General features: G+C 61.3%; 115 protein-coding genes, 2 tRNA genes and 1 riboswitch (2 of these 118 running past the window's edge). Of the genes, 53 read left to right on the top strand and 64 right to left on the bottom strand.

Annotated features, from left to right (window positions below; all coding sequences use genetic code 11):
* Positions 1–1211: the 5' portion of a putative bifunctional diguanylate cyclase/phosphodiesterase gene (locus tag QEO92_RS02315; RefSeq protein WP_227702023.1), read on the bottom strand. 145 nt of this gene lie to the left of the window's left edge; the window shows 1211 of its 1356 coding nt (coding positions 1–1211); it begins with the start codon at positions 1209–1211; its stop codon lies off the left edge, out of view.
* A 102-nt stretch (positions 1212–1313) separates the two neighbouring features.
* Positions 1314–2990, bottom strand: a complete 1677-nt coding sequence (locus tag QEO92_RS02310) for a response regulator (RefSeq protein ID WP_227702022.1) — start codon at positions 2988–2990, stop codon at positions 1314–1316.
* A gap of 364 nt (positions 2991–3354) precedes the next feature.
* Between QEO92_RS02310 and mutL the strand changes: the two genes are divergently transcribed.
* Together mutL and QEO92_RS02300 are read left to right on the top strand one after the other, a co-directional pair.
* Entirely contained in the window at positions 3355–5172 is a 1818-nt protein-coding gene (mutL, locus tag QEO92_RS02305; RefSeq protein WP_227702021.1) for a DNA mismatch repair endonuclease MutL, read from the top strand.
* A 66-nt stretch (positions 5173–5238) separates the two neighbouring features.
* Positions 5239–5472, top strand: coding sequence for a DUF2093 domain-containing protein (locus QEO92_RS02300; protein WP_037158353.1), 234 nt, complete (start codon positions 5239–5241; stop codon positions 5470–5472).
* On the opposite strand, the gene lpxK is transcribed toward QEO92_RS02300, so the two are convergent.
* From lpxK to QEO92_RS02270, 6 genes are all read right to left on the bottom strand, one after another.
* The gene (lpxK, locus tag QEO92_RS02295) at positions 5469–6512 is read right to left on the bottom strand and encodes a tetraacyldisaccharide 4'-kinase (protein WP_227702020.1); all 1044 of its coding nucleotides are present in this window, start codon (positions 6510–6512) and stop codon (positions 5469–5471) included. The genes QEO92_RS02300 and lpxK overlap by 4 nt on opposite strands.
* Before the next feature lie 83 nt (positions 6513–6595).
* Complete coding sequence (locus tag QEO92_RS02290) at positions 6596–7327, bottom strand: HAD family hydrolase (protein WP_227702019.1); 732 nt, start codon at positions 7325–7327, stop codon at positions 6596–6598.
* Positions 7324–8658 carry a lipid IV(A) 3-deoxy-D-manno-octulosonic acid transferase gene (waaA, locus tag QEO92_RS02285; RefSeq protein WP_227702018.1) on the bottom strand — a complete coding sequence of 445 codons (1335 nt, stop codon included), beginning with the start codon at positions 8656–8658 and terminating at the stop codon, positions 7324–7326. The genes QEO92_RS02290 and waaA overlap by 4 nt, the downstream gene beginning before the upstream one ends.
* Positions 8659–8842: 184 nt before the next feature.
* Complete coding sequence (locus tag QEO92_RS02280; protein WP_037158364.1) at positions 8843–9085, bottom strand: DUF4170 domain-containing protein; 243 nt, start codon at positions 9083–9085, stop codon at positions 8843–8845.
* Positions 9086–9146: 61 nt separating this feature from the next.
* The gene (locus QEO92_RS02275; protein WP_227702017.1) at positions 9147–9947 is read right to left on the bottom strand and encodes a 3'(2'),5'-bisphosphate nucleotidase CysQ; all 801 of its coding nucleotides are present in this window, start codon (positions 9945–9947) and stop codon (positions 9147–9149) included.
* Positions 9948–9952: 5 nt separating this feature from the next.
* The gene (locus QEO92_RS02270) at positions 9953–11299 is read right to left on the bottom strand and encodes a TldD/PmbA family protein (protein ID WP_227702016.1); all 1347 of its coding nucleotides are present in this window, start codon (positions 11297–11299) and stop codon (positions 9953–9955) included.
* A gap of 112 nt (positions 11300–11411) precedes the next feature.
* Between QEO92_RS02270 and QEO92_RS02265 the strand changes: the two genes are divergently transcribed.
* Positions 11412–13220: a monovalent cation:proton antiporter-2 (CPA2) family protein gene (locus QEO92_RS02265; protein WP_227702015.1), complete on the top strand. Its 1809-nt coding sequence runs from the start codon at positions 11412–11414 to the stop codon at positions 13218–13220.
* Between the two features lie 40 nt (positions 13221–13260).
* Here QEO92_RS02265 and QEO92_RS02260 read toward each other — a convergent pair whose 3' ends face one another.
* The gene (locus tag QEO92_RS02260) at positions 13261–13860 is read right to left on the bottom strand and encodes a TetR/AcrR family transcriptional regulator (RefSeq protein ID WP_227702014.1); all 600 of its coding nucleotides are present in this window, start codon (positions 13858–13860) and stop codon (positions 13261–13263) included.
* A gap of 86 nt (positions 13861–13946) precedes the next feature.
* On the opposite strand from QEO92_RS02260, the gene QEO92_RS02255 reads away from it, so the two are divergent.
* A complete protein-coding gene (locus QEO92_RS02255) occupies positions 13947–14549 on the top strand; it encodes an NAD(P)H-dependent oxidoreductase (protein ID WP_227702013.1) in 603 nt (200 codons plus the stop codon).
* 5 nt (positions 14550–14554) lie between these two features.
* Here the strand turns inward: QEO92_RS02255 and QEO92_RS02250 are convergent, their stop codons facing one another.
* The 3 genes from QEO92_RS02250 to QEO92_RS02240 are packed head-to-tail and all read right to left on the bottom strand — an operon-like array spanning position 14555 to position 17989.
* On the bottom strand, positions 14555–15433 hold the full coding sequence (locus QEO92_RS02250; protein ID WP_227702012.1) for a patatin-like phospholipase family protein: 879 nt from the start codon (positions 15431–15433) through the stop codon (positions 14555–14557).
* A 24-nt stretch (positions 15434–15457) separates the two neighbouring features.
* Positions 15458–16018 (bottom strand): 16S rRNA (guanine(966)-N(2))-methyltransferase RsmD, encoded by a 561-nt coding sequence (gene rsmD, locus QEO92_RS02245; protein ID WP_037158380.1) that lies wholly within the window; start codon positions 16016–16018, stop codon positions 15458–15460.
* A gap of 6 nt (positions 16019–16024) precedes the next feature.
* The gene (locus QEO92_RS02240) at positions 16025–17989 is read right to left on the bottom strand and encodes a pseudouridine synthase (protein ID WP_456152749.1); all 1965 of its coding nucleotides are present in this window, start codon (positions 17987–17989) and stop codon (positions 16025–16027) included.
* Between the two features lie 151 nt (positions 17990–18140).
* Between QEO92_RS02240 and QEO92_RS02235 the strand changes: the two genes are divergently transcribed.
* The gene (locus QEO92_RS02235; RefSeq protein WP_037158381.1) at positions 18141–18596 is read left to right on the top strand and encodes a nucleoside deaminase; all 456 of its coding nucleotides are present in this window, start codon (positions 18141–18143) and stop codon (positions 18594–18596) included.
* Between the two features lie 15 nt (positions 18597–18611).
* Here QEO92_RS02235 and QEO92_RS02230 read toward each other — a convergent pair whose 3' ends face one another.
* From QEO92_RS02230 to QEO92_RS02220, 3 genes are all read right to left on the bottom strand, one after another.
* Positions 18612–19241, bottom strand: coding sequence for a hypothetical protein (locus QEO92_RS02230; RefSeq protein WP_037158383.1), 630 nt, complete (start codon positions 19239–19241; stop codon positions 18612–18614).
* 133 nt (positions 19242–19374) lie between these two features.
* Positions 19375–22491 (bottom strand): isoleucine--tRNA ligase, encoded by a 3117-nt coding sequence (ileS, locus tag QEO92_RS02225; RefSeq protein WP_227702011.1) that lies wholly within the window; start codon positions 22489–22491, stop codon positions 19375–19377.
* Positions 22492–22807: 316 nt separating this feature from the next.
* Positions 22808–23785 carry an MBL fold metallo-hydrolase gene (locus tag QEO92_RS02220; RefSeq protein ID WP_227702010.1) on the bottom strand — a complete coding sequence of 326 codons (978 nt, stop codon included), beginning with the start codon at positions 23783–23785 and terminating at the stop codon, positions 22808–22810.
* A 140-nt stretch (positions 23786–23925) separates the two neighbouring features.
* On the opposite strand from QEO92_RS02220, the gene QEO92_RS02215 reads away from it, so the two are divergent.
* Positions 23926–24582: a TetR/AcrR family transcriptional regulator gene (locus QEO92_RS02215; RefSeq protein ID WP_227702009.1), complete on the top strand. Its 657-nt coding sequence runs from the start codon at positions 23926–23928 to the stop codon at positions 24580–24582.
* A gap of 26 nt (positions 24583–24608) precedes the next feature.
* Here QEO92_RS02215 and QEO92_RS02210 read toward each other — a convergent pair whose 3' ends face one another.
* Complete coding sequence (locus QEO92_RS02210) at positions 24609–25589, bottom strand: bifunctional riboflavin kinase/FAD synthetase (RefSeq protein ID WP_227702008.1); 981 nt, start codon at positions 25587–25589, stop codon at positions 24609–24611.
* 16 nt (positions 25590–25605) lie between these two features.
* Positions 25606–26454 carry a TIGR01459 family HAD-type hydrolase gene (locus QEO92_RS02205; protein ID WP_227702007.1) on the bottom strand — a complete coding sequence of 283 codons (849 nt, stop codon included), beginning with the start codon at positions 26452–26454 and terminating at the stop codon, positions 25606–25608.
* 309 nt (positions 26455–26763) lie between these two features.
* Between QEO92_RS02205 and groES the strand changes: the two genes are divergently transcribed.
* From groES to QEO92_RS02180, 5 genes are all read left to right on the top strand, one after another.
* Positions 26764–27060 (top strand): co-chaperone GroES, encoded by a 297-nt coding sequence (gene groES / locus QEO92_RS02200; RefSeq protein ID WP_037158403.1) that lies wholly within the window; start codon positions 26764–26766, stop codon positions 27058–27060.
* Between the two features lie 57 nt (positions 27061–27117).
* Complete coding sequence (gene groL, locus QEO92_RS02195; protein WP_037158405.1) at positions 27118–28758, top strand: chaperonin GroEL; 1641 nt, start codon at positions 27118–27120, stop codon at positions 28756–28758.
* A 365-nt stretch (positions 28759–29123) separates the two neighbouring features.
* On the top strand, positions 29124–30695 hold the full coding sequence (locus tag QEO92_RS02190) for a methionine--tRNA ligase (RefSeq protein WP_227702006.1): 1572 nt from the start codon (positions 29124–29126) through the stop codon (positions 30693–30695).
* A gap of 54 nt (positions 30696–30749) precedes the next feature.
* Positions 30750–32279 carry a cation:proton antiporter gene (locus QEO92_RS02185; RefSeq protein WP_227702005.1) on the top strand — a complete coding sequence of 510 codons (1530 nt, stop codon included), beginning with the start codon at positions 30750–30752 and terminating at the stop codon, positions 32277–32279.
* A gap of 190 nt (positions 32280–32469) precedes the next feature.
* The gene (locus tag QEO92_RS02180) at positions 32470–32925 is read left to right on the top strand and encodes a DoxX family protein (RefSeq protein ID WP_227702004.1); all 456 of its coding nucleotides are present in this window, start codon (positions 32470–32472) and stop codon (positions 32923–32925) included.
* Positions 32926–32988: 63 nt separating this feature from the next.
* On the opposite strand, the gene QEO92_RS02175 is transcribed toward QEO92_RS02180, so the two are convergent.
* The 4 genes from QEO92_RS02175 to hisS form a co-directional block, all read right to left on the bottom strand.
* On the bottom strand, positions 32989–33393 hold the full coding sequence (locus tag QEO92_RS02175; protein WP_037158415.1) for a GFA family protein: 405 nt from the start codon (positions 33391–33393) through the stop codon (positions 32989–32991).
* Positions 33394–33416: 23 nt separating this feature from the next.
* Entirely contained in the window at positions 33417–34115 is a 699-nt protein-coding gene (hisG, locus tag QEO92_RS02170; protein ID WP_227702003.1) for an ATP phosphoribosyltransferase, read from the bottom strand.
* The gene (locus tag QEO92_RS02165; protein WP_227702002.1) at positions 34112–35296 is read right to left on the bottom strand and encodes an ATP phosphoribosyltransferase regulatory subunit; all 1185 of its coding nucleotides are present in this window, start codon (positions 35294–35296) and stop codon (positions 34112–34114) included. Before QEO92_RS02165 ends, hisG begins: the two co-directional genes overlap by 4 nt.
* Positions 35297–35500: 204 nt before the next feature.
* Complete coding sequence (hisS, locus tag QEO92_RS02160) at positions 35501–37099, bottom strand: histidine--tRNA ligase (protein WP_227702001.1); 1599 nt, start codon at positions 37097–37099, stop codon at positions 35501–35503.
* A gap of 141 nt (positions 37100–37240) precedes the next feature.
* Between hisS and relB the strand changes: the two genes are divergently transcribed.
* The 6 genes from relB (at position 37241) to QEO92_RS02130 (ending at position 40167) form a co-directional block, all read left to right on the top strand.
* Positions 37241–37471 carry a type II toxin-antitoxin system RelB family antitoxin gene (relB, locus tag QEO92_RS02155; protein ID WP_037158427.1) on the top strand — a complete coding sequence of 77 codons (231 nt, stop codon included), beginning with the start codon at positions 37241–37243 and terminating at the stop codon, positions 37469–37471.
* The gene (locus QEO92_RS02150; protein WP_037158430.1) at positions 37455–37724 is read left to right on the top strand and encodes a type II toxin-antitoxin system RelE family toxin; all 270 of its coding nucleotides are present in this window, start codon (positions 37455–37457) and stop codon (positions 37722–37724) included. The genes relB and QEO92_RS02150 overlap by 17 nt, the downstream gene beginning before the upstream one ends.
* Positions 37725–37727: 3 nt before the next feature.
* Positions 37728–38489 carry a hypothetical protein gene (locus tag QEO92_RS02145; RefSeq protein ID WP_037158433.1) on the top strand — a complete coding sequence of 254 codons (762 nt, stop codon included), beginning with the start codon at positions 37728–37730 and terminating at the stop codon, positions 38487–38489.
* Between the two features lie 51 nt (positions 38490–38540).
* Positions 38541–38930: a hypothetical protein gene (locus QEO92_RS02140; RefSeq protein ID WP_152601288.1), complete on the top strand. Its 390-nt coding sequence runs from the start codon at positions 38541–38543 to the stop codon at positions 38928–38930.
* Positions 38931–38986: 56 nt separating this feature from the next.
* Entirely contained in the window at positions 38987–39373 is a 387-nt protein-coding gene (gene copM / locus QEO92_RS02135; protein WP_227702000.1) for a CopM family metallochaperone, read from the top strand.
* 89 nt (positions 39374–39462) lie between these two features.
* Positions 39463–40167, top strand: a complete 705-nt coding sequence (locus tag QEO92_RS02130; protein ID WP_037158442.1) for an HAD family hydrolase — start codon at positions 39463–39465, stop codon at positions 40165–40167.
* On the opposite strand, the gene QEO92_RS02125 is transcribed toward QEO92_RS02130, so the two are convergent.
* Positions 40154–40783 carry a DNA-3-methyladenine glycosylase I gene (locus QEO92_RS02125; RefSeq protein ID WP_227701999.1) on the bottom strand — a complete coding sequence of 210 codons (630 nt, stop codon included), beginning with the start codon at positions 40781–40783 and terminating at the stop codon, positions 40154–40156. The two genes, QEO92_RS02130 and QEO92_RS02125, sit on opposite strands and share 14 nt — an antisense overlap.
* 221 nt (positions 40784–41004) lie before the next feature.
* On the opposite strand from QEO92_RS02125, the gene QEO92_RS02120 reads away from it, so the two are divergent.
* The 3 genes from QEO92_RS02120 to QEO92_RS02110 all read left to right on the top strand — a co-directional run bounded on the left by QEO92_RS02120 (position 41005) and on the right by QEO92_RS02110 (position 43489).
* Positions 41005–41760, top strand: coding sequence for a L,D-transpeptidase (locus QEO92_RS02120; RefSeq protein ID WP_037159886.1), 756 nt, complete (start codon positions 41005–41007; stop codon positions 41758–41760).
* Positions 41761–41942: 182 nt separating this feature from the next.
* Complete coding sequence (locus tag QEO92_RS02115; RefSeq protein WP_407722032.1) at positions 41943–42599, top strand: L,D-transpeptidase; 657 nt, start codon at positions 41943–41945, stop codon at positions 42597–42599.
* Between the two features lie 170 nt (positions 42600–42769).
* Complete coding sequence (locus tag QEO92_RS02110) at positions 42770–43489, top strand: outer membrane protein (RefSeq protein ID WP_227701997.1); 720 nt, start codon at positions 42770–42772, stop codon at positions 43487–43489.
* A gap of 62 nt (positions 43490–43551) precedes the next feature.
* Here QEO92_RS02110 and glcF read toward each other — a convergent pair whose 3' ends face one another.
* The 3 genes from glcF to QEO92_RS02095 form a co-directional block, all read right to left on the bottom strand.
* Complete coding sequence (gene glcF, locus QEO92_RS02105) at positions 43552–44856, bottom strand: glycolate oxidase subunit GlcF (protein WP_227701996.1); 1305 nt, start codon at positions 44854–44856, stop codon at positions 43552–43554.
* 211 nt (positions 44857–45067) lie between these two features.
* Entirely contained in the window at positions 45068–46264 is a 1197-nt protein-coding gene (gene glcE / locus QEO92_RS02100; RefSeq protein WP_037158458.1) for a glycolate oxidase subunit GlcE, read from the bottom strand.
* Between the two features lie 240 nt (positions 46265–46504).
* Positions 46505–47938 (bottom strand): FAD-binding oxidoreductase, encoded by a 1434-nt coding sequence (locus QEO92_RS02095; RefSeq protein WP_227701995.1) that lies wholly within the window; start codon positions 47936–47938, stop codon positions 46505–46507.
* Between the two features lie 305 nt (positions 47939–48243).
* Here QEO92_RS02095 and QEO92_RS02090 point away from each other — a divergent pair, with 305 nt between their 5' ends.
* From QEO92_RS02090 to QEO92_RS02070, 5 genes are all read left to right on the top strand, one after another.
* Entirely contained in the window at positions 48244–48750 is a 507-nt protein-coding gene (locus QEO92_RS02090) for an NUDIX hydrolase (RefSeq protein WP_200884015.1), read from the top strand.
* A gap of 126 nt (positions 48751–48876) precedes the next feature.
* Positions 48877–50382 (top strand): inorganic phosphate transporter, encoded by a 1506-nt coding sequence (locus tag QEO92_RS02085; protein ID WP_227701994.1) that lies wholly within the window; start codon positions 48877–48879, stop codon positions 50380–50382.
* A gap of 20 nt (positions 50383–50402) precedes the next feature.
* Positions 50403–51140 carry a 16S rRNA (uracil(1498)-N(3))-methyltransferase gene (locus QEO92_RS02080; RefSeq protein ID WP_227701993.1) on the top strand — a complete coding sequence of 246 codons (738 nt, stop codon included), beginning with the start codon at positions 50403–50405 and terminating at the stop codon, positions 51138–51140.
* 139 nt (positions 51141–51279) lie between these two features.
* Positions 51280–52653: a glutamate--cysteine ligase gene (locus QEO92_RS02075; protein WP_227701992.1), complete on the top strand. Its 1374-nt coding sequence runs from the start codon at positions 51280–51282 to the stop codon at positions 52651–52653.
* An 86-nt stretch (positions 52654–52739) separates the two neighbouring features.
* Positions 52740–53630 carry a DUF937 domain-containing protein gene (locus QEO92_RS02070; protein WP_227701991.1) on the top strand — a complete coding sequence of 297 codons (891 nt, stop codon included), beginning with the start codon at positions 52740–52742 and terminating at the stop codon, positions 53628–53630.
* 140 nt (positions 53631–53770) lie between these two features.
* Here QEO92_RS02070 and QEO92_RS02065 read toward each other — a convergent pair whose 3' ends face one another.
* A complete protein-coding gene (locus QEO92_RS02065) occupies positions 53771–54070 on the bottom strand; it encodes a DUF1127 domain-containing protein (protein ID WP_037158477.1) in 300 nt (99 codons plus the stop codon).
* 198 nt (positions 54071–54268) lie between these two features.
* Between QEO92_RS02065 and QEO92_RS02060 the strand changes: the two genes are divergently transcribed.
* The 3 genes from QEO92_RS02060 to QEO92_RS02050 all read left to right on the top strand — a co-directional run bounded on the left by QEO92_RS02060 (position 54269) and on the right by QEO92_RS02050 (position 56920).
* Positions 54269–55219, top strand: coding sequence for a LysR substrate-binding domain-containing protein (locus tag QEO92_RS02060; protein WP_037158480.1), 951 nt, complete (start codon positions 54269–54271; stop codon positions 55217–55219).
* Positions 55220–55268: 49 nt separating this feature from the next.
* Positions 55269–55412: riboswitch (FMN riboswitch) on the top strand.
* Positions 55413–55488: 76 nt separating this feature from the next.
* Positions 55489–55923 (top strand): 6,7-dimethyl-8-ribityllumazine synthase, encoded by a 435-nt coding sequence (locus tag QEO92_RS02055; protein WP_037158482.1) that lies wholly within the window; start codon positions 55489–55491, stop codon positions 55921–55923.
* A gap of 82 nt (positions 55924–56005) precedes the next feature.
* Positions 56006–56920 (top strand): hydrogen peroxide-inducible genes activator, encoded by a 915-nt coding sequence (locus QEO92_RS02050; protein WP_037158483.1) that lies wholly within the window; start codon positions 56006–56008, stop codon positions 56918–56920.
* Here the strand turns inward: QEO92_RS02050 and QEO92_RS02045 are convergent.
* The 5 genes from QEO92_RS02045 to QEO92_RS02025 form a co-directional block, all read right to left on the bottom strand.
* Positions 56901–57785, bottom strand: coding sequence for a dienelactone hydrolase family protein (locus tag QEO92_RS02045; protein WP_227701990.1), 885 nt, complete (start codon positions 57783–57785; stop codon positions 56901–56903). The two genes, QEO92_RS02050 and QEO92_RS02045, sit on opposite strands and share 20 nt — an antisense overlap.
* Before the next feature lie 142 nt (positions 57786–57927).
* Complete coding sequence (locus QEO92_RS02040; protein WP_037158487.1) at positions 57928–58347, bottom strand: MAPEG family protein; 420 nt, start codon at positions 58345–58347, stop codon at positions 57928–57930.
* A gap of 120 nt (positions 58348–58467) precedes the next feature.
* Positions 58468–59976, bottom strand: coding sequence for an IMP dehydrogenase (guaB, locus tag QEO92_RS02035; RefSeq protein ID WP_037158489.1), 1509 nt, complete (start codon positions 59974–59976; stop codon positions 58468–58470).
* A 186-nt stretch (positions 59977–60162) separates the two neighbouring features.
* Entirely contained in the window at positions 60163–60804 is a 642-nt protein-coding gene (locus QEO92_RS02030) for a ferritin-like domain-containing protein (protein WP_227701989.1), read from the bottom strand.
* Between the two features lie 18 nt (positions 60805–60822).
* On the bottom strand, positions 60823–61812 hold the full coding sequence (locus QEO92_RS02025) for an MBL fold metallo-hydrolase (RefSeq protein WP_227701988.1): 990 nt from the start codon (positions 61810–61812) through the stop codon (positions 60823–60825).
* Between the two features lie 195 nt (positions 61813–62007).
* Here QEO92_RS02025 and QEO92_RS02020 point away from each other — a divergent pair, with 195 nt between their 5' ends.
* Positions 62008–63411, top strand: coding sequence for an MFS transporter (locus QEO92_RS02020; RefSeq protein ID WP_227701987.1), 1404 nt, complete (start codon positions 62008–62010; stop codon positions 63409–63411).
* Position 63412: 1 nt separating this feature from the next.
* Here QEO92_RS02020 and QEO92_RS02015 read toward each other — a convergent pair whose 3' ends face one another.
* The 3 genes from QEO92_RS02015 to QEO92_RS02005 are packed head-to-tail and all read right to left on the bottom strand — an operon-like array spanning position 63413 to position 65969.
* Positions 63413–64150, bottom strand: coding sequence for an RlmE family RNA methyltransferase (locus tag QEO92_RS02015; RefSeq protein WP_227701986.1), 738 nt, complete (start codon positions 64148–64150; stop codon positions 63413–63415).
* A complete protein-coding gene (locus tag QEO92_RS02010; RefSeq protein ID WP_227701985.1) occupies positions 64147–65706 on the bottom strand; it encodes a Ppx/GppA phosphatase family protein in 1560 nt (519 codons plus the stop codon). The genes QEO92_RS02015 and QEO92_RS02010 overlap by 4 nt, the downstream gene beginning before the upstream one ends.
* A 29-nt stretch (positions 65707–65735) precedes the next feature.
* A complete protein-coding gene (locus QEO92_RS02005) occupies positions 65736–65969 on the bottom strand; it encodes a hypothetical protein (RefSeq protein ID WP_081953019.1) in 234 nt (77 codons plus the stop codon).
* 13 nt (positions 65970–65982) lie between these two features.
* Here QEO92_RS02005 and QEO92_RS02000 point away from each other — a divergent pair.
* The 8 genes from QEO92_RS02000 to QEO92_RS01965 all read left to right on the top strand — a co-directional run bounded on the left by QEO92_RS02000 (position 65983) and on the right by QEO92_RS01965 (position 70225).
* Positions 65983–66056: transfer RNA gene (locus QEO92_RS02000), tRNA-Gln, on the top strand.
* A gap of 566 nt (positions 66057–66622) precedes the next feature.
* The gene (locus QEO92_RS01995; RefSeq protein WP_037159894.1) at positions 66623–66832 is read left to right on the top strand and encodes a cold-shock protein; all 210 of its coding nucleotides are present in this window, start codon (positions 66623–66625) and stop codon (positions 66830–66832) included.
* 170 nt (positions 66833–67002) lie between these two features.
* Positions 67003–67383 (top strand): DUF6481 family protein, encoded by a 381-nt coding sequence (locus QEO92_RS01990; RefSeq protein WP_227701983.1) that lies wholly within the window; start codon positions 67003–67005, stop codon positions 67381–67383.
* 86 nt (positions 67384–67469) lie between these two features.
* Positions 67470–68540 (top strand): fatty acid desaturase, encoded by a 1071-nt coding sequence (locus tag QEO92_RS01985; RefSeq protein WP_037159897.1) that lies wholly within the window; start codon positions 67470–67472, stop codon positions 68538–68540.
* Positions 68541–68721: 181 nt separating this feature from the next.
* Positions 68722–68931, top strand: coding sequence for a cold-shock protein (locus QEO92_RS01980; protein WP_037158507.1), 210 nt, complete (start codon positions 68722–68724; stop codon positions 68929–68931).
* Between the two features lie 112 nt (positions 68932–69043).
* Positions 69044–69214: a hypothetical protein gene (locus tag QEO92_RS01975; RefSeq protein ID WP_200884016.1), complete on the top strand. Its 171-nt coding sequence runs from the start codon at positions 69044–69046 to the stop codon at positions 69212–69214.
* A 427-nt stretch (positions 69215–69641) separates the two neighbouring features.
* The gene (locus QEO92_RS01970; RefSeq protein WP_037158510.1) at positions 69642–69881 is read left to right on the top strand and encodes a DUF982 domain-containing protein; all 240 of its coding nucleotides are present in this window, start codon (positions 69642–69644) and stop codon (positions 69879–69881) included.
* Between the two features lie 77 nt (positions 69882–69958).
* Complete coding sequence (locus QEO92_RS01965) at positions 69959–70225, top strand: DUF982 domain-containing protein (protein ID WP_052183153.1); 267 nt, start codon at positions 69959–69961, stop codon at positions 70223–70225.
* A gap of 83 nt (positions 70226–70308) precedes the next feature.
* Here the strand turns inward: QEO92_RS01965 and QEO92_RS01960 are convergent, their stop codons facing one another.
* From QEO92_RS01960 to QEO92_RS01945, 4 genes are all read right to left on the bottom strand, one after another.
* Positions 70309–70569 carry a DUF1488 family protein gene (locus tag QEO92_RS01960; protein ID WP_227701982.1) on the bottom strand — a complete coding sequence of 87 codons (261 nt, stop codon included), beginning with the start codon at positions 70567–70569 and terminating at the stop codon, positions 70309–70311.
* A gap of 54 nt (positions 70570–70623) precedes the next feature.
* Entirely contained in the window at positions 70624–70917 is a 294-nt protein-coding gene (locus QEO92_RS01955; RefSeq protein ID WP_081953021.1) for a hypothetical protein, read from the bottom strand.
* Positions 70918–71035: 118 nt separating this feature from the next.
* On the bottom strand, positions 71036–71281 hold the full coding sequence (locus QEO92_RS01950; RefSeq protein ID WP_227701981.1) for a hypothetical protein: 246 nt from the start codon (positions 71279–71281) through the stop codon (positions 71036–71038).
* Between the two features lie 68 nt (positions 71282–71349).
* A complete protein-coding gene (locus tag QEO92_RS01945) occupies positions 71350–71547 on the bottom strand; it encodes a hypothetical protein (RefSeq protein WP_037158519.1) in 198 nt (65 codons plus the stop codon).
* Between the two features lie 645 nt (positions 71548–72192).
* On the opposite strand from QEO92_RS01945, the gene QEO92_RS01940 reads away from it, so the two are divergent.
* Entirely contained in the window at positions 72193–72966 is a 774-nt protein-coding gene (locus QEO92_RS01940; RefSeq protein WP_227701980.1) for a hypothetical protein, read from the top strand.
* 262 nt (positions 72967–73228) lie between these two features.
* Here the strand turns inward: QEO92_RS01940 and QEO92_RS01935 are convergent, their stop codons facing one another.
* From QEO92_RS01935 to QEO92_RS01915, 5 genes are all read right to left on the bottom strand, one after another.
* A complete protein-coding gene (locus QEO92_RS01935) occupies positions 73229–73486 on the bottom strand; it encodes a hypothetical protein (RefSeq protein WP_037158526.1) in 258 nt (85 codons plus the stop codon).
* Between the two features lie 143 nt (positions 73487–73629).
* Positions 73630–74004, bottom strand: coding sequence for a hypothetical protein (locus QEO92_RS01930; RefSeq protein ID WP_227701979.1), 375 nt, complete (start codon positions 74002–74004; stop codon positions 73630–73632).
* 69 nt (positions 74005–74073) lie between these two features.
* A complete protein-coding gene (locus tag QEO92_RS01925; RefSeq protein ID WP_227701978.1) occupies positions 74074–74415 on the bottom strand; it encodes a nuclear transport factor 2 family protein in 342 nt (113 codons plus the stop codon).
* A gap of 4 nt (positions 74416–74419) precedes the next feature.
* Entirely contained in the window at positions 74420–74821 is a 402-nt protein-coding gene (locus QEO92_RS01920) for a VOC family protein (protein ID WP_227701977.1), read from the bottom strand.
* A 10-nt stretch (positions 74822–74831) separates the two neighbouring features.
* Positions 74832–75575, bottom strand: a complete 744-nt coding sequence (locus tag QEO92_RS01915) for an SDR family NAD(P)-dependent oxidoreductase (RefSeq protein WP_227701976.1) — start codon at positions 75573–75575, stop codon at positions 74832–74834.
* A 132-nt stretch (positions 75576–75707) separates the two neighbouring features.
* Here QEO92_RS01915 and QEO92_RS01910 point away from each other — a divergent pair, with 132 nt between their 5' ends.
* Complete coding sequence (locus QEO92_RS01910; protein ID WP_227701975.1) at positions 75708–76622, top strand: AraC family transcriptional regulator; 915 nt, start codon at positions 75708–75710, stop codon at positions 76620–76622.
* Here QEO92_RS01910 and QEO92_RS01905 read toward each other — a convergent pair.
* The gene (locus QEO92_RS01905; RefSeq protein ID WP_227701974.1) at positions 76597–77490 is read right to left on the bottom strand and encodes a LysR family transcriptional regulator; all 894 of its coding nucleotides are present in this window, start codon (positions 77488–77490) and stop codon (positions 76597–76599) included. The genes QEO92_RS01910 and QEO92_RS01905 overlap by 26 nt on opposite strands.
* A gap of 106 nt (positions 77491–77596) precedes the next feature.
* Between QEO92_RS01905 and QEO92_RS01900 the strand changes: the two genes are divergently transcribed.
* From QEO92_RS01900 to msrA, 5 genes are all read left to right on the top strand, one after another.
* On the top strand, positions 77597–78229 hold the full coding sequence (locus QEO92_RS01900) for a glutathione S-transferase family protein (RefSeq protein ID WP_227701973.1): 633 nt from the start codon (positions 77597–77599) through the stop codon (positions 78227–78229).
* Between the two features lie 45 nt (positions 78230–78274).
* Positions 78275–79045: an enoyl-CoA hydratase/isomerase family protein gene (locus QEO92_RS01895; RefSeq protein WP_227701972.1), complete on the top strand. Its 771-nt coding sequence runs from the start codon at positions 78275–78277 to the stop codon at positions 79043–79045.
* 53 nt (positions 79046–79098) lie between these two features.
* Positions 79099–79773 (top strand): peroxiredoxin-like family protein, encoded by a 675-nt coding sequence (locus QEO92_RS01890; protein ID WP_227701971.1) that lies wholly within the window; start codon positions 79099–79101, stop codon positions 79771–79773.
* A 58-nt stretch (positions 79774–79831) separates the two neighbouring features.
* On the top strand, positions 79832–80545 hold the full coding sequence (locus tag QEO92_RS01885; protein ID WP_227701970.1) for an SDR family oxidoreductase: 714 nt from the start codon (positions 79832–79834) through the stop codon (positions 80543–80545).
* Positions 80546–80793: 248 nt separating this feature from the next.
* On the top strand, positions 80794–81507 hold the full coding sequence (msrA, locus tag QEO92_RS01880) for a peptide-methionine (S)-S-oxide reductase MsrA (RefSeq protein WP_407720721.1): 714 nt from the start codon (positions 80794–80796) through the stop codon (positions 81505–81507).
* On the opposite strand, the gene QEO92_RS01875 is transcribed toward msrA, so the two are convergent.
* From QEO92_RS01875 to QEO92_RS01835, 9 genes are all read right to left on the bottom strand, one after another.
* Positions 81504–81914, bottom strand: a complete 411-nt coding sequence (locus QEO92_RS01875) for an NUDIX hydrolase (protein WP_227701969.1) — start codon at positions 81912–81914, stop codon at positions 81504–81506. The genes msrA and QEO92_RS01875 overlap by 4 nt on opposite strands.
* A complete protein-coding gene (locus tag QEO92_RS01870) occupies positions 81911–82774 on the bottom strand; it encodes an aldo/keto reductase (RefSeq protein ID WP_227701968.1) in 864 nt (287 codons plus the stop codon). The genes QEO92_RS01875 and QEO92_RS01870 overlap by 4 nt, the downstream gene beginning before the upstream one ends.
* Positions 82775–82867: 93 nt before the next feature.
* The gene (locus QEO92_RS01865; RefSeq protein WP_227701967.1) at positions 82868–84334 is read right to left on the bottom strand and encodes an MFS transporter; all 1467 of its coding nucleotides are present in this window, start codon (positions 84332–84334) and stop codon (positions 82868–82870) included.
* A gap of 179 nt (positions 84335–84513) precedes the next feature.
* Positions 84514–84963 (bottom strand): PTS sugar transporter subunit IIA, encoded by a 450-nt coding sequence (locus tag QEO92_RS01860; RefSeq protein WP_037159913.1) that lies wholly within the window; start codon positions 84961–84963, stop codon positions 84514–84516.
* A 29-nt stretch (positions 84964–84992) separates the two neighbouring features.
* A complete protein-coding gene (locus QEO92_RS01855) occupies positions 84993–85685 on the bottom strand; it encodes a response regulator transcription factor (protein ID WP_037158558.1) in 693 nt (230 codons plus the stop codon).
* On the bottom strand, positions 85682–88402 hold the full coding sequence (locus tag QEO92_RS01850) for a sensor histidine kinase (protein WP_227701966.1): 2721 nt from the start codon (positions 88400–88402) through the stop codon (positions 85682–85684). Before QEO92_RS01850 ends, QEO92_RS01855 begins: the two co-directional genes overlap by 4 nt.
* A 320-nt stretch (positions 88403–88722) precedes the next feature.
* The gene (locus QEO92_RS01845; RefSeq protein ID WP_227701965.1) at positions 88723–88896 is read right to left on the bottom strand and encodes a hypothetical protein; all 174 of its coding nucleotides are present in this window, start codon (positions 88894–88896) and stop codon (positions 88723–88725) included.
* 9 nt (positions 88897–88905) lie between these two features.
* Positions 88906–89184: a hypothetical protein gene (locus QEO92_RS01840; protein WP_227701964.1), complete on the bottom strand. Its 279-nt coding sequence runs from the start codon at positions 89182–89184 to the stop codon at positions 88906–88908.
* 12 nt (positions 89185–89196) lie between these two features.
* The gene (locus QEO92_RS01835; protein ID WP_227701963.1) at positions 89197–89382 is read right to left on the bottom strand and encodes a hypothetical protein; all 186 of its coding nucleotides are present in this window, start codon (positions 89380–89382) and stop codon (positions 89197–89199) included.
* 236 nt (positions 89383–89618) lie between these two features.
* On the opposite strand from QEO92_RS01835, the gene QEO92_RS01830 reads away from it, so the two are divergent.
* The 3 genes from QEO92_RS01830 to QEO92_RS01820 are packed head-to-tail and all read left to right on the top strand — an operon-like array spanning position 89619 to position 93558.
* On the top strand, positions 89619–90866 hold the full coding sequence (locus QEO92_RS01830; protein WP_227701962.1) for an NAD(P)/FAD-dependent oxidoreductase: 1248 nt from the start codon (positions 89619–89621) through the stop codon (positions 90864–90866).
* A gap of 33 nt (positions 90867–90899) precedes the next feature.
* Positions 90900–92258, top strand: coding sequence for a glutamine synthetase family protein (locus QEO92_RS01825; RefSeq protein WP_037158578.1), 1359 nt, complete (start codon positions 90900–90902; stop codon positions 92256–92258).
* A gap of 1 nt (position 92259) precedes the next feature.
* A complete protein-coding gene (locus tag QEO92_RS01820) occupies positions 92260–93558 on the top strand; it encodes an NAD(P)/FAD-dependent oxidoreductase (RefSeq protein WP_227701961.1) in 1299 nt (432 codons plus the stop codon).
* A 9-nt stretch (positions 93559–93567) separates the two neighbouring features.
* On the opposite strand, the gene QEO92_RS01815 is transcribed toward QEO92_RS01820, so the two are convergent.
* The 4 genes from QEO92_RS01815 to rirA all read right to left on the bottom strand — a co-directional run bounded on the left by QEO92_RS01815 (position 93568) and on the right by rirA (position 96720).
* Positions 93568–94125 (bottom strand): TetR/AcrR family transcriptional regulator, encoded by a 558-nt coding sequence (locus tag QEO92_RS01815; RefSeq protein WP_244446975.1) that lies wholly within the window; start codon positions 94123–94125, stop codon positions 93568–93570.
* A 324-nt stretch (positions 94126–94449) separates the two neighbouring features.
* Positions 94450–94968 carry a gluconokinase gene (locus QEO92_RS01810; RefSeq protein ID WP_227701960.1) on the bottom strand — a complete coding sequence of 173 codons (519 nt, stop codon included), beginning with the start codon at positions 94966–94968 and terminating at the stop codon, positions 94450–94452.
* A 94-nt stretch (positions 94969–95062) separates the two neighbouring features.
* Positions 95063–96094, bottom strand: a complete 1032-nt coding sequence (locus tag QEO92_RS01805) for an AbrB family transcriptional regulator (RefSeq protein WP_227701959.1) — start codon at positions 96092–96094, stop codon at positions 95063–95065.
* 155 nt (positions 96095–96249) lie between these two features.
* Positions 96250–96720: an iron-responsive transcriptional regulator RirA gene (rirA, locus tag QEO92_RS01800; RefSeq protein WP_037158592.1), complete on the bottom strand. Its 471-nt coding sequence runs from the start codon at positions 96718–96720 to the stop codon at positions 96250–96252.
* Positions 96721–96894: 174 nt separating this feature from the next.
* On the opposite strand from rirA, the gene QEO92_RS01795 reads away from it, so the two are divergent.
* Positions 96895–97941, top strand: a complete 1047-nt coding sequence (locus tag QEO92_RS01795; RefSeq protein ID WP_265105654.1) for a Fe(3+) ABC transporter substrate-binding protein — start codon at positions 96895–96897, stop codon at positions 97939–97941.
* Positions 97942–98058: 117 nt separating this feature from the next.
* Here the strand turns inward: QEO92_RS01795 and QEO92_RS01790 are convergent, their stop codons facing one another.
* From QEO92_RS01790 to QEO92_RS01780, 3 genes are all read right to left on the bottom strand, one after another.
* Positions 98059–98184 (bottom strand): hypothetical protein, encoded by a 126-nt coding sequence (locus tag QEO92_RS01790; RefSeq protein WP_265105653.1) that lies wholly within the window; start codon positions 98182–98184, stop codon positions 98059–98061.
* Between the two features lie 118 nt (positions 98185–98302).
* A complete protein-coding gene (locus QEO92_RS01785; RefSeq protein WP_227701958.1) occupies positions 98303–99799 on the bottom strand; it encodes a CoA-acylating methylmalonate-semialdehyde dehydrogenase in 1497 nt (498 codons plus the stop codon).
* A gap of 110 nt (positions 99800–99909) precedes the next feature.
* Entirely contained in the window at positions 99910–100806 is an 897-nt protein-coding gene (locus QEO92_RS01780; protein WP_227701957.1) for an NAD(P)/FAD-dependent oxidoreductase, read from the bottom strand.
* A gap of 132 nt (positions 100807–100938) precedes the next feature.
* On the opposite strand from QEO92_RS01780, the gene QEO92_RS01775 reads away from it, so the two are divergent.
* Both QEO92_RS01775 and QEO92_RS01770 read left to right on the top strand, forming a co-directional pair.
* Positions 100939–101373: an Rrf2 family transcriptional regulator gene (locus QEO92_RS01775; RefSeq protein WP_227701956.1), complete on the top strand. Its 435-nt coding sequence runs from the start codon at positions 100939–100941 to the stop codon at positions 101371–101373.
* Positions 101374–101439: 66 nt separating this feature from the next.
* Positions 101440–102321, top strand: coding sequence for a LysR family transcriptional regulator (locus tag QEO92_RS01770; protein WP_037158601.1), 882 nt, complete (start codon positions 101440–101442; stop codon positions 102319–102321).
* Positions 102322–102420: 99 nt separating this feature from the next.
* On the opposite strand, the gene QEO92_RS01765 is transcribed toward QEO92_RS01770, so the two are convergent.
* The 3 genes from QEO92_RS01765 to QEO92_RS01755 all read right to left on the bottom strand — a co-directional run bounded on the left by QEO92_RS01765 (position 102421) and on the right by QEO92_RS01755 (position 103547).
* A complete protein-coding gene (locus tag QEO92_RS01765) occupies positions 102421–102666 on the bottom strand; it encodes a helix-turn-helix domain-containing protein (RefSeq protein ID WP_037158604.1) in 246 nt (81 codons plus the stop codon).
* A 231-nt stretch (positions 102667–102897) separates the two neighbouring features.
* A tRNA-His gene (locus QEO92_RS01760) sits at positions 102898–102974 on the bottom strand.
* Positions 102975–103100: 126 nt separating this feature from the next.
* Positions 103101–103547 (bottom strand): phasin, encoded by a 447-nt coding sequence (locus tag QEO92_RS01755; protein WP_227701955.1) that lies wholly within the window; start codon positions 103545–103547, stop codon positions 103101–103103.
* Between the two features lie 236 nt (positions 103548–103783).
* Between QEO92_RS01755 and QEO92_RS01750 the strand changes: the two genes are divergently transcribed.
* Positions 103784–107608, top strand: coding sequence for an ATP-binding protein (locus QEO92_RS01750; RefSeq protein ID WP_227701954.1), 3825 nt, complete (start codon positions 103784–103786; stop codon positions 107606–107608).
* A gap of 114 nt (positions 107609–107722) precedes the next feature.
* Positions 107723–109321, top strand: a complete 1599-nt coding sequence (locus QEO92_RS01745) for an ABC transporter permease (RefSeq protein WP_081953024.1) — start codon at positions 107723–107725, stop codon at positions 109319–109321.
* Positions 109322–109578: 257 nt separating this feature from the next.
* Here the strand turns inward: QEO92_RS01745 and QEO92_RS01740 are convergent, their stop codons facing one another.
* Entirely contained in the window at positions 109579–111531 is a 1953-nt protein-coding gene (locus QEO92_RS01740; RefSeq protein WP_227701953.1) for an acetoacetate--CoA ligase, read from the bottom strand.
* Between the two features lie 221 nt (positions 111532–111752).
* Here QEO92_RS01740 and QEO92_RS01735 point away from each other — a divergent pair, with 221 nt between their 5' ends.
* Positions 111753–112403: the 5' end (the start) of an AsmA family protein gene (locus QEO92_RS01735; protein ID WP_227701952.1), read on the top strand. The gene runs 1134 nt beyond the window's last position; 651 of the gene's 1785 nt are visible here — the first part of the coding sequence; it begins with the start codon at positions 111753–111755; the stop codon falls past the right edge of the window.

The following is a 112403-nucleotide window of genomic DNA, read 5'->3' as shown; positions in this document are numbered from 1 at the left end:
TCGATGCCTTCAGCCACCACTTCCAGATCCAGGCCCTCGCACATGGCGATGATCGCCTTGACGATATGTTCGGAAGCGCGGTCGGTGGTGATGCGCGAGACGAAGGCACGGTCGATCTTCACCTTGTCGAAAGTGAAATCGCGCAGGCGGCCGAGACTTGACTGGCCGGTGCCGAAGTCGTCGAGCGCGATGCGCACGCCCTGCTTTCTGAGCTCGGTGATGATGCGCTGCGCCGTGTCAGCGGACGTCATCACCGCGGTTTCGGTGATCTCCAGTTCCAGCCGGTAGGGATCAAGGCCGACACGAGCCAGAGTCGAGAGGATGGTCTCGGTCGTGCCGGGGTCCATCAACTGGGCGGAAGAGAGGTTGAAGGACAGGAAAAGTTCGCGCGGCCACGAGAGCGCGGCCTCCGCAGCCTTGCGCAGCAACGTTTCAGAAAGCGCATCAATAAAACCCCGTTCCTCGGCGAGCGGCACGAAGATCGCCGGCGAGACGAAGCCCAGATCGGCATCGATCCAGCGGGCCAGCGCCTCGAAACCGACGACGGCACCGTCCTTGATGCGCACGATCGGCTGGAAATGCACATCGACCGCATCGGCAATGACGGCATTGCGCAGCGCCTGTTCAAGCTGCGTCGCCCGCTTCATCTCCTGGGCGATCTCGCGGGAATAGACGGTGATCTGGCCGCGGCCGCGACGCTTGGAACGGTAAAGCGCGGTCTCGGCGCTCTTCAGCAGTTCCTCGAAATCCTCCCCGGCAAAGGGATAGATCGCAAAACCGAACGAGGCGGAGAGACGCACGTTGCGGTCACCGAGATCGTAGGGGGCGGAAAGCACGTCCTTGATCATCTGGCCGATCCGTTCGGCCCCGTTCCGCTCGAATACCAGCGGCAGGACGAATGCGAACTCATCGCCCTCGTGGCGGGTAACAGTCGCGCCGTCAGGAATGCAAGCCTTCAGCCGATGGGCGACCTGACAGAGGATCTCGTCGCCCGCCTCGGCGCCGAAAAGATCGTTGATGGGCTTGAACCCATCGAGATTGGCGATGCAAATGGTGAAGGGCGCGGGATCCTGAGCGCGCTCGGCTGCCAGGAGGCGAACCTTATCGCGGAGGCGGTAGCGGTTTCCGAGACCCGTCAGAGGGTCGCTGTAAGCCATCGCCTGCAGCTCATTCTGGCTGACCTGCGGCAATGGGTGTCCCGCCGACTTCATGAATAATCCCGTTACGCTTCACAAGAACGAAGACAGGATGAGGGAAAAAGATTAAAAAATCATGGCCCGGGCCTAGCTTACGCCAAAAGTTTGATTAATCGGTTAAGCATATGACCGCTTCACCGGAATATCGAGATAGGCCTGGAACACAGCTTCCAGCGCCTCGGGGCTGATCGGCTTCAGGATCACGTCGTTCATACCGGCGGCGAAACACTCGTCCCGATCGCGATCGAACGGGTGGGCAAGCACGCCAATGATCGGGATGGAACCATCGATGGTTTCGAGCGAACGGATTCGGGCGCTCGCCTCGAAACCATTCAGTTTCGGAAGCGTGACGTCCATCAGGATCAGCCGCGGCGAAAGTTCCCGCCACATACGGACCGCCTCTTCCCCATCGGCGGCGATCGCATATCGATAACCGAAACCTTCGAGGATCTGCGAGAAAACGATCTGGTTCACCTCATTGTCTTCGGCGACAAGGATGTCGATGACAGGGCCATCGGCGTTCACCCCCGTGTCGATTTGCCAGTCCTCCTCCGGCATATTCTCCGCAGCTTCCGCGGGCTTTTGCTGGAGCAGATGAACGACGTTGGACGCCAGTTCCTGCATCATCTCCAGACCGTTGACCGCAAGGGTCGGAATGTCATGCTGCCTGGCAATCTCCATGCATTCGGCGTCGCTCGCCACGTCAATGACGATGAGATCCATGCGGATGCGGGAGTCTTTTACGAATTTCAGGAAGAGCCGGAGTTCCGCAGCAGTCGAAACCGACGATGTATCGAGCCGAAGCGTGGCAAGAATGTTCGATGCTTCGGCCTCCACCTGGGCGTCCGCCGAAACCATCAGAACCTTGCGGCCGGCGACCTCGGCGATGTCCCGCGCCGGGTCGGTAGGCATATCGCGCTCGTGGCGACCGAAAGCAGCTTCCATCACCTGAAGCCGGTCCTTGCTCAGGACGGGCTCACGACCATCGTCACCTGTTCCGACGAGCGCCGTGATGTCTTCCATGGCTGTAACGATGTAGTAGCGGCCAGGTTTGCCGATGCGATATTTGTTGGCGATGATGATCGCGTCCGGTCCATCCGGCCGTGTCACGCGGTCGGCAAGTTGGACCGGTTCCCCGGTATCGAAGAGTTGCCGGTTGATGCCATCAAGGCGTTTTTCCAGTTTGGCGGAATGGATATCCGATCCCTTGTGCCCCAGGACGGCTTCGACCGGCAAACCGAGGAACCGGCTGGCAGCCTTGTTGACGGCGACGAAGGTGGAATTTCTGTCCTTCACCGTGATCGGGAACGGCAGATGGTCGAGCACTTCCTCGGTGATCTGCACCCGCTCCATGTCTGCCCGCCATTGCTCCTCGCGCTTCTTATAGTCCGAGACATCCCTGATCACGGAAACGCCATAGCCGGAGGGCAGTCGACGCTTGGTGAAACTCAGCCAGCGGTCAGTCCCGCGGCGCTCAAGCGTGTCGGCGCGCTCCTTCCAGAGGGTGGCGATCTGTTCGGCAACCCAGTCCTCGCGGCTGAGCATGCGGCGAGGGCTGGTACTGTCGGCAACGAAGCGTCCGCCGCTATCGTAAACCGCGCCGAGGAAATCCCTGAGGCGCGTGCCGGGTGCAAGAAATCCCTTGGGAACCGGCAGGAGGCTGAGCAAATGCTGGCTGGCGAAAACGATCTGGTCGTTCTTGTCGTAGACAAGCAGGCCGCCCGAGACGCCCTCGGAAATCACTTCGAGCAAGGCAGTCTGAATGTTCGCGTCTGCCGACGCCAAATCATTCATAGGATGGAACTCCCCGTATGCTTTTTCGGACTCGGTTCAGAGACCGGCCGTTATGCCGCTTGGTCGCCTTTCGGCGTTATTCCTTCTAGTTTCAGTCGTGCGGGGTCGGAAAACATGCTGGCTCCAAGTCCTCAACGAGTGATCCGGTCTCGCATGACGGTGCCCAGCCGGCCGTCACCCTGATCACACGCGGGGAGCTGGCACTCCCCCGGGTTTCATCCAATTCAATGTCAACACAAATATCGGTCTTGTCTTAAGGCCGGATTAATGAACACTCGTGCACTTGTGCGAACCTGTCCTCAAATCGGTTGAACGTGTCCATCGAGGCCTTTTCTTCCTCACCCGAATCCCGGACAATGATCCCATGTCCGTCAAACAACTGCCCGAGACGCTGATCAATCAGATTGCTGCCGGCGAGGTCATCGAAAGACCTGCCAGCGCTGCGAAGGAACTGATCGAAAACGCCATCGATGCGGGTGCAACCCGCATCGAGATCGCTACCGCCGGCGGCGGCAAGAGTCTCATCCGCATCACCGACAACGGCTCCGGCATGGATGCTGCCGATCTCGATCTGGCTGTCCGGCGGCACTGCACGTCGAAGATTTCCGAAACGCTCGACGACATCCGCACGCTCGGCTTCCGGGGCGAAGCGCTGCCCTCGATCGGTTCGGTCGCCAAGCTCACGATCACCAGTCGGAGGGCCGGTGACGCAGCCGGCTCGCAGGTCGCGGTCGTCGGAGGCAAGAATTCCGGCGTCAAGCCGGCGCCCGCAAATCCCGGCACGGTGGTGGAGGTGCGCGACATATTTTTCGCCACTCCCGCCCGCCTGAAATTCCTGAAGACGGAAAGAGCGGAAGCCGGCGCCATCACCGAAATCGTCAAACGCATGGCGATTGCGTTTCCGAATATCCGCTTCGTGCTTTCCGGTTCAGACCGTTCCACCCTGGAATTCCCCGCGACCGGCGATGACCACCTCGCCCGCATGGCGCAGGTATTGGGAGCCGAGTTTCGCAACAACGCGATCGAGATCGATGCGGTACGCGAGGATGTGGCACTTTCCGGTTTCGCCGGCGTGCCGACCTTCCATCGCGGCAACTCTGCGCATCAGTATGCCTTCGTCAACGGCAGGCCGGTGCAAGACAAGCTGATTCTTTCGGCAATCCGCGGCGCTTATGCGGAAAGCGTACCGTCCGGTCGCTATCCCGTCGCGGTGCTGTCGATCACGCTCGATCCGGCGCTGGTGGACGTCAACGTGCATCCGGCCAAGGCGGATGTGCGGTTCCGCGATCCCGGACTGGTGCGTGGCCTCATCGTCGGCGCTATCCGCGAGGCGCTCGTGCGGGAAGGCGACCGCGCGGCGACGACCGGCGCGTCGGGCATGATGCGCGCGTTTCGCCCCGGCTTTTCATCCGTGCAGCCGGCTCCGCGCACGTCCTGGGCGGCAGCAGCCTCACCCTACCGACCGCTTCATCCGCAACCGGCCAACGACTTTTCCGAGCAGGTGCAGTCGGGCTTCGATGTGCTGACTATGCCGGCTGCGCGCACCGACGCGTTCATTGCCGAACCCGTGGCCACGCCTGCCGCTGCGGAGGGTGCGCCGCGCCATCGTCTCGGGGCCGCCCGCGCCCAGCTTCACGAGAACTATATCGTCGCGCAGACGGAGGACGGGCTCGTTATCGTCGACCAGCATGCCGCGCACGAACGGCTCGTCTTCGAGGCGATGCGCAAGGCGCTGGACAGCAAGCGACTGGCGAGCCAGGTCCTGCTGATCCCCGAGATCATCGACCTGCCCGAAGAGGACTGCGACCGGCTGGTGGCGCACGGGCAAGAACTCGACCGGCTGGGGCTTGTCATCGAGCGCTTCGGTCCCGGCGCGGTGGCCGTGCGCGAAACGCCCGCCATGCTCGGCGAAGTCGATGCGGCATCACTGGTGCGCGATCTCGCCGACGAGATAGCCGAATGGAACACGGCCGGCGGCTTGCGCGGCAAGCTCGAATATGTCGCCGCCACCATGGCCTGCCACGGTTCGGTCCGTTCCGGCCGCCGGTTGAAGCCGGAGGAGATGAACGCACTCCTCAGGGAGATGGAGGCGACGCCGGGCTCAGGCACCTGCAACCATGGTCGGCCGACCTATATCGAACTCAAGCTCTCCGACATCGAACGGCTATTCGGCCGGAGTTGAAAACCGCTGGCAATCGGAGCCCTATCAGGATAGAGCAGGCATATGTTTTTCCGCAGGAGACGACAGATGAACCGGTTCGAAGGCAGCGGCTATCGCGAGGCCAAAATCCGGTATCTTGACGGCGATTACCAGATTCTCGCCGCAGGCTCCTATGTCGTATGTGCCATGACAGGGGCGCAGATCCCGATCGACGAGCTGCGTTATTGGAGCGTCGCGCGGCAGGAGCCATATGCCGATTGCGCAGCCTCGCTCGAAGCTGAAAAACGCGCCGGCGCCCTGCCGAACCAGAGCCGCGCCTAGGCTTTCGCTGAATTTTCCCTCAACCGCCGCTCACGGAAATTGGCGATCGCCGTATCGATCATCTTGCCCGGCGCCTGCGGATCGTCGAAGGTCATGTCGACCTCGACCACTTTCGCCTTCTGAGCCAACTCCTCCATGCGGCCGTGGTGGCCGGCAAGCCGTACCGCGTCCTTGGCGGTCGTGACGAGCGTCAGGTTCTCCTTCGCGGCATCATCCAAGAGGTCGGCGATCTCGTCCTCGCTGAAATAATGGTGATCCGGGAAAGCCCGCTCGATCACGATCTGTCCGCCGATCTGCTTGACCGTACGGTAGAACTTCTCGGGGTCGGCAATGCCGGCGAAAGCAAGCAGCCGCCTGTCGGCGATCTCCGGGACCTCTCGCGGCTTCAACACCGCAACATAGACCTGCTTGCCGGCGCGCGCCGCCTGGCGCACCAGCTTGTCGGCCGCCTCTCCGGTCCCGACCTTGAGGATCGCCGAGAGCTGGCGCATCTGTTCGGCGATCGGCGCCCTCACCGGCCCGCCCGGCACGAGATGGCCGTTGCCGATGCCGCGCACCGTGTCGATGACGACGAGCGCGAAATCGAGCGCCAGGCGGGCGCTCTGGAAGCCATCGTCCATGATGATCAGGTCGACGCCTTCCTCGACCAGCTTGCGGGCACCGTCGACGCGGGTGCGGGAAATGACGGTCAGCGCCTCGCGGCACAGGAGCAGCGCTTCGTCACCGACCGCTTCGGCCCTGTGGTGAGCGGGATCGACCACGGTCGTCACATCAAGCGAACCGCCATAACCACGGCTCAGGAACCCGGGTTTCAGCCCCTTTTCCCTTGCCGCACGGGCAAGCGCAATCGCGGTCGGCGTCTTGCCCGCACCGCCGACAGTGAAATTGCCGACACAGAGCACCGGCACCGGCACGCTGGCGCGGCGCGCGCGCGCCATGCGGCGCCCGGCGATCCGGCCATAAAGGAAAGAAAAGGGGGAAAGGCCCCAGGCACGCCAATCCGCTTTCGTCCACCAGAATGGCGGTGCTTCCGTTACCATGCGCTAAGCTCTCCGGATGATCCGTCCTGAAACAGCCGCGAAGAAGATGGGAATTTCCCTGAAAAGGCAAGCCCCGGCGGAGGTTAGAGCGCTCCTGCCTGGTCGGGCAGAAGCGCCTCCAATGCAGTGATGTCGTCGAGGCAGATGTCGGCGGTCGCCGACAGCGTCTCGCGGGAACCGGTGCCCGTCATGACCGCAACGTTGAGGCCGACGCCGGCCTGCTTGCCCATGTGCATGTCGTGATTGTTGTCGCCGACCATGGCGACGCGGGCGGGATCGAGGCCGACCGAATGGCAGAAGCCAAGCAGCATGCCGGGCTCCGGCTTCACGCCATGGCCGCTATCGTAACCGGCAATGAAATCCAGATGCTCGATAAAGCCGAAACGGATGGCGGTCTGGTGGATCGCCTTCTCGTTGTCGCTCGAGGCGACCCCCAGCTTGTAACCCCGCGCCTTCAACCGGGAGAAGAGGCTCGCAAGATCGGTGACCGGCACCGAAAATTCGGCCGAACGGATAAACAAATCATCGAGTAACTTGGTCAGTTCCGCAACATCGAAGGGCGAACCGGCAGAGACGAAACCTGCGGCGATCTCGGCCGCATTGCCGGCGGCAAGCAGGCTGTCCGGCCGCGTATGGCCGGAGACGGGATCCATGCCGCCGGAGAACAGAAGCTGCGGTTCGAGTTCGGCATTGCCGGCGGATGCGATGCGGGCAGCCTCACGGTTTACCGGCCCCCAGCTTTCATCGTAACGCAACAGCGTCCCGTCCTTGTCGAACAGGATGCCGGCGATCCCTCTGAACTTTCCGGTGTTCATCGGACGGCGGCGGCAGCCGTTGCTGCTTTCGGCTGTAGCCGGGCACTCACTGTCAGCGGATTGATGTAGGGTTCCAATGCCTTGACCGTCTTCGAAAGGGCGCCGCGCATCTCTTCCATTGCGTCATAGCCCGAATCGACCATCTTGCGGCGGGCGAGGTCGTTGATCATCAGATAATGAACGGCCTTGGCCAGCATTTCGACATCCCGGACGATACGGGCTCCGCCCTTGCGCACGAGGTGCTGGTAGGCGTCGCGGAAATTCTGGATATGCGGACCGGAAAGCACCGCGCAGCCCAGCATGGCCGGCTCCAGCGGATTCTGGCCGCCCTCAGCCGCGGCAAGCGACTTGCCGACGAAGGCGATTTCGGTGAGCTGCAGGTAAAGCCCCATCTCGCCGATGGAATCGCCGAGGAAAATATCGGTCTCCGGCGTCAGCGGATCGTTGCGCGAACGACGCGCGACAGTCAGCCCCGCCTCTTTCAGCATGGTTTCGATCGCATCGGCGCGATCGGGATGGCGCGGCACGAGAATGGTCAACTGGCCATTCTTCGCCTTCAGCGCACGATGGACGGTCGCAACCGCCTGCTCCTCGCCATCGAAGGTGGAGATCGCCGCCCAGGTCTGGCGGTCACCGATCTCCTTGCGATAACGGGCCAGCAGGGTCTCGTCGCAAGGGGGCGGATCCGTATCGCTCTTCAGGTTGCCGGAAACGATGACCGGCCAGGCACCGAGGTCGCGGAATCGTTCCGCATCGAGGTCAGACTGAGCCACGACCAGAGCCATCTTTTCGAACAGCGTCTCGGCAATCGAGCCATAGTTGCGCCAGCGGTCGAAGGAACGGTCGGAGATGCGGGCGTTGACGCGGATCTGGGGGATATAGCGGCGGGCGAGTTCAGAGACCGTCGTCGGCCAGATTTCGGATTCCGCCGTGATGCAGGCATCCGGCTTCCAGTAGGCGACGAAGCGCTTGATCGGAAATTTCACGTCGAGCGGCACGTATTGATGGATGACCTCGTCGGCAAGGCGCGACTGGACGAGGTTGGCGGAAGTCACGGTGCCGGTGGTGAGCAGGATATGGATTTCGCGGCGCCGCAGCTCGCGGATCAGCGGCATGATGGCGATCGTCTCTCCCACACTTGCGGCGTGCATCCAGACGAGCGGCCCCCGCGGACGGGGAAGGCTCGCATAACCCAGCCGCTCCAGCCGGCGGCTGCGGTCTTCCTTGCCCTTGATGGCGCGGTAGCTGAGATAGGGGCCGACCAGCGGATAGAGCACGATACCAGCCAGCCGATAGCTGAAAAGAGCCGTGCGCGCCAAGCCGCTGCTCATAGTACCTGCACCCGATCGATCGTGACCGCCGTCAATATGACAACCCCTCTTATTTCGTAATCCGTAGCCCAATTTCTTGTGTTTTACAAATGCGTCAAAATAGGGTCCTCGCAGGGGCGTCGTCAGGCGGAGGACTTGTATTCGGATGCGGCCCGGAGCCAATCCTCAGAGAGTGCGGCTTACCTCAGACAGGCTTGACGCCGGGGTCCAGCAACCGGTGCATATGAACGATGAAATAGCGCATTTCGGCATTATCGACCGTCTGCTGCGCCTTCGCCCGCCATGCGGTAAGCGCGCTTGCATAATCGGGGTAGATGCCAACGATATCGAGCTTCGAAAGATCCTTGAATTCCACGCCTTCAAGGTTCTTGAGCTCGCCGCCGAAGACCAGATGCAGAAGTTGTTTGTTTTCGCCCGTTTCCGTCATTGTCGATATCCGTTCATTCCAGCCTCCCCGGCCCCTCCTCTGCGGCATTCTCGAAGAAACGTCAACCCGCTCCGCCGGCAACCTTCGGCAGCAGATCACGAACCGCCCCTTCGGCACCGGCAACCAGCATTTCGTGGCGGACATCGCTCCGGTTGTAGACAAGCCGTCTGCCGTCAAGATCGACAAGGCGCCCGCCGGCACGTTCGACGATCAGATCGGCTGCGGCGAGGTCCCAATCGTGGGAATTGCGCTTGACGATCGTGCCGTCGATCCGGCCATCCGCCACCATGGCCAGCCGATAGGCCAGCGACGGGATGTGCCCCACGCGATGCACCATCTCGCGGAAGGCCGGATCGAATTTCTTGACGAGGCCCTCGTCCGCCGCGATCACCAGCTTGTTATCGGCGTGCCCGACGCTGACGGTGATCGGATCATCGTTCTTGAGCGCCGGGCCGTCCTTGACCGCGGAGAATTCCTCGTTCAGCGCCGGCGCGACCAATACGCCCGCAACCGGCTGGCCGCGATGGACGACGGCAACCGAGACGCACCAGGTCTTATCACCATTGATGAAGGCGCGCGTGCCGTCGATCGGATCGACAACGAAGAGCGTCTCGCAGGACAGACGGGCGACGTCGTCATCCGTCTCCTCGGACAGCCAGCCGTAATCCGGCCGTGCTTTCCGAAGCAGGCTTTCGAGACGGTCATTGGCGGCGAAATCCGCGGTACTGACCGGAGACCTGCCCTCGTTCTTCCACCAGACCTCAGGCGCCTGGCCGAAGAAGCCATGTGCGACCTCGCCGGCCTGCCGCGCCGCATGGAGGATGAGGTCGAGGTCTTCCTGCCAATGCTCAGCAGCGCTCATCGGGATCACCGCCCCGCCAGCGTCATGCCCTCGATGGCGAGCGTCGGGGAAGCCACGCCGAACTTGCGGTCGATATCGTTTGCCGGCGTGATCCGCATGAACATGTCCTTGAGATTGGAGGCGATCGTCACTTCCGAAACGGCATAGGAGAGCTCACCGTTCTCGATCCAGAAGCCGGTCGCGCCGCGGCTGTATTCGCCGGTGATCATGTTGACGCCTTGGCCGATCAGTTCCGTCACGTAAAAACCGGTGCCGACCGACCTGATCAGGTCCTCGGGAGAAATGTCACCGGGTTCCAGCGCGAGGTTGGTCGAGGCGGGCGTCACCGCCGTGCCGCCCCGCACACCACGGCCGTTGGTCGCAAGTCCGAGCTCGCGGGCCGTCGAGGTCGACAGGAACCAATGTTTGAGCACGCCGTCCTCGATCATCACCATGCGCTCGCCCATCACGCCCTCCCCGTCGAAAGGACGCGAGGAGGCGCCCCGGACGACGAGCGGATCATCGGTGATGTTTAGTCCAGCCTTCAGCACCTGCTGGCCCATCCTGTCGCGCAGGAAACTCGTCTTGCGCGCCACGGACGCGCCGTTGATGGCGCCTGCGATATGGCCGACGAAACCACGGGCGATACGCGGATCGAAGACAACGGTAATATTGCTGCCGGTTTCCACCTGGCGGGGATTGACGCGCTTGACCACTCGCTCGCCGGCGCGGCGACCGATCAGCTTCGGATGATCGAGATCGGCGGCATAGAGGCGGGCGTCGAAATCGTAGTCGCGCTCCATCTTCGTGCCCTCGCCGGCGATCACGCTGACGGATCGACCGAAGCGGCTCGCCATGTAGCTGCCGGAAAAGCCGTGCGAGGTGACAAGCACGAGACCGCCCATGCCTGCGGAGGCTCCAGCACCGGAGGAATTGGTGACGCCCGGAACGTCGAGCGCCGCCTGCTCCATTTCGAGCGCCGCCTCCCGCAATGCCTCGGTCGGAACATCCGTGCTGTCGAAAAGATCGAGATCGGGGTAGGATTTCGCAAGGTCCTTCTCGTCCGCCAGGCAGGCGAAGGGGTCTTCGGGCGACACCTTCGCCATCGCGACGGCGCGCTCGGCGAGCGTCTTCATGTCGAAGCCGGGATTGGCCGAAACACTGGCAACCCTTTTGCCAATGAAGACGCGAAGCGAAAAATCATCGCTTTCGGAGGCTTCCGTTCCCTCCACCTTGCCCAGCCGGGCACTGACGGAGCGGGAGCGGGAGCGCACGACCACCGCATCCGCCTGATCCGCCCCCGCGGCCCTGGCTAGATCGATGAGTTCGCTGGCGCGGGAAAGCAGAGCGGCGGAATCGATTTGGGAGGTCATGATTGCAAGCCTTTCATTCTCGTCCCATTTATTGTGCACTGTCAGAAGCATCAAGGGCGACTCGCCGATTCTTGAGAGGACCAATGCCTGCCGAACTCCGAAAGTGTCCCGCATGACCGCACCCGGCTCCCTGCTTTCCCAAATTCTTCTGCTTCTGGCTGGAGCGGTCCTCGCTGCACCGCTGTTCAAAAAGCTCGGACTGGGTACGGTACTCGGTTATCTCGCTGCGGGCGTGGTCATCGGACCGGTGCTGCAGCAGATTATCGATGCTGAAGAAGTGTTGCACTTCTCCGAGTTCGGTGTCGTCTTCCTGCTGTTCATCATCGGGCTGGAACTGAAGCCCTCGCGGCTCTGGCAAATGCGCGGCGACGTTTTCGGACTCGGTCCGGCGCAGGTGGTGCTGACCGGCCTCGTGCTGATGATGCTTGCCTATTTCACCAACATGGCAGACTGGCGCGGCAGCCTCATCATCGGTTTCGGCCTGGCGCTCTCCTCGACCGCCTTCGCATTGCAGATCCTGAACGACGAAGGCGACATGAACAGCCGCTACGGCCAGCGGTCGTTCTCCGTGCTGCTTTTCCAGGATCTCGCCATCGTACCGCTTCTGGCGCTGATCACGATTCTGGCCCCTGGGACCACGGAAGCGGAAGCAACGCCACTCGTCGATTTCGCCGTGGCCGTTGCCGCCGTCGGCGCGATGGTGCTTGCCGGCCGCTATCTGCTCACTCCGATGTTCCAGGTGATCGCCCGCACGGGGGCGAGGGAGGTGATGATCGCCGCCGCACTCCTCGTCGTGCTCGGATCAGCCACGGCCATGCAGGCTGCCGGCCTTTCCATGGCGATGGGAGCCTTCCTCTCCGGCGTGATGCTTGCCGAATCCTCCTACAGACATGAGCTGGAAGCGGATATCGAACCATTCCGCGGCCTGCTGCTGGCGCTCTTCTTCATGGCGGTCGGCCTGTCGCTCGAAGTCCACGTCATCCTGGATAACATCCTCTTCATCCTGCCGGCGGTGCCGATCTTCATGGCCGTCAAGTCGTTGATCGTCTACGGGCTGTGCCGCCTCTGGGGATCGTCGCACAACGATGCCGTCAGGATCGCCTTCCTGCTGCCGCAGGGTGGTGAATTCGGTTTCGTGCTCTTCACGACGGCGACCGCCGCGGGCCTCCTCTCCTCCGCGACCGCTTCGCTGCTCATTGCCATCGTAACCCTCTCCATGGCGTTCACGCCGCTCGGCGCGGCACTTTCCAAGCGTTTCCTCAGCGGTGAAACGCGCGAGGAACTGGAGGAGGATTTCGACGGAGCAGGCGCCGACGTGCTGATGATCGGCTTCTCGCGTCTCGGCCAGATCGCCGCGCAGATCCTTCTTGCCGGCGGTCGCGAGGTCACCGTCATCGACGACTCCGCCGACCGCATCCGTCAGGCGGCATCGTTCGGCTTCCGGATCTATTTCGGCGACGGCACGCGCCGCGACGTGCTGATCGCCTCGGGCATAGAGCGGGCAAAAGTCGTCGCGGTCACCACCCAGAAGCGCGAGACGACCGACCGGATCGTCGACCTGATCCGCTCGGAATTCCCTGACGTGCGCCTCTTCGTGCGCTCTTACGACCGTATTCACTCCTTGTCGCTTCGGGCCCGGAATATCGAATACGAACTGCGCGAGACGCTGGAATCCGGTCTTCTCTTCGGCCGCCGGACGCTGGAGGCGCTCGGCATGTCTGAAAACGAGGCAGAGGAGATCGGCGACGATATCCGCCGGCGCGATGAAGAACGGCTGCAGATCCAGGCAGTCCAGGGGCTCGGTGCCGGCCGCGAGATGCTCTTCAACAGTCCGGTTCGGCCGGAGCCGCTGATCAAGCCGAAGCGGGCGCCCGTCATGGACGAGATGGGTTCGGAGCCGGCGGTGGCGGAGACCAGCTAGGGCAGGTCGACCGCCTCTGTTCTTCCCAGGCAAGCCGGCGCTACTTATTGCGCTCGGCCATCGAGACGATCGTTGCAAGGAGTTCCTCTTTGGCCTGCGAGGGCGTGATCTCACCGGTCGCAGCAGCGTGGGAAAGAGCCTCTGCCGCGCCAAGCATGCTCCACAAACCAGCCGACCTGATAGTGCCCGCCTTTGCAAAGGGGGCAAGAACAGCCCGGCACTTCTCCATGAAGACAGCCTGGTAATCGCGCTTGATCTTTTCAAGCTCCGGGGAACCGGCAAGGGCAGCGATGACGCCCGGTATTTCACGCCCCTGCTGCAGGACGCAGTCCACATAGGAGGAGGCGATCACCCGGGCACGGTCGGTCAAGTCGGCTTCGCCCTTCTCCAATGCAGCGTCCATAACGGCTGTCTGGCGCGCATCGAACTCCTGGTAGAGAGCTATCAGCAAATCCGGACGGGTGGCGAAATGATCGTATACAACGGGCTTGGCGACCCCCGCGCCCTCGGCCAGACGACCGAGGGTCAAGGCATCGGTCCCCTCGTCTCGGGCAATTTTCCATGCCACATCGAGAAGCTGACGATGCCGGGCCTCGCGCGTGAGGCGCTGGCGTGGACGGCGGGTGGTTTGCTCTTCCATGCTTGACTTCGCTATATACCAAAAGTAACTTACCAAAAGTATATAACCTCCAGGCCTCCACAGCAAGCTCATCAGGAGTATCCGACATGCATGCCCTTATCGTCGTTGCGCATCCCGAGCCGGGTTCCCTTACCCATAATGTCGCTGCCCATATCGGACACGGTATCACCTGCGATCCGGCCGATTCTTTCGAGATCGCCGACCTCGCCGCCGAAGGCTTCGATCCCCGGTTTACGGCGGTCGATCTGGCGGTCCATCGTCGCGAGATGGCCGCTTCCGCGGACGTCATCGCCGAACAGGCGAGAATAGATCGCGCCGATGCGCTTGTACTGGTCTATCCCGTCTATTGGTGGTCAATGCCGGGACTGCTGAAGGGGTGGATCGACCGCGTCTTCAGCAATGGCTGGGCCTATGACGAAGGCGCCGATCTGAAACTCGTCAAAAAACTTCAGCGGCTCCCTGTCCATCTGGTGGCCATCGGCGGCGCCGACATGCGCACCTATGCGAGGCATGGTTATTTCGGTGCCATGAAAACGCAAATCGACCATGGGATTTTCGACTATTGCGGCGCCAGGGTGGTGACTTCGGAGCTTTTGCTGGAGCAGCGGGAAGGAGAAGATCAGCGATTACAGACCGCGCGCACCATTGGCTGCAATCTCTTCAGAAAGAAGATGTCCCAGGCCGCCTAGCGATCTCAGGCTTCAATCGCTGCGTGAAGCGCGTCGATGGCGCGCTTCAAGTCGTCCTTCACGCCTTCGGATTCCTCCAGGATTTCACGGGCCCTCAGGAAATCCAGCACCCGGAACCGGTTGACCGAGGGTCGCAGGAAAATATGCGGCGGGTTGAGCTTCAGCTTGAGCGCGATACTCGCCTGCATGGTGAGCTGGCTCGCGCCGAACAGGCTGTCGATACGGCTCGGAACATGGGTGCCGTCCCCTTCCGGTGCGCCGACCACATCGACGCCGATCACCACGTCGGCAAGCTCCATCAGATGTTCGTAGGGAACCGGATTGAAGACGCCGCCGTCGACCATGATCCGTCCATTGACGCGCACCGGCATGAAAAGGCCGGGAATGGCCGCGGAGGCTGCGATCGCCGTGCGCAGTTCGCCCTCCTCCAGCACCACCTCCGCCTGGCCGTAATAATCCGTGGCCGAAATTTTCATCGGGATGTGGAGATCGGCGAAATCCTCCGGCACATCAGGCGGCAGGAAGGCATCCAGAATGAGTTCGAGATTGAAGTGGCCGAAGCGGAAACCGCCGAGCTTGTCGCGCATGGTGGCCGGGCCGAGGCTCCAGAGCTTGTTGAGCAGCACTCCGCGATTGCCGATCGTTTCCAGCGTAAAATTGCGGATCTCGCGGCCCTTCATGCCCGACGCCATGCCGGCTCCCATAATCGCGCCGATCGAGGAGCCGGAGATCGCTACCGGCCGGATGCCAAGCTCGTCGAGCGCCTCGATGATCTGGATATGCGAAATGCCGCGTGCCCCGCCGCCGCCGAGGGCGATTGCAAAGGTCAGCCCGCTTTTCCGTTCCGCGGACTCGACATCGGGAAGCGCAAGCTTGACGTTCATTCCTTTCCTCTCACGCCTTTCTTTTCACATCGGCTGGTAGCGGAAGAAATCCATGCGAGTGTCGCCGAAGAGACGGCTTTCGAGCAGTTTGAAGGCCGGATCCACCGCAGATTTCACGTCGGCACGTTCCTCCAGGATCGCCAGGGCGCCCGGAACCAGCCAGCCGCCCGTGTGGGCCGCGAGCAGGGCCGCATCGCCCAGACCCTGACCATAGGGCGGATCGGCGAAAAGGAAATGGAAAGGCTCCATCGTGCCGATCGCGCCAAGCTTCGTTGCATCGCGGCGCAGGATACGAGAGCGGCCATGCAAACCGAGATTGTCGATGTTTTCCCAGAGCAGGCCCCGCCCCTCGACGCCGTTCTCGACAAACAGGGCATGACGACAGCCTCGCGAGACGGCTTCGAGACCGACCGCGCCGGTGCCGGCAAAGAGATCGATCACCCGTGTGCCGTCCAGCGCTTCCGGATAGACGTGGCTGATGATGTTGAACAGGCTTTCGCGTGTCCGGTCGATGGTCGGCCGGATGGCATCGGTTTTCGGTGTGGCCAGGGACCGGCCGCGAAACTCACCACCTACGATCCGCACTGTCCGTCACCCCTTTGGCCCACGCGGCTTGCTGCCGGACCTTGCCCCGCCCGGACGCGAACCGCCCGGACGACCGCCAGGTTTGCCCGCGCCGCCCGGCTTTCCGCGACCGCCAGCGCCTTTCCCGGCAAAACCACCTGCGCCGGCTGGCTTGCCGCCGAAGGACTTGCCGCCAAAGGATTTGCCAGCCGGTTTTCCGCCGCGCGGCTTATCGCCGAAGGGCCGGTCGCCGGCAGGACGCTCGCTGCGCGGACGTTCGGAGCGAGTGCGTTCGGCACGCCCCTCGCCCGGGGAGAAGGATCGTGCGGGACGATCACCATCCTCGCGAGGCCGGCGTTCGCCCCTCGGCTTATCGAAGGACCGTTCGCCACGCGCCGGACGGTCTCCAAAGGGACGGTCACCACGCGGATGCTCGGAGCGCTTCTCGCCGGAGAAAGAACGGGCTGGGCGATCACCCTCTTCGCGCGGCCTGCGGTCGCCTCTCGGACGGTCACCAAAGGAACGCTCTCCCCGTTCGGCCCGATCGCCAAACGAACGCTTGCGGCCGAAATCGCCGCCCTCTTCGTCGCGCGGACGGCGGGCCGGCTCCTCGGCGCGGATCCAGTCGCTGTCGTCGTCGGCGCGGTTCACCACGACGCGGCGATCATTTTCGGGCGCAGGCTTCTTGAACAGCCGTTCGGCGTCAGCACGCGCAGAGGTTTTTTGGGCCTTGCCGTCCGTGGTCGGGCGGGCGCCCGGCGCCATCCAGACATTGGCGGTGCGGCTAGTGCCCAGCGGAGGACGCTTCTTCGGACGCTCCTCTTCATCCCGATCCCGGTTGCCGAACGATTTGCCGCCGCGGGGCTTGTCCGCGAACTTGCGGTCATCGCGCCTGGTATCGAGCCGGCCGAGCGCCTTCTCGCGCCTGTCTTCCGGCTTGCCGGCGCGCGGACGTTCCGTCTTTTCCGGCTTGGCGGCCCAATCGGACCGTTCGGCGCGCACCGGCTTGTCGTCTTCCGAGTCCCTGTCGTTGTAGAGCGGCGCGTCGAAATTCGCCTTCGCTTCCTCGATCAGGCGCGGCCCGAGCTGGTCGCGCAGCATGCGGCCACGCACTTCGATCACCTGGCCCTCGGGCAGATCACCGAGCTGGAACGGCCCATAGGAGATACGGATCAGGCGGTTGACCTCGAGCCCAAGTGCGCCGAGAACGTTCTTGATCTCGCGGTTCTTGCCTTCGCGAAGACCCATGGTGATCCAGACATTGCGACCTTGGCTACGGTCCAGCGTCGCGTCGATCGAACCGTAGAGCACGCCGTCGACAGCGATCCCTTCTTTCAGCTTGTCGAGCGCTTCCTGATCGATCTCGCCATGCGCGCGGACGCGGTAGCGGCGCAGCCAGCCCGTTGTCGGCAATTCCAGGACGCGCGACAGGCCGCCGTCATTGGTGAGCAGCAGCAGGCCTTCCGTATTGATGTCGAGTCGGCCGATCGAAAGCACCCGCGGCAGACCTTCCGGCAGGTTGTCGAAAACGGTCGGGCGGCCTTCCGGATCGGAATTGGTGGTCACGAGGCCGGCCGGCTTGTGATAGAGCCAGAGGCGGGTGCGCTCGATCCCGCGGATCGGCACGCCATCCACCTCGATCTTGTCGTTAAGCGTCGCATTGACGACGGGCGTGTCGAGAAGCTCACCGTTCAGCTTCACCCGACCTTCCATGATCATCCGCTCTATATCGCGGCGGGAGGCAACACCGGCGCGCGCCAGGAGCTTGGATATGCGCTCCGGCTTGCCCTCGGCCTCGGCGGATATCGTTGCGGCCGGCGCCGGCTTGCGCGCTGCCTTCACCGGTTTTTCGGAAAAGGCTTTCGGCGCGGCGTTTTTCCTTGCGCCCTTGGCGGCCTTGCTGCCGGCAGCCGCCTTCGGGGCCGATCTGGGTTTGGTTTCGCGAACGAAAGTTCTGCCTTCGCCGCGCTTCGGCTTGTCTTTGGAATTCATTTGTTGTTTGCCTGAAGCGTGATGTCTGACGGAGATGATCCGGACATTCTTGTTCGTGTTGACTTAAGTGGTGTTAGGCCCGCAAATCGGGCTTCCGGTTGGATGCTTCCTACCAGTTCGCGCGATCCGGGTTAAGAGGAAATCGCCTGAAATGGCCAATACCGATGGTTTCATGGACGCAGCGCTCGCCGAAGCCCGGGATGCCGCTGCCCGCGGCGAGGTTCCGGTCGGCGCCGTGCTGGTGCTCGACGGCGTCATCATCGCCCGGTCGGGAAACCGCACCCGCGCCGACAACGATGTCACGGCCCATGCAGAGATCGCCGTGATCCGCGATGCATCCGCAGCACTCGGGCAGGAGCGGCTTGCCGGTGCCGATCTCTACGTGACGCTTGAACCCTGCACCATGTGCGCGGCGGCAATCTCGTTTGCCCGCATACGCCGTCTCTATTACGGCGCGGAAGACCCGAAAGGCGGCGCGGTCGACAACGGCGTTCGCTTTTTCAGCCAACCGACCTGCCACCATGCGCCGGAGGTCTATTCCGGACTTGGCGAAACCGAAGCGGCAAGCCTGCTCACCGGTTTCTTCCGCGCGAAAAGAGAGGACTGACCGGCATGCCGGCAATCAGAAGAGCTTCCACCATTCGCGGGAGTTCTTCGCTTCCGTGGCTTCCTTCTTGCGGCGCTTTTCCTTCTGCATCTCGGGCTCGCCAAGATCGCTCAGATTGGCCGTATCCGCCGAACGGAACTCCGCAGGCGGTTCGGTAAGCGAACGGCGGCGGGCAGAGACGTCAACGGTCTCGGCGTCCTGCTTGGCCTTGCGGAAGGCCTCCCACTTTTCGGATTCGGTCAACTGACCGCCCTGGCCCTTGCCGGTGATAAGGGGAGATTGATATCTCGGATTGTTCGCGTTTGCATCCGCCTCTTCGCGGAGTCGCTTACGCGTTTCTTCCGGAGATTCGACCCAGTTCGGATTGTTCTCGCGGTTGGCAAGCGATTGCTGCGGCGGCGGCAGGTTAGCCGCATCCCCCTTGGCGACGACAAGCGAAGGACGCGGATTGTATTTCAGATTGCGCTTGGCTTCGTCTTCCTTGCCACCGATCGAAACGGCCGAACCAAGATCGTCGGTGAGCTGCTCGAGGGCAGTCTTGTCGGTGCCGTAGGTGGGGCTGCCAAGGCAGCCCGAAAGGGTCAAGGTCGAGGCGAGGATGCCGGCCACGCCCATGCCGACACGAAACGCAGATGTCGTTGTCATCAAAACCCTTCCAGCGGCGCCCGTCCTTGACGCCTGAGACTACTTGCACCCCAGATGGCGGGAAAATCCGGCCAATTTCGGGCAGAAATACCGGATGACGCGCCAAAGCGCAATCATCCGGCGGCTTTTCAGGTCAACCGAGACGACCGAGAGCGGCGAGTTCGCGAAGTGCCGCAGCGTCGCGTGCAGAGACATCCGGCCAGGCGGGGTCGGAACCGACATCCTTGGTCACACGCCAGGAGCGGGCGCATTTTACGCCTTCAGCGAGCTTCGAATCGACGGCAACGCCCGGAACTTCCGGCAGCCGGAAGGCGCTTTCCGGCCCTTCGCCCGCCACGATCTCGATGCCGGAGGTGATGCAGATCTCCTCGAAGTCCTGGCCTTCCAGCGCCTTCAGGAGCGCCGGATCGGTGATGTGGACGACGGGGGCCGCTTCCAGCGAGGAACCGATGCGCTTGTCCTTGCGCTCGATCTCCAGCGCGCCGGTGACAACGGAGCGGACCCGGCGGATGGCGCTCCATTTTTCGGCAAGCATGTCATTGCGCCATTCGGCCGGAACGTCCGGGAACTGTTCGAGATGCACGGAGACCGCGCCCGGATTGCGCGACAGCCACGCCTCCTCCGTGGTGAACGGCAGCATGGGCGCAAGCCAGGTCACCATGCAGTCGAAGATCCTGCGGATGACGGAGAGTGCTGCACGGCGGCGCAGCGACGACGGCGCATCGCAATAAAGCGCATCCTTGCGCACATCGAAATAGAAGGCCGAGAGCTCGACATTGGCGAAATCGATGAGCGCGCGTGCGATCTTCTTGAACTCGAAGGCGTCGTAAGCCTCACGGACGAGCTTATCCAGTTCCGCCAGGCGATGCAGCATCAGCTTCTCGAGTTCCGGCAGGTCGGCATAGGCGATCTCCTCGCCCTCGTCGTGGGCGAGCGTGCCGAGCATCCAGCGGATCGTATTCCTGAGCTTGCGATAGGCATCGACATTCGTCTGGATGATCGTCTTGCCGAGGCGCTGGTCTTCCCAGTAATCCGTCGTCATGACCCAGAGGCGCAGGATATCGGCGCCGGCATCCTTCATGACGTCCTGCGGCGCCACGACATTGCCGAGCGACTTCGACATCTTCTGGCCCTTCTCGTCCATGGTGAAACCATGGGTGATGACCGTGTCATAAGGCGCGCGGCCGCGGGTGGCGGCGGATTCCAGAAGCGACGAATGGAACCAGCCGCGATGCTGGTCGGAGCCTTCTAGATAGACATCGGCCGGCCATTTCAGGTCCGGGCGATCCTCCAGCGTGAAGGTGTGCGTCGAGCCCGAGTCGAACCAGACGTCGAGGATGTCCATGACCTGCGTCCACTTGGCCGGATCATGTTCGTTGCCCAGGAACCGTTCCTTGGCGCCTTCGGCAAACCATGCGTCCGCGCCTTCCACCTCGAAGGCATCGAGGATGCGCCGGTTGACGTCATCGTCCTGCAGGATTTCGCCATGCTCGTCGACGAAGACGCAGATCGGCACGCCCCAGGCACGCTGGCGTGACAGCACCCAGTCCGGGCGCTGCTCGATCATGGCGCGCAGGCGGTTCTGGCCGGCGGCCGGCACGAAACGGGTGTCGTCGATCGCCCTCAGCGCCCGCTCGCGCAACGTTAATGGCGGCTCATCACTATCCCGATCAAGGAACCAATGGCGTGATCCCTGGCCATTTTCTTCCGCCAACTCATCGGTACGCAAGATGTCCAGGTCCACGAAACTGATCGTGCTATCACCATTGGCTCTTCTTGCCCGCCCTAGTGGCTTGTCCATGTAGACGAACCATTGCGGCGTATTGCGGAAGATGATCGGCTTCTTCGACCGCCAGCTATGCGGATACTGGTGCTTCAGCCGGCCGCGAGCGAAGAGCATGTTCTTCTCGATCAGCGCCTTGATGACGCGGTCGTTGGCGTCGCCCTTCTTGCCGTTGTCGTCCATGACGCGCACGCCCTCGAAACCGGGCGCGTCGGCGGTGTAGGTGCCGGAATCATCGACCGGGAACGGGATCTTCGTCTCGATGCCGCGCGCTTCCAGCTCGCGGATATGATGCATCCATGCCTCGAAGTCCTCGCGACCGTGGCTCGGTGCCGTGTGGACGAAACCGGTACCGGCATCGTCGGTGACGTGATCGCCGGCCAGCAGCGGGACGGGGAATTCGTAGCCGCCTCCGAGGCCCTTGAGGGGATGGGCGCAGGTGATGCCGGCAAGCTGAGACGCAGAAACGCCACGCAAGCGCTTGAACTGCAATTTTGCCTTCGCAAAGCTCTCTTCCGCTAACTTGTCGGCAAAGATCAATTTTTCGCCGGGGCGCGGCCCGAAGTCGTTCTCGGCTGCCGTGACTTCGTACAGGCCGTAGCCGATTTTCGGCGAATAGGAGATTGCGCGGTTGCCGGGAATGGTCCAGGGAGTCGTCGTCCAGATAACGACGCTGGCATCCTGAAGATCTTTCTTTATGGCGATGTCGTCGTCTGCGAGCTTGCTTAAGTCATCATCGTCAACCCAACGTCCCCCCGCCCCAAGAGCAGCAAGCACAACCGGAAACTTCACCCAGATCGTATCGCTCTCGTAATCCTGATACTCCACCTCGGCTTCCGCCAGCGCGGTGCGCTCCACGACCGACCACATGATCGGCTTCGAGCCGCGATAGAGCTGGCCGCTCTTGGCGATCTTCAAGAGCTCGCCGGCGATGCGCGCTTCGGCGTGGAAATTCATCGTCAGGTACGGGTTCTCGAAATCGCCGACGATGCCGAGGCGCTGGAACTCACCCGCCTGAACCTTGATCCACTTTTCCGCATAGGCGCGGCACTCGCGGCGGAACTCGGTCATCGCCGCCGGCTCGGACAGGTCGGGCTTTGCCTTGCCCTTGGAACGATAGTTCTCTTCCTCGATCTTCCACTCGATCGGCAGGCCGTGGCAGTCCCAGCCCGGCACATAGTTCGAGTCATAGCCGCGCATCTGGAACGAGCGGGTGATGACGTCCTTGAGGATCTTGTTCAGCGCGTGGCCGATATGGATGTTACCGTTCGCATAGGGCGGGCCGTCGTGCAAAACGAATTTTTCGCGCCCTGCGGCGGAGGCGCGGAGCTTCTTGTAAAGGTCCATCTGCTGCCAGCGGGCAACCAGTTCCGGCTCCTTCTGCGGCAGTCCGGCGCGCATCGGAAAATCGGTTTCGGGCAGATAGAGGGTCTTCGAATAGTCGAGTTTTTCGGCGGTATCGGTCATGATGGCAATCGTCTCTGGCGCCGCGACGGGGCGCGTCTCGATGAAAACACGGTGGCGGAAGGCGCTTGTCGTAAGCGCCGAAAACCCGGACCCTCCGGCCGCTCTTACAGCGCGCGGAAGGCCGGGCCGATAATTCGTATGATCTGAGCCAGCCGAAATTTTTGCATAGTGGCGGTTGTTTATGTGTTCTTGCCGAAAAAAGGAAGAGGGTCGGTCAGGAATATGAAAGACCGGCTTCGGCAAAATAGCAGGCGCTTTCCCCCGCCCTGCCCTTTAAAACAGGACGGGACGGGAGACATGGCTGAAGCCGCGGCGTTCAGCCGAGCGGAATTTCGAGCAGGTCGCGTCCGACGACGATCTCCCCGTCAAAATGCCTGGCGGTTTCGGCGCGCCACATTTCGTCGGTGATCCACTCCATGTCGCCAGGCCCGAAATGGCTGAGGACGAGTTTCTTCGCGCGAGCCTGTGCGGCGATCATCCCCACCTGCTCGGCCGCCGTGTGACTTTCGACGATGTGCTTGCGGAAAGCGGGCGTGCCATTGGCGCGCTTCACCAGGGCGTCGACGCCGGGAAGGTAAAGGACTTCGTGCACCAGCACGTCCGCATCGCGCGCGAAATCGGCCAGCGCCGGATTATAGGCGGTGTCACCCGAATAAACGACGACCCCATACGGCGTTTCGAACCGGTAGGCGAGATTTTCCAGCGGCGGGTGGGGCGTCGTGAAGGCGGTCACCTTTACCCGCTCGTCCTGCATGACCAGCCCGTCCTTTTTGGTAAAATCGTGGGCGCGCAGGAGCTTGGACGGGTCGGCACGGCCCTCGTCCTCCATCCTGGTCGCGACGTCAAGACGGTTGAGCTGCCAGAAATCCCTCGCCATGTCTTCGAGCCCAGCCGGTCCATAGGCATCGACCGGCTGACGCAGCGCCCCGGATACCCAGATATTGTAGACCAGATTGCCGAATTCGAGCTGATGGTCCGAATGCATGTGGGAAATAAGGATCGTGCGGATGCTTGCAAGATCGATCCCTGCCTTCACGACCTGAGCCGTTACCCCCATGCCTGTGTCTATGATGTAGGTAACGCCGTCGACGATCAGCGCATTGGCGGGATTGGATCGGTTGCCACCGACGCGCGGCCCGCCCTTGGTGCCCAAGAGCACGAGCTTCGCCCCCTTGGGAGCTGCCGGTGCCTCGGCGTGAGCGGCAACCGGAAACATGCTTGAAGCGCCGGCTGCCAGGGCAAAGTTAAGAACACTCCGACGAGTGAATGCACGCCCGCTGTTTGAAATCTCCATCTCTCTCCTCCCTCCGATCAGAGAACCGAGATCTAACAACAGCCGAACGAGGAATCAATCAGAATAAGAATCTCATTCTGTTTTAAGCTGATGGACAACGGGAATACGATACGCAATTCATAGAGGAGAGGCGGTGCATATTGAGAACGACAGCGAATTGGCATGACGATCTGGCACGAGTTGGCGTTCTTCCCGCCCAGCAGTTGCGCAGCCGCGAATTGCGCGATCGCCTGATCGATGAAGGGCTGCGCATCGCGCGAAAGATTTCCTTCGACGAGGTCGGCGTTGCCGATATCTGCAACGCGGCCGAATGCTCGACCGGTGCCTTTTACGCGCGCTTCCCCGACAAGCTGACGCTCTTCAAGGCGGTCATGGTCGCGGCTGCGGCGGAATCGGGGCCAATGCTCGAGGCCGTCGTGCGGGAGACGACCTTCAACCGTATTCTCGCTGAACTGACACGGGCGCAAGTCGCCCGCTACATCGAGCAGAAGACCTTTTTCCGTTCCGCGTTCAAGGTCAGCCTGGAATCAGGAGAGGCATGGGAACCCTTCCGCCGGAACGTGCATGCGCTGACCGATGCCTTTCTCGATCGGGTTGCCCGCGAACCGTCGATCGATCATGCCCGCGTCGATGAGGCCCGCATCCGCTTCGCCTTCCAGGTGATGTACGGCGTTCTCAACAACACCATCATCAACCAGCCCGGCCCCTTCTTCCTGGAAACACCGGAGTTTCCGGAGATGCTCGAACAGACGATGCTGGCGACAATGGATTTGCCGCGCAAGCCGACTGCGAGCTGACTTGCGGACTTCGTCATCAAACGACGTCAGAATGCGATTTTCGCGTCCAGTTCCCCGAGCGGCCTGACACCGGAGAGCAGCGCCCGCGCCTCTTCCTCGTCGCGTTTGATCTGCACCACCAACGCGTCGAGACTGTCGAATTTCAACTCGTCGCGCAGGTGTCCGAAGAAGGAGACGGAACAGATTTCACCATAGAGGCTGCCGGAGAAATCGAAGAGATAGGTTTCAAGCAGCGGTGCGCCGTTGTCCGTCACGGTCGGACGGCGCCCGTAGCTTGCAACGCCATCGTGGAGCGTGCCGTCGGGGCGGCGGAACCGTACGGCATAGATGCCTGCCTTCAGCTCTGCTTCCGGGGACAACTGCATGTTGGCGGTCGGGAAGCCAAGCTGCCGGCCGAGCTTTTCGCCGCCGATCACCTCAGCCTCGACCGTATAACGGTAGCCGAGAAGACCTGCCGCGCCAGACACGTCGCCTTCCCCCAGCAGGGCCCGGATGCGGCTCGAAGATATCACTTCGGCATTTTCGTCCCGGAAGGCATCGACGAGCGAGACGGTAAAGCCGTGCCTTTCGCCCGACGCCATCAGGAAGGCCGGGCCGCCTTCCCTGCCCTTGCCGAAATGGAAATCGAAGCCGGTGACGACGGCGCCGGCATGCAGCCAGTCGACCAGGATCGTCCGGATGAATTCTTCCGCCGAGCGCGTCGCGAATTCCCTGGTAAAGGGATATTCGATCACCGACTGGAAGCCCATGGCCTCCAGCAATCGCGCCTTCAGCGGCGCGGGCGTCAGCCGGAAGACGGGTTCCTCCGGCCGGAACACGGTGCGTGGATGCGGCTCGAAGGTCAGCACCAGCGCGGGTGCGCCGCGCTCTTCGGCAAGCGACAACGCGCGCTCGAGAACGCTGCGATGGCCGCGATGCACGCCGTCGAAATTGCCGATGGCGATGACGCCGCCCTTCAACGCCTCGGGCAGCGGTTCTTTCTTTTCGTTGCGGTGGAATACGGTCATCGAAGCGATTTCCGGTTCAGGCAAGCCTCTGCATCCAGTATTTCGGCGCGGCGTTTTCCGACTTCAGCCAGGCATTGAGGATCGCCTCGTCTGTCCGGCCGTTGACGGTATATTCCGCCACATGGATACCCCCGCTGATATAGAGCAGGTCGAGCCCGTATGCGAGCGCGCCGCGCACGTCGGTGGGCATGCCGTCGCCGACCGCCAGCACGCGGTCCATCGGGAAATCGCCGCGCACTTCGCGAGCGGCGGCAAGCGTCGCCTCGTAGATCGGCCGGTGCGGCTTGCCGGCGATGCGCGTCTTGCCACCGAGCTGTTCGTAATAGGCGGCGACCGCACCGGCACAGGGGATGATGCGGTGGCCGCGCTCGACCACGAGGTCGGGGTTGGCGCAGATGAACGGCACGTCGCGCTTGACGAAGGCGGTCAGGAGGTCGGTGTAGTCCTCCGGCACTTCCTTCTCGTCGTCGAAAAAACCGGTGCAGACGATGCAGTCCGCGTCCTCTGCCGAAACGGCCTCGACGTCGAGCCCGTCAAACAGCGGCATGTCGCGTTCGGGGCCGAGCAGGAAGACCTTTTTCGGCCCTTCGGCAATCAGATGGCGCGTCACGTCGCCGGAGGTGACAATACGGTCATAGGTCCCGTCCGGCACGCCGAGCGCGCGCATCTGCTGGATGACGCCCGGCGCCGGACGCGGCGAATTGGTGATCAACACGACTGTCGCGCCGGCCTCCCGCGCCTCGGCAAGCGCCTTGCAGGAGTGCTGGAAGGCATCGACGCCATTGTGCACGACGCCCCAGACGTCGGAAAGAACGACGTCGTAGCCGCCGATCACTTCGCTCAAACTGCCGATGCGCTTTGCCATATGTCCGTCCTGTCACTCCAAGTCCCCGGTGACATGGCAAACCGCCGAAAAGATTACAAGCAAAAAGCTCCCGTTGCGCCGCGACGACACGCTGGTGTCATTTTTGCGCCGCACCATGGCCCGGCTTATCCATTAAGCTTGTTTTCAACCGGCAGGCGGGACCGCCTTTAAAATTTCAGCTTCGTCCTTGACTCAATCGCCGGCCCCACTTATCTCGACCCTCGTTAGCACTCCCGCAAGGTGAGTGCCAACAGCCAAGCGATACGGATCTTGCGATCCGTCAATGTCATTTGATCGAGGGATTAGACAATGGCAAGCACCAATTTCCGCCCCCTGCACGATCGCGTCGTCGTTCGCCGCGTCGAGTCTGAAGAAAAGACCAGAGGCGGCATCATCATTCCGGACACCGCCAAGGAAAAGCCCGCTGAAGGCGAAATCGTCGCCGTCGGCCCCGGCGCCCGCGACGAGTCCGGCAAGATCGCCGCGCTCGACGTCAAGGTCGGCGACCGCGTTCTCTTCGGCAAGTGGTCCGGCACGGAAGTCAAGATCAACGGCGAAGACCTTCTGATCATGAAGGAAACCGACATCATGGGCATCATCGGCTGATTTCGGCCGGTCGTGTTTTCCGAAATTCTCTGACACCCGTTTCAGGAGTTCTCAAAAATGGCAGCTAAAGAAGTCAAATTCGGCCGCACCGCGCGTGAAAAGATGCTGCGTGGCGTCGACATTCTCGCTGACGCAGTGAAGGTCACGCTCGGCCCGAAGGGTCGCAACGTCGTGATCGACAAGTCCTTCGGCGCGCCGCGCATCACCAAGGACGGCGTTTCCGTCGCCAAGGAAATCGAACTGGAAGACAAGTTCGAGAACATGGGCGCCCAGATGGTCCGCGAAGTCGCTTCGAAGACCAACGACATCGCCGGTGACGGCACCACGACCGCAACCGTTCTTGCCCAGGCCATCGTTCGCGAAGGCGCCAAGGCCGTTGCAGCCGGCATGAACCCGATGGACCTGAAGCGCGGCATCGACCTCGCCGTCAAGGCCGTCGTCGCTGATCTCCAGGCCAAGGCCAAGAAGATCAACACTTCGGAAGAAGTCGCCCAGGTCGGCACGATCTCCGCCAACGGCGAGCGCCAGATCGGCCTCGACATTGCCGAAGCCATGCAGAAGGTCGGCAACGAAGGCGTCATCACGGTTGAAGAAGCCAAGACCGCCGAGACCGAACTCGAAGTCGTCGAAGGCATGCAGTTCGACCGCGGCTATCTCTCGCCCTACTTCGTCACCAACCCGGAAAAGATGGTTGCTGACCTGGAAGATGCCTTCATCCTCCTGCACGAGAAGAAACTCTCCAACCTCCAGGCGATGCTCCCGGTTCTCGAAGCCGTCGTTCAGACCGGCAAGCCGCTCCTCATCATCGCTGAAGACGTCGAAGGCGAAGCGCTCGCAACGCTCGTCGTCAACAAGCTGCGTGGCGGCCTCAAGATCGCTGCCGTCAAGGCTCCGGGCTTCGGCGATCGCCGCAAGGCCATGCTGGAAGACATTGCCATCCTGACCGGCGGCACTGTCATCTCCGAAGACCTCGGCATCAAGCTCGAAAACGTCACCATCGACATGCTCGGCCGTGCCAAGAAGGTTTCGATCTCCAAGGAAAACACCACGATCGTCGACGGTGCGGGCCAGAAGGCCGACATCGAAGGCCGCGTCGGCCAGATCAAGGCCCAGATCGAGGAAACCACCTCCGACTACGACCGCGAGAAGCTGCAGGAACGCCTTGCCAAGCTCGCTGGCGGCGTTGCCGTCATCCGCGTCGGCGGTTCGACGGAAGTCGAAGTGAAGGAAAAGAAGGACCGCATCGACGACGCGCTCAACGCGACCCGTGCGGCCGTTCAGGAAGGCATCGTACCGGGCGGCGGCGTCGCTCTGCTGCGTGCTTCCGCTCAGCTTACGGTCAAGGGCGAAAACGCCGACCAGGAAGCCGGTGTCAACATCGTTCGCCGCGCCCTGCAGGCTCCGGCCCGCCAGATCGCCGAAAACGCTGGTGACGAAGCTTCGATCGTCGTCGGTAAGATCCTCGAAAAGAACGACGACAACTACGGCTACAACGCCCAGACCGGCGAATACGGCGACATGATCGGCATGGGCATCGTCGATCCGGTCAAGGTCGTTCGCACCGCCCTGCAGGACGCAGCCTCGGTTGCCGGCCTGCTGGTCACCACCGAAGCCATGATCGCCGAGCTGCCGAAGAAGGACGCTCCGGCCGGCATGCCTGGCGGCATGGGCGGAATGGGCGGCATGGACATGATGTGAGACTGACGTCTCGCATCTGAGCCATCCGGTTCAGTCTTGGAAGGGCGGTCTTCGGGCCGCCCTTTTTCATCTCAACGAGGCCGCCATCATTCCAGACGGCTCTGCGCGTCGAGCGCGCCGGGCTATCGACTTCCGCTTCCCTGACATTCGTCAATTGACGGGAAACCTCCAGGAGGATAATTGGAATTCATGACCAGCAGCGCCTCGATCGTCAGCATCTGCATGATGATGCCGCTTTCCAAATCGGAAGCGGCAGGTCTTGGCATGTAATCCACGCGGATAAACAAACATCCAAGTCGCTTCCACCCGGGGCGGCTTTTTTGTCTTCAGGGACCGCCTCGTTCTCAAACCCGAGAGGTCTCCCGATGCCCGCGAATGCTCATTCCATCAACCCATCTCATCGCTACGTCACGACGGCGATTCCCTATGTGAACGCCCGGCCCCATATCGGCTTCGCGCTGGAGGTCGTTCAGGCCGACGTCATCGCCCGATCCCACCGCTCCGCGGGCGCCGATACGCGCTTCCTGGCCGGTACCGACGAGAACAGCATCAAGAACGTTCAGGCTGCCGAAGCCGCCGGGCTGCCCGTCGAAACGCTCGTCGAGCGCAATTCCGATCACTTTCGCGCTCTTCAGCAAGGTTTGAACCTCTCCTATGACGACTTTATCCGGACCAGCAGCGATCCACGCCATGCACCCGGCGCCCGCAAGCTCTGGGCGGCATGTTTCAGGAGCGGCGACATCTACAAGCGTGCCTATCGCGGCCTTTACTGCAATGGCTGCGAACAATTCTACAAGGCCGAAGAACTCGCCGACGGCAAATGCCCTGAACACGGCACTGTCCCGGACTTCGTGGAAGAAGAAAACTGGTTCTTCCGCCTCTCGCGCTACGAGGAGACGCTGCGCAGATTGTATGAACGTCGCGAGATCGACGTGGTGCCGGAATCACGGCGCAATGAGGTCCTGGCCTGGATCAGGGGAGGCCTTGAAGATTTCAGCATTTCGCGCAGCGCAATCCGTGCACGCGGATGGGGCATTCCCGTGCCGAACGATCCAGGCCAGGTGATTTATGTCTGGTTCGATGCGCTTGCCAACTACATCACGGCCCTCGGCTATGGGACGGACGAAGCCCTGTTCCGCCGCTTCTGGCTTGAGAGCGATTCCCGGGAACACGTGATCGGCAAGGGGATCACCCGGTTCCATGCCATCTATTGGCCGGCCATTCTTCTTTCGGCGGGCATCATCCCGCCCACGCGCATCTTCGTCCACGGTTATGTGACAGTGGACGGCCGGAAGATCGGCAAATCGGCCGGCAACGCGATCGATCCCGTTCCATTGGCCGGTGAACTCGGCACAGATGCCTTGCGTTACTATCTTTTGCGGCATATCCGCCCTACGGGCGACGGTGATTTTTCCCATGAGCGCTTCCGGCAGGCGCATGACTCCGAACTTGCGGATCAGCTCGGCAATCTCGTGCACCGCGCTCTCAGCATGATCGACCGCTATTGCGGCGGCATCATACCGGCTCCCGAAGGCACCGACATCAGAGGGGACGACCTGCTTCATCAGGCGGCCGACCTCAGGAAAATCGTCGCCGGCTCCATCGAGGCCTACACATTCGATGAGGCTCTGGATGCCGTGTGGTCGTTCGTCGCGTCGACAAATCGCTATGTCGCGGAACAGCAACCCTGGGCTCTGGCCAAAGCCGAAGGTTCCGAACCGGCGATCAGGTTGCGCAACTGCCTGTTTAATTTGGAGGCGTCACTGCAGGCGATCGCCGATTGCCTCAGCCCCCTGCTGCCGGAGACGAGCGAAAAACTGCGCTATAAACTGGGCGGGCCATTGCGGGGCGTCGAGGCCAGGGAACTGGCCGGGCTCAAGGTTGACAGAGGTGGCGCACTGTTTCCCAAGGGGAGCATCTCACGCAATCCCGGCTAGAGCAAAGATGCAAGGCCGCTGACAACTGCCCGCGCCGCAATTACAGTCGCACCCATGAGTTTCTTTGAAAGCCTCCTCCTTCTGGTGCTGGTCGCGATCGTGCTGCTGCAGGTTTCGCGCCGCCTCTCCGTGCCCTATCCTTCCATGCTCGCCCTGGCGGGCGCGGCCGTCGCGCTGGTTCCCGGCACGCCATACATTTCCCTCGACCCGGCCACAGCACTCGCCCTGTTCATCGCACCGGCGCTGTTCGATGCCGCTTTCGATTTTCCGGTGGGCGTCGCGCGCCGCTTCTGGCCGCCGCTCGTCGTCTTCGCCGTGGGTGGCGTCGTTGTGACGGCGGCGGCAGTCGCATTCTTTGGCTGGGCTTTCGCCGGCCTGCCGCTCGCCGCAGCGCTGGTGCTGGGCGCGATCGTCGCGCCGCCCGACGCGGCGGCGGCGACCGCGGTACTGTCTGCCATGTCGATCCCCCGCAGCACGGATACGGTCCTGCGCGGCGAAAGCCTCTTCAACGACGCCGCAGCACTCCTGATCTTCGACGCCGCGCTCGCCATCCAGTCGGCGGGCGGCCTCGACATGCCCATCGCCTTGCACCTCACGATTGCCGTTCCCGGCGGCATCCTGCTCGGAATCATAGCCGCAACGCTGGTCCGGCACCTGGCGCGCTTCGTCTCCGGCACGCTTGGCGGAAACCTCCTGCAGTTCGTGCAGACCTTCCTCCTGTGGGTCATCGCCGAACGTCTCGGTCTTTCGGCCGTGCTCGCCATCGTCGCCTTCGCGATGACGCTGGCGTACAGCAACAGGACGCCGACCTCGGTGCGGATGCGGGTGCAGTCCTATGCGGTCTGGAGCGCCGTTGTCTTCGTGCTGAACGTGATGGCCTTTCTTCTGATGGGCATGCAGGTTCGCGATATCGTCGGAGGAATGTCAGCAGACCGTCTCGGAGAGGCGATCCGTTTTGCTCTGATTACCGTCGTCATCGTCATCCTGGTGCGTTTCGTGGTCTATGTGGGCTTCAACCGCCTGCAGGCCTGGCGTGCGCGCCGCCGCGGCGTACCGGAACCAGCCTCCGTCAAACAGGCGCTGCTTGCCAGCTGGTGCGGCATGCGCGGACTTGTGACACTTGCGACGGCCTTCGCCTTGCCGGCCTCATTCCCCGAACGCGATATTGTCGTCCTGACGGCCTTCGCCGTCGTACTTGCCACGCTGGTCGTCCAGGGGCTGACGCTTGCGCCGATCATCAGATGGCTCGGTCTCGACCGCCGCCAGAAAGGGCTTGGCGAACTCGCTGCCCGTCGCAGCGAAATAGCGTTTGCAGGGTTCTCGAGACTCGACGGAGCAGTGGAGGACGAAGCGGAACTGCTGCGCGCAAAATTCCGCCTGGAGCAGGAGGCCGTGTCCGCGACGTCGCTCGAAACCTATCGCCGGCTGGCGCTCGATGCCATCGTCGCCCAGCGGGAGGCGCTCGAAGGACTTCGCGCCGCCGGCCATCTCAATGTCGACGAATACAATCTTCTCCTGGAGGAAATCGACTGGCGCGAACTTTCCGTCCTGCCGGAGAACGCGCGGCGGATCGAGGAGATATGAACTCCTTCAAGGCCTCCCCGGCTTTGACATGACGAAAACGTGCGCGCCGGACTGCGTCCTCCGCGTTCACAAATCGGCAACAAACCGTCCACGATTGTTCATCTTCCGAATACGGATTAAAACGGGCAAATATGCAGGCAGAGAAATTCAACCGCCTGTCGAGACACAGGCACTGAACCGGAGCTTCCAAATGTCTTCCACCGCCACTACCAACAATTCCCTGCTTCTCGCCGCCCGCGTCCTGCTGGCGATCATGTTCATCACGTCCGGCTTCCAGAAGCTCATCGACCCCTCTGGCACCGCCGGCATGATCACCGGCGCCGGCATTCCCGCGGCCGCGTTGCTCGCCTATGTCGCCGGCCTCTTCGAGTTGGTGGCCGGTCTTGCCGTCCTCACCGGTTTCCAGACCAAGATCGCCGCTATCCTGCTTGCCCTTTTCTGCCTGTTCACCGCCTTCGTCTTCCATAACGGCGCGATCAACATTCCCGGCTTCACGCCGGAAGCGAACGGCCTGCTGACTGTCTTCAATGGCCTGATCTTCTGGAAGAACGTCTCGCTTGCAGGCGGCTTCCTGGCTCTCGCCGCCGCCGGCGCCGGCGCCTACTCGATCGACGCCCGCCGCGGTTCGGTCGCAATTAACGCTTAACTTGCCAGCATTCCCTGCCCTGGACTGATCCGCCGGACCTCGCGTCCGGCGGATTTCTTGTCTCTAATCCTTTTCACGGGCCGGCAATTCGCCGATCTGCGAAAGCCAGGCCGGCGAGGAGCGGCACCAGACCTGCCGCTGCGGTTTCAGCTCCATCCGTTGGTCGATGCTGCCCCAGCGGATGCCCCAGATCTTCGAAGCCTCCCCCTCGCCGTTGACGAAGAGCTGCGAGCCACATTCCGGGCAGAAATACTGGAGCCGGCCGCGCCCGCTTTCGGCCGTCTTTCGGTATTGCTTCGGCGGCTCGCCGGTGAGCTTCAAATCGCTTTCCGGAACGACCGCCGTCACTCGAAAAGGCGAGCCGGTAAGTTTCTGGCAATCGGTACAGTGGCAGATGGCGACCCGCTGCGGATCGAGCTCGGCCTCATAGGTCACATAGCCGCAATGGCATCCGCCGGTGATGTGCATGCATCTTCCTCCCCGTTGAAACTTTAAAGCACGCCGCGGACCGCCTCCACGATCTGCGCCACTCGCGGATCATCCTCGTGATCCGGCTTGCGGGCTCTCACCAGGCAGGCCTCGGATTTCAGGATCACCCCATCCGACAGGATCTTCAGATGGTTCGCCCGAAGCGTCGAGCCCGTCGAGGTAATATCGACGATGATATCCGCCTGGCCAGCCGCCGGCGCGCCTTCCGTGGCGCCGAGGCTTTCCACGATGCGGTAGAGCTGGATGCCATGCTGGCTTGAAAAGAACTGCTGCGTGAGCCGCCAGTATTTCGTGGCGATCTGCAACCGGCGGCCATGGCGGGCGCGGAAATCCGCGGCCACGTCGCCGAGATCGGCCATGGTCTCCACGTCGAGCCAGATTTCCGGCACGGCGACCACGACATCCGCCTGGCCGAAGCCCAGGCGAGCGCAGAACTCGACGCGTCCGTCGGCGCCTGCCATGCCCTCACGCACAAGATCTTCGCCGGTCACGCCGAAATCCACCGCGCCGCTTGCGAGTTCCCGTGCAATCTCGGAGGCCGACAGGTAGGCGATCTCGACGCCGTCCATTCCTTCAATGCGGCCGCGATAGGAGCGGTCGTTGCCGACGGCGGAAATCGCAAGCCCGGCGCGTTCGAAAATCGCGGCGGTGTCTTCCTTGATGCGGCCCTTGGACGGCAGGGCAATCGTAATGACGCTCATTGAACGCTCTTTTCTTCGCGCGGCGGGTCCGCCCGAAAACCGGCCTCCACTTTTCGGCCCGCCGCGGCACCCCTCGCCGCTTCAATTCGATCGAGCCAGAGCGAGAAACCGACGGCCGGAATATGATCCTTCGCCCCGAGCAGGGTCAGCAGCCGGTCGAAGCGGCCGCCGCCGGCCAGAACGGCAGGCGAGCCTTCTTCCGTCACCTCGAAGACGAGGCCAGTGTAATAGTCGAGCGGGCGGCCGAAGGCGGCACGATAGGTCATGGCCGAAAGGTCCGCACCGGCATTGGCAAGCGCCGCCAGACGCGCGTCGAAAAGTGCTGCCGCCGGCCCGAGTTTCAGATCGGCGGCATCGGCGAAGCCGGCAAGCGCCGCCGGCGCCTCCGCGAGCGGAAGCTGAAGCGTCAGGAATTCACGCAGCAGCAGCAGCGCTGTGCCGTCGAGCCGCGTCTCGGCGAGTTCCAGCTTTTCCTTGAGCCGCCTTGCGATCTCGGCCGGCGAGCGGCTGGCATTGGTGGAATAGCCGGTCTCCTGCATGGTGCGATCGATGCGCGACACCAGTTCCGCCTCGTTGCCGGAGGCCAGGAGCCCGGCGATCTCGGGATCGAGACCGGTGACCGGCTGCGGCCGGGCAAGCCGTTCCAACAGCGCTTCGAGATGCGCCATGTCGCCGAAGGCATGGATCAGCCGCCGCTGCCAGCCGAACGGCAGGCCGAGCGCGTTCACCACCGCCTCGAATACCGCCTGATCGCCCAGCGTCACCCCGAGTTTGCGGCCGGGCAGCAGCGCCTTCAAGATGCCGGCCGCGTCGCCCACGGCGCGGGCATCGGCGCTGGCGATGTCCTTGTCGCCGAGGTCTTCAATGCCGGCCTGGTAGAATTCATAGGCGCCTTCGCGGCGCTGACGGAACACCTCGCCGAGATAGGAATAACGCTTCGGCGTGCCGGTGGCCGTCTCGATATGGCGAAGGCAGACGGGAATGGTGAATTCCGGTCGCAGGCAGAGGTTCGCGCCCGTCTCGCTCTCGGTCAAGAAGATGCGGCGGCGCAAGTCCTCGCCGGCCATGTCGAGAAAAGGCTCGGCCGGCTGGATGACCGGCGTGTTCACCCGCTCGGTGCGGCGAGCGGCGAATTCGGCGAGGAGATCGCCAGAAAACTCCGGCATGTCGATCAGGGGCATGGGATTGCTCCCACCATGCCACGCAGCCCCCCTCTGTCCTGCCGGACATCTCCCCCTCGAGTGGGGAGATCACAAGCGGCACGACCGTCGTTTCCGAGGGGTGGCTGCAGGGAAGGAGACGTCAGATTGAAGGCGAAGAGAGGGCCACCAGCCGATCTCCCCCCTTGAGGGGGAGATGCCCGGCAGGGCAGAGGGGGGTAACACTCACGCATCCTTCGCCCTTCTGCGATCCTCGGCCTGAGCGGCGAGAATCTCCCTCACCTTGGCGACCAGTTCCGCCTCGGGAACGGTTTCCTGGGCCACGCGCGCCTCGCGCCAGGCCGCATTGTCTTCGATCTCGCCGGAGAGCCGCTTGCCCTCGATCAGGTCCTTGATCTGCACGACGCCCTCAGCGCGTTCGTCACCGCCCTGGATGATGGCAATCGGGCAGCCGCGACGGTCGGCATATTTCAACTGGTTGCCGAACTTCTTCCAGTTGCCCTGGTACATTTCGGCGCGGATGCCGGCATTGCGCAGGTCCTGCGTGAAGCGCTGGTAGCGGCCCATGCTTTCCACATCGCCGTCCATGACGGTGACCAGAACCGGGGCGACCGCCTCGTCCCGGCCGAGCTTGCCGAGGTTCTTCAGCGCCGTCATCAGGCGCGAGACACCGATCGAAAAGCCCGTCGCCGGAACCGGCTGGCCCATGAAGCGCGAGACAAGCCCGTCATACCGCCCGCCGCCGCCGACGGAGCCGAACACGACTTCTTCGCCCTTCTCGTTGGTAACGTCGAAGGTGAGCTCGGCTTCAAAAACCGGGCCGGTGTAGTATTCGAGGCCGCGGATAATAGTGGTATTTATCGCGATACGATCAGGGCCATAGCCCGATTGCTCAAACAGATTGAGCATCAATTCAAGCTCTTCAATTCCAGCAGCTCCGCTTGGCGTCGCACCTACGATCAACCGAGCAGCTTCAATCGAATTCCAAGAATTGTCGACCCACAGAATGCTGTCTTCCTTTGAGGGCCGTCCTACTAGAGGTCGAACGCGACTCCGAGATTGATCAGCGGGGACCATGGTTGATCCGGCCAGAAATGGAATGATTAGTTTGATCTGCTCGGAATTTAGCCCCGCCCCCTTGGTACGGTCGCCACTTTCATCTGTACGTCCATCCCCAAGAAGGAGGAGAACCCCCTCGGTTCCGAATTTATCGTGCTTATCGAGAGCACGAAGAACAGCGAGTTTCTGCGTGGGATCGTCAACTCCGATCGCCTCCATGACGCCATCCAGAACCTTGCGGTTGTTCACCCGGATCACGTAATCGCCACGCTTGATGCCCAGCGCTTCCATGGTGTCGGCCATCATCATGCACATTTCGGCATCCGCCTGGACGCCCGCCGCGCCGACCGTATCGGCATCGAACTGCATGAACTGGCGGAAACGGCCGGGACCCGGTTTCTCGTTGCGGAAGACGTAGCCGGCGCGATAGGTGCGGTAGGGAAGCTGGATCTCGTTGAAATTCTCCGCGACATGGCGGGCGAGCGGCGCTGTCAGGTCGTAGCGCAGGCTCATCCACTGATCGTCGTCGTCCTGCAGCGAGAACACGCCTTCGTTCGGGCGGTCGGCATCCGGCAGGAATTTTCCGAGCGCATCGGTATATTCGAACATCGGTGTCTCGACCGGATCGAAACCGTAGCGCTCGTAGACCTCGCGGATCTTCTCGATCATCTCGTTGGTGGCATGGATATCGGCACTGGTGCGATCGACGAAGCCGCGCGGCAGGCGGGCTTTGAGTTTCTGCGGTTTTTGTCTCTTGTCGCTCATGATCGAAATTCCATTGCCGTCGGCCGGAAAGGCCGGATTTGTGAGCGGTTTCTTAGAGGATAGAGGCACCAGCGGCAAGGGCGATGGGTGGCGAAGTGTTCGGGAGAATGCTATATATTCCGGCATGAAAGGGCAAAGGCCATGAACAAACGCGTCACGATCGAAATGCCGGACGAAATGCACAAGCTGATCGCCGAATACGCCGCGGAAGCCGGTGCCGAGCCGGATACCTATATGCGCGACGTGCTGGAACAGCATCTCGAAGATCTGCATGACATTGCGCTTGCGGAAGCCGCAATGGAGCGGATTCGCAACGGCGAGCGGACCTATACACTGGAAGAAGTGAAGCGCGAACTTGGCCTGGACGATTGAGTTACGGGATAGCGCGCGGAAGCAACTAAAGCATCTCGCCCACCACGATGCAGCGCGCATTATCTCATTTCTTGAAGAGCGTGTCGCGACACACGAAAATCCCAGAGAACTTGGCGCGGCGCTGAAAGGGCACGTCCTTGGCGGGTACTGGCGCTACCGCGTCGGCGACTATCGCATCATCTGCGAAATCCAGGATCAGCGGCTCGTCGTGCTGGTGATCGAGATCGGTCATCGGCGCGAAGTCTATCGCTGACTTATGCTCCTCGAAGCTGTTCAATATGCCGCGACCCATGCGGTCACGCCGAAAGCGTTTCGTCCCTTCATCCGATCCTCCGTCAGCCTGTGGTCGCGGGCCGGGCGATGCGCGAAAGCCTGGGCGCCGCATGAGGAGAACTGCAAGGCCTTCATTCGGGAAACGACAGACGGCATGAAGCAGAAGCGCACCGCTGTCGTGCTCGGCTCGGGCCTGTTGCGGGACGTGCCGATCAAAGAATTGTCGAAACAATTCGACACGATCGTGCTGGTCGACCTCGTGCATCTGGCGAGCGTCAGGATGTGGCTGAAAGCCGGGCGTTTCCGGAATGCCCGGCTGATTTCCCGCGATCTCTCGGGGTTCGAGGATGCCGTTGCAGGCAAGCCCGTCGAGCCGCTCGCGTTCCTCCGGCAAGTGCCGTATCTCGACCTTGTCGTCTCGGCAAACATCCTGTCACAGATCGGGGTCGGGGCGAAACGGCGGCTGGAGAGGGAAAAACGGCCGGGCAAAGATGAAATCGTGAGAGCATTGATCCTCGCCCATCTCGATGGCCTGACCACCCTGCCCTGCCGGACAGTGCTCCTGACCGACACCAACTATCGCGTCACCGATCGCAAAGAAATCGTGCGCGAAGAGGCCGACCTGCTCTGCGGCTTGCCGGCGCCGATCGCGAAACGGAAATGGATCTGGCCGGTCGCGCCTTACGGCGAGCTCAGCCGCGATTGCCAGGCGATCCATGAGGTCATCGCCCGGTCATCATCATAGCGTGATCTTCACATGGTTGATTTCCATGCCGGCCATCTTAGATCTAAGCCCATGTCGCGTATCGCCGCCGTTTTCATGTTCTTCGCTTGGCTTCTCTACGGGGCCATGCCCGCCATGGCGACGTCTTCGGTGCTCGTATCGGGAAAGCAACCTCCTCCGATCGTGCATGACCATTCGCAACATCGCGGCCATGGCCAGCACGAGCACGGCAGGACGATTGAAACTTCCCAAACCGCCCATATGCACGGCGACACCAAGCAACCCTGCCCGCATGGCGCAAAGGCCTGCGCGGCACCCTTCTGCGCCGTATGCGTGACGCTCCTGCCGAATGTCGCGACCGGCGATGCCGGCCGTATCATCCATGCCTATCCCGCGCCGGCCGTCGAACAGGCACTCGTCTCGCCTGTTCCCGCGCCGCTGACACCCCCTCCCCGCGCCTGATCGAATATCGGATCACTTCATCTTCAATTTCCATCGGACACGGGAAAGGAAATACCATGTCTCAGAAAACCATATTCATCGCCGCCGCTCTTGCGGTTCTGGTCTCAAGTCCGCTCGCAGCCCAGCAGATGATGGACCACTCCAACATGAAGAACATGCCCATGGCGAATTCCGGCGCGGCTGCCGAAACCCCTGCCACCAAGGGCTACACGGCCGCCAACGAGAAGATGCACCAGGACATGGCGGTCGAATATTCGGGCGATGCGGATGTCGATTTCGTGCGCAGCATGATCCCGCATCACCAGGGCGCGATCGACATGGCCAAGGTCGAGCTCGAATACGGCAAGGATCCGGAAATCCGCAAGCTCGCCGAAGCGGTCATCAAGGCGCAGGAGGCGGAAATCGCCGAAATGCAGGCCTGGCTGAAAGCACACGGCAAGTAACAACGCCTAACAACACCGCGCCGGGCACGCCGAACCGCTTGCCCGGCGTCTTCTTTTTCGCCATATCAACGCATGGAGGCAATGGACCCATGCGCCCGATTACCGCGATCGGCTTCGATGCCGACGATACGCTCTGGCAGAACGAACAATATTACCGGCTGACGGAAGAGCATTTCCAGAAGCTGCTCGGCGATTTCGCCGAGGGGCCGCATATTTCCGAGCGCCTGCTGGAGGCGGAAAAACGCAACCTCGCCCAATACGGATTCGGCATCAAGGGTTTCACCTTGTCGATGATCGAGACGGCGATCGAGATCACCGACGGCAAGGTGCCGACCCGGACGATCGGCGAAATCCTCGATATCGGCCGCGGCCTCCTCAGCCATCCCGTCGAGACCCTGCCGCATGTGGAAGAGACGCTTGAGGCGCTGAACGGCGAATACCTTCTGGTGCTGATCACCAAGGGCGACCTTTTCGACCAGGAGCGCAAGCTCGCCCAATCCGGCCTCGGCGATTTCTTCGATGCGGTGGAGATCGTCAGCGACAAGAACGCCACGACCTATCGCCGCATCTTCTCGAAGGTGGCAGACGGGCCGGAACGGGCGATGATGGTCGGCAATTCGCTGAAGTCAGACATCGTGCCGGCGATCGCCGCTGGCTCCTATGGCGTCTTCGTGCCGCATGCGCTGACATGGGCCCTGGAGCATGTGGACGCGCCGGCCGAAGCGCCGCGCTTCCGCCAGATCGAACATCTCGGCGAGCTTTCGGCGATACTCGCCAAAATCACGGGCGCTTGAACTTCAGCCGCAGGTCCTCGACCTCGCGCTGACAAAAACAGCCGTCGAGATGGTCATTCACGAGGCCCATGGCCTGCATGAAAGCGTAGACTGTCGTCGGACCGACGAAAGTCCAGCCGCGCTTCTTCAGGGCTTTCGACAGGTTTACGGAAACCGGCGTGGTGGGGTTGGCGCGCAGCGTCTCGAGATCCATCGCCTCGGGTCGCTCGTGGGAGCCTGGCTCGAAACCCCAGAAGTATTTTGCAAGCGATCCGAACTCGTGCTTGAGTTCGATGGCGCGGGCCGCGTTGTTGATGGTCGAGACGATCTTGCCGCGGTGGCGGACGATGCCGGTATCGGCAAGCAGCCGGGCAACATCTTCCTCGCCGAAGCGCGCCACTTTCTCGAAGTCAAAGCCGGCAAAGGCGGCGCGGAAATTCTCGCGCTTCCTCAGGATGGTCAGCCAGGATAAGCCGGATTGGAAACCCTCCAGGCAGATCTTCTCGAACAGTCGGAAATCGTCGGTGACCGGACGACCCCATTCCTCGTCATGATAACGGCGGTAGTCCTCCAACCCGCCATGCCAGAAACAGCGGCCCCTGCCGTCGTCGCCGATGATGATTCCCGCCTTTTCCATTCCCGATTCCCTGCCGTTAACCGCTTTTGTCATCGCTTTAGCACTGGTCAACCATGTTTCCAAACCGGTCGGTAACCCTGCCAAAAGGTTTATGGGCTGCGTGCGTTTCGGTGCGCCACCCGTTTACCATTCGCTTTCACCTCGCGCCCACCATGAGCGCCAACGCGGGCATTCTTTTTCAAGAGATTCGCCCGGTCGGTGATTTGTAACGCGTGGACCCGATCATGAAGAAAACCCTGTTCCTGGCCTTCGGCCTTGCAGCCGCCCTGTGCGGCAATGCCTTCGCAAACGACCGATATCGCGAGCGCCCACCCGTCATCGTCAGCCCCGATCTCGCGGCCCCATGGGTGATGCAGCTTGCGGGGCCGAACGCCCGACCGGTCGTCTATCCGCGCCAGGCCGCCCAGCCGCGCGTCATCTACCGGCAGCGCGAAGCGCGAACTGTGCAGCGACGCGGTATCTTCGATCAGGGTCGCGCACAACCGGTCGCCATGCGGCCGCAACCGATCCGCGGCCGGATCGAACCGCAATTCCTGCCGCAAATGGTCGCCTACGAGACCGGAGAGAAGCCCGGCACGATCGTCATCGACACCAATAACCGCTTCCTCTACCTCGTGACAGGCAACGGCCAAGCCCGCCGCTACGGCGTCGGCGTCGGCAAGCCGGGGTTCGAATGGGCCGGCGCGCACAGAATCACACGGAAGGCCGAATGGCCGAACTGGACGCCGCCGAAGGAGATGATCCAGCGCGAGGCCGCCAAGGGCCATTACCTGCCGGCGCGCATGGACGGCGGGCCGGAAAACCCGCTCGGCGCGCGCGCCATGTATCTCGGCTCGACCCTTTACCGCATCCACGGCACCAATGCCCCCTGGACGATCGGCAGCGCGGTTTCTTCCGGCTGCATCCGCATGCGCAACGAGGACGTTGTCGACCTCTACGAGCGCGTCAACGTCGGCACCAAGGTCATCGTGATGTAACCTCCTGAACGGCGGAAAGTGAGGCGGGGAGGACACAGTCCTGCCGCCTTCTGGCCATCACATCTTCTTTATCCGGCCTGCGACATCTTGCTTTGGCGATGGAGTCGGCTAGCCTCGCTGATCCTGAAATTGAAGAGGACGAGGGAATGAGGAGAGGCAGGATCCTCGCAATGGCCATGGGGATGGCCGGCGCGATTTTTTTCACCGCTCAGAATGCAAGCGCGATCGGGCCGGCCGTACGGCATGCCGAACGCCCGGCAAGCGACGTCACCCTGGTGGCGCAGCGCAAGGAACTGCCGGAGAAATACAAGCGCCGCGTGGTGCGCTTCTCGACGACGGAAAGGCCCGGCACGATCATCGTCGATACCAACAACAAGTTCCTTTATTATATCGAGGGTCCCAATCGCGCGACTCGCTACGGCATCGGCGTCGGCCGCGACGGCTTCGGCTGGTCGGGGGTCGTGAACGTCGGCCGCAAGGCGGAATGGCCCTCCTGGACGCCGCCGGCGGAAATGCGTGCCCGCGAGCGTCGTGCCGGTCGCATCCTGCCCGCCGTGCAGGAAGGCGGCATCGACAACCCGCTCGGCGCCCGCGCACTCTATCTCTACAAAGGCGGTCGCGACACCATCTTCCGCATCCACGGCACCAATCAGCCATGGACGATCGGGCTCAACATGTCGTCGGGCTGCATCCGCATGATGAACAAGGACGTGGAGCATCTCTACGCCCGCGCCGACATCGGCACCAGGGTCATCGTCATCGGCCCCGGCAACCGCCATGGCAACGTGAATTACGAAGATCGCGGCATCGACATTTTCCGCACTATTTTCGGCGGCTGACAACGTGTCGCAACCACAAAAAGGGCGGCAAACCGCCCTTTTTCATTGCTTTAGGCTTCATTAACCATAACTCATCTAGCTTCGTCGATAACTGGTGCAAAAAAGGCACAGACCCGCGAAGCGTCCGCCGCTAAGGTACATCACCAAAACCAATTTCTGCAGGCCGATTCATGCGCAAGCTTCTTTCGATTTCTCTGGTCTCCACGGCTCTGACAGCCGCTGCTTTCGCACCGGCTTATGCGGCCGATCCCGCAGTCTCCGAAGCACCCTATGTCGCTCCGGTTCAGACAAGCAGCGGCGGCTGGGAAATCTCCGCCTACGGCGGCTACCAGTTCTCGCCCCACTCGGATGTCGATGTTTCCGACCAGGCCGACTTCACGGCCGGCTGGGATACGAAGCCGTTCAACATGCCGCCCTATTGGGGTATCCGCGGCACCTACTGGTTCGAAGGCGGCGCGCTCTCGAACTGGGGCGTCTCGCTCGACTATACTCATGCCAAGGTCTATGCAGACGACGAGACATTTACCAAGTCCGGCGGCTGGACCGTTTTCGAATTCACTGACGGCCTCAACCTTCTGACGCTGAACGCGCTCTACAAGTTCCCGATCGAGGGCAGCAAGTGGACGCCCTATGTCGGCGCGGGCGTCGGTATCAACGTTCCGCATGTGGAAGTCACCCGCGCAAGCGGCCGTACATTCGACTACCAATTCGGCGGCGCGACCATCCAGGCCCAGGCCGGCGTCCGCTACCAGTTCACCGAGAATTGGTCGGCCTTTGCCGAATACAAGGGCAACTATTCCTGGATCGACGTGGATATCGACAGCGGCGCTTCGCTGCAGACCAATATCCTCACCCACGCGATCAACTTCGGCGTGTCCTACAAGTTCTGAGGCCTGAGACCTGCGAACCAGAAAGCCGGCGAAGTTGCCGGCTTTTTTTATTTGAACGGACTTTATTTCGTCGGCAGCTTTTCCGGCCTGGGGCCGCCATAGGCCCAATCGAGCAGCTCGACCGTGTGAAGGATCGGGATTTCCGTGCCGGTGGCGATCTGGATGATGCAGCCGATATTGCCGGTGGCGATAACATCGGGTTTGGTGGCCTCGATGTTTCTCACCTTGCGCGCCTTCAACTGCGCCGATATCTCCGACTGCAGGATGTTATACGTGCCGGCCGAACCGCAGCAGAGATGCCCTTCCGCCGGATCGCGAACAGTGAAGCCGGCCGCCTTCAGGAGGTTCTTCGGAAGAGCCGTGATCTTCTGGCCGTGCTGCATCGAACAGGCCGAGTGATAGGCAACGTTGAGCCGCTTCGGCTCCAGCTTCGGCAGATCGAGTGTCGCGAGATATTCGGTGATGTCCTTTGCAAGCGCCGACACCCTTGCCGCCTTTTCGGCATAGGCTGAATCGAGGCGCAGCATATGACCGTAATCCTTGATCGTCGTGCCGCAGCCCGATGCGGTGATGATGACGGCGTCGAGTCCACCCCTATCGATCTCGCGGGTCCAGACATCGACATTGCGGCGGGCGAAATCGAGCGCCTCATTTTCCCGGCCCATATGATGCACCAGTGCGCCGCAGCAGCCTTCCCCCTCCGGCACTACGACGTCGATGCCAAGCCGGGCCAGCAGCCGCAGCGTCGCATCATTGATGCCGGGATCGAGCACCGGCTGGGCGCAGCCGGACAGGATCGCGACGCGGCCGCGTTTCTCCGCCTGCGCCGGATAGGTCCCTCGCCTTGTCGCGTCGGAAGCCTTCGCTGCAGTCTTCGGTGCAAGGTCCAGCATGGCGCCGAGCGGCTTCAGGGCCGATACGCGCTTCAGCATCGGCGCAAGCGGGCGACCGAGCTTCGCGAGGATGAGGGCCGCGCGAAAACGCTGCGGATAAGGCAGAACGGCCGCAAGAAGGTTGCGGATCAGCCGATCAATCAGCGGGCGTCTGTAGGTGTTCTCGATGTGGATGCGGGCATGATCGACCAGATGCATGTAATCGACGCCGGAGGGACAGGTCGTCATGCAGGCAAGGCAGGACAGACAGCGATCGATATGGGTGACGACCTCCTGATCGGCGGGCCGGCCGTTTTCCAGCATGCCCTTGATGAGGTAGATGCGCCCGCGCGGGCTGTCGAGTTCGTTGCCAAGCGTCACATAGGTGGGACAGGTGGCGGTGCAGAAGCCGCAATGCACGCAGCGGCGCAGGATCTTTTCGGATTCGGCCACATGCGGATCGGCAAGCTGTTCGGGCGTGAAGGAGGTCTGCATTAGGAGGCTCCTCGCGAGGTCGCGGGCGCATGCCCCTCTCTGGCCTGCCGGCCATCTCCCCCACAGGTGGGGAGACTGGCAGGACGCGCCGGCATCGCTCCAACTGCGATGTTTGCTATGGACGAGACGTGACACCGAGTCGATCTCCCCCCTTGTGGGGGAGATGGCCGGCAGGCCAGAGGGGGGTGAGAGGGGATAACGATCATTAGGTCTACCACCCCATCTTGCCTGCGCTAAAAATACCGGCCGGATCGAGTTTCTGCTTTACGCGAGCCGAAAGCGCCGCCACCGCATCCGGCAGCGGCTCGAAGGCCGGTGTCTCGGCCCGCACCGCATCGGAAGCGCGCATGAGCGTCGCATGGCCGCCGCCAAGTGCGCGGATATAACGACGCAATAATTCTGCCTCCGGATCGGCCTCCATGCGCATCCAGATCAACCCTCCCTGCCAGTCGTAGAAGGCATCGACGCCCGCTTCCAGCCGGAGTGCAGCGACAAGCTGATGACCCGCTGATGGTGCGACCGAAACGTGCCAGAGCGGCTTCTGCGTACCGTCGGCATAGGGGTGGACGTCGCGGATTTCGTGCCAGAGCTTCTGACTTTCCTCCATGCCGAGCCGCGCAATCGGGCCGAAGGCCTCCATGACGGCGGCGAGCTTTTCCGCACGCACGGAAACGGAGGCAGAAAGCCCTTCGAGGCGCAGCACGGTCGCCTCCCCTTCCGGCAGCGCGCCGCCGATGAATCGATAACGGACGGTTTGCGGCAGATGCGCCGCACCCGAAACCTCGACCGGCAACGCTATGGCGGCGGCCATGGCCTTCGCAGCTGCCGCATCGTCCAGTCCGGAAATGACGATCGTCTCCACCGCCTGCGGCACCGGCAGGACCCGGAAGGTTACCTCGGTCAGAAAACCCAGCGTGCCGTGCGAGCCGGCGAGCAGCTTCACCAGGTCGAGACCGGTGACGTTCTTCATCACCCGACCGCCGGCGCGGATCGCTTCTCCCTTGCCGTTGATGAAACGGATGCCGAGCAGGCTGTCGCGTGCCGCTCCCGCTACGAAGCGACGCGGCCCGGAGACGTTGGCAGCAAAGACGCCGCCAATCGTCGGCTCGCCGGTCGTGCCCATGATGCCGCGATGATCCATCGGCTCGAATGCCATCATCTGCCTGTTTGCCGCGAGCACCGCCTCGATTTCTGCGACAGGCGTGCCGGCTTTCGCCGTCATGACCATTTCCGCAGGCTCGTAATCGACGATGCCGGACAGTCCCCGGGCGCTCAGCACCTCATCGCTCGAAACGGGATTGCCGAATCCGCTCCGGGTATTGCCTCCGCAGAGCGCGAGCCTGGTGCCCTGAGCCGCGGCATTGCGGACGACGTAGACCGCGTCCGTTTCGTTATGCGGTATCAGCATTCTAAGCACCCCCCTCTACCCTGCCGGGCATCTCCCCCTCAAGGGGGGAGATCGGATAGCAGCGATGCCTCGCTCCAAACATAGGCTTCGAGCTGCCGAAGCGATGCTGAAAACGACAGATGTTTCGGGAAGCCGGTGCGTCTTGCCGATCTCCCCCCTTGAGGGGGAGATGCCCGGCAGGGCAGAGGGGGGTAAGGTCGCCAGCCGCAAGGACGGCGGAAGAAACGGTACACATGAAATTCACGCTCTTCCCTCGAGAGGGAAGACTTTCGACGGATTGAGGATCCAGTCTTCATCGAAGGCAGAGCGCACCGCCATCTGCTGGGCAAGCTCGGCTTCCGAATACTGATGCCGCATCAGGTCGCGCTTCTCGATGCCGACGCCGTGTTCGCCGGTCAGGCAACCGCCGGCATCGACGCAGAGCTTGAGGATCTCATTGCCGGCCTCTTCAGCTTTCGCCGCATCCTCCGGATCGTTGGCGTTGAACAGGATCAGCGGATGCATGTTGCCGTCGCCGGCATGGAAGACGTTGGCGACCCTCAGCCCGTACCGTTCAATGATCTCGGACGTCTTGTTGAGCACATAGGAGAGTTTCCCAAGCGGCACGGTGCCGTCCATGCAGATATAATCGGCGATGCGGCCCGTCGCACCGAAGGCCGACTTGCGGCCCTTCCAGATGAGCGCCGCTTCCGTCGCCGACTGGCACTCGCGCACGGTTTTCACATCGTGGCGGCGGGCAATCTCGACGATGCCTGCGAGCATCGTATCCATCTCGGCTTCAGAGCCCTCGACTTCGACGATCAGCAGCGCCCCGACATCAAGCGGATAACCCGCCTGGGCGAATGCCTCGCAGATCTCGATCGCCGGCTTGTCCATGAATTCGATCGCAACCGGAATGATGCCCGCGCCGATGATGTCCGTCACGCAAGCACCAGCCGCCTCCGACGTCTCGAAACCGAAGAGCACAGGCCGCGCACCTTCCGGCTTGGCGATCAGCCTCACCGTGGCTTCCGTAACGATACCGAGCTGGCCTTCCGAACCGCAGACGAGGCCGAGCAGATCGTAGCCCGCCGCGTCCAGATGCTTGCCGCCGAGATCGATCACCGTGCCGTCCACCAGCACCATCTTGACGCCGAGCAGGTTATTGGTCGTGACACCGTATTTCAGACAGTGCGCGCCGCCGGAGTTCATGCCGATATTGCCGCCGATTGTACAGGCGAGCTGCGAGCTCGGGTCCGGCGCATAAAAGAAGCCGTCGACACCGACGGTCTCGGAAATGCTCAAATTCGTGACACCCGCCTGCACAATGGCAGTGCGGTTGGCATAGTCCACTTCCAGGACGCGCGACATCCTGGACAAGCCGAGCACGACCGCATCTTCCTGCGGAATTGCCCCGCCCGAAAGCGAGGTGCCCGCGCCGCGCGGCACGACCGGAATGCCATAACGATGGCAATATCTCATGACGGCGGCCACTTGCGCCGTTGTCCTCGGCAGGACCACCGCCAGGGGCAGACGCCGATAGGAGATGAAGGCATCGGTCTCAAACGGAACCAGCTCGCGCGGCTCATGCACGAGACAGTCTGCCGGCAGGAGATCGGTGAGATCGGCGATAATGGCCGCCCGCCGCGAAAGGACCGCCGGACGTGGCGGCAGAAAGCGAATAGCTTCGGACACGGCAACCTCCCTTTGCAATTCAAGCCGCCTGTTCTTTTCTCCCATCCTATTTCACGATCAGGCCGCTGCTTCAACTTTCTTCGTCGTATTTGTCGCAATCACGCCATGCAGATCCACGATGCCGTTATAAAGTGAACAGGTGTGCAATTTATCAGTTGACCTTAAACAAGGCGGGCCCGAAAATAATCTTCATCTTAGCGAACCTTCCGCCATGATTCTCGTTCAAAACGGTTGTGCTCAGCTCGTTAAGCTTCAGGCAATCCCTATATTAGTAAAATGTCGTTCACTCGGAGGTATCGCGGAAATTGGGTTTCATGAATCAGGTCACCGGCAATCTTCGGTTGATGCTGCAGCGGCCGCCGCGGCAGCAATATGCCGCGCTGTGCTACCGGATGAAGAAGAAGCAGGGACAGCTTGAAGTCCTCGTTGCCACAAGCCGCGATACCGGTCGCTGGGTCATTCCCAAGGGCTGGCCGATGACAGGCAAGAAGGCCTATCAGGTTGCCGAACGCGAAGCCTTCGAAGAGGTCGGCGTCAAGGGCAAGATAGGGAAGGAACCACTCGGCTACTACAACTATCGAAAGACACTCACCAACGGTCTGAAGATACCTGTCCAGGTGCAAGTTCATGCGCTGGAAGTGACCGAATGCCTCAAGAGCTTTCCCGAAAAGGGTTCGCGAACCCTGGAATGGGTTTCCTGCGAGGAAGCCGCCAATCGCGTCCACGAGCCGGAACTGAAGATTCTCCTCCTGCAGTTCGCCGAAAAAATGCAGCCGCGCATTCCGCCGCTGCCGACCAAGGCGGCGAGCTAAGCTCCGCACGTTCCAATATTGCCTTCATGAGCCATTGCCATTAGGCGGTGGGCCACGATTTCTTCGCGAGGTGGAGAATGGCCGGGCCACCGTTTTACACCTCGCGTATCACCCAGGGATGATTAAATGGGCCAAAGGCGGCCGCGTCTGGCGAAGCCGACGCTCGACAAGGATCTGGAAAAGTTATCCTCGGTGGAGGAAGCCGCGCGGCAGACGTCGCGCCGGCTTGCCGCACCGGGTACGGCACTGCTTTTCATCGTCCTCGTCGCGATCTTTGCCGCATCCTACGTGACGGGCAAGCCCGGTGCCGTGGTCGTCATCGCCGCATCCGGAATTGCCGCCTACATGGCGATGAATATCGGCGCCAACGATGTGACGAACAATATCGGCGCCGCGGTCGGCGCACGTGCCATGAGCATGGCCTTCGGCCTTGGGCTTGCCGCCGTCTTCGAGGTGGCGGGCGCGGTGATCGCGGGCCGGGGTGTCGCCAACACAGTCGCCAACAACATCATGCAAGGCAGCATGATAGCCAGCCCGGAAATCCTGATCTGGGCCATGATGGCGGCTCTGCTCTCCGCCGCCATCCTTATCAATGTCGCAACCTGGTTCGGCGCGCCGGTCTCCACCACGCATTCCATCGTCGGCGGCGTCATGGGCGCCGGAATAGCGGCCGCCGGCCTTTCGGCGATCAACTGGGGAACGATCGCCGGCATCACCGCCAGCTGGGTTTTCTTACCAATCCTCGGTGCGGTCATCGCCGCAGCACTGCTCTTCCTCATCAAGGAAACCATCATCTACCAGGAGGACAAGATCGCCTCGGCCAAGAAATGGGTGCCGGTGCTGATCGGTCTCATGACGGGGGCTTTCGCAGGGTTTCTCTCGCTGATCGGATTGGGCCAGCTCGTGCATGTGTCGGTTCCGGTCGCAACACTGATTGCGGTGGCGACCGGCCTGGCTGCATGGCGGCTCCTGATCCCGGTGATTGCCCGGCAGGCCGAGGGGCTCGAAAACCGCAATCAATCACTCAGGAAACTTTTCCGCGTCCCCCTCGTCTTTTCCGCCGCGCTCATGTCCTTTGCGCATGGAGCCAATGACGTCTCCAACGCGATCGGGCCGCTTGCGGCCATTGTCGCGGCGGCGCAACGCGGCGTCACCGGAAGCGTCCACGTCCCGCTCTGGGAGCTGGTGATCGGCGGGCTGGGCATCTCGCTCGGACTGCTGCTGTTCGGACCGAAACTGGTCAGGCTGGTGGGTACAGAGATCACCAGGCTCAATCCGATGCGCGCCTATTGCGTGTCGCTCTCGACCGCGCTGACGGTGATCATCGCCTCGTGGATTGGCCTGCCGGTGTCTTCGACGCATATTGCCGTGGGCGCTGTGTTCGGCGTCGGCTTCTTCCGCGAGTGGTATACGCGCTATTCCCGCCGTCGTCTCGACTATATACGGATGCGCTCCGGCAAGGAGCTTGACATGACCGAGCCCTTCGAACGCAACGACGAAGAGTTAAAACGGCGTTTTCTGGTGCGGCGCTCGCATCTGCTGACCATCGTCGCCGCATGGGTGATCACGCTTCCCGCCGCAGCCACCCTTGCGGCAATGCTCGCGACGGCTATGTTCGCGCTGTTTATCTGACCAGGACGAACGGAATATCCATGCGCGCCAACTTCCGGATGCAAAGGCTGTTCATCGAAGCGCCGCTCGGGGCCGGCGTCCGGCACGAAGTATCGGCCGAGCAGTTCAACTATCTCGCCAATGTGCTCAGGATGGCCGAAGGGGCGGAAATTCTCGTCTTCAACGGCCGTGACGGCGAGTGGAAGACGAAGCTCACCTTTCCGACGCGCAAGAAGATCATACTGGAAGCACTCGAACAGACCCGGCCGCAGCCGCCTGCGCCTGACCTTTATTACCTGTTCGCGCCGCTGAAGGTCGGGCGGCTGGACTATATCGTCCAGAAAGCGGTGGAGATGGGCGCCGGGCTCCTGCAGCCCGTCATGACCCAGCACGTGCAGGGCAAGATCACCAGCCTGGACCGGCTTCAGGCAAATGTGATCGAGGCCGCCGAACAGTGCGGCATATTGTCGATCCCCGGCGTGGCAGCGCCGAAGAAGCTTGGCGACCTTCTGGAAAAATGGCCGGCGGACCGGCGCATCATCTTCTGCGACGAGGGTGACGAAGGACAGAACCCGCTGCCGATCCTTTCCACCGTCAAGGAGACGAAACTGGCGTTGCTGGTCGGCCCGGAAGGCGGGTTTTCCGACGAGGAAAGGACAGCGCTGCGGTCCTTGCCCTTCGTCACGGCCATCCCACTCGGACCGCGGATTTTGCGCGCGGATACCGCAGCGGTGGCCGCGCTTGCGGTCATCCAGGCGGCGATCGGCGACTGGCGGTGACACGCTTGACACAGTGGCTTTGAAATTCTGAATCTATCTTGAAAGAAATTCACTTGCACCGCACATCAATCCGGTCCAAGCAGCCGGCATTCGTACGATTTTGGCGTCCAGATCCGGCATTCCGAACAAGGTAATTTTCATGGCGCGTGACACCACCGACCAGACACCGCTCTCCTCGGTGTCCGAGCTTTCCGCCTACCTGGCCAAGGGACCGCGGGCGAAGGAAGACTTCCGCATCGGTACGGAGCACGAGAAATTCGCCTTTTTCCAGGCGGATCACCGCCCTGTTCCCTATTTTGGCGATGCCAGCATCTCCGCACTCCTGAAGGGCATGGAGGCGAAGCTCGGCTGGGAGCCGATCATGGATGGCGAGAACATCATCGGGCTCGGCGAGCATTCAGGTATGGGTGCCATCTCGATCGAACCGGGCGGCCAGTTCGAGCTTTCGGGCGCGCCGCTCGAGACCATCCACCAGACCTGTCGCGAATCAAACCAGCATCTGGCCCTCCTCAAGGAGATCGCCGAGCCGATGGGCATCCGCTTCCTCGGCATGGGCGGCAGCCCGAAATGGTCGTTTGAGGAAACGCCGCGCATGCCGAAATCCCGCTACGGGATCATGACGCGCTACATGCCGAAGGTCGGCTCGCAAGGCCTCGACATGATGTACCGCACCTGCACGATCCAGGTGAACCTCGACTTCTCCTCCGAAGAGGATATGGCCCGGAAGATGCAGGTTTCGATGAAGCTGCAGTCGATCGCGACCGCGCTTTTCGCCTCCTCCCCCTTTACCGAGGGAAAGCCGAACGGCCTGCTTTCCTGGCGCGGCGACATCTGGCGCGACACCGACAATCGGCGTGCCGGCATATTGCCTTTCGTCTTCAAGCCGGATTTCGGTTTCGACGACTATGTCGAATGGGCGCTCGATGTGCCGATGTACTTCGTCGTCCGGGACGGCAGATATCACGACTGCACGCATGTCACCTTCCGCCAGTTCATGAACGGCGCCCTGAAGGGCGAAATCAGCGACTGGGAGCCCACGATGGGCGACTGGACCAATCATCTCTCCACTCTTTTCCCGGAGGTGCGGCTGAAGCGCTTCCTCGAAATGCGCGGCGCCGATGGCGGTCCTTGGCGGCGCATCTGCGCGCTGCCGGCCTTCTGGGTCGGCCTGCTTTACGACGACACCGCGCTTGCCGATGCCGAAGCCCTGACGCAGGACTGGACCGTCGAGGACGTCACCGCCATGCGTGATACGGTGCCGGCAAAGGCGCTCAAGGCCGAGATCAAGGGCAGACCTGTCCTGGATGTCGCGCGCGAGGTCGTCGCGATTTCCAAGGCCGGCCTGAAGGCGCGCAACCGGCTGAACGGCGAAGGCCAGGACGAAAGCATATTTCTGCAGCCGATCGAGGAAGTGCTCGCCAAGAAGGCGACGATGGCTGAAGACATGCTGGCACTCTATCACGGCCGCTGGAACGGTTCCGTCGATCCTGTTTTCGAGGAATATCAGTATTGAGCAACTGAGACCGGTTCTAAAAACCGGTTTCCGCTTACGCTTTTCCGGCTATAGTGTTCGTTACACGCAAGCGGAAAGGATTCTTCATGCTGCCACTGTTCGATGTGATGCTCAGGGCTCAGAACGGCGAAGGCATGGAGGCAATCGCCAAACAATTCAATCTGGCGCAGGAGCAGGCGACCCAGGCCATGGCCGCGCTGATGCCCGCCTTCTCTTCCGGCCTCAAGCGCAGCGCGACCAACCCCTACGATCTGACCGCGCTGATGAGCAGCATGTTCTCCGGCGCCTATACCAAATATTTCGAGGACATGACGAAGGCCTTCACGCCCCAGGGCGTCGCGGACGGCAATGCGGTTCTCGAAAAAATCTTCGGCTCGAAGGAGGTTTCCCGCGCCATCGCCGCGCAGGCGGAGCAGTTCACCGGCATTGCACAGGACACATTCAAGAGGATGATGCCGGTCATGGCCGATACGCTGATGGGCGGGCTGTTCAAGCAGATGACAGGTCAGATGCCAGCCACCAACGAAGCCTTTGCCGCCTCGCCGATCGGCCAGATGGCACAGCAATGGCTCGAAAGCATGGGGCTGCAGCCGAAGACCAAGCCTCAGGCGGCCATCAATCCTTTCGACAATCCCTTCACGCAGGCCATGCGTTCGATGTGGGGGCTGGACAAGCCGGAACAGCCGCAGCCTCCAAGCAGCAGCAATCCCTTTGCCGACAACCCGTTCGCCAAGGCGTTCCAGGATATGATGGCCGGCGCCTTCCCGTCCCAGGCTCCGCCCGCGCCCGCACCCGAAAAGCCGAAAGAAAAGCCGGCGCCCGAGGCCAACCCCTATCGCGACGTTCTGAACAGCATGTTCGACAGCGGGCTTGAAGTGCAGAAGACCTATCAGAAGAACATGGAGGCGATCTTCGCGACGCTCCGCAATGGGGCCGATGACAAGCCCACCCCTGCCGAGACCACGCCAGGAAAGTAGCGCGCCTTTTCCCGCATGCCGTTGCCCCGAAACCGGCAACCACTTTCGGGCGGCATGCGTACAAAAAAGCCCGGCACGGATCGACCGGCCGGGCAAGAGGCAGGGCTATTGGCTATCACCCTGCGGGGAAAAGCGTGAAATCAGCGGTTGGCGGACCTCGCAAAGCGGGTGCGTGCCCGTTCCCGGGCCGCGCGCGTCAGAAGGAGCGACGGATCCTCAAGAGAGCCGGACCGGTCGAGCGCCATCACCACATCATGCCGTGTGAGGCCGATATCGTTGAGCTGGCGGTCGTCGAGATCATGGAGGCAATTGGACGCCAGACGATTGCGAAAGGCACGCCATACGGATTGCACTCGCAGCATCGCAATGGCCAGGCGGCCTTCGGGGATACGCTGTTCGCAGACGAGGTCGAGTTCGGTTCCGTATTTGGTCGTGCTCATCGGACTTTCCTTTCATCAGGCACGAGTTTGGCCGCTCCTTCCGCGGAGGTCCTACGGAAAGGCAGCCTTGGGAGGCGCCCCAGGGAGAAGGCGCCGTATCGATCGTTGATTTGCGATCTTGTTATCGCTGAAAACCTATTGATCAGTCCAACGAATGTTTCTAATGATTAGCATCAAACACTCTGATGGATGCCCGCCATGTCCGCTCCGCTCGATATCGACCAGTTGCATACATTCCTTGCCATCGTGGATACCGGCAGCTTCACCAAGGCTGCGGACCGGGTGTTCAAGACCCAGTCGGCCGTTTCGATGCAGATGCGCCGGCTGGAGGAACGGATCGGAAAGCAGCTCTTCGCCAAGGATGGGCGCGGCAACCGGCTGACCGCCGAGGGCGAGAAGCTTTTGAACTATGCGCGGCGCATCATCCGGCTCAACAACGAAGCGATCGCCGCCTTCGACGACAACCGGCTGGAAGGCACGCTGCGCATCGGCACGCCGGACGATTATGCCGACCGCTATATGCCCGAAATCATCGGCCGTTTCGCCAAGACACACCCGAATGTCGAGCTCTATATCGTCTGCGAGCCCTCGGTCAGCCTGGCCGAGAAGATGGCGCGCGGCGAACTCGACATCGCGCTTGTGACGCACAACCCGCGCCAGCGGATTTCCGATGTGGTGCGGACCGAGCCGCTCTGTTGGGTGGGATCAGCCAACCATCCGCTCAAGGACGATGCGCCTGTGCCGCTCGCCGTCGGCCGTCGCGATTGCCTCTGGCGGCAGCTTGCCTGCTCGGCGCTTGATGCGGACGGCCGTGAATACCAGGTTCTATTCACAAGCTGGTCCTCGACGGTGGTCGCTGCTGCGGTACTTGCCGGCATGGCCGTTTCAGTGCTGCCGGAATCGGCACTGCGACCGGGTATGAAGGTGCTGACCGCCGCCGACGGTTTTCCGCCGCTGCCGCCGGTGCAGATCGGCCTCATGAAACGGCCGGGCCTCTCTCCCTCGCTGATGAACGCCATCACCGACCACATCACCGCCTGCCTCGACAACATCTCGCCCGCGGTCATCCCCGACGACCTCGACGGCGAGGTGAAGGCTTTCCCCCGCCTCGCCCGTGCGAGGGCAGGTCAAGCCATGACCGGGTGGTGACTGGCGACAATCCGGCCTTGCTTTCCCGACAGGCTTCAAGCTAGATCACACGTGTTCTCAGGGCGGGGCGGAATTCCCCACCGGCGGTATGCGGCGCAGGTCGCGAGCCCGCGAGCGCCTTCCAATGGAAGGGTCAGCAGATCAGGTGCGATGCCTGAGCCGACGGTCATAGTCCGGATGGAAGAGAACGGACGTACAGCACCCGCCATCGCGGGGGCTGATGACGTGCGTGATCGCCTTGGGTGACGTGTCGAGCCAAAGGAGATCACATGACACACACCCGCTTCGCTTTCGTCAAGGCAAACTGGCATCCGGAAATTGTAGAGAAGGCACTTGAGGGCTTTCTCGAACTTATCCCTGGCGAAGAGGTCGACATCTTCGATGTACCAGGTGCCTTCGAACTACCTCTCGCCGCGCGCGATCTCGCGGCTACAGGCAGATATGCCGCCGTGATCGCGGCCGCGCTGGTCGTCGACGGCGGTATCTACCGGCATGATTTCGTCGCAGCCGCGGTCGTCGATGGACTGATGCGCGCCGGCCTCGACACCGGCATTCCCGTCTTGTCGGTATCGCTGACGCCGCACCATTTTCATGAAACCGAACACCACCGGGGTGTCTTCACCACCCATTTCCTGGAAAAGGGACGCGAAGCCGCGCGTGCTGCGATGATGATCGTGAAAACGCGCCAGCGGATCGCAGGATGATGTCGGCGCAGGTTGAATCTCTCCTCCGAAATCGATAATTCATGACCGCATCTCACAAGAAGAATGATCGGAAAAAGTTATCGTGCTCACTCTCCGCCAGATGCGTTATTTCGATGCGCTCGCCTCCACCCGGCATTTCGGCAGAGCGGCGGCGCAAGTGCATGTGAGCCAGCCGGCTCTTTCAACCCAGATCATGGAAATGGAGGAGCATCTCGGCAGCAAGCTCGTCGAGCGTAGCCGCTCGGGCGTGCTCCTCACCCGCAAGGGAATGGAGGTACTCCAGCGCATTCGCACGATATTGACGGAGGTGGAGCGGCTGGAGGAAGCGGCACGCGACAGCGGCGGCATTCTCGACGGGCTGGTGCGGATCGGCATCATCCCCACGGTTGCGCCCTATCTCGTGCCTCGACTGGTGCCGTATCTCAGGGAAAGCTATCCGGGCATCGAGATCGAACTCAAGGAGGCGATCACCGACCGCCTGGTTTCCGATCTCATCGATGGACGGCTGGATGCGGTCATTGCCGCTCTGCCGATCGACGCCGAGAATGTCGAAACAAGGCCGCTGTTCTCCGACCGCTTCTTCATGGCCATGACGAACAATGACCGCGAAGTCCTGATGTCGCCGCTCACCGAAAACCAAGTGGATACGGAACGGCTTCTGCTGCTGGAAGAGGGCCATTGCCTGCGCGACCAGGCGCTCGCCGTCTGTGGTACGGCGGGAAAACGCAGCCTTGTCAATTTCGGCGCAACCTCCATGGCAACACTGCTTCAGATGGTATCGCACGACATGGGCATGACGCTGATCCCGGAAATGGCGATCCCCACGGAGACGACACGCAACGATCTCAGGATCGTGCCATTCGCCGACCCCGCGCCCTGCCGCGAGATCGGGCTCATATGGCGGAAATCGAGCGGCCGTGCCGAGGACATGGCCGCTCTGGGACAGGCGGTAACGCTCTGCGCTCCTGCAGGGGGTGTCAAGCCAGGTATTTCTTGAAGAAGTCCACCGTGCGGCTCCAGGCGAGGTCCGCGGCCGCCTTGTCATAGCGGGCCGATGACGTGTCGTTGTTGAAGGCATGGTTGGCGCCCTCATAGACGAAGATCTCGAAGGTTTTTCCGCCCTTCTCCAACGCCTCCCGGAAGGCGGGAATGCCTGCGTTGATGCGTTCGTCGAGCCCACCATAGTGCAGCATGAGCGGCGCCTTGATCGCCGGCACGTCTTCTGCTTTCGGCTGCGATCCGTAGTAGGCAACACCGGCGTTGAGGTTCGGCGACTTCACGGCAAGATTATTGACGGCTCCACCACCCCAGCAGAAGCCGACGGCACCGACCTTGCCGTTCGCGCCGCTGATGCCGGCGAGATAGACGCGGCTTGCCTCGCCATTGGCCGCAACCCCGTCGGCGTCAAGCGACGAGAACATCTGGCGCGCCTGATCCTCGTCGGCCGGCGTGCCGCCCTGCGGCGACAGGAAATCGACGGCCAGCGCGTTGAAACCCTCAAGCGCCATGCGGCGTGCGACGTCCCTGATATGGTTGTTGAGGCCGCGGTTCTCGTGAATGACAATCACCCCGCCCAATGATCCGGAAGCATTCTTCGGGCGCACGAGATAGGCCTTCATCGTCGCGCCGCCGGCGCCCGGATAGGTGACCTCCTCGGCCGTCAACCGCTCGTCATCGGCAGGAATAATATCCGCCCTGGCGCTGTTGGCGGCAAGCATCGGCGCAATCGCCGCCGCGGCCGCACCTGAACCGGCAAGCTGCGTCAGCTTCTCCATGAAGCGGCGACGGTCAAGGGTGAGATGGGTATACTCATCATAGGCGTTGATCATCGCCTGGGTGATCTTCGGAACTTCGTTGTCCATTGCGCTTTCCTCCTAGCGATCGCTCGGAGGAAAGCTAACGCCAGTCGACTGGCTTTCAGATGAAAAACCCTGTGATTTTCGCAGGATAGGCTACACTTGTTCGTGAGCACAAGTTGATCGCAACTGGCCTTCTTCCGCTCTGTCAGTTCAGAGCCAGCCAGACGGCGAGCCAAATCCACATCGCCAGCAAGGAGAAGAAACCGGCGATAAACAGCGGACGGCGATAGCGCAGCCGGTTGCTGGTGAGATGTACATAGGAATGGACATAACGGGAAAGAACGAAGATCCAGGAGAGGGCGACGGTGCCCCAATTGTCTGCGGTCGAGGCGTAGAGAGCGAGGCAGGCGCCGTGAAACAGGACCGGCAGTTCGAACTGGTTCTTGAGGTTGTTATGAATCAGCAGACTTTCAGGCGGTTCCTGGCGGTTCTCCCGAAACTGCCCCGCCTCGGCGCTGCCTGCCTTTACCGCTTCGGCGCGTTTCCTCGACAAGAGCCAATAAAGAAAGAATACCAGCGCGGCATGCGCGATCATCGGCCAAAGGGTGGCATTGGTGGAAAGCATCAGTCCTCCGGATCATCCGGTAGAAGCAATACAGTTCGTCTGCGGGAGACACAATGACACCCTCGAAAAGAGAATGGCGCCAGTTGGGCGCCATTCGTCTTCAGCCCCTTCGGCCAGAATTTACACGCCGGCGCCGGGATAATTCGGGCTCTCGCGGGTGATCGTCACGTCATGGGCATGGCTTTCGCGCAGGCCGGCCCCTGAAATACGCACGAAGGTGGCTCGCTCCTGGAATTCCTTGATCGTGGCGCCGCCGACATAACCCATAGCCGCCTTCAGGCCGCCGCCGAGCTGGTGCAGCACGCCGGAAACCGGGCCCTTGTAGGGCACCTGGCCCTCGATGCCTTCCGGCACGAGTTTCAGCGTGTCGCGGACTTCCGCCTGAAAATAACGATCGGCCGAGCCGCGCGCCATGGCGCCGACCGAACCCATGCCTCGATAGGATTTGAAGGACCGCCCCTGGTAGAGATAGACTTCGCCGGGGCTTTCGTCGGTGCCGGCCAGCAGCGAACCGACCATCACGGCCGAGGCACCGGCGGCGATCGCCTTGGCCATATCGCCGGAGAACTTGATGCCGCCATCGGCGATGACCGGGATGTTCCGCTCACGGGCCGCTTCGACGGCGGCCATGATCGCGGCAAGCTGCGGCACACCGACGCCCGCGACGATGCGGGTCGTGCAGATCGATCCCGGCCCGATGCCGACCTTCACCGCATCCGCGCCGGCATCGATCAATGCCTTGGTACCATCCGCGGTGGCGACGTTGCCGGCCATGATGCGCACCGAATTGGAGAGCGTCTTGACGCGGGTGACGGCATCAAGCACGCGCTGGGAATGACCATGGGCCGTATCGACCACGAGAAGATCGACGCCCGCCTCGATCAGCCGCTCGGCGCGCTCGTAACCGTCATCGCCAACGCTGATCGCGGCGGCCGCGCGGAGGCGTCCCTGCGCGTCCTTCGAGGCATTCGGATTGAGCTGCGACTTCTCGATATCCTTGACGGTGATGAGGCCGACGCAGCGGCCCTCGCCGTCGACGACCAGCAGTTTTTCGATGCGGTGCTTGTGCAGCAGGCGCTTGGCTTCCGTCTGATCGACGCTGCTTTCCTTGACCGTGATGAGGTTTTCGCGGGTCATCAGTTCGTAGATGCGCTGGGTGGGATCGGAGGCGAAGCGGACGTCGCGGTTGGTTAGGATGCCGACGAGCCGACCCGCCGTGTGGCCGCCGGAGCCACCGTTCTCGACCACCGGAATGCCGGAAATGCCATGCGCCTTCATGAGCGAAAGCGCCTCGGCAAGCGTCGCATCCGGGCCGATCGTCACCGGATTGACGACCATGCCGCTTTCGAACTTCTTGACCTGCCGGACTTCCTCGGCTTGTTCGATGGGGGTCAGGTTGCGGTGGATGACGCCGATGCCGCCCGCCTGCGCCATGGCGATTGCCAGCCGGCTCTCGGTTACCGTATCCATGGCCGCCGACAGGATCGGCAGGTTGAGATCGATATCCTGGGCGATGGTCGTGGAGATGTTGGTCTGCCCCGGCATCACCTCGGAATGGCCGGGCTGCAGCAGCACGTCGTCAAAGGTGAGCGCGTCAGCGCCGGTGGCTGTTTCGATGATGCGTGCCATAACCAATTTCCTTCAGTTAATAGAAGATCGTCTCGGCGGGGGAGTGGCCGGAAGCGATCCTCACGGATGGGAAGTTGGCGAGGGCTCGTACCACGTCTTGGTGGCGATGGGAACAGCCGGTGAGGGCAAAAATGCCGACACCGGCATAATTTCATCGCCGCGTCATTCATCACCAAGGGGCGGATGTCATTTGCGTGAAGCGCAACGCTCGAAAGCAGGAAGGTGGTTGTTCTGCGAAGCAGCGCTCAGACGCTCGAATACGACTGTGATATCGGCGTAGGACGAAACCGCCGGCAGAAGCTCTTTTTGATAGAGATCGCGATTGGCGATCTCCGCCTCCACGCCCATGCGACAGGCTTCCGCCAATGTGGCCGGGACCTGAACCTTCACGGCAGCGGAATTCAACTGATCGTTTCGCGGCACGTCCAGACCATAAATGCGCATCAGGTCGGAAAGCATCGCCGAATGCGTCCTTTCCGATTCGACAATGTTGGCAAACGGCCGGATGCTTCCGAATCTGGCCATGACCGCTTCATAAAATGCTTCCGCATGATATTCGTCGGAGAGCGCGCGGCTCAGAGCCTGCGAAGCGGCCTTGTCCAGCGTTGCAGCCGCTAGCGTGGGACCAGGTGAAGCGATTGCCAGGGCAAGGCTTGCGATAATGGCAGGAATGTATTGCATGACAGTATTTCTCCTGAGTTGGCGAGGAAAGACTGCCGTGAGTACAAAAACTTCCGCTTGACCTAGATCAACATTACAAAAATCTAATAATCCTACGATTTCGTAACAAAATATTCCCCCACACCGGGGATGAGGGAGAAAGATCATCCAAAGCGGATTTCCTGGTCAAATATCGAACTGATAGCTCTTCGGCACGAAACGGTAGCCGGTCTCCTGTTTCTCGACGAAGCCCACCGCGGGGAACGGCATATGATAGCCGAGGAAGGCAACCTTGTCGGTGGCCACCATATCGAACACCTTCTTTCGAGAAGCCGCCGCCTCTGCCTTGTCCATATCGAAACGCACTTCCCAATCGGGACGTTCGAGCGACAGAATGTAATGATTGGCGGTATCGGCCGTCAGAACCAGACGCCTGCCTTCCGACTCGATGTTGAAGATCAGATGACCCGGCGTGTGCCCGGGCGCCAGCAAGGCCGTAATTCCGGAGACGACTTCCCCACCGTCCTGCAGGAAGGTCATCTTGTCCGCATGAGGCTTCACATTGGAAAGGACCGCCTTGTGATTGCCCTCGGCGGGCGTGCCGGCGCGAGCCGTATCGGTCCAGAAATCGTATTCCGCCTGACCGGTAACATAGCGTGCCTTCGGAAAGGCCGGCTTGCCGTCCTCCATGATGCCGCCGATATGGTCGCCATGCATATGGGTGATGACGACGATCGAGATGTCTTCCGGCATGTATCCGGCAACCGCAAGCCCCTCCACCAGGCGCCCGCCGCCCTGGGCGCGGGCCGCCTTGCCGAGACCGGTGTCGAAAAGGATGACATCGCTGCCGGTATCGATCAGCGTCGGGGAGAAGCTGTTCACGAACTGGTCCGTCGGCAGGAAGTTCTGCGTAAGCAGTTCGCCCACAGTTTCCGGCGACTGGTCGGTGCCGAAGGTTTCGCCCGGATTGCCGGAGGGACGGGCGCCATCCTTGACCACCAGAACCTGAAAGCCGCCGACCTTGAACTGGTGAATGTCCGGAGGCGTTACGCGATCGATCTCCAGCGGTTTGTTCTCCTGCGCGAAAACATGGCTCCTGATGATCGCGGGGGAAGCGATAATTCCCAGGCCGGCGGTGCCAAGCAGCGCACGCCTGCCGATTTCAAAAGACGTCATGATCTTGTTCCCTCTTGTGCCATCGCAGAACCCGCCCCGAATCCGCGGATGGGGAAGAACATAACCGCCGTCTGCGACAGGGAAATCCGATCTCACGCAGACGTGACACAAAATGGCAAAAGGTGAGATTCTGCAATTGGCAGAGGGGATCAACAGGTTTACAGGGAGGCCGTTGCGCTGACCGCTGGCCCCCTCATGAACCGTATCATCCCGCTTATCCTTGCCGTCGCCCTCTTCATGGAGCAGATGGACTCGACCGTCATCGCGACGGCGCTTCCAGCAATCGCCGCCGACCTCAATGTCGGACCGATCACGCTCAAACTGGCCCTGACCTCCTACATGGTGGCACTCGCCATGTTCATCCCGATCAGCGGCTGGATGGCCGACCGCTTCGGTGCAAAAAAGATCTTCCGGCTGGCGATCCTGGTCTTCGTCATAGGCTCGATCTTCTGCGCGGTTTCATCCTCGCTGATCGAATTCGTGCTGTCGCGCTTCCTGCAGGGCATGGGCGGCGCGATGATGACGCCGGTGGGCCGGCTCGTGCTGCTGCGCACGACCAAGCGCAGCGAACTCGTCTCTGCCATGGCATTGCTGACCATTCCCGCGCTCATCGGACCGCTCACCGGCCCGCCGATCGGCGGCTTCATCACCACCTATTTCACCTGGCACTGGATCTTCCTGATCAACGTGCCCGTCGGCCTTCTCGGCATATACCTTTCCACCATCTTCCTGCCGGACGTGGAGGCCACCAATCCGCCATCGATCGACTGGCGGGGCTTTCTGCTCACCTCGATCACCGCGGCGGGCACCGTCTTCGGGCTCTCCGTCATCAGCCTGCCGGCACTGCCTCCCGCTGTCGGCATCTCAGCCACGGCCATCGGGCTCGCCGCCGGCATCGCCTATTTCGCTCACGCGCGAAACCATCCGGCACCGATCCTCAACTTCAGGCTCTTCCAGAATGAAGCCTTCCGTGCGGCAAGCACCAGCGGCACCCTGTTCCGCATCTCGACTGGCGCCATTCCTTTCCTGATGCCGCTGATGCTGCAGCTCGGCTTTGGCCTCAACCCCTTCCAATCCGGCCTCATCACCTTCGCCGGGGCTCTCGGAGCGCTGATGGTGAAATTCGTCGCCCGCCGCGTGTTCGCACTCACGGGCTTCAAGGTGACGTTGATTGTTTCGGGCATTCTCGGCGCCGCCACGACCGCCGCCAACGGCTTTTTCACGCCGGAGACGTCGCATGCCCTCATCGTCGCCTTCCTGCTGATGTCGGGCTTCTGCCGTTCGTTCTTCTTCACCGGTTCGAACGCGCTCAGCTATTCGGAGATCAGCGACGAGCAGGCAAGCCAGGCGACGTCGATCGCCTCGGTGCTCCAGCAGATCAGCCTCGCGCTCGGCGTCGCCTTTGCGGCCTTCATCCTCGAAGCGTCGGCGGCCGTTTCGGGAGCGCATCTCCAGCTTGCCGATTTCCACCTCGCCTTCTTCCTGGTGGCCGCCCTTTCGCTTCTCTCGATCGGCCCGCTGCTCAGGCTCGATCCGATGACGGGCGCGGCCGTTTCCGGCCATCGCGCCGGAAGGATGCAACCGGAAGCGGGCGAATAGATCAGGCTTGCTCGTCTGCGCCGGCGTCTTCCGCTTTGCGACCTTTGAAATGCTTGGCGAGCAGGAACATTTCCACCGATTCAGCGCGCGAGGCGGCGGGCTTCACATGGATGACCTGCCTGAAATTCCGCTTCAGCATGTCGAGCAGTTCGCGCTCCGTGCCGCCCTGGAAGGTTTTTGCCAGGAAATGGCCGCCCTCGCCCAACACCTCGACCGCGAAATGTGCAGCCACTTCGCAAAGATACATCGTGCGAAGGTGGTCCGTCCTCTGGTGGCCGGTCGTGGGCGCTGCCATATCGGAGATGACGAGGTCCGGCGTGCCGCCGATTGCTTCCATCAAAAGCCGCGGCGCCTCGGGATCGAGGAAGTCGAGCTGCAGGACCTTCACGCCCGGCAAAGGCGCCATTTCCAGGAAATCGATCGCCGCAACGCGGATATCCTCGTCCGTCGAATTGGTGACCTTTGCCGCGATCTGCGACCAGCTTCCGGGAGCGGCTCCAAGATCGATGATCCGGCGAGCGCCCTTCAGGATGTGATGCTTCTCGTCGATTTCCAGCAGCTTGAAAGCCGCGCGGGCGCGATAACCTTCCAGCTTGGCCCGCTGCACGTAAGGATCGTTGATGTGGCGCTCGATCCAGCGGCGGGAAGAGGCCTTGAGCTTGCCCTTTTTGACCTTCTGGCCGAGTTTACGGCCGGTGCGATTGCCGGCGCCGGGAGATTTGGAGGGTGGTTTCGTCATCGCCTCGCCCCCGCTTCCTCATGTCCGCCGGTACCCGGCCTGCGCGGCCGTACGCGACGCCAGACGCCGTCATCCGCCATCATATCCGTCAACAATCCCTCGCGCAGGCCGCGGTCGGCCACCCGCATGCGCGGGCTTGGCCAGCGGCGCCGGATCGCCTCGAGGATGGCACAACCGGCGAGCACCAGATCGGCGCGATCCGGTCCGATGCAAGGGTTGGCCGCCCGGCCGGCGAAATCCCAGGAAAGAAGCTTCGCCTGCATTGCGGTCACTTCCGCATCGGTCAGCCACAATCCGTCGACCTTGCGGCGGTCATAGCGCGGCAGATCGAGATGCACGCCTGCGAGTGTGGTCACCGTGCCTGACGTACCGATCAGGTGGAAATCTTCAGCGCCCGGACGGTAAACCGGACCGAGCGGCGGGCAATCGAAATTCGCCAGCATGCCTTCGACTTCCGCCACCATGGACGAAAAGACTTCCGGCGTCACATCCCGCCCGCCGTGACGTTCCGACAGGGTAACAACGCCTACCGGCAGGGATGTCCAATGGGTGATGTGGTTGGCGAGCCGGCTCGAACGGTTGTTGCCGATGCGGATGACGGCGATCTCCGACGAGCCGCCGCCGATATCGAAGAGCACGACCGAGCGCGCTTCGCGGCCGACCAGCGACGAGCAGCCGGAAACCGCAAGCCGAGCCTCCGTTTCCCGATCGATGATTTCCAGTTCCAGCCCTGTTTCCACCGTCACCCGTGCGAGAAATTCCTCGCCATTCACGGCAGAGCGGCAAGCCTCGGTGGCGATCAGCCGCATCCGGCGTACCGGCTTGTTGGCAAGCTTGGCAGCGCAGATGCGCAAGGCCTCGACTGCCCGATCCATAGCCTCCAGCGACAGCCTTCGGCTCGCTGCAAGCCCCTCACCCAGGCGAACGATGCGCGAAAAGGCATCCACCACCCGGAACTGGCCGGGCCGTGTCGGCTGGGCGATCAGAAGGCGGCAATTGTTGGTGCCGAGATCCAGCGCAGCATAGAGATCGTTGACATAGATGGGCCTGTCGCCCTGCGTATCCGGCGCGGACGCCTCACTCCCTGCCCTGCCTCGCATATCCCTGGCTTGTGTCGGCGCCGTTGCGGCAGGCGCCGGCATCCTTACGGCATTTGGGACCGCCTTTGCGGGGGCAAGCGGGCGCCCTTGCGGGCCACGACCACCACGATTCTTCTTGCGCCGGTTGCGGGATTTGCCGGAAGGTGGGTGGGCTTCGCTTTTGCCGTGGGCACGCTCTCCCGATACCGGAAATCCGGAGGCCTGCGACGCTTCCTGAGAACCGCCGGATTTTGCGCGCCGACGCTTGCGCTTGCGCGCTGGCGGGCCTGTTTCCTGGGTATGGGGACGTCCGGCAGACGCGGCCGAATCGACCGAGTCCAAATGACCGAGGGACGCCGCGTTACGGCGTTTGCCGCCCCGCTTCGCCTTCTTGCGCCGGGAGGATCGCCCCTCTCCATGCGCTGCCGCCGACGCCCCGCCTTCCGGCGGCTTTGCGCCGCTATCGGGGTCCATCACTGTTTAAGTCCATCTTGCCGCGCAAAGCCTCAAAAAGGTATGCCGCTGGCGTCTGATCGTTTCGTTGGCGCAAGGATAACAGCATGATGCGCTTTCGCCAACGGCTTTTTGCCGGCTATCGCATAGCCTTCGATCCTCGCCTTTTTGGTGCCCGGCGAAGCCGGGCTTCGAAAGCCTGTTCGGCGCTCAATTTTTTCGAAATCGGTATTTGCAATCCGTCCGCTTTTGTTTATAAGCGCCGCACACCAGCCGAGCCGCTTCACCGGCCGCTTCTGCTGGGGAATAGTTCAATGGTAGAACAGCGGACTCTGACTCCGTCGATCTTGGTTCGAATCCAGGTTCCCCAGCCAATTCTCCCTAAAAGCCCTTAATTTCTTGATTTTCCAGTCGTGCCGGATATCGTTTTGGCATCATTGGCGACCTGATGCCCAGAACTGTAGCCCATAGCCGAGGAGGAGTGTGGCGTCGCTGGTGTTGCCGGTTCCCAATGAGCTGATCCGTTTAGGGTTTGAAGATTATTGCATCGCCGTAGTGCTTCGCGACCATGTCGGCCGCATCCTGAGGGCGACCCGGCGGGACGCCACGGATGTGGCGCTCGACCGCGTTTGGACCTGCCATATTGAAGCGCCTCGAGATAAGCGCCGAGGAATTGCCGACTGCGGATAGGCCCAACAGCGGCAATGGCGTACATGCATTGCATTCCAATGCCACCTGTAATTGTAATTTATCTTACCCTGAAGCCAAAATTTGACACTTGATCGTCGATGCTGTAAGCAACATTCATCGATGCTTTGTTTGCCGATATTTTGTTTTTGCTGCGCCTCGCGCTTCTTGACGAACTTTCCCTCTCAAAAGTCGAAACAGCCGTCGTGCGTCGCCCGGCGGTAGGAACAATGTTGCTATGAAAGGGTTCGTCATGACCACTGGCACAGTTAAATGGTTCAACGCCACCAAAGGCTTCGGCTTCATCCAGCCTGACGACGGCAGTGCCGACGTCTTCGTTCACATCTCTGCCGTCGAGCGCGCCGGCATGCGTTCTATCGTCGAAGGCCAGAAGCTTAGTTTCGAACTGGAACGCGATCACAAGTCGGGCAAGATGTCCGCCGGCCAGCTGCAGGCCGCTTAAAGCTCTGGTTCGTCATGACCGCGGATGTACCGGCATGGCGGCAAAATTTTGCGAGGGCCAGGCTATTGTCTGGCCTTTTCTGTTAACGGCATGGCCGGCGCGGATATCCGCGTGACTCCCGGCCGGCCTGTATACCGGCCTTTAACGGCCTGTTGACGAGGAAGACAAGATTGAGACACCCCAACGACAACAGCTTTGCGGAACGCCGCAAAGCCGCGGCGGATGCCAGGCGGGAGCTTTTGGCGAAATTCGCGTCCGCTCCGAAACCGAGCGATCCCGCGATGCAGGAACGGCGCGCCGCGCGTGAAGCCATTGTCGCAGCCCGGGAGGCTCGCCGTGCCGAACGCGATGCCCTGAAGGCGGCGGAGAGCGAACGTATTCTGATGGAAGCGGCAGCCTTGACGGCAGCCGCGGAAGCCCATGAGAAGGCCGAGGCGGAAGCCCGGCAGGCGGAAATCAACGATCGCATTTCCCGCGTCGTCGCCGATGAAGCCGCCCGCAAGGCCGAACGCGATCGCCGCTACGCGGCCCGTAAGGCCCGTCAACGCTGACGGTTGAAAGATGTGCCTTGAAGCGGGCAGACGAATCCCGCGTCGATGGCGCTCACGCCGAGGCCAAGAAAAGCGAATGGAATTCCATGAACGCCAATGCCCATGCAATTGACGCGGCTTCCGGAGACGATGCCGGTATCTGGCTGAAGATCCTTTCGAAATACCGGCAGCCGCATTCCGGGCGGAGCGTTTTCGAGCTCCTCGTGACGGTTTTCCCTTTCGCAGTCTTCTGGGCCGGGGCCTATATCTCCGTCTTCCAGGGGTTCTGGCCGGGGCTGATCCTTGTCCTGCCGGCTGCAGCCTTTTTGCTGCGCCTCTTCATGATCCAGCATGATTGCGGACATGGCTCGTTTTTTGGCCGCCGGCGTCTCGACACCTGGACCGGCCGTGTCATCGGCGTGCTGACCCTGACGCCCTATGACTACTGGCGGCGGGCGCATGCCGGCCACCATGCCTCGGCGGGAAACCTCGATGAACGCGGTGTCGGCGACATCACCACGCTGACTGTCGCCGAATATTATTCCCTTTCCTGGTCGAGACGTCTGGCCTATCGGCTCTATCGGCACCCGCTCGTGATGTTCGGCGTCGGACCTGCATGGCTTTTTCTCCTCAAGCAGCGACTGCCCTTCGGCATGATGGGCTCCGGGGTCATGCCATGGATGTCCACCATGGCAACGAACCTGGCGGTCGCAATTCTGACCGTCCTTATGATATGGGCCGTCGGGCTCATCCCGTTCCTGCTGATCCATCTGCCGGTCGTGCTTATCGCGGGGGCGGCCGGCGTGTGGCTTTTCTACGTCCAGCACCAGTTCGAGGAGACGCACTGGTCGAAGACAGCTGAATGGCAGTTTCCCGAGGCTGCGCTTCATGGCGCCTCCCATTACGACCTGCCACCGGTGCTCCGCTGGATGACCGGCAATATCGGCGTTCACCACGTCCATCACCTGTCGAGCAGGATTCCCTATTACAGGCTGCCGGAGGTATTGCGCGACCATCCAGAACTGGGGGATATCGGCCGCATAACCCTGTGGCAGAGCCTGCAATGCGTCAGGCTCGTGCTCTGGGACGAAAGGAGCGGCAAGCTGGTTTCGTTCCGGGATGCCGCCAAGGTGGCCAGGCCGCCAGGTTGCGGCCTCAATCCCCGAACACAACCTTAATTAATTGCCGGCACATCTTGTTCTCACCACAGTTGAAGCCTATACGTATCTCATCGACTTTGCTTGTTGAGCTACGTTTCTGCACCGCAGGTGCCCGAGCTGATCTTCCCTCTCAAACTCGATTATGACCGCATTCGGCGATCGGCCGGTTGCGAACCTTTGTGATTGAAAGGAAGTCGGCATGAACGATGGTATCGTGAAATTCTTCAACACGGCAAAAGGCTTCGGCTTCATTCAGCCCTCCGATGGCTCCAAGGATGTGTTCGTTCACATCTCCGCCGTCGAACGCTCGGGCATGACCTACCTCAGTGAAGGCCAGAAGGTCAGCTATGACCTCGTGACGGACAAGCGCTCGGGCAAAAGCGCGGCCGAAAACCTTCAGACTGCCTAACCCACCAAGCTTCCGGTCTTTGACCGCGGATGTACCGGCACAGATCGTCGAAGCCTTGAGGAGGCCGGGTTCTCACCCGGCCTTTTGTTTTTCTTTCACGAAAGCGATTTTTATGAAAAAGACAGACGCACAACAGCAATCGAAGAGAGCTGAACGCCAAGTGGCGAATACCAGCGGAGGCGGGCATCTCGGCGGCACGAATTTCGGCCAGGGTTATGATGCCAAGACATCGTCGGCGAAAGGCAAGCAGGACAAGGGCCGCAGAAATACCGGCAAGCACTGACCGGCTTCCTCCATCACCGGTCGGAAGATGAGCCCGCCAGAAATGGCGGGTTTCTTTGTCGGCGGATCCGCCTGATCCGTCGAAGCCGTATTCCCGGGCACTATCACGACGATAATCCGGGGAAACTTCGCATTGGCGCGACATTTGCCAAACAAACGGCCGCCCCGGCCTTTGTTAAGACTTAATCACACTTCATCATTGATAGTCGGCAACAACTGATACGGGCGTTGTCGTAAGGGCGGCCAAAGTGCCCTAGCCCCAATCAAGGAGGACGACATGTCTTCCAGATCCCGACATTTTCTGCACAATTCATATGACATGGTGGCTCCCAGAGCGGTGGCAGGCCTGAGCTTTGCCCTCGTCATCTTCATGTTGTCGGAGGGATGGCTATGGTGAGAGTTCAACTCAGCCGGCCGGGAGGGAAACCATGCTGCTGACAGCACGATGGATGCCCCCGGTGAAAATCGGAAATGCTTCGATCGTCGGCCCTTTGGAGGCTCATCACTTCATGATGAAATCCTGGCCCCATGTGAAAGGGGCGCAGTTTGCGCTGGCGCATATGGCGATACTGGCAGCCCTGGACGGACGCCAGACGCCCCAGGAAGCCCGGGTCTCCTTTGATGGGGCGGTAAGGGAAGCCTGCCTGAATAAGAAGCACTCCATTTGAACATTTAAAAGACGGGCAGCTCCGCGACCCGTCATATTGGCGACGGCACCATATCAGCGATCAGTTATGGAGAACCCGTGGACTCGGACGTCATACGAATTGAATTTAGAACCCGCTGGAAAGTGCCGGTTTATGTGGCTATCGGAGATGAGCCGACCCGAAAGGTCAGTGGCCCTCAAGATGCCCTTCAATATCTGAGTGACAATAGGGCCATCCAGACAGGATTTCCTTACTGGAGAGCGCGCCATCGTTGTTACGATGCGTTGAAAGGCTTGATCACGCCTGAAGAAATGCGCGATGACTTCATCGCGGCATGCGCGCAGGCGGATTTTCGCCTGAGATAGCCGTAGCGTAGCCGGGTGCGTGCGCACTTTGCATTCCGGGTGGCCCTGGACCTTCGCAGGGCAGCTCCCGGAGACCGCAAGAGCTAGCCCAGATCCGCAGCTGTGAGCGTATAGGTCGTTCCGCGCTTGGGGTGATAAAGTCTCGTCGCGGCTTCCTGAATATCGGGGCGGGCCGCATCGAAGGCCTTGAGATAGTCCGTCTCCGACATTCCGGCCGACGTCTTTGCGAGCGCGGCCGCCTCCACAAAGAACCGAACCTCGAACATGCCGTCATAGCCGAGAAAGCGCACCACTTTGCGCGCATCGTCGAAGCTGCGGCTCGTGTTCGGAAATAGAAGGGTCATGACGGCTCCGCTTCAAAAAATCAGGAACGCCGAAAGACCGGCGCTCTCGATGGATTACTTGTTCTTCAGAAGCCACATCTTGCCAGCCATGGTAATCCCGTGGGCGGCCTCTTGCGTCTTCCCGTCGGGATCGAGACTGCGCAGAAGTCCGAACTCCCGCAATGTGGCCAATGTCGACGACGTGAGAAACTTGATCTTTTGCGGCCGCTCCCGAAACCGGTCGTTCTTTGCATAGGTGACGGCGGCATCAAGGTGCGTCCATTTATCGTCCTCCCGCGGAAACAGGTCCCCTTCCTTGGCGAGTTTCAGGCCCCTGATCTGGGCGGGTGTAAGCGTGATCGTATTCACTGTTCAGTCCTTGCGTGGATAGAAAGATCTTTGAAAATTGTCGCCTATGGTCCCTCTGCCTGCGCTCGGAGGATTATGCGGACATAGCTGTCGGGCAAATCGCATCAGCACCGCCGCTTCAGGATTTCCGTCGCGTCAGCGGATATGCTTCGGCTTCGTAGAGCTTGCGCATCTGCATGCCATCGAAACGCGATTCATCGATTTCCAGCACGGACCCTCGAAGGAGAGAGGCCGGCATATCCTCGATCGCGAAGCGAAGAGCTTCTGCAGCGGAATCGAACCTCTTGTAGCGGAGGCGGCTCCTTCTGTTGATGGTCTTGCACGGGTAAAGCCCCGCACCTGCATTATAGTCGAAAGCCGCCATAAGTCCTGTTCCTTGCGATCGGAGGGAGATTTTGTCGAGGGCGGTCGGGCTTCACCGCTCTGGTGGCGTCAACGGAAAAACGAGGTCAGCCCGACGGTGTCCGTAGCCCGCTTTTCGAGACGCTGCTGCATCTCGGCGAGTTTCGTTTCCCGCTTCCGGAGAACTTGTCTGCTGCGAAAATCCTGCAGCTTCGCGGCATCGGATCCCTCTGCGGGATCTGGACGCTTGAACAGGCCTTCGGCGGCATGGCGGGTTGTCTTGATCATGATTGGCATCCTCAGTATGGCCGCCAGACGAGGGCGTCCGGCACAAACCTCTCCTCCAGCCGAGGGGCCGGAGTTCGCAACGTTCGCAAAATCAGGGTTTGCCAAGCAACCGGCTCAGCCGGGAGGATCAGGTAGCCGAAAGGCTGAAAACGTACCTTTTATATAGTGTTGCAGTGCGTCGCTTTCAAGACGCAGCACGAAGGGTCAAAGCCTTGCTTGCCAAAGGCAGAAATGAAGCTCAAGGTATTTTGTCGGCTGCAACTGGTCAGGGCGCTGCCGCCTGAGGGACAGATGTGCCCTAGCCCCGACAAGAGGAGGACGCGATGTCGTCCCGATCCTCGCATGCCAACTTCCTGCTTTATTTTCAGAAAATGCTCCTGAACGCAGACTGCGAAAGCGGGCGAAATCCAGGAAACCGTAAAGTTGGGATAGTCTCTGCCGCGGCTCGCAGGAGGCGGCACCTTCAGGGCCTGCCGCTCGTCGGTCCGGTAATATCGCCCGCACCCGCCGCTCCCCTGGAAACTCCGGAGAAAAAGCCGAAGCTTCGGTAGCCCCGCAATGCTCTTGGCTATTTCCCGCCCATCCGCGTCGCATCTCGGACCTTCGGCCTGAGATAGGCGGATACGGCCTATTGGAGACAAACTCATGCGCCAACCATCTTACAGGGCACTGGCCCTGACGATAGCTATCCTCCTGCTTTTTGCATCGGTGCTCAGTTCCCAAGCGTTTGGCCAGTCCGCGAAGCCGGTACCTGCAAATGCTCAGGCCAGCCGCTTCGGCTCCGGCTGGGACTGCAACCGTGGCTTTCGAAAGCAGGATGATGCCTGTCATGAAGTGAAGCTTCCGGACAACGCCTTTCTGACGAACACCTCTTACGGCAAAGGCTGGGATTGCCACTATGGCTTTCTCGAAAAGGCTGATCAATGCCTCGCCGTTCAGGTTCCGGAGAATGCCTACATCGACCCGTATTCCGGCGATCGCTGGAGATGCCTGCGTGGTTACCGTCAAAGCGACATGGGCTGCGACCTTATCAAAGTTCCGGAGAACGCATTCTTGTCGGACACGACCCAAGGATCCGGTTGGGAATGCGAGAGGGGTTATCGGACAACCCAACAGGCATGCATCAGGCTCGAAGTCCCCGCCCACGCCTATCTGACAACCGGCGGTGACGAGTGGAGGTGCGATAGAGGCTTTGAGAAGAAGGAGCAGGCGTGTGTCGCCGTCCAGGTTCCGGAGAACGCTGTTTTCGTCGATACGTCCTACGGGCAGAAATGGAAATGCGACCGAGGCTTCGAAACGAGGGCCGATGAATGCTTACGGATCGAGCTTCCTGAGAACGCGCATCTCAACTCGACCGGCAATGGCTGGGACTGTAGTCGTCCCTATCGGCTACGCGGCGGTGTCTGCATCATGGATTGAAAGATAGTGGAGGCGCCATACGGTGCCTCCATCGAATTCATTTGGATTTCTTCCCCAGGCCAAGGCCGCTCTGAGCAAGCTTGACTTGTGCCCCCTGGGCCGCAGCCACTGGAGTTGCGCTCTTATCCTTCTTCGGTTTTCGAGCTTCCCGATTGCTGCGTATTTGACCCTTGGCCATTTTAGTCTCCCCTGTACCGGTGGTGTATGATTATTTCTGTTCGCGACGGATGCATCAGTCGCCTCGATATCGATCGAGGCCTCGTTATAGCAAAGGTTGTGCTGTATCCCTGCGCTCGCCCAGATAGGCAACGATACCCACGGATCGCGGCTTGCTAAAATCGGCTAAGCGGGACAGCGTGATGCCTGCTCCGGTGACGCCCGCCTGAAAGCGGCTGATGGCAACCTCCGCATGTCGAGCGCGCTCACCGGCTTCCTTGAGTTCGATATTCTCCCGGTATCCCGATCCACTAACCCGGACCAGATTACGCGCGATGTTCTTAGGATGAAGGATGGCAGACATGGCCTCCTCCTTTCATTGGGGCCAGGGTATGGATGCCCTGAAGCAGCAGCGCCCTTTAAACGGCTACTGAAGTTCGAAGCATGCGCTTATGTCCGGGCAAAAGCAACGGATAAGCGGCCTCGACACCGGAGCTGAAAGCTCAATCAGTCATGCTCTCCGCGGCGAGCGGCATCTTTTGCATTGACTATGGTGCAGTACATTTCAGCTTGCTTTTCGGACAGCTCCACAAGAAACCACGTTGAGGGTTTTGCGGGCAGGCCTGTGAAGACATCATAGACGGTCCAACTACGATCTATTTCTTCACGGACGGCATACCGCGCTGTCAGGTCTGCCATCCAATCCCCTTGAAGGATGGCAGCAGCCGGGACGGCATTTGCATCATCGATCATCCTCAAACTAGCATACAGGAAGTCGCGAGTCCTTCTCGCCACGTTTCTTTTCGCAATTGGTTGCGCTCCCCGGGAATCCGGGAAAGATTTCTCCCTGACCTGGGCATTCTGCGGGCCGAGCATGGCCACGCCAGACGTCTTGGGCTGAAAGGCATGCCTGTCGAGGGCACGAACCAGATAGTATTTCTTCTCCTGTGATTATTCGAGATCAGCGTCGATGCGCGTGATGAGCCCATCTGCATTGACCGAGATGTCGAGGAGACCGATCTCGTGACCGAAGTCTCCGGTGAAATCGACCCGCACGCGGGCTCGAGTCTCGCTGATACTCTCGATCGAGAGGAAGCGGGTGACCGTGTGATAGCCGATGAAATACCGCTCGATGTAATCGTGGATGCCTGGGTGGCCATCAAAACGGTGGCCGGTCGACGGGTCGTCGATCACCGCATCCGTGGTGAACAGGGTCAATGCCGCGTCGGCATCGAAGGCGTTGGTAGCGGCGATCAGCGCATCTGCCGTCTCGCGCAGTGTATCTGCGGTCATCGCATCAGCTCCCGTGCTGCCAGCTCTTGTAGACGAACTCGAGGCTGTAGCCATCCGGGTCGCGGACTTGCGCCGCATAGTAGCGGGGATCGTAATGAAGCTGCGGTCCGGGTACATGGATCTCGGTCGCCCCGGCCGCCAAAGCCTCGGCATGGGCGGCATTCACGATTGTCTCGGAGCCCGCGATAAAGCCGACATGCACGGCGCCAGGTGCAGCCGTGCCCTCTCTCAGCCAGAAGAACATTCTGCCTTTGGCACCGAAACCCTTGAGGTCGGGATGCCCCGCCGGGCCTTGGCTGCCGTCATAGTCGTGGCGAGCAGTGATACCGAGGATCGGAAGCACCCTCTCGTAAAAGGCGATCGAGCGCCTGATATCGCTGACGGTCAGGAAGATATGATCGAGCATGGGAGCCTCCTCAGATGATGTAGCCGCCGGCGACTTCGATGTTCTGGGCATTGATCCAGCGGTTCTCGTCCGACAGCAGGCTCGCGACCATGCAGCCGACATCGTCCGGTTCGCCGACGCGACCGAGCGCGGTCTGCCCGGCGAGCAGCGTCTCGAATTCTTGGCTGAGGCCTCCGCCGAGTTCGGTACGGATCGGTCCCGGCGCAACGGAGTTGGCGCGGATGCGGCGCTCGCCGAACTCCTTGGCCATGTAGCGGGTCAGCACTTCGAGGCCGCCCTTGAACGAGGCATAGGGCGCAACGCCGACGGTGGCCACACGGCTGGTCGCGCTCGTCACGTTCACGATGTGACCGCCATCAGTCATCAGGGGAAGCAGTGCCTGCGTGAGGAAGAACGGCCCCTTGAGATGCACGCGGAACAGCCCGTCGAACTCTTCTTCCGTCACCGTCGCAATCGGGTTGTAGAGCCCGTATCCCGCATTGTTGACGAGGAAGTCGAAGGTCCGGGCTTTCCAGGTATTTGCCAGCGCTTCGCCGACTGCGTCGCGAAACGCCGGGAAGGTCCAACTATTGCTGACGTCCAGTTCCAGAGCGACTGCCTTGCCGCCGTCAGCCTTGATCGTGCTGACGACCTTCTCGGCCGCTTGCCCGTTGCTGTTATAGGTGAGGATGACGCCCATGCCGCGCCTGGCGCACTGGGTTGCGATGCTGGCGCCGAGGCCGCGGCTTCCGCCGGTGATGATGACGATGCTCATTGGGTGCTCCTTCGATCGGATAGCTGAGTGATAGCCGGCAATTCCGCCCGGCCGCTCGCACGATCCTCTTCGAAACTTGCCTATTTCTGCTTTCCCGTTGAATGTGAGGTACCCCTATGAAACAACAAACCCATGGACACGCAGCTTCAGGAACTGAGAAAATTGGCATCCCGGGCGGAGAGCCGCCGCACGGAGACGGGTATTCCGCGCGTCGCCATGGTGCAGGGAGAGATTCCCGAACATCGGCTTGCCGCGGTCTATGATCCCATGGTCAATCTGATCCTGACGGGGTCGAAGACTATGACAGTCGGCGGCCGCACGTTTCGCTACGATCCCGCAACGTATTTCGTCATGTCGGTCGATCTGCCGGCGGTCGGCTCCGTGTACCCGTCGGATGACGGAGATCCCTATCTTGCCATCAGCCTGACGCTTGAGCCGGTGATCGTCGCGAACCTGCTGGCGGACCTGCCCAAACCTGCCGGAGGTGAGCTCTACAGCCCCGGCTTCTCCGTCGCGCCTGTAACACCGGAACTGCTTGATGCCTGGCTTCGGATGCTGCGCCTGATGGAGCGTCCGAACGAGGTCCCCGCCCTTGCTCCCGCCTATGAGCGGGAAATCCTCTTCCGGGTGCTGCAGGGGCCGCTCGGATGGATGCTGCGGGATATCGCGACACCTGACACTGCTCTTTCGCGGATCGGCATTGCCATCCAATGGATCAGGCAGAACTTCGCCAAGCCCCTGCGTGTCGAGACCCTGGCGGAGATGGCGGCGTTGAGCGTCTCAGCCTTTCACCGTCACTTCAAGGCCGTGACCGCGCTCAGTCCGCTCCAGTACCAGAAGCACGTGCGGTTGCTGCACGCGCGATCCCTCCTCATCGCGGGCGAAGGCAACGCCACATCCATCGCGTTCGGTGTGGGTTACGAAAGCCCGACGCAGTTCAGCCGCGAATACGCCCGGCAGTTCGGCCTGCCGCCGTCGAGAGACGCGGCGAGACTGCGCGAGAGAAATATTGCGGGTCCGATCATCGATTTCCATCACCTCGATTGACGACATCCTCAACGAAGTCCGCGAATGCCCGTGCCTTCGCACTCGCAAGCCTTCCGGTGGGAAAGACGGCCCATAAGCCGACATCCGGAAGCTCCCAATCCTCCAGCACACGACGAACTGCTCCCGTCTCAAGCTCGGGCCAAAACATCCAGTCGGAGGCGACCGCAAGTCCCATGTCAGCCAGAACGGCGGCCCGTATTCCTTCTGCGGCGCTGAAGCGGGCCCGGCCGCTCACCACGACGGATGCCTCAGTCCCCTGTTTCCGGAAGGTCCAGTCATTGCGGAGCTGGGTGTAGATGACCGCCTGATGCTCAGCGAGGTCCGCAGGTGTAGCGGGCACGCCATGTCGTTCGAGATAGGCTGGCGTCGCGATGACAGAACGGCGCCCGGACGTGACTCGCCGGGCGACCGCCGAGGAATCTGCAAGGTCGCCCATCCGAAGCGCGATGTCGATGCCTTCCGAGACGAGATCGATGACGCGGTCGTCGAGGATCACGTCCACTTCAAGTCCTGGATGCGCTGCCATGAACTTCGGCAGGTGCGGCAGCATCATCAGTCTGGCAAAGGTCGTTGCCGCGCAGACTCGAAGGCGTCCCGAGAGGCCGGCACCGGCGCCTCTGGCCTCCAGTTCGGCCTCGTCGGCCTCCTGGATCGCCGTCTTTGCGCGTTCGTAGAAGCGAACGCCGGCATCCGTCGGCGTCAAGCCGTGGGTGGAGCGGACGAGAAGGCGGACCTGAAGCCGATCCTCCAACTGGGCGATCGTCTTCGAGATCGCGGGCTGGCCGACGCCGATCTGCCTCGCCGCGCTCGAAAACGAGCCCGTTTCCACAACCCGCACAAACGCGGTCATCGCCTGTAGCCTGTCCATGCCTATTCCCCTTTGGAATAAGCATTATCGCCTCGACACGGCTGCCGCAATAGATCGGGAATGGCCATACCTCTCTCCAACGATAACATAGCCGATGGAGATGAACATGATCGAAGTGCATGCCTTCGCGACACCCAACAGCGTCAAGGTGCCGATTGCTCTGGAGGAGATGGGGCTTGACTACGATCTGAAGCCCGTCAACGTCCGCAAGGGCGAGCAGAGGCAAGCGGCGTTCCTCGCCCTCAATCCGAACGGCAAGGTGCCCGTCCTGGTCGATGACGCCGACGGCGAACGCCTCGTCCTGACGGAAAGTGCCGCGATCCTCGTCCATCTCGCGGAAAAGACGGGCAAGCTGCTGCCGACGGATGCAACAAGCCGTGCGCGAGTCTTCGAGCAACTCTTCTTCCACGCCTCGGGCCTGAGCCCCTCCTTCGGCAATGCCGGATTCTTCAAGCGCTCGTCGCCGGAGCCGCAGCCGATTGCGGAAGCCCGCTTCATCGGCGAGGCCGAACGTATCCTCGCGCTGCTTGAGGAAAAGCTCTCCGGCCAGGCTTTCGTCGCGACCGACAGCTTCACCATCGCCGACATCACCCATTTCGGCTGGCTCTGGCGTCGCCAGTTTCCCGGCCTGGTGCTCGACGGCCTGCCCAACCTGTCCCGCTGGTACGACACGGTCGCATCCCGTCCCGCCGTCCAGCGTGCCATCTCCTGCGTCGAGGCTCTTGTCTCCGCCGCCTGATCCAATCCCTCCCGCATCCTCATCCCACCAAATAGGAGAATGACCATGCCCAACTTCGATAACTACAGATACGCCTTCCCGAATGCTCGTTTGACCCGCTCAGCAAACGGCGTCCTAGAGGTCGCGCTGCACACCGACGGCGGCAAGCTCGTCTTCAACGGCCACACCCACGAGCAGTTCGTCGACCTCTTTCATCAGATCGGCTCCGATCCTGATAACCGCGTCGTCATCCTGACGGGTTCCGGCGACGCCTTCATGGACGCGATCAGCCCCGAGGGCTTCGATTTCTTCTCGCCGCGCGGTTACGACAAGATCTTCCGCGAGGGCAGGAAGGTCCTCATGAACATCCTCGATATCGAAGTGCCTATGATCACGGCGCTGAACGGACCGGTCCTGCTGCATTCCGAATATGCCCTGTTGACGGACATCATTCTTGCAACGCCCGAAACCGTCTTCCAGGACAAGCCGCATTTCGACTTCGGCATTGTGCCCGGCGACGGCGTCAACCTGCTCTGGCCGGAAGTGGTCGGAAGCGTTCGCGGCCGGCATTTCATTCTCACCCGGCAGATCCTCGATGCGCAGACCGCCAAGGACTGGGGCGCCGTCAACGAGATCGTGCCGGCCGACAGGCTGCTCGCCCGCGCCTATGAGATCGCCGAAGGCCTTGCCGCCCTGCCGCCGCTGACCAGCCGCTACACCCGCATCGCGCTGACCCAGAAGCTGCGCCGGATCATCGACGACGGTGCCGGTTATGGCCTCGCGCTCGAAGGCATCAGCGCCGCCGAAGTCGCCCGCTCCCTGGCGGACAACGGCTGACCATTCTCGCGTCCGTCATTCATCCAAACCAAGCTTATCAAGGAGATTCCATCATGGCCCTGCAATCCAGGCTCGACGCCTTCAAGGCCGATTTTGAAGCCGGCAAACCGCCCTATAACGTGCCCTACTCCGTTATCGAAATCATGCGTCGCGCCACCGCAGAACTGATCGCCTCGGGTGCGGCCCAGCGTGCGCTGAAGGCCGGCGACAAGCTGCCGGCCTTCACGCTCTCAGACCCGGAGGGCAACACGGTCTCGTCCGACGGTCTCCTGTCGAAGGGACCGCTGGTCATCAGCTTTTACCGCGGTGTCTGGTGCCCCTATTGCAACATGGAACTGCAAGCGCTGCAGGAGGCGCTGCCGCAGTTCCAGGAACTCGGCGCAAGCCTGGTGGCGATCTCGCCACAGAATCCGGCCAACAGCCGCAAGTCCGTCCGACAGAACAACCTCGCGTTCCCGATCCTGTCGGACCCACACAACGATGTTGCAGCCGCCTTTGGCCTGCGCTTCGAAATGCAGGACTATCTGATCGAGCTCTACAAGTCGCTGAAGAACGACCTGCCCGCCTTCAACGGCGATCCGAGCTGGACCCTGCCGATGCCGGCTCGCTACGCCGTCGGCCAGGACGGAGTAATCCTCTACGCCGAGGTCAACCCGGACTACACCCGCCGTCCGGAACCTGAAGACATGCTGCCGGCGCTGCGCCGCGCCGCCTCGCTCTCCGCCTGATCGACATCCATTCAACAAGGCCTCGCTGCAGCAAGCGGCGAGGCCGAAAGGAGATCCCATGAAAAGAACGTTTCTGATCACCGGGGCCAGCAAAGGCATCGGCCTTGCCCTATCAAAGCGCCTCGCGGATCACGGAGACGCCGTTATTGGTATCGCACGCCATGCGTCCGAGGGATTCCCAGGCGAGTTCCATCCTCTCGATCTTGCCGATGCGGCGTCCGGCGACAGGCTCGCGGCAATCGTCCGGGAAGCCAGGGTCGACGGCGTCGTTAACAATGTCGGCCTCGTTCGTGCGGCGCCCCTCGGCAACATCGCGGTCGCGACGCTTGAGGAAGTCATGCGTGTCAACCTCCACCCGGCGTTGTGCGCTACGCAGGCGGCACTTCCGGGCATGCGCTCGCGGGGATGGGGCCGGATCGTCAATATCTCCAGCCTTACGGTGCTTGGTAGCGTCGAGCGAACGAGCTATGCGGCTGCCAAGGCTGCTCTCGTTAGCTTCACCAGAAGCTGGGCGCTCGAGCTTGCCGCGACCGGCATCACAGTCAACGCCGTCTCGCCGGGGCCGACGGAAACCGAGCTGTTCCGGACAAACAACGCCCCCGGCAGCGCCGGTGAGGCGCGTTATCTTGCCGGTGTTCCGATGCGGCGGTTCGGCAAGCCCGAGGAGATCGCCGCCGCCATTGCCTTCCTCCTATCCGACGATGCCGCATTCATCACCGGGCAGACCCTTCATGTCGACGGTGGAGCATCGATCGGGAAGGCGTCAATATAACCCAGATGTCAGTTATAACTAAGCCTTTGCAATCAGGTGATAATCCAGTTTCCCAAGCCAATCCCGATCTTTGTCTGCCGATGATCGTGAGAAACGCGTGTGACATCACATTTCAGTGTGTCGCGAGGATGTGTGTAACCAATCGCATCCCGCTTCCGTAAATGTACAGGAAAGCAGAGCTTGGCATCCGAGGCCATGCGCCTGTTCGGGGATCAGCCCACGCATCCGTTTCGGTTGAGGAGACCGTCATGCAACGCAGATCAAAAATGCCGAGGCTTGCCGGTGCAGCATCCGTTCTGGTGGTTCTGGCGTTCGGCATGGGCAGCGCCTCCGGGCAGGAAGGAATTGCCATCCCTGCGCCGGCGATCGACCATGCGCCAAACACAACCGACATGGAAACGGCGATCTTTGCCGGCGGCTGCTTCTGGGGCGTTCAGGGCGTATTCCAGCATGTCGAAGGCGTCACGAATGCCGTTTCCGGCTATGCCGGAGGCACCAGGGAGACGGCCCATTACGAGATGGTCGGATATGGCAGGACGGGTCATGCGGAATCCGTCAAGGTGACCTTCGATCCGAAGAGAGTAAGCTACGGACATCTCCTGCAGATCTATTTCTCGGTGGCGCACGACCCGACCCAGATCGACCGGCAGGGACCGGATGCCGGCCCGCAATATCGCTCGGCCATCTTCCCGGTAAATGACGAACAGGCGCGCATTGCCAAGGCCTATATCGACCAGCTCGACAAGGCGAAACTCTACGATACGACAATCGCGACGACAATCGAACCGGGCAAGGCCTTCTATCCAGCCGAAGACTATCACCAGGATTTCCTGGCCAACAACCCGACCTATCCCTATATCGTCTTCAACGATCTGCCGAAGCTTTCCAATCTCCGGAAACTGTTCCCGAAGGATTATCGCGCCGATCCGGTTTTGGTCGCAGAAGCGGGTGTCGCGAATTAAGTGCCCAGAAGCGTCTGTCGCCAAGCTGGCAGGATGTGGTGCTCGGTGAGCTCCGCCAGGACAATATCGGCTGGATCGATCGGCGATATCCAGCGGATTTCCTCGATCTCGGCGGCTGGGGCAACTATCCTGTCGCCGCTTTCGAAAACAAACACATCCGCCGATACGAGATGATCCGGCTCGTTGGCGGCCGTCGCCTCAAACCGGCCGAGCGACCGGAACTGTTCCGGGGAGGCCCGCAAACCGATTTCCTCTTCAAGTTCACGGACCAGCGCGGCGGCCGGGCTTTCGCCTGGCTCGATCTTGCCGCCGGGCTGCATGAAGGCTGTCGTACCGCGCTTGCGAACGAGAAGTATCTTTCCGTCGGCACGGACGATCAGGGCGGCGGAGATCCGGATGATCCTCATGCGCTTCCCTGGGCGTCGAGGGCGGCGAAATCCTCGTCGGACAGCACGATGTTCACCGCAGCGAGGTTTTCTTCCAGATGCTTCACCTTTGACGTACCGGGTATCGGCAACATGACCGGGCTGCGCTTCAGCACCCAGGCAAGCGCGATCTGGCTTGGCGCGGCATCATGCTTCTTCGCGATCGTGTCGAGAACCGAGCCGGGCCTGGCGAGATTGCCGGCCGCCAGAGGATGCCATGGAATGAAGCCGATGCCGTGCTTTTCGCTGTATTCCAGCACGGCCTCGCTCTTGCGGTCGACGAGATTGTACTGGTTCTGGACGGTTGCGACCTTGAAATATTTCGAAGCCTCCTCGATCTGGGCGACCGAGACTTCGCTGAGCCCCGCGTGACGGATCACTTTCGCATCGATCAGCGATTTGATGGCATCGAACTGTTCAGCCGCGGGAACCTTCGGATCGATGCGGTGAAGCTGCCAGAGGTCGATCTGCTCGACACCGAGCCGGCGCAGGCTCTTGTAGGCCTGCTGGATCAGGTATTCCGAGCGGCCGAGCGGAATCCAGCGGTCGGGGCCGATGCGGGTCAGGCCGCCCTTGGTGGCGACGACGATCCTGCCATACGGATGGAGCGCCTCCCGGATCAGTTCCTCCGAGACGTCGGGGCCGTAGGAATCCGCCGTGTCGATGAAATTTATGCCGAGCTCCGGCACGCGCTTCAGCGTGCGGATCGCCTCTTTGCGATCGGCGGGTTCCCCCCAGATACCCTTGCCGGTAATGCGCATGGCGCCGAAGCCGAGGCGGTTGATCTCAAGCTCTCCGCCAATCCTGAACGTGCCGGACGTGGCCGCATTTAAATCAGACATGATTTCCATCTCCCTTTCCGGGTCAATTTGCCAATCGACTTTTCAGCGCCCGGAACTCATCGGGCAACCTTGAAAGAAACCGCTCCTTGAAACTCAACCTTCCCGCACGGCTTCAGCCCGCCGTATGACGCCCGGCACGTAAAGGCAGGCGAGGATGATCAGGGTTGCGATAAGGAACATGAAGACAAAGGTCAGGTGAAGGGCGTTCTGCAGCACCAGCCGGATCGACGATTGGGCGGCAAGCGCCGTCCCCGTGCCATCCAGAAGACCGCGCAACTGATCCGGCGTGACGGCATCGGCTCCGCCGGAATTGGCAAGACCGTAGCTCAGCACCGCGCCGAGGACCGCAGCTCCAAGCGTACTGCCGAGATTGCGTGCAAAGATGTTGGATGCCGTAGCACTGCCGCGCTCCGACCAGCCGACACTTTCCTGGATGATGACCAGCGAGCAGATGCTGATGAGGCCCATGCCGAAGCCCATGACGAGCGAGCCGGCGCCGGCTTGAATGGGCGAGCTGCCGGGCATCAACAGGACCAGCAGAAAGGCGCCTAAGGGAATACAGACGCTGCCGAAGATCATGATCCGGCGCAAGCCGAAGCGCGGGAACAAGCGGGAGGCGAGCGTTGCCGCCGCCGGCCATCCTATCAGGAGCATGGTCAGCGCGAAGCCTGCCACGACCGCCGACCGGTTCAATACCGTCTGCACATACATGGGCAGGAAGGTCGTAAGTCCCATGATCGCCATGCTGGCGAGAAAGGTCGCCACATTGGCGGCAGCTATCGGCCTCTGCCGCCAGAGGTCAAGTGACACCATGGGCGCCTCGGAACGACGCTCCTGCCTGAGGAAAAGCATAAGACTGACGGCGAAGATCGCGACAGCGAACATTGTATGGGCCGCAGTGGCTCCCTCGGCTTCCGTCAAAGCGATCATCAGGGACGCGATCGAAACGGCAAAAAGACCCGCACCAAGGATGTCCACCGAAACGCCGCGGGATTGTTTCTCCTCATGAAGGAAAACGACAAACCCGAGAGCAGCCGCAAGTCCGATCGGCACATTGATCCAGAATATCCAGGCCCAGGGCAGATTGTGGACGATGACGCTGCCCAGCAGAGGCCCAACCACCGCCGAAAGCGCCCAGACGCTGGCGAGATAACCCTGGACTTTGCCGCGTTCAGCCCCGGGAAAAAGATCTCCCACGACCGTCATGGTGACCGGTTGAATAGCGCCGGCGCCAATGCCCTGCAGCAGCCGGAAGGCGATCATCGAAGGCATGGACCAGGCGAAGCCGGCAAGGACGGAGGCGGCGAGAAAGATCGCGATGCCGAGCAGGATGATCGGCTTCCGGCCGTAGATGTCGGAGAGTTTGCCGAAGATCACCGTCGTCGCAGTCTGCGCCAGCAGGAACGATGAGAAGACCCAGCTATAGAGATTCAACTGGCCAAGCTGGGCAGCGATCTGCGGCATGGCCGTTGAAACGATCGTCGCCTCGATGGCGATCATCGCCATGCTTGCCATCACGGCCGCGATGACAAGCGCCCGATTCGAGCCTGGGTGGGTCATGATGTCTTACCTGAGAACGCCGCTCGGCGAACACGATGGGAATGGACATTCGGCGGTCGGATGGCCGTCGGTGCGGGATGGTTTTAAGTATCCCCATGGCGAGCCGCGTCAAGAGGCAAGATTTGACACTTGTCAAACCAGCGCTGTGCCGGAAACGCAGCAGCCGTGCGCTGTCACGGTCATGCCTCCGGCGGGCAGAGCCTGACATAGACTTCTTCCGGACTTGCCGCCCGGCGGATTGCCGCAACCGTCTCCTCCTCGCGGATGCGCCGGGCGATGCAGGAGAGGATGTTCAGGTGTTCCGGGCGGCTTTCGGGATTGAGAAGCAGAAAGACGAGATCGACCGGCTGATCGTCCACCGCCTCGAAGTCCACCGGCTTCACCAGCCGCGCGAAGAGGCAGAAATGCCGGTCGATGCCTTTGACAACCGCATGCGGAATGGCAACACCGGCGCCGATGCCCGTCGAACCAAGATTTTCCCGATTGATCAACACTTCGGCGATCTCGCTTGCGTCAAGCGCAAGCCTTCCGGCAGCAAGTTCGGAAAGCTGCCTGATCAGCGCCGCCTTGGACGGCGCCCCAAGGTCGAGCACGATATTCTCCGGCAGGAGATAATCACGGAGTTTCATGGCAATGTCCATCGATTGAAGGCAGACGCCTATTGACCTTCCTGCAGCCGATAACCGACCCCGGTCTCGGTGAGGATATACTGTGGCTGGTCGGGCGTCTTTTCGATCTTCTGGCGAAGCTGGCGCACATAGACACGCAGATACTGCACGTCCGTCAGCCCGTCCCAGACATGTTCCAGCAGGAAACGGTGGGTCAGCACCTTGCCGGCATGCTGCACCAGGATGCGGAGGATGTCATACTCCTTCGGCGAGAGCTTGACTTCCTTGCCGGCCACCTTGACGATGCGCTTGACGAGATCGACGGAAAGATCACCGGTCTTGAAAACAGGCTTCTCGCCCTGGCTCTGCAGGCGGTGGCGGAGCGCCACGCGGATGCGCGCGACGAGCTCGTTCATGCCGAAAGGCTTGGTGATGTAGTCGTCCGCGCCGAGTTCGAGCGCCTTGACAATGCCGGCCTCATCCGTGCGGCTCGAGAGGATGACGATCGGCAGGTCGAGCCCCTCCCCCCGCCACCTAGCGAGCAGATCATGGCCGGGTATGTCCGGCAGGCCGAGATCGAGGATGATCAGGTCGGGCTTTTCGGTCCTGACGAGCTCCATCGCAACCTTGGCATTCATCGCTTCGCTGACGGAATATCCCTGTGTGGAAAGTCCGACGCGAAGCAGCTTGCGGATCGGCGGCTCATCCTCGACGATGAGTATATGCACGGCGGTATTGGTCATTCGTCTTCTCCCAGGGCCTTTTCTCCCAGAAGGGGCATCTCGGCAGGCACCGGCATGCGGATCGTGAAGACTGCCCCTGAACGGTCGGACCGATTGGCCGCCCTGATGGTGCCGCCCATGGCCTCGATGAAGCCACGGCAGATGGAAAGACCGAGCCCGGTGCCGGCCCGGACGTGATCCCCCTTCCGGACACGATAGAAGCTGTCGAAAATACGCTCCACGTCGTTGAACGGGATGCCAGGCCCTTCGTCCATGACGGACAGCAGGACCGCATCTCCATCCCGAAAGCCGCGGATATCGATCACGGTCTCATCGGGCGCATATTTGGCAGCGTTGTCGATGAGATTGAAGAGGACCTGCTCGAACAGAACCGGATCGATCTTCAGCATCGGCAGGTCGGCAGGAATGCTCACCTTCACCCTGTGCCTGGCGGCGATCTTCGCCGCCCGGCTGAGCGCCGTGCCGACGATGTCGCCCACGAAATGGAAAGCGTAGTTCGGCTCCATGGCGCCCGAGCCGATGCGGGTCATGTCGAGCAGATTGGAGATAAAGCGGTTGAGCCGCTCCGACTCGTCCACGATGCTCGTCAACAATTCGGTCCGCGCCTCTTCCGGGATATCGGCTCCGAAATCCTTGAGCATGCCGGCGGAGCCCATGATCGCCGCAAGCGGGGTCTTCAGATCATGTGAGATCGACGTCAGAAGCGCGGTGCGCAGCCGATCGGTCTCGGCCGCGAGCTTGGCCTTGTCTACATCCGAGACAAGCTGGACGCGCTCGATCGCCAGCGCCGCCTGATCCGCCAACGCATCGAAGAGCCGCTGCTGTTCGGGGGTCAACAGAGGGCCCTGCTTGTCGTTGTCGAGGCCGATGACCCCGACCGGCTCGCGGCCGGTCCGCATCGGCAGGTAGAGACGCTTGGCGCCGGGCAGCGTATCGGCGGCGCGGCCGGCAGGACGATTGTGCTCCCAGGCCCATTTGGCGGCGGCGATATCCGCATCCACCAGCGTGTCGTCCGGGGGATAACCGGCCTTCACGGCGATGGAGCCATTTTCCGGCAGCAGGATTACCACACGAACCTTGAGCATGGAGGCAATCTGGAAGGCTGTCGCCCAGAGCGCATCGTCGAGCGTGCCCGTTCCCGCCAGTTTCTTCGAGAAGAGATAGAGGTCCTCGGTGGTGCGCGCCCGCTGGCGGGCGGCGACAGCCTGCCGTTGCACGGCCGCCGTGAGGTTCGACGCGACAAGGGCGACGCCAAGATAGAAGAACAGCGCGACCAGGCTTTCCGGGTCGCGTACGGTCAAGGTGTAGCGCGGCTCCAGGAAGAAGAAGTTGAAGGAAAGGGCGCCGAGCAGAGAGGCGTACAGCCCCGGCCCCAAGCCGCCACGCACTGCGGCGGCCAGCACGGCCATCAGGAAAACCAGAGCCAGATTGCGGACGTCGAGCGTCTGGTCGAGGGCGATGCCGGCAATGATCGCCAGCCCTATGAAAGCCGTGCTGTGAAGGTAGGGCTTGATGCGAAAGGCTTTGAGCGGCTGAGCGGCCTTCACGCCTCGCTGCGGCTCGCTCTCCCTCGCATTACCGGAAATCACATGGACGCTGATATCACCGGCGTAGCGGATCAGATCATGGGTGACGGAACCCTGCCAAAGCTGACGCCAACGCGGCTTGCTCGGCCGGCCGACGATGATATGCGTGAAATTGTTGGCATTCGCATAGGCAATGATCTCGCGCGAGCGATGGAGCGCCGGCAGTGTCACTGTCTCGGCGCCGAGCTGCTCTGCAAGCCGCATATTGGCGGCAAGCCTGTCCTTGTCCTCATCCGGGAGATTGAGCGACTGCGGCGTTTCGAGATGCAGCGTCGTCCAGGGCGCCCGCAGGCGATCGGCCTGACGGCGGGCATAGCGCACGAGGCTTGCGCCACCACGGCTGTGATCCAGGCAGACCAGCACCCGGTCACCCGCCGCCCAGGGGCCGGAAATCGCATGCGCCTGCATGTGATTGAGCAACTGCTCATCGACACGCTGGGCCGTACGACGGAGTGCAAGCTCGCGGAGCGCCGTCAGGTTGCCGGGTGAAAAATAGTTCTCGATCGCCCGCCGGGCGGTCGTCGGCACATAGACCTTGCCGTCCTTCAACCGCTTGATGAGGTCGTCGGGCGTAAGGTCGATGATCTCGACGTCATCCGCCCGGTCGATGATCGAGTCGGGCACGGTTTCACGAACCCGGATGCGGGTGATCTGCGCCACGACATCGTTCAGGCTTTCAACATGCTGGATATTGAGTGTCGAATAGACGTCGATCCCCTGGGCGAGAATCTCCTGCACATCCATATAGCGCTTCGGGTGGCGGCTGCCGGCGACATTCGTATGCGCCAGTTCGTCGACGAGGACCAGTTCCGGACGCCTCGCCAGAATGGCGTCGATGTCCATTTCCTCAAGGGGCTGGCCGCGATAATCGATCCGCTTGCGAGGTATGGCCTCGAACCCATCGACCAGCGCCTCGGTCTCCTGCCGGCCATGGGTTTCGACGACGCCGATCACCACATCGACGCCATCGGCCTTGCGGGCGCGGCCGGACATCAGCATTTCATAGGTCTTGCCGACGCCAGGCGCCGCACCGAGAAAGATCTTCAGACGCCCGCGCCCCTCGCGCTCGGCATGCTCCAAAAGTGCATCCGGCGATGGCCTGTTCTCGATCTCATGACTGACGTCGGGCATCTACTACCTGTCTCCCGTCCGGGAAAGCGGCGGCCCTCCCTCAAGTGGCCACAACCATTTCAGTTTATGGGAGAGCCTCGTCAAGCGCCAAACTGAGCGCGAACACACTTGGCTGACGCCATCCGGGATCGGAGCCGCAGGCGAGACCGGAAAACGGCACCTTGCGCTTTTCGACCCAGAGATGTTCTTGAACGACGACACGTACGGGAATATGCGCTGTGATCGCATATAGGTTCGAGAGCACCCGCAGGGGAAAGAAATAAAAATCCTATAGGAATTTTACCCCTTTCCGAGAGCCACGGTCGCGGTCGCTCTCACGCCTATAATGCCCCGGATATCAGCGTCATGGCATAGGCCAGGCCGAGTATCGCCAACATGACCAGAAGCATGCCGAGGATGATTTCGGAGGCATGCAGGCGGCCTGAATTGCCGGGATCGAAGACACGGAAACGCGGGTAAACATGACCGCGTATATGATTGAGGGGATGCAACATGTGTTCACCTCACGCCCGGCCGGCAATCTTCATCCTCGGGCTCATCGCCCGGTTCTCGAAGGCCGGACCGAGGCTCAATATCATGTGATCCGGCAGGCAATAAACGGCGCCCGGAAGATGATCGCTTTCGAACATGGCGAAATGCACTGCCGAGGCGCGATCGGTGAACAAGCCGCCGACGCGACCTTCGCGATCGGAGACGACCCAATGGCCGCCCGCATCCCGGCCGACCATGAAACGCACGCCGAACGCAGGAAGCTCGGTCTTCGCCATCGCTCTGTTATTCATCGTAATTCTCCTTCAAGCAGCCATGAGGGCGATTGCACCGGCCGCGCAGAATCCGATGCCCATGACACCGAGAAGCCTCATGAAGATGCCGAGGTTCTGATCGGAGGCGCTGCGATCCGGAATACGCTCCTCACGACGGCATGCATCCTGTTCCGCAAGATGCTGCGCCAGATAAAAACTCCCCAAACGGCCAAACATTTCAGGTCACTCCTTCTTGGGACTTGGCCCGCGCGGCGGAGATGTCGCGGGGCGGCATCGAATCCGATGCACATCCGAAAAGGTAGCGATGGCCTCATAGGCTTTCGATTGGACGCTGAAGGCGAAGAAATAGGGAACTCATAGGAGCCTTGTTGATTTTTCATTTGCGCTGCAACATCGAGGGCGGCATGTTCGAAATCTTCGAACTATAAAAGAATGGGAATGGAAATCAGATCATGACAGCGGATGCGATCGTGCTGGGAGCCGGCATCATCGGCGTTTCAACGGCATTGCAATTGGCGCGGCGCGGTAAATCGGTGGTGCTCGTCGACCGGAAGGAACCGGGCCTGGAAACCTCTTACGGCAATGCCGGTCTCATCCAGCGCGAGGGTGTCGTGCCTTACGGCTTCCCGCAGCAGTTCGGCCTGATCCTGCGCTATGCATTGAACAATCGCATCGATGCGCATTACCACTGGAGCGCGTTGCCGTCCGTCTCGTCCTTCCTGGCAAAATACTGGTGGCACTCCAACCTGACGCGGCATCAGCTCATTGCGCGGGCCTACGCGCCCCTGATCGAACATTCGATCTCGACCCATAACGAATTGATCGAGGAAGCAGGGGCGCAGGACCTGATCGCCAAGAACGGCTGGACGGAGGTTTTCCGAACCCGTGCGAAACATGATGGGGAAATCAGGGAAGCGGAACGGCTGAAGGCCGAATACGGCGTGACATTCAGCGAGCTGTCGCCTTCCGAGATCGCGGCCCAGGAACCCAACCTTTCGAACGATTTCGTCGGCGGACTGAAATGGGAAGATCCCTGGTCAGTCAAAGATCCGCTTGCGCTGACGCGCGCCTATGTGGCGCTCTTCGAAAAGCTCGGCGGACGGGTGTTGAAGGGTGACGCGAAGAGTCTCTCGAAGACAGCGACCGGCTGGCGCGTCGTTGCCGGAGACGGCACCGTCGAAGCGAAGGACGTCGTCGTGGCGCTCGGCCCCTGGTCGGACACGGTCACCAAGCCGCTCGGCTACAATTTCCTGGTCGGCGTCAAGCGCGGCTATCACATGCACTATGGCACACAGGGCAATGCCAAGCTCAACGGCTGGACCATGGATGCCGAGCGCGGCTATTTCCTGGCTCCCATGAACCAGGGCATAAGGCTGACAACGGGAGCGGAATTTGCTCGACGCGACGCGCCGAAAACGCCGGTCCAGGTGGAACGTGCCGAAGCGGTCGCCCGCACTGTCTTCCCGCTTGGCGAACGCCTCGACAAGGAACCGTGGATGGGCGCCCGCCCCTGCACGCCAGACATGATGCCGGTGATCGGCAAGGCGCCGCGACACGAGGGCCTATGGTTCGCCTTCGGACACGCACATCACGGCCTCACCCTCGGGCCGGTGACGGGGCGGGTCATCGCCGAAGCAATTACAGGCGAGAAGACGCTGATCGACATTTCTGCCTACCGCCCGGAGCGTTTCAACGCCTAGCTCTGCTCAAGAGAGTGGGCTATCTGATATCGCATGGATGATATCAGCACCGCCCAGATCTTTTTCGAGAGCAATCCGGATATCGAGGTCCTCGAGGCCTTCGTCGTCGACGTGAATGGCGTGCCGCGCGGAAAGTGGATTCCGCGTGAGCGCGCGCTGGATGTGCTGGCCAAGGGCATGGCGATGCCGCGCTCGGTCTATGCGCTCGATGTCTGGGGCCGCGACGTGAATGCCGCCGGACTAGCCGAAGGTACGGGCGATCCGGACGGCATCTGCTTTCCAACCGCCGGGACACTTTCGCGTGTCACCTGGCTCCAGCGACCGACGGCACAGGTGCTGCTCGGCATGCGGGAGCCGGATGGCAGCGGCTTTTACGGCGATCCGCGCCAGGTATTGGCCAATGTGCTCACGGGATTTTCCAGGCTTGGGCTGACGCCGGTCGTTGCAACCGAACTCGAATTCTACCTGATCGACCCGGTACGCTCGGCGCTCGATCCGGTGCGCCCGCCGAATTCGCGCGAAGGCCGCTGGCACACGGGGCAGACACAAGTTCTCTCGATCTCCGAACTGCAGGATTTCGAAGAGGTCTTCCACGGCATTGCAAGCGCCGCCCGCGCGCAGGGCATCCCCGCCGATACGACACTGCGTGAAAACGGTCCCGGCCAATACGAGATCAACCTCAACCACGTGCCGGATGCGCTGAAAGCCGCCGATTACGCCGTTCTGCTGAAGCGTATCGTCAAGGGCGTGGCGCGTGCGAACGATCTCGATGCCACCTTCATGGCCAAGCCCTACGGCACCCAGGCCGGCAGCGGCATGCATGTGCATTTCTCACTGATCGACGAGACAGGCCGCAACGTCTATGTCGACGAGGACGGGCCATCGGAGATGCTGCTCCATTCCGTCGGAGGGCTGCTGGAGAACATGGGCGAGAGCATGGCGATCTTCGCCCCGCATGCCAATTCCTATCGCAGGCTCAGGCCAAGCGAGCATGCGCCGACCTACGCGTCCTGGGGTTTCGACAACCGTTCGGCGGCGGTGCGCGTCATCACCGCCTCGAAGCCCGCAACCCGCATCGAACATCGCGTCGCGGGCGCGGATACGAACCCCTATCTGGTGCTGGCGATGATCCTCAATGCGGCGCTTTCCGGCATCAAGGAAAAGCGCAATCCAGGCGGCGCGATCACCGGCGACAAGCATGCGATCAGCCACGAGCCGCTGCCGACCAATTGGGACTATGCGCTCCAGCAATTCTCCCGCTCGACTTTCGCCTATGCCACGCTCGGACCGAAATACCGGGCGCTCTACACAGCCTGCAAGCAACAAGAAATTTCGGAATTTTCGCTGCGCGTCACCGACGTGGAATACGACGCCTATATCCGGACGGTGTGAGATGGCCTTCAAGACGAGCGACAACCCTCGGCACACGGATTCCTGGTATGCCGCATCCGCGAAAGACAGGCGCATCCGCCCTCACCTCGAAGGCGAGCTGGAGGCTGACGTCTGCGTGATTGGCGCCGGTTTCACCGGCATCTCGGCGGCACTCGAACTTGCCGAACGCGGATATTCCGTGGTTGTCCTGGAGGCCGAACGCATCGGCTTCGGCGCCTCCGGGCGCAATGGCGGTCAGATCGTCAACGGCTACAGCCGCGACCTCGAAACCATCGCCGCACGCTACGGCCGCGACAAAGCCGTGAAGCTTGGCGAAATGTCGCTTGAAGGCGGCGAGATCATACGCGGACGCGTCATCAAATACGGCATCGACTGCGATCTCGTGCACGGCGGCTTTTTTGCCGCCTTCACGGAAAAACAGATCCGGGAGATGGAAGCCCACAAGGCGCATTGGGAAGAGCACGGCCATACAGGGTTGGACATGATCTCAAAGGCCGATGTCGGCAAATACGTGAAGACCGACCGCTATGCCGGCGGCATGATCGACAGGCTCGGCGGCCATATCCATCCGCTCAACCTCGTGCTCGGCGAGGCGGTGGCGGTCGAATCCCTTAACGGGCGCATCTTCGAAGGCTCGCGGGTGACTGGCGTCGACGCGGGCGAAAAGCCGATAGTCCGAACTGACAGGGGCTCGGTCAGGGCGTCCTACGTGCTCGTCTGCGGCAATGCCTATCTGGCACCCCAGTTTCCGGAAATCAGCGGCGGGATGATGCCGGTCTCCAGCCAGGTCATGGCGACCGAGCCGCTCGAACCGACGCTGATCGAGCGCCTGCTCCCGGCCAACTACTGTGTCGAAGACGCCAATTATATTCTCGACTACTACCGCCGGACCTCGGACAACAGGCTGCTGTATGGCGGCGGTATCGGTTACGGCGGCAATGATCCGAAGGACCTGACGAGCGTCATCCGTCCCAACATGCTGAAGACCTTCCCGCAGTTGACGGACGTAAAGATCGACTATGCCTGGAGCGGCAATTTCGCCCTGACGCTAACGCGCATCCCGCATATGGGCCGGGTTTCCGACAAGATTTACTTCTCGCACGGCGATAGCGGCCATGGCGTCACAACCACGCATCTCCTGGGCAAAATCCTCGGCGAGGCGGTTGCAGGGCATGCGGAACGCTTCGATATATGGGCATCGCTGCCCAACCTGCCCTTCCCCGGCGGCCGGACGTTCCGCGTGCCGCTTACCGTGCTCGGCGCCTGGTGGTACGGGCTTCGTGACCGGTTTGGTTTTTAATCGGAGAGATCAGGCGGTGGCAGGAAAGCTCCCGATGAAATAATAGGTCGTTTGGGTGCGAATGATGGACTTGAACTGCGTCATGATCTGCCTTGCCTCGCCGTCCGGCACCGAGAGAGCCAGACGGAGCGTTGCGCCGGCCATGTGGAACATCACGAGCAGCGCGCGCGAATAGTTCTCCCGAAGAGCTTCGCTCACGAATTGCTCCGTCGCCTTGTAGAAGGCTTCCGCCTGAAGGCGTGTTTCCGTGATATCCGGATCGCCCAGAGCCTTATCCGCCTGGATGGCGTTCAGAAGGTCCTGGGTCGACGGTTCTCGACGGATCTTATGGTAATAGAGATCGAAGAGGCTCTCCGTCGCATCCAAGGCGTCCTCCGCCGTGGCGATCTTTTCGATCTGCTCAACTGCGAACGAACGCACTTCCTCGACATAACGCTCGTAGAGCATCGCAATGATGGCGGATTTGTTCGGAAAATACTGGTAGACCGATGCGATTGGCCCGCCGGAAAGAGCGGCGATTTCCTTCATGGTTACTGAATCGATGCCTTTCCGGCCGATCAGTTCCATGGATACCTTCAATATCTCATCTATACGCTCACGACTTCTTTCCTGTTTCGGTATCCGGCGAAGGGAGCCCCGCCTCGGCCCTTGCGTCGAATCTGGCATCCGCAAACCGTCTCCTCAAACACCTGCCACTCGATGCGTTCACGGAGACCCCGGCAATTTTCCGCGGTCCTCATGAAATTGCATAGACACAAAAAGTGTTTCTTCATACGGCGGCCGAAGAGCTTCGGATCATAAGCCACTAAATTTTTTTAAGAATACTTCCCTGCTGACGCCCAAGACATGGAGTCAAGAAAATGTGATTACAAATCATATTATTAATGCGCGTCATATCTTGGCGAGTTGGTCCAAAGCCTTGTCGACGATGGCGTCCAGACTTGCATCGATATCCACCGTCACCACCCCCGGCTCCCCTTCCGGGCTTTCCAAAGTCGCAAGCTGGCTCTGAAGCAGCGACGCAGGCATGAAATGGCCCGTGCGGGCGCCCATCCGCTCTTCGAGCACCTTCGGATCGCCAGTGAGGAAAACGAAACAGAGAGAGCCGCCACTCGCCTGCCTCAACCGGTCCCGATAGGCCCTCTTCAGCGATGAACACGTGGCCACGACACTTTCACTGCGGCTTCGTGCTTCGGCAAGTTCATTGCCGACCAGATCGAGCCAGGGCCACCGGTCATCGTCGGTGAGCGGAATGCCCTCAGCCATTTTCGCGACGTTTGCTGCGGGATGCAACCGATCCCCTTCCACGAAGATGCAATCGAGCCGCTTGGCGAGCAGTTCGCCGACCGAAGTCTTTCCCGATCCGCTGACGCCCATGACCACGATGGCTGTCGGTTCTTTCAAGCTCATGGATTAATGCACTCTTCTCATATTTCAGGATCAATAACGGATATCCGGCTTTGCCGATGCGTCACAAGCCCCTGGGCATGCGAATTTCGCAATCTCAGCGCTGCCGCGCCTCCTTGCCGAGTACCAGAGGCATCAGCACCGAAAGGAACATCAACCGCAGGACATGGTGAGCCCCGACATAGGTCGGGTCCGCGTGCAGCATCACCGCCATGGCAGCCATGGTTTCCAGCCCGCCAGGTGCGAACGCGATCAAGGCAGCATCGAGCGGCACGCCGGTGAGATAGGACACGCCGCCGGCGATTGCCGCCGCAAGCACGGTCACCACGACCGTCACGATGCCGCCGGCCACGAAAGCGACGCGCAGCTCGCCGATCGACACGCCACAGAAGCGCGTGCCGATGACCGAACCGAGGATGACATAGGTAGGAATCAACAGCCAGTTCGGTACGCCGCCACTGACAAACCCCGTTATATGCGTGCTGATCGAAACCGCCACGCCACCGAGAAGCAGCGCCGCCGGCAATCTCCAGCGCAGGAAAAGCATTCCGAGAAGAGCCGACACCGCAAGCGTCGCAATGAGGACGGGCACACTCATGACATGGGGCGGCAGGGCAGGTTCCGCGCCGACAAGACCGAAAATTTCCACGATCAGCGGGGTGGTGATCGTCAACGCCAACACCCGTACGCTCTGGGCAACGCTGACAGTCCGCAGGTCGCAATGGGTTTCGGCCGCAAGGCTCAGCACATAACTCAGATGACCTGGAGAGGACGCGAGAAGCGCTGTAACTCGATCGTAGCGGAAGAATCTCTGCAGCATCCAGCTACTGACGTAAAGCAGGATAACGACCGCCACCGGAACCATGACGAAACTCGCCGGCCAGGTGCGGGCCGCGACAATCACCTCGGGCGTCACGCTGGCCCCCATCGACACGCCGATAATGACAAAACAGACATTGCGGACCTCGGCCGGTACCGTCAACCGCAAACCAGCAAGTCCGGCAACGGTGATGGCGACAGCAGGCCCGATCAGATAGGGAGCCGGAAAGGCGACGGCAATCGCGATCAATGCGCCGGCGGTTCCGATCAGCGCAGTCAGCGCAGATGCGCGCAGTTCCGAAAACGACATTCCGAAGATCCTGAAGGCGCCACAGGAAAGGAGGCAAAGAGGGTCAAACGCCTCGCTTCTTCTATTGCAATTGCGAAGAAGGTCAACCTCGGGAGAGCCCAAATCAAAAGGCGCCGCTTTGGGAGACGGCGCCTCAAAAATTGATCTTGCCTGGATCAGGCGGCCGGTGCGGCCAGCTTTGGCATGTGCAGATTGTCAAGACCGAGCAGGAAATTGATCTGCGGACGCGCCTTGACGAGATCATCGATCGTGTATTCCGCAAGCACGTCGAAGAAAGCGTTGAGCGCCTTTCGGAGAGCCGAATTCAGTCCGCAGCTATCGACAAGCGGGCATTCCGCGACGCCATCCTCGAAGCATTCCGCCATCGCGAAACTATCTTCCGTGACCTTCACGACATCGAAAAGCGTGATGCGATCAGCGCTGCGGCCAAGCCTCACGCCGCCGTTGCGGCCCCGTACAGTCTCCACCAGACCGGCCTTGGTGAGTGGCTGGAGGATCTTGAAGAGGAACAGTTCCGAAACTCCATAGGCCCTGGCAATCTCGGGAATGCGGCTCAGATGGCCTTCATTGGCAGCGCAATACATCAGCATCCGCACTGCGTAATTAGTCTGTTTGGTCAAACGCATGCTGGTCTCCCGAGTGTCGTACCACCCCTATATAGAGGCTTACCTAGTTTTGAACAATTCCAAAATAGAAATTTGTGATCAAGTTTTCCGCCTTCCTGAGGGCGCCACCATTGACGCCGAATTCAAATCATGAATTTGTCCATCAACATAAAAGCAACCCAAGGAGGATTTTCGATGTCCATTTTTCCGATCATTCGGCTTTCTGCACTCTTAGGTATGTCTTCGCTGGCGGCAGCGACGACCGCATTGGCTGACGGTGAAGTCAACATCTATTCCTACCGGCAGCCGGACCTCATCAAACCTGTACTGGACGCCTTCACCGAAGAGACCGGGATCAAGACCAACGTTCTCTTCCTCGACAAGGGCCTTGTCGAACGCATTCAGGCGGAAGGCGCCAATTCTCCGGCCGACGTGATCATGACGGTCGATATCGCGCGACTGATGGAAGCGAAGGACGGCGGCGTCACCCAGCCGGTGACGGACAACGAAACCATCAACAAGGACGTGCCGGCGAACTTCCGCGATCCACAGGGCGAATGGTTCGGCCTGACGACCCGCGGCCGCGTCGTCTACGCCTCCAAGGAACGTGTTTCGGAGGATGCCATCACCTATGAAGAGCTTGCCGATCCGAAGTGGAAGGGCAAGATCTGCATCCGCGACGGCCAGCATTCCTACAATATCGGCCTCTTTGCCTCGATGATCACCGCCCATGGTGAGGACTATACCGAGAAGTGGCTGACCGATCTCAAGAACAACCTCGCTCACAAGCCAAGCGGCGGTGACCGTGACCAGGCCAAAGCCATCCTGGCAGGCGAATGCGACATCGCGCTCGGCAACACCTACTATGTCGGCCTGATGCAGACCAACGAGAAGGAACCGGAGCAGAAGGATTGGGCTGCCGCAATCAAGATCCTCTTCCCCAATGCTGCCGATCGCGGAACCCATGTAAACATTTCCGGCATGGCACTCGCCAAAAATGCGCCGAACAAGGACAATGCGCTCAAACTGATGGAATTCCTGGCTTCCGGCGACGCGCAGAAGATCTATGCCGAACAGGTCTACGAATATCCGGTCATGCCGGGCGCGGAGCCTTCCGATGTCGTCAAAGCCTGGGGGCCGATCAAGCCCGATACGCTGCCGCTCTCCGACATCGCCGGCAACCGCAAGAAGGCTTCGGAACTGGTCGACAAGGTCGGCTTCAATGAAGGCCCGGAAACCTGAGGAACGCCTCGCACCCGGAAGCCGCCGGGTGGCCGATTTACCGTGAACCTGACGGCCGGCGCTATCACAGCGCCGGCTTTTTCGTATCGTGACGCCGGTTTCGGAATAACTGCATATTTACCGGATCAGCGTGGCCGCTACCCACACCGGAATTGCGGTGACGCATGCAAAGATCAGGAAACCAAGACCTTTTCTGATCCAGTAGGCGCGCCGGGCGCGCTTCTCATCCCACTCGTAAACCATGGCACTCCCCGTCCCAGCCGAACGCTAAATTAGGACAGAGAAATTAAACGTCAACGGTGGAACGCAAGCGGGCTCCCGAAGGAGCCCGCACAGGAAGGAACTGCGATACCCGCCTCGCCTACCTCATTACCGGCATCACGAACTCCGCACCGTCCTTGATGCCGGATGGCCAGCGGGCCGTGATCGTCTTGGTCCTGGTCCAGAACTTGATTGAATCCGAGCCGTGCTGGTTCAGATCGCCGAAGCTCGAGGCCTTCCAGCCGCCGAAAGAATGGTAGGCGAGCGGTACCGGAATCGGCACATTGATGCCGATCATGCCGATATTGATACGGCTTGCGAAATCGCGGGCGGCATCGCCGTCGCGGGTGTAGATCGCAACGCCGTTGCCATACTCGTGTTTCATCGGCAGCGACAGCGCTTCCTCGTAATTGTGGGCGCGTACGACCGAGAGGACGGGACCGAAGATCTCGGTCTTGTAGATCTCCATCTCGGGAGTGACGTGGTCAAACAGCGTACCGCCGACGAAGAAGCCGTTTTCATAACCCTGCAGCTTGAAGCCGCGGCCATCGACCACCAGCTTGGCGCCTTCCTCGACGCCCTTGCCGATCAGGCCGTTGACGCGGGCATAGGCTTCCTTGGTGACCAGCGGACCCATATCGGCCTTCTCATCGGTATAGGGGCCGATGCGCAGCGACTCGATCTTCGGGGTCAGCTTCTCAACGAGGCGATTGGCCGTTTCTTCACCGACCGGAACGGCAACCGAGATCGCCATGCAGCGTTCGCCAGCCGAACCGTAACCTGCACCCATCAGAGCGTTGACGGCCTGGTCCATGTCGGCATCCGGCATGATGATCATGTGGTTCTTGGCGCCGCCGAAGCACTGGGCGCGCTTGCCGTTCATCGCCGCCGTGCCATAGACGTAACGGGCGATCGGGGTGGAGCCGACGAAGGAGACCGCACCGATATCCGGGTCGGCCAGAATCGCGTCGACGGCGGCCTTGTCGCCGTTGACGACGTTGAGGACGCCAGCCGGCAGACCTGCCTCGATCATCAGTTCGGCAAGCCTCAGCGGCACGGACGGATCGCGCTCGGAAGGCTTCAGGATGAAGGCGTTGCCGCAGGCGATCGCCGGCGCGAACATCCACATCGGGATCATGGCCGGGAAGTTGAACGGCGTGATGCCGGCGCCGACGCCGACCGGCTGGCGCATGGAATACATGTCGATCTGCGGACCTGCGCCCTCGGTGAACTCGCCCTTCTGCAAATGCGGGATGCCGCAGACAAATTCGCAGACTTCCAAACCGCGGACGATATCGCCCTTGGAATCCTCGACCGTCTTGCCGTGCTCGCTCGAAAGAAGCGTCGCGAGCTCATCCATATGCTGGTTCAGCAAATCGACGAACTTGAAGAAGACGCGGGCGCGGCGCTGCGGATTGGTGGCAGCCCATTTGACTTGCGCCGCCTTGGCGTTCTCGACCGCCGCGCGGATTTCCGAAACATCGGCCAGCGCGACCTTGGCCTGGACCTCGCCGGTCGCCGGGTTGAAGACATCGGCCGTACGGCCGCTGGTACCGGCGACACACTCGCCGCCGATGAAATGTCCGATCTCACGCATGGTGGTTCCTCCGATCTGTTCTGACCTTGGAGGATACCCCCGGAATTACACAAGGCAACGCCGTAGTTCACGCATCCGTTGTGCAAATTTCGACATCATGGCGGTCAGTTTCACTCCATGACAAGCGAACGATGCGCATTGACGCCGGCCCGGACACCCGCTGCACTGGCCAGCGTCCCATTGTGCATCGGGCTTGCGGCATCCCCCGCCGCAAACAGCCCGTCGATGCTGGCCGCACCCCATTCGTCAGTGGGGATATACGGCCCCTGCGGCCCCTCCTCCATCGCCGCCCCGAGCATCTCGGCGAGCGGCGAGGCTGGCCTGACTCGCGTCTGCACGAACAGCGCCTTGACCGGAACAGAGCGGCCGTCGGCAAGCTCGGCAGCTTTCAGCGCCCCGCCTTCGGCGACGAGCCGAACCAGTTTCGAGTGCTCCAGCTTCGCTCCTCGACCTTCGATCGCCTGGAGATCATCGGCGGAAAACTCCACGCCCGGCTCGACGAATACGGTCGTCTCACCCCAGTCGGGGAGCAGCAATGCCTGGTGATGCGCAAGCGTCGAAGAAGCGAGAAGGCCGATCGGGCCGCCACCGATCTCGTAGCCATGGCAATAGGGGCAATGCAGGACGTGCCTCCCCCAGAGTGGCGCGAGGCCATCGACTTCCGGCAGGATATCCTCAACCCCGACGGCAAGGATCAGGCGGCGGGCACCAAATATCCGGCCGTCATCAAGCGTCACCCGGAAGCCACCGGTACTCCGCTCTGCTGCCCTTGCCACGCCGGTAATCTCGCTAAAGGCCGGATACCGTCGCAATTGCATGAGCGCGGTCTGCCGGATTGCCGCCGGCGAAACCCCATCCTGTCCCAGGAAACCATGCGAGGCTTCGGCAAAACGGTTTCGCGGCTTGTCCGCATCGATCAACAGCACCCGGCGGCGAGCGCGTGCGAGCTGCATGGCGGCTGAAAGGCCGGCAAAACTGCCACCGACAACAATCACATCAAAATCCATGACGATCCCTTTCGATTTCACGTATCTTTTTATGTTACGATTCTCCTGCCGACACAAGACATGTAACAAAACTTGTTGCAAGATTGACGTTGCCCTAAGGTGGACAACCAACATTGCGGAAGGACGTTAGATATGAGAGGCGACAGCCGGCTATCACGCATGCTGCACGTGTTGATTCATCTCGAACGCGGCGGCGGCCCGATGACATCCGAGATGATCGGCCGCATGCTGAACACCAATCCGGTCGTCGTGCGCCGGACGATGGCGGGCTTGCGTGAACGGGGCTACGTGCAATCCGAAAAGGGCCATGGCGGCGGCTGGACGCTCGCCCGCTCCTTGGACAAGATTACCCTGCTTGACGTCTACGAGGCGCTCGACCGGCCGGAGTTGTTCTGCCTCGTGCCCTCCTCGGACCATGCCGAGTGCTTGGTGGAGATCGCCGTCAACGACGCCCTGGACAAGACCCGCCGCGAGGCGGAGGAACTGCTTCTCAGCCGCTTTGCAACCATCAGGCTCTCACAGATCGCCGACGACTTCGAGACAAAGATGGCGGCTCTCGCACGCTGATCCAGCTTGCCCTCCTTCCAGCTGCTGCTAAAACGGCTGTGCAAAATTCGACATCCGGAGGCCGATTTGAACTGGGATGATGTGCGTATGTTCCTGGCGGTTGCGCGTAGTGGCCAAATTCTGGCCGCCTCGCGCCGGCTCGGGATCAACCATGCGACGCTCGGACGCCGGGTGACGGCACTGGAGGAAGACCTGCGCACGCGGCTCCTCGTCCGCCGCACGAACGGCTGCGAATTGACGGCCGAGGGCGAGATCTTCTTCCGCGCCGCCGAGCGGATGGAAACCGAAATGCTGGCCGCCCAGGCCTCGACCGGTCGGATCGACACGGCGATTGCCGGGACGGTGAGAATCGGCGCCCCGGACGGTTTCGGCGTCTCCTTCCTCGCTTCACGGCTGGGGCGGCTTACGCGCCGGCATCCGGAACTGAAACTGCAACTCGTGCCGGTGCCACGGTCCTTTTCGCTTTCCCAGCGCGAGGCGGATATCGCAATCACCATCGAACGCCCGGAACAGGGACGACTCGTCTCATCCAAACTTACCGACTATACGCTCGGGCTCTACGCCTCAAAGGCCTATCTCGACCAAGCAGGCATGCCTCATAACGTCGAGGATCTCAAAGGCCATCCGCGCATCGGCTATGTCGAGGATCTGATTTTTTCGCCCTCACTTAATTTTACCGGTGAGGTGATGCGCGACTGGGATGCGAGTTTCGAGATATCAAGCGCCATCGGCCAGACGGAAGCAGTGCGTTCCGGCGCCGGTATCGGCATCCTGCACGATTACGTGGCGCGGCAATATCCGGAACTGACCCGTGTGCTGCCGGAGATCGTCATCCGGCGATCCTACTGGACCACCTACCACGAAACGACGCGCGATTTGATGCGGCTGCGCACCGTCGTAGCGTTTCTGAGGGAACTGGTGGATAGGGAAAGGTCCATTTTCGTGTGACCGGGAAGCACAGGAATGCCTATAGGTCAGGTCCGCGGTCACCAGGAACCGCTGCGGCAAAAGGGGGCCGGCCGCCGACGCGGCCGGAAAACCTGAAAATCAGACAGGCAGAAATTTAGAAACAGGAACCTGCAGGGCTGCCGCGATGCGCCTCAACTTGGCCGGATCGGCATCCATGCCGTTCTCGATGCGGACGATCTCGTCACCGACGAGACCGGTCGTAATGGCGAGTTCCTCGATACTGTAGCCCACGGCACGGCGCGCTTCGGCAACGGCGGCGGCAATATGCTGAGGAGAAAGCTGGGTTCCGTTCGCGGATGCGAAATTATTGATAGAAATCGTCATGCTGGTGACTCTCCTTCTGGAAAGGCCTGCCGGATAAACCGGGCAGGTGAAGGGGGCGGCTGCCCAAGACGCAGGTGTCCAAAAATTTAGGCACCCGCTGGCGCATAGATAGGCATGCTGGCGATCTTGACAAGATCTTATACTGCACTGCACAAAAATGTGTTCGATTTTGGCTTAAAAGATGGCGACGAGAGAAAAAGCGCCAAATTCACAAGGGGTAGACAGATAAAATGGTACGGTTGGGTGGAGTTGAACCACCGACCTCAGGTGCCACAAACCTGCGCTCTAACCAACTGAGCTACAACCGCACAAGAAGCCGCCGAAGCGGTATTGCGGGTCACATACGGCCATCGAGTTTTTTTTGCAAGCCCCCTCCCGCAAATAGAAGAGGCCGGAGCGGGCTCCGGCCTCTTCTTAAAAAACCAATTCGAGCATCAAGCAGCCTTGAAGGTTGCCATGACCTTTTCGGCAGCGTCCTTGCCCGGCTTCGCAACGTCTTCGGCGAGCTTGCGGGTGGCGTCCTGCAGGGACTTGGCCTGCTCGACGGTGACTTCAGCCTGCTTGCGGATGTAAGCTGTCTGCAGTTCGATCAATTCGGAAACGGACTTCACGCCAAGCAGCGCTTCCATATGCGAGAGCGACATATCGGCATTGGTGCGCATCACGTCGATGGCCTTGAGGCCAAGCTCGACAGAGCCTGCCTGGGCCGACTGCAATGTGGTTTCCACCGTTTTGGTGGCTTCCTCGGCAGCCGTCTTCATCTTAGCATAAGCTTCGCGAGACTGGGTGGCGCCCTTTTCAGCAAATTCACGGAAGCCTTCAGTCAGCTTGGACGGATCGAAAGCGGAGAAAGAAAAGATGTCGTCGGTCTTGTATGCCATCGTTTCAGGTCCTCGTTGGCGTTTTCTTCGGCACAACCGAAGCTCTCATGCCTCTTATATAGTCGATGTCATTGTGCATTGCAATATCATTGTGCGCTGCACAATTAACAATTTCCGAAATTAACCCTATCGCAGGTTTGGGTATCGCCGCTCTCGACCCGAATGCGGTGGGGGGTTATTAACAATCTGTTAAATTCCGCAGAAATACGGTTACAAACGCCCTATAGGTTTCACTCATGTCCGCAGTTCAATACCCGTTCATTGATATTGCCGTGCATGAACGCGTGCGCGATCGCTTTGCGGCGGGCGAAGCGATCGTGCTGTTCTCCCCCGACATGAAGAGCCCGCTCTGGGCCAATGGTCGGGGTGCCGATCTTTTCGGCTTCGACTCCATCTACGACTTCCTCGACCAAGGACCGAATCGCGTCGACATCGCCTTCCGCCAGACGGAAGTGGCGGCGCGACAGCTTAGCATGGTCGGCGATATCCGCCATTTCACCATCCGTGTCCCCTCAGGCTTCCAGCGCGTTCCAGTACAGGCCGTCTGCGAGCTTATCCAGGTCCAGGGCGAAACGGCGGTCTTGTTCAGTGCGCCGGTGGAAAAGGGGCAACTGTCGCCGCTGGCCTGCGCCACCCGCATGATCGAGGGCTTCGATGACCCCGACACCCATATGGCGGTCATCGACGAGAATGGCGACGTGCTTGCCGCATCCATCGAGTTTGCTGGTCTCGGCGTCACGGCCCAGACGGCAAGGATGCTGACCATCATGGCAGGCAGCGATCCCGCCCGTCTCGTCAAGCGGCCGATCCCCACCACGAAGGGCTATCTGCCGGCCGCCATCGGTAAACTCTCCGACAAGCCGGCTCTGCACCTCCTCTTCACCGTCGAGACCACGCATGGCCGATCCGCGACGGAAACCGGCTATGAACCGAGAGAGGCGGCACCGGCTATCCCGGCCAGTGATGCAGCTACGGAAAGCGTGACTGATCCTGCCGCCACAGAGGAACTTGCTCCTTCCGTAGCCGTCGAGCAGAACGATGATTTCACGGTTGAGGCCGTGCCAATCGATGCCTATGAGGAAGCGATTGCCGCCGTTTCCGAGATCGAAGACCCAGAGGAACCGGAAGAGGAAATCTCGCTCGAAACCGGTGGAGATCTGCCAGCCTCTCAGCCGGCACCTGCCTATCAGGAGCCCATGATACAGGCCGCACAGGAGACGACCGACCAGACCTTATCCACCGCACCCGCCGATGGAACGGCAGACATGGTGGAACCGACGGAGGAACTCGTTCCGGACACGGAGACTACAGAAGTCGTTGCGGTCGAACAGGCTGCACCCGCAGCCGCAATCGATGCCGAGTCCGCATCCAGAACACCCGTGGTCCGCACTCTTACATCCGAACCGTCGGCCTTCGCCTTCCGCCGCGACGGCCGTGCCACCCGTTTTGTCTGGAAGATCGATGCGGAGGGCCGGTTCAGCGAGGTTTCGAGCGAATTCGCCGATGCGGTCGGCCCGCATGCGGCTGATATCAACGGCATGGCCTTTACCGATCTCGCCGCGCTCTTCCATCTCGATCCGGACGGAAAGATCGCAGAACTGCTCAACAAGCGCGATACCTGGTCCGGCAAGACCATCTGGTGGCCGGTCGAGGGAACATCGCTCATGGTGCCGGTCGATCTTGCCGCCTTGCCGACTTATACGCGCACCCGCGAGTTCGACGGTTTCCGAGGGTTCGGCATCGTGCGGATCGGCGACGCGACCGAGGACCCGAACGCAATCGGCCTCACGCTGACCCGCACCGTACCGGAGGACGCCGTCGGGCCGGAGACAGATACGACCGCAGAACCGATTGAGACTTTGCAGGAAGCGCCTGAATTGCAGGCGGAAGAGATCACCCTCCAGCCTGACGAAGAAAACGCCGCCGAAGAGCGCTCTTCGGATCGGCCATCGGAGGAGGCTCAGGCGCCCGCGTTCGGCGGACGGGCCCCCTCCCTGCTCGACTGGCCGGAAGGCGAACGCCCTGCGCTTAAGATCGTGGAAAATCCTGGCCGTCGCCATTCCGACAAGGTGATCCAGCTCGAAGAGCGGCGCTCCAACCGCCGCGATGGATTGACGCCCGGCGAGCAGGCGGCATTTCGCGAGATTGCCCGCCAGCTTGACGATTTCGTCGGTCGACGCGACGAGGAAACGCCTGAAACTCCGGCTGAACCGGAAACGCCCGCCGTGGAGCGGACCGAACCGGTTGCAAAGGGGGCCGAAACGCCGCAGGGCGAAGGCTTCAACCTTACAGCACCCGAAGCGGTTGACGATGCTTCGCCGGAAAGCCTGATCGAGGCGCAGGACACATCGAAAGAGCAGGCCGCTCTCGAAGAAGAGATTTCCGACGCCGAAGCGGCGGCTTTCGCAGGGGCAGCGAACGAGGCTTTGGCCGATATGCCGAACGGGCCAGCCGAGGACAGTGAGACGGCTGCGGAAGAGCCGGCAGACCTGCAACCGGAGTTTTCCGACCGCGAGATCCTGAACCGGATGATCCCGGTGCGGGAAAGGATCGGTTTTTCCGCCGAAATCATCGACCAGATGCCGGTCGCGCTTCTGATACATAGCGGCGACCGGCTGATCCACGGCAATCCGGAATTCCTACGGCTCACCGGCTATGCGTCTATCGATGCACTGGTGGAAGTCGGCGGCCTTGACGCGCTCCTGCAGCGCCAGGATTTGGAAGGCAAGACGACGGAGGCCGGCGGCATGGTCGTCGTGCGGGCCGACGACGTCATCGTGCCGGTGACGGCCCGCCTGCAGTCCGTCCGCTTTGACGATACAACCGCGCTGATGCTGGCCCTGATGCCCGTCTCCGCCGAAAGTTCGGCAATATCCGAGAGCGGCGAAGCGAGCGAGGTCATCCCGATTCGGCCCCTGCGGCCCGCCGACCAACTGGCAAGGCTCCAGGTCGAAGTGGAGGAACTGCGCGCCATCCTGGAAACGGCGACCGATGGTGTCGTGATCATCGGCGCGGAAGGCGATATCCGTTCCCTGAACAGGGCGGCGAGCGCGCTTTTCAACTACGACAACGAAGAAATCAACGGCAAACCCTTCGTCACGCTCTTTGCGCATGAAAGCCAGCGGGCCATTCTGGATTACCTCAGCGGGCTTTCGGGCCACGGCGTCGCGAGCGTGCTGAACGACGGCCGGGAGGTGATCGGCCGCGAGGCATCGGGCGGATTCCTGCCGCTCTTCATGACGATCGGCAAGCTCACCTCCTCCAACGGCTACTGCGCCGTCATCCGCGACATCACCCAGTGGAAACGCACGGAAGACGAGTTGCGCACCGCCAAGCGGGCCGCCGAAACGGCGAATGCCCACAAGAGCGAGTTCCTCGCCCATGTGAGCCATGAGATCCGTACGCCGCTCAACGCGATCATCGGCTTCGCCGACATGATGGCGACCGAGCGCTTCGGGCCGATCGGCCACCCGCGCTACGTCGAATATGCCAACGACATCGGCCGCTCGGGCCGGCATGTGCTCGACATCGTCAACGACCTGCTCGACATTTCCAAGATCGAAGCGGGCGAGATGGAACTCGATTTCGTCTCCGTCGGCCTCAACGAGACTGTTTCGGAAGCCGTCTCGTTGGTGCAGCCGCAGGCAAACAGCCAGCGGGTGATCATCCGCACCGCGCTGTCGCATGCCGTGCCGCCTGTCGTCGCCGATCTTCGCTCGATCAAGCAGATCGTGCTCAACATCCTGTCGAACGCCATCCGCTTCACGCCTTCGGGCGGGCAGATCGTCGTCTCGACGGCCTACGAGCCGAACGGCAACGTGGTGCTGCGCATCCGCGACACGGGTATCGGCATGACCCGCTCGGAACTCGAGCTTGCCATGAAGCCGTTCCGGCAGGTAGCAGGCAGTTCCCGCAGGCGTGGCGACGGCACCGGGCTTGGCCTGCCGCTCACCAAGGCGATGGTGGATGCGAACCGGGCCGCCTTTGCGATCACCTCCGCGCCGAACGAGGGCACGCTGGTGGAAATCAGCTTCCCCTCGCCAAGGGTGCTTGCGAACTGAGCCGGCGCGCTTTAGCACTCCTCCTATAAAGAGGAGTGGAGTTTGCAGGTTTCAGTATCTCCCGTCGTGGCGCCAAAAGCGCGTCAGCCACGCCGATCGTTGTCCTTGATCGCGATGGGGATAGCGGTCATCGTCGCGATGCCGATCCTGGCCATCATCTGGATTGCCGCATCGGGCGGCGACGACACTTGGCAGCATGTGATCGCCAACGTCGTGCCGCGCGCCACTGGCAGGACTATCCGGCTGCTGTTCTTCACCGGAATGGTGACCGCCATTTTCGGCATTCTTACAGCCTGGCTGGTGACGAGCTTCGAGTTTCCCGGTCGCCGGCTGCTCTCCGCCGCCCTGGTGCTGCCGCTTGCGATCCCTTCCTATCTCGCCGCCTACGCTTTCGGAGAATTCCTGGATTTCACAGGGCCCATGCAGACCTGGTACCGGCAAATCTTTGGTTACCGGACAGCCCGCGACTATTGGTTTCCGGATATCCGCTCGCTCGGCGGAGCGGTGCTCGTGCTTTCTTCCGTGCTTTACCCCTATGTCTATCTCGCCTGCCGATCGATGTTCATGATGCAAGGACGCGCGGCCGCCGATGTCGCGCGCACGCTCGGTGCCGGACCGCTTCGCGTATTCCTCAAGGTGCAGATACCGATGGCACGGCCGGCGATCATGATCGGCCTGACGCTGGTGATGATGGAGACGCTGAACGATATCGGCGCGGTGGAATTCCTCGGCGTCAATACGCTGACCTTTGCGATCTATGATACCTGGCTCAACCGCGGCAGTCTTTCCGGCGCAGCGCAGATCGCCGCCATCCTGCTGCTCTTCGTCGCTGTGGTGATCCTCATCGAGCGCACCGCCCGCCGCCAGCAACGTTTTGCAGGCAACAGGACGACCGCGCCTGCCAGTGGTGTCACCCGGCCGCAGCTTCCCCGAACAAGGGCCTGGCTCGCGACCGCCTTCTGCGCCCTGCCTGTGGCGATCGGCTTCCTCATCCCGTTCCTGGTCATGGGCCGCTTTGCAGTGGCACGCATCGAGGACTTTGCCGATCCGCGGCTCATCAATGCATTCTGGAACAGCGTCGCCGTCTCGGCGGCGGCGGCTCTCTGTGCGGTCTGCCTTGGCTTCATCCTCTCCTATGCTGCCCGCAGCGAACGATCCGCTTTGACGGGCTTTGCCGGACGGGCTGCTTCTCTCGGCTACGGAGTTCCGGGTACGGTGCTGGCCATCGGCGTTCTCATTCCGCTTGCCGGCTTCGACAATGCCGTCGACGGCCTCCTGCGGACCAGCTTTGGAATTTCGACCGGACTTCTGCTTTCGGGCACCGGATTTGCGATCGTCTATGCCTGCACGGTACGGTTCATGACCATGGCGGAGGGCAATCTCGATGCCGGCTTTCAGAAACTTTCGCCGCATCTCGATATGGCGGCTCGTGCGCTCGGTCGGAACCGCCGCCAGACGCTTTGGTCAGTGCTTCTACCCAACATGCGCCCCGCACTGCTGACCGCTGCACTCTTCGTCTTCATTGAAACTATGAAGGAACTGTCCGCGACGATCCTGCTTCGCCCGTTCAACTTCAACACACTTGCGACCCTCGTCTACGAAGACGCTTCGCGAGCGAGGATCGAAGATTCATCCGTCGCCTCAATCATCATCGTCCTGGCCGGACTCATTCCCGTAGTGCTGGTTTCGCGATCCCTGGACAAATTGCATTAAGTCGTGACAGCAATCTAAAAGTGCAGATCATTTCAAAAGAAAGGCAGCCAAAGCTGCCTTTAAAGTTAAATGCTGTCCAACGAGGGTCGGTGGAGACATCATGTCTATGAAAGCTCGCGGCTACGCGCCTTCCATACACCGGATGAGTCCATGTTGCGCCACTTTTGATCAATGCGGCTTAACGGGAGGTTAACGGCGCCCATTTTTGGGAATTTCCCTCCGGGATGCATCATCCTGACACACCTTGATGCCCGCATTCAGTTCTTCAATTCGGCAAGGCCGGCGAACAGGTCGAGCGCTTCCGGGTTGGCGAGAGCTTCCTTGTTCTTGACCGGCCGGCCATGCACCACGTCGCGGACCGCCAGTTCGACGATCTTGCCCGACTTGGTGCGCGGAATATCGGTGACCTGGATGATCTTGGCCGGCACATGGCGGGGCGAGGCGCCGGTGCGGATGCGGTTCTTGATCGCCTTGACGAGATCATCGTCGAGCATGTGGTCACGGGCAAGGCGGACGAAGAGAATGACGCGCACATCATCATCCCAATCCTGGCCGATGCAGATCGCTTCCGCGACCTCTTCCATCTGCTCCACCTGATTGTAGATCTCGGCTGTGCCGATGCGCACGCCGCCGGGATTGAGCGTCGCGTCCGAGCGGCCATGGATGACGATGCCGCCATGCTCGGTCCACTCGGCGAAATCGCCGTGGCACCAGACGTTGTCGAAACGCTCGAAATAGGCGGCGCGGTATTTCTCTCCGTCCGGGTCGTTCCAGAACATGACCGGCATGGAAGGGAAGGCCTTGGTGCAGACGAGCTCGCCCTTCTCTCCCCGTATCGGTTTGCCATCGTCGTTCCAGACATCGACGGCCAGACCGAGACCAGGCCCCTGGATCTCGCCGCGCCAGACGGGCTTCAGCGGGTTGCCGAGCACGAAACAGGAAACGATATCGGTCCCCCCCGAGATCGAGGCGAGATGCACATCGCTCTTGATGCCTTCGTAAACAAAGGAAAAGCCTTCCGGCGAGAGCGGCGAACCCGTCGACGTCATCAGCCGAAGCGCCGAAAGGTCATGGCTCTCTTTCGGCACGATACCGCCCTTGCGAACGGCATCGATATACTTTGCCGATGTGCCGAACACCGCAAACCGCTCGTCCTGCGCATAGTCGAACAGCACATTGCCGTCCGGTGCGAAAGGCGAGCCATCAAACAGGCAGAGCGTGGCGCCGACCGCAAGGCCGGAGACCAGCCAGTTCCACATCATCCAGCCGCAGGTGGTGAAATAGAAGAGCTTTTCGCCGGGCTCTATACTGCAATGGAAGCGATGTTCCTTCAGGTGCTGCAGGAGCGTGCCGCCGGCCGAATGGACGATGCATTTCGGCACCCCCGTCGTGCCAGACGAAAAGAGGATGTAAAGTGGATGCGAGAAGGGCAGCGGCTCGAATTCGATCGCCTTCTCCTCGAAGGGCGCCGCGAAATCCGCAAGCGTCCGGCCATCGGCAAGCGAGGCGGCCAGCGCCGGCGCATCGCCGGCATAGGGCACGACGAGGACCGGTGCCTTCAGGACCACGGAAACCGCCTTCACCTTGGCGGCGACATCCTGGAGCTTGCCGTTGTACCAGTAGGCATCGCAGGTGATGAAGAGCTTCGGACCGATCTGGCCGAAACGGTCGAGCACGCCCTGCTCGCCGAAATCGGGCGAACAGGAGGACCAGATCGCGCCGATCGAGGCGGTGGCGAGCATGCATGCGATCGTCTCCGGCATGTTGGGCATCATGGCGGCGACACGATCGCCCTTTTCTATGCCGAGCGCCCTGAAAGCCTGCTGCAGGCGGGAAACTTCCTCGCGCAGCCTGTCCCAGGACCAGCGGTAGCTCACTTTGTCCTCACCGCGGAAGATCAGCGCGTCACCCGCGCCGGTTCCGGTCAGAAGGTTCTCGGCGAAGTTCAACCTCGCATCGGGGAAGAACCGGGCGGCGAGCATGTCCTCACCGTTGATCAGCGCGCGAGCCCCCCGCTCGCCTCTGACCCCGCAGAATTCCCAGACCGCCGACCAGAAATCGCCGCGCTCCATGATCGACCACGTGTAAAAAGAATCGTAATCCGGAAAGCTCTTTCCATAGCGCTCCGCACACCATTCCATGAAGTGAAAAAGCGGCGTCTTCTGCTGCGCTTCCTTCGAGGGGCTCCATAGCGGCTGTTCGTTGCCCATTCCCAATCCTCCTCCCATCCGTGTACTGCGAGCGCGAAGCCCAAGCGTCGGCCTGTATAGCATGTTGCACCGCATGATAAAGAGGACAGCAGCAGGACGTGGCGCGGATTTGCGCAGGGTCGTCATTTCCTATATTCGCCTGAACCATGCACACCAACGGGTTTGGAAATCTCTTGAAAAACTTGCGCCGCCCGCTTGGCCGGCGGTGGCGACGCTTGCTGATGACCGCCCTCTCCGTATTGAGCCTTTTTGCGCTTTTTCAGGTCGTCGCGCCATTCCTCATCTCCTCGACCGCCGTGCGGGAGGGCATGGAGCGGGCGGTTGCCCAATGGACAGGCCACAATGTAACGATCGAAGGGCAACCGGACATCCGGTTCTGGCCCGAGCCGCGCATCACGCTGCGAGACATCACAATCCGCAAGCCGACGGAGAGCGGCGAGCGGGTACTCGGGCGGGTGTCGCGGCTTTCCGCTTCATTCGATCTTTTCGAAGCCGTGATTGGCAAGCCGGAGTTCCAGGATTTTCGCCTCACCCGTCCGGAAATCTACGTTTTACGGGATGCGAGCGGGCGACTTGATTGGGCAAATGACGGACTGCTCAGTCGTGCTGTTCGGGACGCCAAGGCGGACGGCAATGGTCAGGCACTCGCTTCCGATGACGACGCCCAAATGGGCGAGGTCCGCATCACCAACGGGATTCTGGAAATTTCCGATGTTTCGAGCGGCCACGTCACGCATTTCTCGGCCATCAATGGTACGCTGCAATGGCCCTGGCTTTCCCGTCGCCTTGAGATAATAGCCGATGCGGAATTCAACGGTCGCAGGCTGAGCCTGGACATGAGTTCAACGCAACCCCTGCTGCTGCTCTCCGGC

Source organism: Neorhizobium petrolearium (assembly GCF_029854435.1).
In the GTDB taxonomy this organism is placed as follows: domain Bacteria; phylum Pseudomonadota; class Alphaproteobacteria; order Rhizobiales; family Rhizobiaceae; genus Neorhizobium; species Neorhizobium petrolearium.
This window is presented reverse-complemented; position numbering and strand designations above follow the sequence as displayed.

Coding starts and splice junctions, on each gene's coding strand:
- QEO92_RS02310 (WP_227702022.1), bottom strand. CDS start 2,990: ATGAATGATTTGGCGTCGGCAGACGCGAACATTCAGACTGCCTTGCTC.
- mutL (WP_227702021.1), top strand. CDS start 3,355: ATGTCCGTCAAACAACTGCCCGAGACGCTGATCAATCAGATTGCTGCC.
- QEO92_RS02300 (WP_037158353.1), top strand. CDS start 5,239: ATGAACCGGTTCGAAGGCAGCGGCTATCGCGAGGCCAAAATCCGGTAT.
- lpxK (WP_227702020.1), bottom strand. CDS start 6,512: ATGGTAACGGAAGCACCGCCATTCTGGTGGACGAAAGCGGATTGGCGT.
- QEO92_RS02290 (WP_227702019.1), bottom strand. CDS start 7,327: ATGAACACCGGAAAGTTCAGAGGGATCGCCGGCATCCTGTTCGACAAG.
- waaA (WP_227702018.1), bottom strand. CDS start 8,658: ATGAGCAGCGGCTTGGCGCGCACGGCTCTTTTCAGCTATCGGCTGGCT.
- QEO92_RS02280 (WP_037158364.1), bottom strand. CDS start 9,085: ATGACGGAAACGGGCGAAAACAAACAACTTCTGCATCTGGTCTTCGGC.
- QEO92_RS02275 (WP_227702017.1), bottom strand. CDS start 9,947: ATGAGCGCTGCTGAGCATTGGCAGGAAGACCTCGACCTCATCCTCCAT.
- QEO92_RS02270 (WP_227702016.1), bottom strand. CDS start 11,299: ATGACCTCCCAAATCGATTCCGCCGCTCTGCTTTCCCGCGCCAGCGAA.
- QEO92_RS02265 (WP_227702015.1), top strand. CDS start 11,412: ATGACCGCACCCGGCTCCCTGCTTTCCCAAATTCTTCTGCTTCTGGCT.
- QEO92_RS02260 (WP_227702014.1), bottom strand. CDS start 13,860: ATGGAAGAGCAAACCACCCGCCGTCCACGCCAGCGCCTCACGCGCGAG.
- QEO92_RS02255 (WP_227702013.1), top strand. CDS start 13,947: ATGCATGCCCTTATCGTCGTTGCGCATCCCGAGCCGGGTTCCCTTACC.
- QEO92_RS02250 (WP_227702012.1), bottom strand. CDS start 15,433: ATGAACGTCAAGCTTGCGCTTCCCGATGTCGAGTCCGCGGAACGGAAA.
- QEO92_RS02240 (WP_456152749.1), bottom strand. CDS start 17,989: ATGAATTCCAAAGACAAGCCGAAGCGCGGCGAAGGCAGAACTTTCGTT.
- QEO92_RS02235 (WP_037158381.1), top strand. CDS start 18,141: ATGGCCAATACCGATGGTTTCATGGACGCAGCGCTCGCCGAAGCCCGG.
- QEO92_RS02230 (WP_037158383.1), bottom strand. CDS start 19,241: ATGACAACGACATCTGCGTTTCGTGTCGGCATGGGCGTGGCCGGCATC.
- ileS (WP_227702011.1), bottom strand. CDS start 22,491: ATGACCGATACCGCCGAAAAACTCGACTATTCGAAGACCCTCTATCTG.
- QEO92_RS02220 (WP_227702010.1), bottom strand. CDS start 23,785: ATGGAGATTTCAAACAGCGGGCGTGCATTCACTCGTCGGAGTGTTCTT.
- QEO92_RS02210 (WP_227702008.1), bottom strand. CDS start 25,589: ATGACCGTATTCCACCGCAACGAAAAGAAAGAACCGCTGCCCGAGGCG.
- QEO92_RS02205 (WP_227702007.1), bottom strand. CDS start 26,454: ATGGCAAAGCGCATCGGCAGTTTGAGCGAAGTGATCGGCGGCTACGAC.
- groES (WP_037158403.1), top strand. CDS start 26,764: ATGGCAAGCACCAATTTCCGCCCCCTGCACGATCGCGTCGTCGTTCGC.
- groL (WP_037158405.1), top strand. CDS start 27,118: ATGGCAGCTAAAGAAGTCAAATTCGGCCGCACCGCGCGTGAAAAGATG.
- QEO92_RS02190 (WP_227702006.1), top strand. CDS start 29,124: ATGCCCGCGAATGCTCATTCCATCAACCCATCTCATCGCTACGTCACG.
- QEO92_RS02185 (WP_227702005.1), top strand. CDS start 30,750: ATGAGTTTCTTTGAAAGCCTCCTCCTTCTGGTGCTGGTCGCGATCGTG.
- QEO92_RS02180 (WP_227702004.1), top strand. CDS start 32,470: ATGTCTTCCACCGCCACTACCAACAATTCCCTGCTTCTCGCCGCCCGC.
- QEO92_RS02175 (WP_037158415.1), bottom strand. CDS start 33,393: ATGCACATCACCGGCGGATGCCATTGCGGCTATGTGACCTATGAGGCC.
- hisG (WP_227702003.1), bottom strand. CDS start 34,115: ATGAGCGTCATTACGATTGCCCTGCCGTCCAAGGGCCGCATCAAGGAA.
- QEO92_RS02165 (WP_227702002.1), bottom strand. CDS start 35,296: ATGCCCCTGATCGACATGCCGGAGTTTTCTGGCGATCTCCTCGCCGAA.
- hisS (WP_227702001.1), bottom strand. CDS start 37,099: ATGAGCGACAAGAGACAAAAACCGCAGAAACTCAAAGCCCGCCTGCCG.
- relB (WP_037158427.1), top strand. CDS start 37,241: ATGAACAAACGCGTCACGATCGAAATGCCGGACGAAATGCACAAGCTG.
- QEO92_RS02145 (WP_037158433.1), top strand. CDS start 37,728: ATGCTCCTCGAAGCTGTTCAATATGCCGCGACCCATGCGGTCACGCCG.
- QEO92_RS02140 (WP_152601288.1), top strand. CDS start 38,541: ATGTCGCGTATCGCCGCCGTTTTCATGTTCTTCGCTTGGCTTCTCTAC.
- copM (WP_227702000.1), top strand. CDS start 38,987: ATGTCTCAGAAAACCATATTCATCGCCGCCGCTCTTGCGGTTCTGGTC.
- QEO92_RS02130 (WP_037158442.1), top strand. CDS start 39,463: ATGCGCCCGATTACCGCGATCGGCTTCGATGCCGACGATACGCTCTGG.
- QEO92_RS02125 (WP_227701999.1), bottom strand. CDS start 40,783: ATGGAAAAGGCGGGAATCATCATCGGCGACGACGGCAGGGGCCGCTGT.
- QEO92_RS02115 (WP_407722032.1), top strand. CDS start 41,943: ATGGCCGGCGCGATTTTTTTCACCGCTCAGAATGCAAGCGCGATCGGG.
- QEO92_RS02110 (WP_227701997.1), top strand. CDS start 42,770: ATGCGCAAGCTTCTTTCGATTTCTCTGGTCTCCACGGCTCTGACAGCC.
- glcF (WP_227701996.1), bottom strand. CDS start 44,856: ATGCAGACCTCCTTCACGCCCGAACAGCTTGCCGATCCGCATGTGGCC.
- glcE (WP_037158458.1), bottom strand. CDS start 46,264: ATGCTGATACCGCATAACGAAACGGACGCGGTCTACGTCGTCCGCAAT.
- QEO92_RS02085 (WP_227701994.1), top strand. CDS start 48,877: ATGGGCCAAAGGCGGCCGCGTCTGGCGAAGCCGACGCTCGACAAGGAT.
- QEO92_RS02080 (WP_227701993.1), top strand. CDS start 50,403: ATGCGCGCCAACTTCCGGATGCAAAGGCTGTTCATCGAAGCGCCGCTC.
- QEO92_RS02075 (WP_227701992.1), top strand. CDS start 51,280: ATGGCGCGTGACACCACCGACCAGACACCGCTCTCCTCGGTGTCCGAG.
- QEO92_RS02070 (WP_227701991.1), top strand. CDS start 52,740: ATGCTGCCACTGTTCGATGTGATGCTCAGGGCTCAGAACGGCGAAGGC.
- QEO92_RS02065 (WP_037158477.1), bottom strand. CDS start 54,070: ATGAGCACGACCAAATACGGAACCGAACTCGACCTCGTCTGCGAACAG.
- QEO92_RS02060 (WP_037158480.1), top strand. CDS start 54,269: ATGTCCGCTCCGCTCGATATCGACCAGTTGCATACATTCCTTGCCATC.
- QEO92_RS02055 (WP_037158482.1), top strand. CDS start 55,489: ATGACACACACCCGCTTCGCTTTCGTCAAGGCAAACTGGCATCCGGAA.
- QEO92_RS02045 (WP_227701990.1), bottom strand. CDS start 57,785: ATGGACAACGAAGTTCCGAAGATCACCCAGGCGATGATCAACGCCTAT.
- QEO92_RS02040 (WP_037158487.1), bottom strand. CDS start 58,347: ATGCTTTCCACCAATGCCACCCTTTGGCCGATGATCGCGCATGCCGCG.
- guaB (WP_037158489.1), bottom strand. CDS start 59,976: ATGGCACGCATCATCGAAACAGCCACCGGCGCTGACGCGCTCACCTTT.
- QEO92_RS02030 (WP_227701989.1), bottom strand. CDS start 60,804: ATGATCTTTCTCCCTCATCCCCGGTGTGGGGGAATATTTTGTTACGAA.
- QEO92_RS02025 (WP_227701988.1), bottom strand. CDS start 61,812: ATGACGTCTTTTGAAATCGGCAGGCGTGCGCTGCTTGGCACCGCCGGC.
- QEO92_RS02020 (WP_227701987.1), top strand. CDS start 62,008: ATGAACCGTATCATCCCGCTTATCCTTGCCGTCGCCCTCTTCATGGAG.
- QEO92_RS02015 (WP_227701986.1), bottom strand. CDS start 64,150: ATGACGAAACCACCCTCCAAATCTCCCGGCGCCGGCAATCGCACCGGC.
- QEO92_RS01995 (WP_037159894.1), top strand. CDS start 66,623: ATGACCACTGGCACAGTTAAATGGTTCAACGCCACCAAAGGCTTCGGC.
- QEO92_RS01985 (WP_037159897.1), top strand. CDS start 67,470: ATGAACGCCAATGCCCATGCAATTGACGCGGCTTCCGGAGACGATGCC.
- QEO92_RS01980 (WP_037158507.1), top strand. CDS start 68,722: ATGAACGATGGTATCGTGAAATTCTTCAACACGGCAAAAGGCTTCGGC.
- QEO92_RS01975 (WP_200884016.1), top strand. CDS start 69,044: ATGAAAAAGACAGACGCACAACAGCAATCGAAGAGAGCTGAACGCCAA.
- QEO92_RS01970 (WP_037158510.1), top strand. CDS start 69,642: ATGCTGCTGACAGCACGATGGATGCCCCCGGTGAAAATCGGAAATGCT.
- QEO92_RS01960 (WP_227701982.1), bottom strand. CDS start 70,569: ATGACCCTTCTATTTCCGAACACGAGCCGCAGCTTCGACGATGCGCGC.
- QEO92_RS01950 (WP_227701981.1), bottom strand. CDS start 71,281: ATGGCGGCTTTCGACTATAATGCAGGTGCGGGGCTTTACCCGTGCAAG.
- QEO92_RS01945 (WP_037158519.1), bottom strand. CDS start 71,547: ATGATCAAGACAACCCGCCATGCCGCCGAAGGCCTGTTCAAGCGTCCA.
- QEO92_RS01940 (WP_227701980.1), top strand. CDS start 72,193: ATGCGCCAACCATCTTACAGGGCACTGGCCCTGACGATAGCTATCCTC.
- QEO92_RS01935 (WP_037158526.1), bottom strand. CDS start 73,486: ATGTCTGCCATCCTTCATCCTAAGAACATCGCGCGTAATCTGGTCCGG.
- QEO92_RS01925 (WP_227701978.1), bottom strand. CDS start 74,415: ATGACCGCAGATACACTGCGCGAGACGGCAGATGCGCTGATCGCCGCT.
- QEO92_RS01920 (WP_227701977.1), bottom strand. CDS start 74,821: ATGCTCGATCATATCTTCCTGACCGTCAGCGATATCAGGCGCTCGATC.
- QEO92_RS01915 (WP_227701976.1), bottom strand. CDS start 75,575: ATGAGCATCGTCATCATCACCGGCGGAAGCCGCGGCCTCGGCGCCAGC.
- QEO92_RS01910 (WP_227701975.1), top strand. CDS start 75,708: ATGGACACGCAGCTTCAGGAACTGAGAAAATTGGCATCCCGGGCGGAG.
- QEO92_RS01905 (WP_227701974.1), bottom strand. CDS start 77,490: ATGGACAGGCTACAGGCGATGACCGCGTTTGTGCGGGTTGTGGAAACG.
- QEO92_RS01900 (WP_227701973.1), top strand. CDS start 77,597: ATGATCGAAGTGCATGCCTTCGCGACACCCAACAGCGTCAAGGTGCCG.
- QEO92_RS01895 (WP_227701972.1), top strand. CDS start 78,275: ATGCCCAACTTCGATAACTACAGATACGCCTTCCCGAATGCTCGTTTG.
- QEO92_RS01890 (WP_227701971.1), top strand. CDS start 79,099: ATGGCCCTGCAATCCAGGCTCGACGCCTTCAAGGCCGATTTTGAAGCC.
- QEO92_RS01885 (WP_227701970.1), top strand. CDS start 79,832: ATGAAAAGAACGTTTCTGATCACCGGGGCCAGCAAAGGCATCGGCCTT.
- msrA (WP_407720721.1), top strand. CDS start 80,794: ATGCAACGCAGATCAAAAATGCCGAGGCTTGCCGGTGCAGCATCCGTT.
- QEO92_RS01875 (WP_227701969.1), bottom strand. CDS start 81,914: ATGAGGATCATCCGGATCTCCGCCGCCCTGATCGTCCGTGCCGACGGA.
- QEO92_RS01870 (WP_227701968.1), bottom strand. CDS start 82,774: ATGTCTGATTTAAATGCGGCCACGTCCGGCACGTTCAGGATTGGCGGA.
- QEO92_RS01865 (WP_227701967.1), bottom strand. CDS start 84,334: ATGACCCACCCAGGCTCGAATCGGGCGCTTGTCATCGCGGCCGTGATG.
- QEO92_RS01860 (WP_037159913.1), bottom strand. CDS start 84,963: ATGAAACTCCGTGATTATCTCCTGCCGGAGAATATCGTGCTCGACCTT.
- QEO92_RS01855 (WP_037158558.1), bottom strand. CDS start 85,685: ATGACCAATACCGCCGTGCATATACTCATCGTCGAGGATGAGCCGCCG.
- QEO92_RS01850 (WP_227701966.1), bottom strand. CDS start 88,402: ATGCCCGACGTCAGTCATGAGATCGAGAACAGGCCATCGCCGGATGCA.
- QEO92_RS01845 (WP_227701965.1), bottom strand. CDS start 88,896: ATGTTGCATCCCCTCAATCATATACGCGGTCATGTTTACCCGCGTTTC.
- QEO92_RS01840 (WP_227701964.1), bottom strand. CDS start 89,184: ATGAATAACAGAGCGATGGCGAAGACCGAGCTTCCTGCGTTCGGCGTG.
- QEO92_RS01835 (WP_227701963.1), bottom strand. CDS start 89,382: ATGTTTGGCCGTTTGGGGAGTTTTTATCTGGCGCAGCATCTTGCGGAA.
- QEO92_RS01830 (WP_227701962.1), top strand. CDS start 89,619: ATGACAGCGGATGCGATCGTGCTGGGAGCCGGCATCATCGGCGTTTCA.
- QEO92_RS01825 (WP_037158578.1), top strand. CDS start 90,900: ATGGATGATATCAGCACCGCCCAGATCTTTTTCGAGAGCAATCCGGAT.
- QEO92_RS01820 (WP_227701961.1), top strand. CDS start 92,260: ATGGCCTTCAAGACGAGCGACAACCCTCGGCACACGGATTCCTGGTAT.
- QEO92_RS01815 (WP_244446975.1), bottom strand. CDS start 94,125: ATGGAACTGATCGGCCGGAAAGGCATCGATTCAGTAACCATGAAGGAA.
- QEO92_RS01810 (WP_227701960.1), bottom strand. CDS start 94,968: ATGAGCTTGAAAGAACCGACAGCCATCGTGGTCATGGGCGTCAGCGGA.
- QEO92_RS01805 (WP_227701959.1), bottom strand. CDS start 96,094: ATGTCGTTTTCGGAACTGCGCGCATCTGCGCTGACTGCGCTGATCGGA.
- rirA (WP_037158592.1), bottom strand. CDS start 96,720: ATGCGTTTGACCAAACAGACTAATTACGCAGTGCGGATGCTGATGTAT.
- QEO92_RS01795 (WP_265105654.1), top strand. CDS start 96,895: ATGTCCATTTTTCCGATCATTCGGCTTTCTGCACTCTTAGGTATGTCT.
- QEO92_RS01790 (WP_265105653.1), bottom strand. CDS start 98,184: ATGGTTTACGAGTGGGATGAGAAGCGCGCCCGGCGCGCCTACTGGATC.
- QEO92_RS01785 (WP_227701958.1), bottom strand. CDS start 99,799: ATGCGTGAGATCGGACATTTCATCGGCGGCGAGTGTGTCGCCGGTACC.
- QEO92_RS01780 (WP_227701957.1), bottom strand. CDS start 100,806: ATGGATTTTGATGTGATTGTTGTCGGTGGCAGTTTTGCCGGCCTTTCA.
- QEO92_RS01775 (WP_227701956.1), top strand. CDS start 100,939: ATGAGAGGCGACAGCCGGCTATCACGCATGCTGCACGTGTTGATTCAT.
- QEO92_RS01765 (WP_037158604.1), bottom strand. CDS start 102,666: ATGACGATTTCTATCAATAATTTCGCATCCGCGAACGGAACCCAGCTT.
- QEO92_RS01755 (WP_227701955.1), bottom strand. CDS start 103,547: ATGGCATACAAGACCGACGACATCTTTTCTTTCTCCGCTTTCGATCCG.
- QEO92_RS01750 (WP_227701954.1), top strand. CDS start 103,784: ATGTCCGCAGTTCAATACCCGTTCATTGATATTGCCGTGCATGAACGC.
- QEO92_RS01745 (WP_081953024.1), top strand. CDS start 107,723: ATGGGGATAGCGGTCATCGTCGCGATGCCGATCCTGGCCATCATCTGG.
- QEO92_RS01740 (WP_227701953.1), bottom strand. CDS start 111,531: ATGGGCAACGAACAGCCGCTATGGAGCCCCTCGAAGGAAGCGCAGCAG.